This is a genomic window from Fibrobacter succinogenes (genome assembly GCF_902779965.1).
GTDB lineage: Bacteria > Fibrobacterota > Fibrobacteria > Fibrobacterales > Fibrobacteraceae > Fibrobacter > Fibrobacter succinogenes_F.
In genome coordinates this window covers 57672-160969 of the sequence record NZ_CACZDK010000006.1, presented here as the reverse complement: position 1 = coordinate 160969, position 103298 = coordinate 57672, and the positions used below count along the sequence as shown (strand labels likewise).

The 103298-nt window shown below is 46.3% G+C and carries 89 protein-coding genes and 1 pseudogene (1 of these 90 only partly in view); 47 read left to right on the top strand and 43 right to left on the bottom strand.

Features of this window, described 5'->3' with window-relative positions; all coding sequences use genetic code 11:
- Positions 1–594: 594 nt before the first annotated feature.
- The gene (locus HUF13_RS04845) at positions 595–1767 is read left to right on the top strand and encodes a sugar transferase (RefSeq protein ID WP_173474065.1); all 1173 of its coding nucleotides are present in this window, start codon (positions 595–597) and stop codon (positions 1765–1767) included.
- A gap of 212 nt (positions 1768–1979) precedes the next feature.
- On the top strand, positions 1980–4121 hold the full coding sequence (locus tag HUF13_RS04840) for a glycoside hydrolase family 30 beta sandwich domain-containing protein (protein ID WP_173474064.1): 2142 nt from the start codon (positions 1980–1982) through the stop codon (positions 4119–4121).
- A 222-nt stretch (positions 4122–4343) separates the two neighbouring features.
- Here the strand turns inward: HUF13_RS04840 and HUF13_RS04835 are convergent, their stop codons facing one another.
- The 3 genes from HUF13_RS04835 to der all read right to left on the bottom strand — a co-directional run bounded on the left by HUF13_RS04835 (position 4344) and on the right by der (position 7678).
- The gene (locus HUF13_RS04835; RefSeq protein WP_173474063.1) at positions 4344–5375 is read right to left on the bottom strand and encodes an NAD(P)H-dependent glycerol-3-phosphate dehydrogenase; all 1032 of its coding nucleotides are present in this window, start codon (positions 5373–5375) and stop codon (positions 4344–4346) included.
- Between the two features lie 358 nt (positions 5376–5733).
- Positions 5734–6213, bottom strand: a complete 480-nt coding sequence (locus tag HUF13_RS04830; RefSeq protein WP_304038822.1) for a glycerol-3-phosphate acyltransferase — start codon at positions 6211–6213, stop codon at positions 5734–5736.
- Positions 6128–7678: a ribosome biogenesis GTPase Der gene (gene der, locus HUF13_RS04825; protein ID WP_304038821.1), complete on the bottom strand. Its 1551-nt coding sequence runs from the start codon at positions 7676–7678 to the stop codon at positions 6128–6130. Before der ends, HUF13_RS04830 begins: the two co-directional genes overlap by 86 nt.
- 280 nt (positions 7679–7958) lie before the next feature.
- Here der and aroE point away from each other — a divergent pair, with 280 nt between their 5' ends.
- From aroE to HUF13_RS04790, 7 genes are all read left to right on the top strand, one after another.
- Complete coding sequence (gene aroE / locus HUF13_RS04820; RefSeq protein ID WP_173474061.1) at positions 7959–8858, top strand: shikimate dehydrogenase; 900 nt, start codon at positions 7959–7961, stop codon at positions 8856–8858.
- A 1-nt stretch (position 8859) separates the two neighbouring features.
- Positions 8860–10482 (top strand): 3-dehydroquinate synthase, encoded by a 1623-nt coding sequence (aroB, locus tag HUF13_RS04815; protein WP_173474060.1) that lies wholly within the window; start codon positions 8860–8862, stop codon positions 10480–10482.
- A 1-nt stretch (position 10483) separates the two neighbouring features.
- Positions 10484–11467 carry a GDP-mannose 4,6-dehydratase gene (locus HUF13_RS04810; RefSeq protein ID WP_173474059.1) on the top strand — a complete coding sequence of 328 codons (984 nt, stop codon included), beginning with the start codon at positions 10484–10486 and terminating at the stop codon, positions 11465–11467.
- Positions 11468–11568: 101 nt separating this feature from the next.
- Positions 11569–12618 carry a lipocalin-like domain-containing protein gene (locus HUF13_RS04805; RefSeq protein ID WP_173474058.1) on the top strand — a complete coding sequence of 350 codons (1050 nt, stop codon included), beginning with the start codon at positions 11569–11571 and terminating at the stop codon, positions 12616–12618.
- Positions 12618–13400: a phosphoribosylformimino-5-aminoimidazole carboxamide ribotide isomerase gene (hisA, locus tag HUF13_RS04800; RefSeq protein WP_173474057.1), complete on the top strand. Its 783-nt coding sequence runs from the start codon at positions 12618–12620 to the stop codon at positions 13398–13400. Before HUF13_RS04805 ends, hisA begins: the two co-directional genes overlap by 1 nt.
- Positions 13363–14796, top strand: a complete 1434-nt coding sequence (locus tag HUF13_RS04795) for a glycosyltransferase (protein ID WP_173474056.1) — start codon at positions 13363–13365, stop codon at positions 14794–14796. Before hisA ends, HUF13_RS04795 begins: the two co-directional genes overlap by 38 nt.
- 191 nt (positions 14797–14987) lie before the next feature.
- Entirely contained in the window at positions 14988–16280 is a 1293-nt protein-coding gene (locus tag HUF13_RS04790) for an A/G-specific adenine glycosylase (RefSeq protein ID WP_173474055.1), read from the top strand.
- Positions 16281–16342: 62 nt separating this feature from the next.
- Here the strand turns inward: HUF13_RS04790 and HUF13_RS04785 are convergent, their stop codons facing one another.
- From HUF13_RS04785 to fmt, 4 genes are read right to left on the bottom strand one after another with little or no spacing between them, the layout of a single operon-like run.
- Entirely contained in the window at positions 16343–18049 is a 1707-nt protein-coding gene (locus HUF13_RS04785) for a hypothetical protein (protein WP_173474054.1), read from the bottom strand.
- Positions 18049–18654: a hypothetical protein gene (locus HUF13_RS04780; RefSeq protein WP_173474053.1), complete on the bottom strand. Its 606-nt coding sequence runs from the start codon at positions 18652–18654 to the stop codon at positions 18049–18051. The genes HUF13_RS04785 and HUF13_RS04780 overlap by 1 nt, the downstream gene beginning before the upstream one ends.
- Positions 18651–19931, bottom strand: coding sequence for a transcription antitermination factor NusB (locus tag HUF13_RS04775; protein WP_173474052.1), 1281 nt, complete (start codon positions 19929–19931; stop codon positions 18651–18653). The genes HUF13_RS04780 and HUF13_RS04775 overlap by 4 nt, the downstream gene beginning before the upstream one ends.
- The gene (fmt, locus tag HUF13_RS04770; RefSeq protein WP_173474051.1) at positions 19925–20848 is read right to left on the bottom strand and encodes a methionyl-tRNA formyltransferase; all 924 of its coding nucleotides are present in this window, start codon (positions 20846–20848) and stop codon (positions 19925–19927) included. Before fmt ends, HUF13_RS04775 begins: the two co-directional genes overlap by 7 nt.
- Before the next feature lie 245 nt (positions 20849–21093).
- Between fmt and HUF13_RS04765 the strand changes: the two genes are divergently transcribed.
- Positions 21094–21453 (top strand): CidA/LrgA family protein, encoded by a 360-nt coding sequence (locus HUF13_RS04765; protein ID WP_173474050.1) that lies wholly within the window; start codon positions 21094–21096, stop codon positions 21451–21453.
- Between the two features lie 6 nt (positions 21454–21459).
- Positions 21460–22128 (top strand): LrgB family protein, encoded by a 669-nt coding sequence (locus HUF13_RS04760; protein WP_173474049.1) that lies wholly within the window; start codon positions 21460–21462, stop codon positions 22126–22128.
- 134 nt (positions 22129–22262) lie between these two features.
- Here HUF13_RS04760 and HUF13_RS04755 read toward each other — a convergent pair whose 3' ends face one another.
- On the bottom strand, positions 22263–23639 hold the full coding sequence (locus HUF13_RS04755; protein ID WP_173474048.1) for a nitroreductase family protein: 1377 nt from the start codon (positions 23637–23639) through the stop codon (positions 22263–22265).
- Between the two features lie 204 nt (positions 23640–23843).
- Between HUF13_RS04755 and HUF13_RS04750 the strand changes: the two genes are divergently transcribed.
- A complete protein-coding gene (locus tag HUF13_RS04750) occupies positions 23844–25826 on the top strand; it encodes a carbohydrate binding domain-containing protein (RefSeq protein ID WP_173474047.1) in 1983 nt (660 codons plus the stop codon).
- 354 nt (positions 25827–26180) lie between these two features.
- Positions 26181–29744, top strand: coding sequence for a PD40 domain-containing protein (locus tag HUF13_RS04745; RefSeq protein ID WP_173474046.1), 3564 nt, complete (start codon positions 26181–26183; stop codon positions 29742–29744).
- Positions 29745–29959: 215 nt separating this feature from the next.
- Here HUF13_RS04745 and HUF13_RS04740 read toward each other — a convergent pair whose 3' ends face one another.
- The 4 genes from HUF13_RS04740 to HUF13_RS04725 all read right to left on the bottom strand — a co-directional run bounded on the left by HUF13_RS04740 (position 29960) and on the right by HUF13_RS04725 (position 33395).
- Entirely contained in the window at positions 29960–30364 is a 405-nt protein-coding gene (locus HUF13_RS04740) for a hypothetical protein (protein ID WP_173474045.1), read from the bottom strand.
- 203 nt (positions 30365–30567) lie between these two features.
- Complete coding sequence (locus HUF13_RS04735) at positions 30568–31494, bottom strand: hypothetical protein (protein ID WP_173474044.1); 927 nt, start codon at positions 31492–31494, stop codon at positions 30568–30570.
- Between the two features lie 12 nt (positions 31495–31506).
- On the bottom strand, positions 31507–31947 hold the full coding sequence (locus tag HUF13_RS04730; protein ID WP_173474043.1) for a hypothetical protein: 441 nt from the start codon (positions 31945–31947) through the stop codon (positions 31507–31509).
- A gap of 47 nt (positions 31948–31994) precedes the next feature.
- The gene (locus HUF13_RS04725; RefSeq protein ID WP_173474042.1) at positions 31995–33395 is read right to left on the bottom strand and encodes a class I SAM-dependent RNA methyltransferase; all 1401 of its coding nucleotides are present in this window, start codon (positions 33393–33395) and stop codon (positions 31995–31997) included.
- Between the two features lie 141 nt (positions 33396–33536).
- Between HUF13_RS04725 and HUF13_RS04720 the strand changes: the two genes are divergently transcribed.
- Genes HUF13_RS04720 through HUF13_RS04705 form a run of 4 tightly spaced genes read left to right on the top strand, consistent with a single transcriptional unit; the run spans position 33537 to position 36936 of the window.
- Positions 33537–34601, top strand: a complete 1065-nt coding sequence (locus HUF13_RS04720) for an ABC transporter permease (protein WP_173474041.1) — start codon at positions 33537–33539, stop codon at positions 34599–34601.
- 8 nt (positions 34602–34609) lie between these two features.
- Positions 34610–35392 (top strand): ABC transporter ATP-binding protein, encoded by a 783-nt coding sequence (locus HUF13_RS04715; protein WP_173474040.1) that lies wholly within the window; start codon positions 34610–34612, stop codon positions 35390–35392.
- 53 nt (positions 35393–35445) lie between these two features.
- A complete protein-coding gene (locus tag HUF13_RS04710; protein ID WP_304038820.1) occupies positions 35446–36327 on the top strand; it encodes an MlaD family protein in 882 nt (293 codons plus the stop codon).
- A 15-nt stretch (positions 36328–36342) separates the two neighbouring features.
- Positions 36343–36936, top strand: coding sequence for an ABC-type transport auxiliary lipoprotein family protein (locus HUF13_RS04705; protein ID WP_304038819.1), 594 nt, complete (start codon positions 36343–36345; stop codon positions 36934–36936).
- Positions 36937–36996: 60 nt separating this feature from the next.
- Here HUF13_RS04705 and HUF13_RS04700 read toward each other — a convergent pair whose 3' ends face one another.
- Complete coding sequence (locus HUF13_RS04700) at positions 36997–37821, bottom strand: ABC transporter ATP-binding protein (protein WP_173474038.1); 825 nt, start codon at positions 37819–37821, stop codon at positions 36997–36999.
- The gene (gene xseB / locus HUF13_RS04695) at positions 37821–38021 is read right to left on the bottom strand and encodes an exodeoxyribonuclease VII small subunit (protein WP_173474037.1); all 201 of its coding nucleotides are present in this window, start codon (positions 38019–38021) and stop codon (positions 37821–37823) included. The genes HUF13_RS04700 and xseB overlap by 1 nt, the downstream gene beginning before the upstream one ends.
- A 29-nt stretch (positions 38022–38050) precedes the next feature.
- On the opposite strand from xseB, the gene HUF13_RS04690 reads away from it, so the two are divergent.
- The 6 genes from HUF13_RS04690 to HUF13_RS04665 all read left to right on the top strand — a co-directional run bounded on the left by HUF13_RS04690 (position 38051) and on the right by HUF13_RS04665 (position 45037).
- Complete coding sequence (locus HUF13_RS04690; RefSeq protein ID WP_173474036.1) at positions 38051–38758, top strand: hypothetical protein; 708 nt, start codon at positions 38051–38053, stop codon at positions 38756–38758.
- The gene (locus tag HUF13_RS04685; RefSeq protein ID WP_173474035.1) at positions 38755–40320 is read left to right on the top strand and encodes a hypothetical protein; all 1566 of its coding nucleotides are present in this window, start codon (positions 38755–38757) and stop codon (positions 40318–40320) included. The genes HUF13_RS04690 and HUF13_RS04685 overlap by 4 nt, the downstream gene beginning before the upstream one ends.
- Positions 40320–41714 carry a hypothetical protein gene (locus HUF13_RS04680; protein WP_173474034.1) on the top strand — a complete coding sequence of 465 codons (1395 nt, stop codon included), beginning with the start codon at positions 40320–40322 and terminating at the stop codon, positions 41712–41714. Before HUF13_RS04685 ends, HUF13_RS04680 begins: the two co-directional genes overlap by 1 nt.
- A complete protein-coding gene (locus tag HUF13_RS04675) occupies positions 41711–42367 on the top strand; it encodes a hypothetical protein (protein ID WP_173474033.1) in 657 nt (218 codons plus the stop codon). Before HUF13_RS04680 ends, HUF13_RS04675 begins: the two co-directional genes overlap by 4 nt.
- Positions 42368–42374: 7 nt before the next feature.
- Entirely contained in the window at positions 42375–44093 is a 1719-nt protein-coding gene (locus HUF13_RS04670) for a hypothetical protein (RefSeq protein WP_173474032.1), read from the top strand.
- 188 nt (positions 44094–44281) lie between these two features.
- Positions 44282–45037 carry a DedA family protein gene (locus HUF13_RS04665; protein WP_304038818.1) on the top strand — a complete coding sequence of 252 codons (756 nt, stop codon included), beginning with the start codon at positions 44282–44284 and terminating at the stop codon, positions 45035–45037.
- A gap of 130 nt (positions 45038–45167) precedes the next feature.
- Here HUF13_RS04665 and HUF13_RS04660 read toward each other — a convergent pair whose 3' ends face one another.
- Complete coding sequence (locus tag HUF13_RS04660; protein ID WP_173474031.1) at positions 45168–45779, bottom strand: toxin-antitoxin system YwqK family antitoxin; 612 nt, start codon at positions 45777–45779, stop codon at positions 45168–45170.
- A gap of 32 nt (positions 45780–45811) precedes the next feature.
- Between HUF13_RS04660 and HUF13_RS04655 the strand changes: the two genes are divergently transcribed.
- The 4 genes from HUF13_RS04655 (at position 45812) to HUF13_RS04640 (ending at position 50326) form a co-directional block, all read left to right on the top strand.
- Positions 45812–47335 carry a radical SAM protein gene (locus HUF13_RS04655; protein ID WP_369697074.1) on the top strand — a complete coding sequence of 508 codons (1524 nt, stop codon included), beginning with the start codon at positions 45812–45814 and terminating at the stop codon, positions 47333–47335.
- A gap of 134 nt (positions 47336–47469) precedes the next feature.
- Positions 47470–48336, top strand: a complete 867-nt coding sequence (locus HUF13_RS04650; protein WP_173473950.1) for a hypothetical protein — start codon at positions 47470–47472, stop codon at positions 48334–48336.
- A complete protein-coding gene (locus HUF13_RS04645; RefSeq protein WP_173474029.1) occupies positions 48333–49076 on the top strand; it encodes a hypothetical protein in 744 nt (247 codons plus the stop codon). The genes HUF13_RS04650 and HUF13_RS04645 overlap by 4 nt, the downstream gene beginning before the upstream one ends.
- A gap of 119 nt (positions 49077–49195) precedes the next feature.
- The gene (locus HUF13_RS04640) at positions 49196–50326 is read left to right on the top strand and encodes a GGDEF domain-containing protein (RefSeq protein WP_173474028.1); all 1131 of its coding nucleotides are present in this window, start codon (positions 49196–49198) and stop codon (positions 50324–50326) included.
- Positions 50327–50449: 123 nt separating this feature from the next.
- Here the strand turns inward: HUF13_RS04640 and HUF13_RS04635 are convergent, their stop codons facing one another.
- The 5 genes from HUF13_RS04635 to HUF13_RS04615 all read right to left on the bottom strand — a co-directional run bounded on the left by HUF13_RS04635 (position 50450) and on the right by HUF13_RS04615 (position 54800).
- The gene (locus HUF13_RS04635; protein ID WP_173474027.1) at positions 50450–51559 is read right to left on the bottom strand and encodes an Rpn family recombination-promoting nuclease/putative transposase; all 1110 of its coding nucleotides are present in this window, start codon (positions 51557–51559) and stop codon (positions 50450–50452) included.
- Between the two features lie 138 nt (positions 51560–51697).
- The gene (locus tag HUF13_RS04630; protein ID WP_173474026.1) at positions 51698–51859 is read right to left on the bottom strand and encodes a hypothetical protein; all 162 of its coding nucleotides are present in this window, start codon (positions 51857–51859) and stop codon (positions 51698–51700) included.
- Between the two features lie 263 nt (positions 51860–52122).
- Positions 52123–53334, bottom strand: coding sequence for an aspartate aminotransferase family protein (locus tag HUF13_RS04625; RefSeq protein WP_173474025.1), 1212 nt, complete (start codon positions 53332–53334; stop codon positions 52123–52125).
- Positions 53315–54106 (bottom strand): acetylglutamate kinase, encoded by a 792-nt coding sequence (argB, locus tag HUF13_RS04620; RefSeq protein WP_173474024.1) that lies wholly within the window; start codon positions 54104–54106, stop codon positions 53315–53317. Before argB ends, HUF13_RS04625 begins: the two co-directional genes overlap by 20 nt.
- A gap of 142 nt (positions 54107–54248) precedes the next feature.
- The gene (locus tag HUF13_RS04615; protein ID WP_173474023.1) at positions 54249–54800 is read right to left on the bottom strand and encodes a hypothetical protein; all 552 of its coding nucleotides are present in this window, start codon (positions 54798–54800) and stop codon (positions 54249–54251) included.
- Between the two features lie 279 nt (positions 54801–55079).
- Between HUF13_RS04615 and HUF13_RS04610 the strand changes: the two genes are divergently transcribed.
- Positions 55080–55277: a ferredoxin gene (locus tag HUF13_RS04610; RefSeq protein WP_072827484.1), complete on the top strand. Its 198-nt coding sequence runs from the start codon at positions 55080–55082 to the stop codon at positions 55275–55277.
- Between the two features lie 373 nt (positions 55278–55650).
- Here the strand turns inward: HUF13_RS04610 and HUF13_RS04605 are convergent, their stop codons facing one another.
- The 11 genes from HUF13_RS04605 to HUF13_RS04555 form a co-directional block, all read right to left on the bottom strand.
- A complete protein-coding gene (locus tag HUF13_RS04605; RefSeq protein WP_173474022.1) occupies positions 55651–58038 on the bottom strand; it encodes a Tex family protein in 2388 nt (795 codons plus the stop codon).
- 424 nt (positions 58039–58462) lie between these two features.
- Complete coding sequence (locus HUF13_RS17555; protein WP_369697075.1) at positions 58463–58549, bottom strand: hypothetical protein; 87 nt, start codon at positions 58547–58549, stop codon at positions 58463–58465.
- A 27-nt stretch (positions 58550–58576) separates the two neighbouring features.
- Positions 58577–59992 carry a sigma-54 dependent transcriptional regulator gene (locus HUF13_RS04595; RefSeq protein ID WP_173474020.1) on the bottom strand — a complete coding sequence of 472 codons (1416 nt, stop codon included), beginning with the start codon at positions 59990–59992 and terminating at the stop codon, positions 58577–58579.
- Positions 59993–60009: 17 nt separating this feature from the next.
- On the bottom strand, positions 60010–63555 hold the full coding sequence (locus HUF13_RS04590; RefSeq protein WP_173474019.1) for a DUF2357 domain-containing protein: 3546 nt from the start codon (positions 63553–63555) through the stop codon (positions 60010–60012).
- The gene (locus tag HUF13_RS04585; protein ID WP_173474018.1) at positions 63539–66274 is read right to left on the bottom strand and encodes a hypothetical protein; all 2736 of its coding nucleotides are present in this window, start codon (positions 66272–66274) and stop codon (positions 63539–63541) included. The genes HUF13_RS04590 and HUF13_RS04585 overlap by 17 nt, the downstream gene beginning before the upstream one ends.
- A gap of 40 nt (positions 66275–66314) precedes the next feature.
- On the bottom strand, positions 66315–68384 hold the full coding sequence (locus HUF13_RS04580; RefSeq protein WP_173474017.1) for a hypothetical protein: 2070 nt from the start codon (positions 68382–68384) through the stop codon (positions 66315–66317).
- The gene (locus HUF13_RS04575; protein WP_173474016.1) at positions 68372–71746 is read right to left on the bottom strand and encodes an ATP-binding protein; all 3375 of its coding nucleotides are present in this window, start codon (positions 71744–71746) and stop codon (positions 68372–68374) included. The genes HUF13_RS04580 and HUF13_RS04575 overlap by 13 nt, the downstream gene beginning before the upstream one ends.
- Positions 71743–73227: a protein kinase gene (locus HUF13_RS04570; RefSeq protein ID WP_173474015.1), complete on the bottom strand. Its 1485-nt coding sequence runs from the start codon at positions 73225–73227 to the stop codon at positions 71743–71745. The genes HUF13_RS04575 and HUF13_RS04570 overlap by 4 nt, the downstream gene beginning before the upstream one ends.
- Positions 73227–73949 (bottom strand): PP2C family serine/threonine-protein phosphatase, encoded by a 723-nt coding sequence (locus HUF13_RS04565; protein WP_304038823.1) that lies wholly within the window; start codon positions 73947–73949, stop codon positions 73227–73229. The genes HUF13_RS04570 and HUF13_RS04565 overlap by 1 nt, the downstream gene beginning before the upstream one ends.
- Positions 73949–74395, bottom strand: a complete 447-nt coding sequence (locus tag HUF13_RS04560) for a hypothetical protein (protein ID WP_173474013.1) — start codon at positions 74393–74395, stop codon at positions 73949–73951. Before HUF13_RS04560 ends, HUF13_RS04565 begins: the two co-directional genes overlap by 1 nt.
- A gap of 17 nt (positions 74396–74412) precedes the next feature.
- Positions 74413–75111: a VWA domain-containing protein gene (locus HUF13_RS04555; RefSeq protein ID WP_173474012.1), complete on the bottom strand. Its 699-nt coding sequence runs from the start codon at positions 75109–75111 to the stop codon at positions 74413–74415.
- 282 nt (positions 75112–75393) lie between these two features.
- Between HUF13_RS04555 and HUF13_RS04550 the strand changes: the two genes are divergently transcribed.
- Positions 75394–75672, top strand: a complete 279-nt coding sequence (locus HUF13_RS04550) for a hypothetical protein (RefSeq protein WP_173474011.1) — start codon at positions 75394–75396, stop codon at positions 75670–75672.
- 130 nt (positions 75673–75802) lie between these two features.
- Here HUF13_RS04550 and HUF13_RS04545 read toward each other — a convergent pair.
- The 3 genes and pseudogenes from HUF13_RS04545 to HUF13_RS04535 form a co-directional block, all read right to left on the bottom strand.
- Positions 75803–77110: pseudogene (locus HUF13_RS04545) on the bottom strand (O-antigen polymerase).
- Between the two features lie 72 nt (positions 77111–77182).
- Positions 77183–77812 carry a hypothetical protein gene (locus tag HUF13_RS04540; RefSeq protein WP_173474010.1) on the bottom strand — a complete coding sequence of 210 codons (630 nt, stop codon included), beginning with the start codon at positions 77810–77812 and terminating at the stop codon, positions 77183–77185.
- Positions 77813–77818: 6 nt separating this feature from the next.
- Positions 77819–78061, bottom strand: coding sequence for a hypothetical protein (locus HUF13_RS04535; protein ID WP_173474009.1), 243 nt, complete (start codon positions 78059–78061; stop codon positions 77819–77821).
- Between the two features lie 240 nt (positions 78062–78301).
- Between HUF13_RS04535 and HUF13_RS04530 the strand changes: the two genes are divergently transcribed.
- From HUF13_RS04530 to HUF13_RS04520, 3 genes are all read left to right on the top strand, one after another.
- Positions 78302–79294 carry a glycoside hydrolase family 11 protein gene (locus HUF13_RS04530; protein ID WP_304038816.1) on the top strand — a complete coding sequence of 331 codons (993 nt, stop codon included), beginning with the start codon at positions 78302–78304 and terminating at the stop codon, positions 79292–79294.
- Between the two features lie 154 nt (positions 79295–79448).
- Positions 79449–80246 carry an EI24 domain-containing protein gene (locus tag HUF13_RS04525; protein ID WP_304038815.1) on the top strand — a complete coding sequence of 266 codons (798 nt, stop codon included), beginning with the start codon at positions 79449–79451 and terminating at the stop codon, positions 80244–80246.
- Positions 80247–80268: 22 nt separating this feature from the next.
- On the top strand, positions 80269–80910 hold the full coding sequence (locus HUF13_RS04520) for an HAD family phosphatase (RefSeq protein WP_173474008.1): 642 nt from the start codon (positions 80269–80271) through the stop codon (positions 80908–80910).
- A gap of 117 nt (positions 80911–81027) precedes the next feature.
- Here HUF13_RS04520 and HUF13_RS04515 read toward each other — a convergent pair whose 3' ends face one another.
- Positions 81028–83052 (bottom strand): carbohydrate-binding domain-containing protein, encoded by a 2025-nt coding sequence (locus tag HUF13_RS04515; RefSeq protein ID WP_173474007.1) that lies wholly within the window; start codon positions 83050–83052, stop codon positions 81028–81030.
- 161 nt (positions 83053–83213) lie between these two features.
- Between HUF13_RS04515 and HUF13_RS04510 the strand changes: the two genes are divergently transcribed.
- On the top strand, positions 83214–83432 hold the full coding sequence (locus HUF13_RS04510) for a hypothetical protein (RefSeq protein WP_304038814.1): 219 nt from the start codon (positions 83214–83216) through the stop codon (positions 83430–83432).
- 81 nt (positions 83433–83513) lie between these two features.
- On the opposite strand, the gene HUF13_RS04505 is transcribed toward HUF13_RS04510, so the two are convergent.
- Positions 83514–84161, bottom strand: coding sequence for a hypothetical protein (locus HUF13_RS04505; RefSeq protein WP_304038813.1), 648 nt, complete (start codon positions 84159–84161; stop codon positions 83514–83516).
- Between the two features lie 117 nt (positions 84162–84278).
- Positions 84279–85256, bottom strand: a complete 978-nt coding sequence (locus HUF13_RS04500; protein WP_173474006.1) for a lysophospholipid acyltransferase family protein — start codon at positions 85254–85256, stop codon at positions 84279–84281.
- 93 nt (positions 85257–85349) lie between these two features.
- Here HUF13_RS04500 and HUF13_RS04495 point away from each other — a divergent pair, with 93 nt between their 5' ends.
- From HUF13_RS04495 to HUF13_RS04435, 13 genes are all read left to right on the top strand, one after another.
- Complete coding sequence (locus tag HUF13_RS04495) at positions 85350–86030, top strand: hypothetical protein (RefSeq protein ID WP_173474005.1); 681 nt, start codon at positions 85350–85352, stop codon at positions 86028–86030.
- A gap of 27 nt (positions 86031–86057) precedes the next feature.
- Positions 86058–86414, top strand: a complete 357-nt coding sequence (locus HUF13_RS04490; RefSeq protein WP_072827496.1) for a histidine triad nucleotide-binding protein — start codon at positions 86058–86060, stop codon at positions 86412–86414.
- A 137-nt stretch (positions 86415–86551) separates the two neighbouring features.
- Positions 86552–87337: a DNA repair protein RecO gene (gene recO / locus HUF13_RS04485; protein ID WP_173474004.1), complete on the top strand. Its 786-nt coding sequence runs from the start codon at positions 86552–86554 to the stop codon at positions 87335–87337.
- A 497-nt stretch (positions 87338–87834) separates the two neighbouring features.
- Positions 87835–88578 carry a 3-methyl-2-oxobutanoate hydroxymethyltransferase gene (panB, locus tag HUF13_RS04480; RefSeq protein ID WP_173474003.1) on the top strand — a complete coding sequence of 248 codons (744 nt, stop codon included), beginning with the start codon at positions 87835–87837 and terminating at the stop codon, positions 88576–88578.
- A 245-nt stretch (positions 88579–88823) separates the two neighbouring features.
- Entirely contained in the window at positions 88824–89177 is a 354-nt protein-coding gene (locus tag HUF13_RS04475) for a hypothetical protein (protein WP_173474002.1), read from the top strand.
- 158 nt (positions 89178–89335) lie between these two features.
- Positions 89336–89692, top strand: a complete 357-nt coding sequence (locus tag HUF13_RS04470; protein ID WP_072827500.1) for a hypothetical protein — start codon at positions 89336–89338, stop codon at positions 89690–89692.
- The gene (locus HUF13_RS04465) at positions 89682–90779 is read left to right on the top strand and encodes a phosphatase (RefSeq protein ID WP_173474001.1); all 1098 of its coding nucleotides are present in this window, start codon (positions 89682–89684) and stop codon (positions 90777–90779) included. The genes HUF13_RS04470 and HUF13_RS04465 overlap by 11 nt, the downstream gene beginning before the upstream one ends.
- Before the next feature lie 19 nt (positions 90780–90798).
- Complete coding sequence (locus HUF13_RS04460; RefSeq protein ID WP_173474000.1) at positions 90799–91530, top strand: pseudouridine synthase; 732 nt, start codon at positions 90799–90801, stop codon at positions 91528–91530.
- A 318-nt stretch (positions 91531–91848) separates the two neighbouring features.
- The gene (locus HUF13_RS04455; protein ID WP_173473999.1) at positions 91849–92676 is read left to right on the top strand and encodes a metallophosphoesterase; all 828 of its coding nucleotides are present in this window, start codon (positions 91849–91851) and stop codon (positions 92674–92676) included.
- 195 nt (positions 92677–92871) lie between these two features.
- On the top strand, positions 92872–93885 hold the full coding sequence (gene nadA / locus HUF13_RS04450) for a quinolinate synthase NadA (protein WP_173473998.1): 1014 nt from the start codon (positions 92872–92874) through the stop codon (positions 93883–93885).
- Positions 93886–93966: 81 nt separating this feature from the next.
- Positions 93967–94677, top strand: coding sequence for a hypothetical protein (locus HUF13_RS04445; protein ID WP_173473997.1), 711 nt, complete (start codon positions 93967–93969; stop codon positions 94675–94677).
- A gap of 20 nt (positions 94678–94697) precedes the next feature.
- On the top strand, positions 94698–96233 hold the full coding sequence (locus tag HUF13_RS04440) for a carbon starvation protein A (RefSeq protein WP_173473996.1): 1536 nt from the start codon (positions 94698–94700) through the stop codon (positions 96231–96233).
- A 54-nt stretch (positions 96234–96287) separates the two neighbouring features.
- On the top strand, positions 96288–98426 hold the full coding sequence (locus HUF13_RS04435) for an ATP-dependent RecD-like DNA helicase (RefSeq protein ID WP_173473995.1): 2139 nt from the start codon (positions 96288–96290) through the stop codon (positions 98424–98426).
- Here HUF13_RS04435 and HUF13_RS04430 read toward each other — a convergent pair.
- From HUF13_RS04430 to HUF13_RS04420, 3 genes are all read right to left on the bottom strand, one after another.
- Positions 98423–99454, bottom strand: coding sequence for a GDSL-type esterase/lipase family protein (locus HUF13_RS04430; protein ID WP_304038811.1), 1032 nt, complete (start codon positions 99452–99454; stop codon positions 98423–98425). The two genes, HUF13_RS04435 and HUF13_RS04430, sit on opposite strands and share 4 nt — an antisense overlap.
- 223 nt (positions 99455–99677) lie before the next feature.
- Positions 99678–100235, bottom strand: coding sequence for a hypothetical protein (locus HUF13_RS04425; RefSeq protein WP_173473993.1), 558 nt, complete (start codon positions 100233–100235; stop codon positions 99678–99680).
- Between the two features lie 327 nt (positions 100236–100562).
- Positions 100563–101519 (bottom strand): COG2958 family protein, encoded by a 957-nt coding sequence (locus tag HUF13_RS04420; protein ID WP_173473992.1) that lies wholly within the window; start codon positions 101517–101519, stop codon positions 100563–100565.
- Between the two features lie 219 nt (positions 101520–101738).
- Here HUF13_RS04420 and HUF13_RS04415 point away from each other — a divergent pair, with 219 nt between their 5' ends.
- The gene (locus HUF13_RS04415) at positions 101739–101963 is read left to right on the top strand and encodes a hypothetical protein (RefSeq protein ID WP_173473991.1); all 225 of its coding nucleotides are present in this window, start codon (positions 101739–101741) and stop codon (positions 101961–101963) included.
- A 76-nt stretch (positions 101964–102039) separates the two neighbouring features.
- Here the strand turns inward: HUF13_RS04415 and nrdG are convergent, their stop codons facing one another.
- From nrdG to HUF13_RS04400, 3 genes are all read right to left on the bottom strand, one after another.
- A complete protein-coding gene (gene nrdG, locus HUF13_RS04410) occupies positions 102040–102600 on the bottom strand; it encodes an anaerobic ribonucleoside-triphosphate reductase activating protein (protein ID WP_173473990.1) in 561 nt (186 codons plus the stop codon).
- Position 102601: 1 nt separating this feature from the next.
- Entirely contained in the window at positions 102602–102748 is a 147-nt protein-coding gene (gene nrdD / locus HUF13_RS04405; protein ID WP_072827513.1) for an anaerobic ribonucleoside-triphosphate reductase, read from the bottom strand.
- Between the two features lie 165 nt (positions 102749–102913).
- Positions 102914–103298, bottom strand: the final stretch of a protein-coding gene (locus HUF13_RS04400; RefSeq protein WP_173473989.1) for an anaerobic ribonucleoside triphosphate reductase. The gene runs 1946 nt beyond the window's last position; the window shows 385 of its 2331 coding nt (coding positions 1947–2331); the start codon falls outside the window, past its right edge — the gene reads right to left on this strand; the stop codon is at positions 102914–102916.

Sequence of the window (103298 nt, the reverse complement as noted above, 5' to 3'; positions counted from 1 at the left end):
GAGTGTGCAAATTTATGCAAGCATAAGCCATTTATGGACTTATATTTGATAAATGCAGCCACGGACGCGAAGCGTCAACCTTGCTTGGACATGACCGAGGCCAGCATTGAACGCCAAGGCGTTCGTGACTGCGATTATGACATATCAAAATACAAGTACTTTGCTGCGTCATAACCTTGCGCACTATTGGCACTTGAACGAAGTGAAAGTGCAAGTAGGAAGTAGACAGTAGGCAATGTCTGTAATTATATGAGGGGAAAGCCTTCCCCTAGTTCGCATTTCATTGCTCACTACCCCTTCCATCGTGCAGAACACATGGCGTGCTTCAGACGCCAGACCACCCAAAGGAGGCAATGCACAGATAAGCACTAACTTATAAAGCGAGTGCTGCACCTAGCTTTCCCAGTTACTAGCGATTAGTCGGCAGAACTTAGTTATTAGTTACTAGGTACTAGTTAATAGTTACTAGAACATCTTGATATGAAATTCTCTAGTAACTCTGAACTCACAACTGCCGCGAAACGCGCCTCAGTAACTAGTAACTCTGAACTAGTAACTTCTAAATTCCACCAACTATTTACTATATTATTACGTATGGAACAGGAAGCCGTAAATCCAGCAATTGGTTCGATACTTAATGAGCAAAAGTTAAAGAACATTGTTTACCCAGCCCGACTTTTCAAGGCTAGGCTTAATGAGGAATTTCTCCGTGCCAACCGTACTCGCAGACCATTCCTTTTCATAAAGATTTACGCACACCAATTTGACGTGCTCGGCTGGGGTCGTCCGTCCAAAATTGTCGAAAACACATGGAAAATCAGCGTTCTCACGATGTTTTCGCACTTGCGCTTTATCGATGTGCTCGGATACCTCTCCGACAACAGCGGTATCGGCATCATCCTTTTGAATTCCGACATGAGCACGCTTGAAAGTATCCGCAAGGAAATACTTCACAAGCTCAATGACGCAGGGCTCATCCAGGCGCTCCGCCACAAACCGAAAGCCCCGATTTTCCAGGCATACCTTTACACGGGCTACCAGGAAAAAGACAATCTCGAAATGAAAGACAAGCTGAAGGAGTTCAACAGCACCAACGGAAGCTTCTTCACGCTCAACAGGCTCAACCTTTCGGATATATGGGTTCACCCGCACAAAATCCGCTTTAGGCATATCATTAAGAGGACCTTCGACATCACATTCACAGCGGCGTCACTGATTGTCCTATCACCACTCCTGCTGTTCTGTGCACTCGCCGTAAAGATCAGCGACCCCAAAGGCCCTGTGATTTTCAAGCAGACTCGTGTAGGTAAAAACGGGGCTCTGTTTACCATGTACAAGTTCCGCAGCATGTACGCCGATGCAGAAGAACGCAAAAAGGAACTCATGGCCCTAAACGAAACTGGCGGCAAGACCTTCAAGATGAAGAACGACCCGCGAATCTATCCGTTCGGCCATATTCTTCGCAAGTTCAGTCTCGATGAACTGCCTCAGCTCATCAACATTCTCAAAGGCGAAATGTCCATCGTTGGACCTCGCCCGCCAATTCCATCCGAAGTGGCCGAATACGAACCGTGGCACAGCATGCGCCTTTCTGTAACGCCAGGCCTTACCTGCATTTGGCAAGTCAGCGGTCGAAGCAACATTCCGTTCGAAGGTCAAATGCGTCTCGACAACGACTACATTCGTCGCGATGGCAAACTCGCAGACGACTTCAAGCTCATTCTTAAGACGTTCAAGGTCGTATTTAAAGGCGACGGCGCGTATTAGCGCCTCTAGGCTAGTTACTTTTTAAGTTACTAGGTACTAGTTAATAGTTACTAGAGATTGCTATATAAAAAATTCTAGTAACAAGTAACTCAGAGCTACTAACTTATAAGCTCTAAATTCTTGAAACTCCAGACTACATTTAGTATCTTTATCTCTCGGTGTATGGAAAAAACCGGTGTATGGATATATCCGGTGTAATTAAGGAGTGAAACATGAAAAAATATTTGATTTCTACGGCGCTGCTCGCCGCTAGCGCATTTGCAGCAAGCGTTACGGTTAATCCAAGTTCAACGGCCCAAAAGGTCACAGGTTTCGGTGGTGCCAGCGTTTATTACCAGAGTTGGATCAAGAATCTCCCCGCAGCAGATCAAGAAGCACTTTTCGATACCGCATTCACGGGTCTTAACATTTCCCTGCTCCGTGTGGGTAACTGGTACCAAGACGAAGATATTACGAAAGTTCAAGACGACATCGACATTGTCAAAGCCGCCAAGACCCGCCTCGGCGACCACATGAAAATCCAGATGTCCAGCTGGTCTGCTCCGGCAAAGCTCAAGCCGAGCAACAGCCTCAACGGCAAGGACGGACATTCCAAATCTGACAAGACCTTGAAGAAAGCAAACGGTGACGCCTACGGTGCCTATGCCTACACGGATTTTGCAAATTGGTGGAAGAAGAGCCTCGAAGCCTACAAGGCTGCCGGCATCTCTCCGGACTACGTTTCTATCCAGAACGAACCGGACATGGAAGCGACTTACGAAGAAACACTCTTTGAACCGACCGAAACTAACGAAATCGCCGGTTACAAGGAAGCCTTGAACGCCGTCTACGACGCCGTGAAGGGACAGACCAAGTTAATCGGCCCAGAACCGCTCGGCATTGGCTACAGCAACTTTGAAAAGTACGCCAAAGCACTCGATGCCAACAAACTCGATGGCTACTCCTACCACCTTTACCACGCCGGTGACGGAAACGACAACTCCGGCAACAACTACCTCGACCCGGAAAACTTCCGCAAGCCGATGAAGGCTATCGCCGATGTTTACGGCAAGGGCGACAAGCCCATCATCATGACGGAATTCTGCCCGATGCTCGACGAACCGCGCGAAAAGGACATGCTCGGCCTCGCCCAGATTATGCAGATTGGCTTTACCGACGGTCGCCTTTCTGGCTACATCGCCTGGCAGCTTTTCTGGGGTTACCACTCCCAGATGATCGGCGTTTGCCCAGGTGCTGGTTGGGACCTCGATGGCAGCGGCAAATACGTTTGCGATGATGCAGGCTTCAAGATTTTCCCGGAATACCACGCCATGCGTCACTTCTCCAAGTTCGTGAATCCGGGTGCAAGCGTCATCGCCTCCTCGACTGCCGAAGCAAACCTCAAGACGGTAGCCTTCCTCAGCGCAAACGGCGACTCAATTTCTACAATTATCATCAATACGGGTAGCACAGCCATTCAGCTCGACAATCCGGCCATCACAGGCTACGGCCTCATTACCGCAGTGCAGTCCAAGGAAAACGGCCTCAAGAGCAAGAACATTTCCGTTGCAGCATGCACCGTTCTTCCGGCCCGTTCCATCACGACTCTCGTTTACAAGAAGGGCGCAGCCGCTTCCACTGTCGCAACATGCAAGGACGAAACAAGCGATTCCAGCTACGTCGAACCGATTATCGTTCCGACCGACGACGTTGTGATTGTCGATTACACCGCAACGACAGACGTTTCTACATGGCAAGCCATGGATGACAAGCTCTCTGCTGTTACCTACGGCACAACCGCTATCGACGGCGTTGCTGGCTACGCCAGCGTTCCGCTCGCCGGCTGCGACCAGTCCGAAGAATCTTGCGGCTACCAGAACCAACTTTTGAATATCAGCGCCGAAGGCGCCAAGGCTCTCGCCTCTTGCGCAAGCCTCGTCATTACCATGCGTAGCCAGGGCACTTCTGATGCTTACGTGAACGTAGGCGGTGCCGCAGGCGGTAGCTGGGTCGATTACGAATATGGCAAGCTCGCAGCAGGTTCCAAGTGGAGCGAAACCAAGGTTTCCCTCAAGAAGGAAGGCGAAAACGGTTCTACCGCCCTCACCTTCAATAGCGAATCCGCAGGCATTTACATAGCAAAGATTGTCGCTACAGGTTGTACGGGCACAGGATCTGCAATCAAGATGCCCCGCCGCTATACATTCAACGAAAGCAAGATGCAAGCTATGATTTTCGACTTGAACGGCAACCTCGTGTGGAAGGGCTTAAAGGGCGACGCTCTCAATAGCAACGGAACCCTCAAGCCGAGCATTCGCCAAGGCGCCTACATCTTGAAGACCAAGAACAACGCCATTCGCGTCATCAAGAAGTAAGTTAGTTGACTAAATACAATTGCAAGTTTGCAGAAAACGGTTCGCAGAAGCGAGCCGTTTTCGTTTTTACCTGAACATACGAACCCACCGGCGGGTACTTTTCATTCATACAAAAAAAACACCTGCACGAAGCAGGTGTCAGTTAATTTATTTCAATCATTTATTCAAGTGATTAAATTAATTTTCGCAAACTAAACGAAACGACCTAGAACGGCAGCGAAATTATGCCCAATTTTCGGCTTTGAGTTCACGGCCCCAGATTTCCTTGACCACATCTTCGACCTTGCGGTTTTCGAACAACATCTGGTAAACGGCTTCGACAATCGGCATTTCTACGCCAAGCTTCTTAGCGAGAGCACGCGTGCTGCGGCAAGTCGGCACACCTTCGGCAATCATCTTCATGCCAGCAAGCACCTGGTCGAGCGTTTCGCCCTTACCAATGTGTTCGCCCACATAGCGGTTACGGCTGTGCTGGGAAAGGCAAGTCACAATAAGGTCGCCCATGCCGGCAAGGCCTGCAAACGTTTCGGGCTTTGCACCGAGAGCCTTGCCCAAGCGGCACATTTCAGCTTGACCGCGAGTGAGGATTGCGGCGCGGGTATTGTCGCCGATCTTGAACTTGCCTCCAGCTTCGAGGCCATAGAGCACACCGGAAGCAATTGCAATCACGTTCTTCACGGAACCGCAGAGTTCCACACCAACGATATCGGTCGAAGTATAGACGCGGAGGTAAGAGCAACTCATAGCCTTCTGCACAACCTTTGCAGAGTCTTCGTTCACGCAAGCAGCGACAATGGCAGTCAGCACGTGGCGGCTTACTTCTTCGGCGTGAGACGGACCGCTAAAGGCAACCATCTTGTCTTCGGTGAGCCACGGCACCTTTTCGAGAATGACTTCACTCATGAGCTGATCCGTGCCTTCGAGAATGCCCTTTGTAGCACAGACGACAATCGGTTCCTTGCCCTTTGCAGGGGTCCAAGAGCCAAGATTTGCGGCAACGCCAGCCATGAACTGCGACGGAACAACGATAAGAACCATGTCGCAACCTTCAAGGGCAGCATGCATGTCGGTCGTGTACTTAAAATCAGCCGGGAAAATAACGCCAGGGAGCTTGTCCTTGTACTGGTGCTCCGTAGAAAGCAAATCTACTTCAGCTTGAGAATTGGTCCAAAAAGTGAGTTCATTCTTGTTTTCGTAAACAACTTGACCAAGGGTCAGACCCCAGCCACCGGTACCTAAAACTGTAACTTTCATAATATAGTTCCTAGTTAATAATCTATAGTCATTAGTCAATGGTTCACATTGCCAAAAATCATTGCCGCATATAATCTACAATATTTTACGGAATTGCAGCCATCAATATTCAAAAAATGTAAGGGAGATTCCCTCCCCATACGCGGATCATGACTACTAAGCAGCATAGCTGCAAGTAGTCAAAGAGCTCAAGGCGGGAATGACAAGTGCAACTTAACTGGATGAGGCAAGCCCCAACCTCTTCAGCTCGGTCATATCCATACGAGTATGGCTGCGACTCTCGCCTTTTGAGGTTGTCTTCGCTCAGGATGACGAGTGCAAAGGTTTCTCTTCCTACCGCCTACTTCCTACTGTCTACTTACTTTTTTCTCTTGCTTCCGAAGCCGTTTTCAGTGCCGTTGAGGAGGCGCTTGATGTTCGACTTGTGCTTCACGATAACGAACACAGCGACAATCACAGCAAGAATCATCTGGCCGAGGTTGATGCTTTCGAAGTAGTATTCCGGGCAAACATAGCCAAAGACCGAAAGTGCGCCGAGAAGCCCGCACCCGAAAATGCTACCGACGGAGACGTACTTCGTGGTGACCGTAAGGATAATCCAGAGAGCGAATGCGCAAAGAACCGTGAGTGGCGAAATGGCGAGGAACACACCGAGGGCAGCGAGCACGCCCTTACCACCGCGGAAACCGGCAAAGCAAGTGAAGCTGTGGCCGAGAATCACGAGGAGGCCTGCAACAAGCGGAACCCAAGCGCTATAATCGGCACCGCCAGCGGCGACCTGAGCTTCGCACATTTTCTGTGCGATAAACGGTCCAAAGAAGCCCTTGAGCAAATCCATGAACACGACCGGGAGCGCAGGCTTCCAACCAAGCACACGGCCTTTCGCGAGTTTTGCGATCCATATGGCGCTGGGGATCGACCCCAGCAAGTACGCTATTGGAAGACTCAGTAAACTGTTCAAGTTCTTCATCCTTTCTGAGAGTTAACTTTCTATCAAAATTCAAGCGGAGCGGAGCGCCCTGCAACTGGAATACATCGTAGAACTTTTTAAGCAAATAACGCTTGTACGATTCATCGACAAGTTCCGGCGTGCGGGTTTCGATGTCGATAACCGGCGGTTCTACCATGATTTGGCACGCGCGTGTAAGCATGACAACGCGGCCATTGTGGCTCGGAGGAGCCTTTTCTTGCAAGAAGTTCGCAAAGCTTTCGGCAACGCGGTCACGGCCAAGCACACGACGGCAGTTGGCATAAACAGTCTGGATAGCCTGAATCACGCGACTCACGCGTTGGCCTTCCTTTGCACTGATCGAAAGAATCGGTACAAATTCAAGCATCGGTTCGCGTTCGAGAAGTTCCTTGACCATGTGGTCAAACGACTTGTCGTTCTTGTTCGGGAGAATGTCCCACTTGTTCAACACGACGACAAGGCCCTTACCGGCCTTACGGATTTCCGTAATGATGCGGTAGTCCTGGATTTCCATGCCACGGGTGCAATCGACCACAAGCACAGACAAATCAGAACGGCGGATACTTTCGAGCGTACGCATGTTGCTGAAGACTTCCACTTCGTCTTCGACACGTGCCTTTTTGCGAAGGCCTGCGGTATCGGTCACGACGAACTTTTGTCCGTCAACGATAAAGTCACAGTCGATGGAGTCGCGGGTCGTTCCCGGAATGTCGGAGACCACGGCGCGGTCTTCGTTCAACAGGCGGTTGAGGAGCGTGCTCTTGCCTGCGTTCGGGCGGCCGAGAATGGCAAAACGCACCGGACGTTCTTCGCGGCGTTCACCACGTACCGGAGTCGGAAGTACAGAAACAACTTCATCCAAAAGCGAAAGGCAAGCGTAACCAGTCAAAGCGCTAATCGTACGCGGCTGACCAAAGCCGAGTTTGAGGAATTCGTAGCTTTCCTGACGGTCACCCTGCAATTCGCTCTTGTTTGCGACGAGGATAACCTTCTTGTCGAGCTTGCGGATGAGACGTGCAAACTGTTGATCGAGCTTGGTAATGCCCACGCGAATATCGACCATGAAGAGCACGAGATCGGCTTCGTTCACGGCATTAAAAATCTGGGCGCGGACGCTGTCCGCCAAGACGTCGATAGAATCATCGGGCAAGAATCCACCCGTATCGACGACTGTAAATTCGTGACCCTTGTAAATCGCATTCTGGTAATGACGGTCGCGAGTAACGCCATCGCGATCGCTCACCACGGCGGCACGACGGCCAAGAATGCGATTGAAGAGGGAGGACTTTCCGACGTTCGGACGTCCAATTATGCAAACGATAGGTAATTTCATCGGGCACAAATATAGAAATTGTGTCTAGGGGGTGATAGCGCCTACGGCGCTTTAGTGATTAGTGGTTGGTGATTAGGATTGCAATAAGAACTTTCCCTTTACATCCCTGATTACTAACCACTGTTTACTAACCACAGCCTACTTCCTACCGTCTACTTCCTACTGCCTACTAACCTCTGTTAATTTCTTATTGCATATTTTTTAGCCTAGAATAATATATCTTTGTAGTGTATTATTTAGAGTTTTTCCCCACAGGTGGGAAGGACATAGTGAGGTTATTTTGGCTTCCATAAACGGAAAGACGGAAACTCTTTGCATTTTCGGGCATCCGGTTGCACACAGCAAATCGCCCGCCATGCACAACGCCCTGTTTGATGCCCTTGGCATCAATGCGGCTTATCTCCCCTACGCCCCCGAACCCGAAAATTTCGCCAAAGCTATTGAAGGCTTCAAGGCGATGAAGTTTCGCGGCGCAAATGTCACCATTCCCTACAAGACGGAATTTTTCAATGCAGACGGTTCAGCACGCCTAGTCGATGAATTGAGCGATATCAGCAAATTCACACAAAGCGTGAACACGCTGTACTGGAAAGATGGCATTGTCGGTGGGACTCTCTGCGGAACGACAACGGACCCGTACGGTTGCGTTCGAAATCTCGAAGAGAATGGCGTGAATCCGTCAAACAAGAAAATTGCGCTACTCGGGAACGGAGGAGCCGCCAAAGCAATCGCCTTTACGCTTGTAGAACAACAGAACAAACTCACCATCGTTTGCCGCACCAAGGAAAAAGGCCAGGCACTTGCCGATGGTTTAAACCAAGCTTTTGCAAACAAATCGATGCCGGTCCAAGTTGCTACTTTCGCCGACTTTGCAAGTATTTCTGCAAACTTCGACATCATCATCAACGCCACCTCGGTTGGCATGAGTCCGAACATTGACGAATCTCCGCTTACTAGCGATTGCCTCCACAACGGGCAAGTTGTCTGCGACATTGTCTACACTCCCCCACGCACCAAGCTTTTGCAAATGGCAGAAGCTAAGGGCTGCAAGGTCGTCACAGGCGAAGGTATGCTAGTCCACCAGGGGCTCGAAAGCTTTAAAAAATGGTTCCCGAAGGAAACCGAAAACAAAACAAACGAAGAACTTACTGCGATTATGCGCAAAGGAATGCAGGGCTAATATGAAGAAGCATCTCTACTTTACAGGATTTATGGCCAGCGGCAAGAGCCGCACGGGTCGCGCCCTCGCAGACCGCCTCGGACGCCCGTTTGTCGATACAGACAACGTTATTGTAGAACGTGCCGGAAAATCTATTAACGAAATTTTTGAGCAAGATGGCGAAGCCGCTTTCCGCAAGATGGAACGCGATGTGATCGCCGAAATTGCAAAGAGCGAAAAGCCCCTTGTCGTTTCTCTTGGCGGTGGAGCCCTCACGCAAGCCGAAAACCTGAAAGTCATCCGCGAAAACGGAACGATCATCCGCCTGTGGGCAAAGCCCGAAGTTCTTTCGGAACGCATCGGTCGCAAGAACACGCGCCCGCTTCTTGCAAACCTCACAGACGAAGAACGCCTTGAAAAAATCAAGGTTATGCTCAAGGAACGCGAAAAGAATTACGCCAACGCGGACTTTAGCGTCGAAAGTTCGAACGACTATTCCGAAACGCATGTCACGGAACGCATTATGCACATGCTCAAGTTCTGGGAAAGCCATGCATTGGACGTGCACCCGAGCGAAGGTGGCCGCTACCCGATTTTCATCGGCAAGAACATTGTACCGGATGCCGCCATTATGCTCGAAGGCTTACGCCTTTCGCCGACTTATGAATTCTTGATTTGCACCGACACCACCATCGCCAAGGAACAGAGCATCAAGCTTTCGGAACTCCGCGGTCAGGCAGGCCGTTGCCCTATTTTCAAGTTCCAGGCAGGCGAAGGCCACAAGACGCTCCACAACTTGAACCAGCTTTACAGCTTTATGCTGCACCGCGGATACACCCGCAAGAGCTGCCTTTTGCAGTTCAGCGGTGGCGTTGTTGGCGATATGGCAGGCTTTGGCGCGGCCACTTACCAGCGCGGCATTCCGTTTGTACAGTTCCCGACAACGCTTTTGTCGATGGTCGATAGCTCTGTCGGTGGCAAGGTCGCCGTGAACCATGCCGAAGGCAAGAACATGATTGGCGCATTCTACCAGCCGAAGGCTGTCGTTTGCGATATTGCTGTTCTCTCCACCCTCCCCCCGACCGAATACCTTGCGGGCCTAGCCGAAATCGTCAAGTACGGCGTGATTTACGACGAAGAATTTTTCAAGTACCTTGAAAACAATGTGGAAAAAATCAAGGCTCACGATTACGATGTGTTAAAGCACATGATTTTCCGCAGTTGCCAAATCAAGGCCGAAGTGGTCGGCATCGACGAGAAAGAAGCAGGCCTCCGCGCCATCCTGAATTACGGCCACACGTTCGGACACGCGATTGAAAAGCTCACGCATTATGAACTTTTCAGCCACGGAATCGCAGTTTCCTTGGGCATGAGAGTCGCCGCACGCGCTGCCGTGCTCCTCGGAAAGCTCACAGAAGCCGAAGAAAAACGCCAGAACGCCCTCCTTGACGCCCTTGGATTCCCCAAGACATTCAACGTGGATGTCGAAGAAGCATGGGCAGCCATGGCCGTCGACAAAAAGGCAGAAAAGGGCACTCGTGTTTATATTTTGCCTACAACCATCGGAACAGTCGAAAAAGTTTGTAATATTGATAAAGGAATTATTGCAAACGCTTGGAAAGCCATCCAAGTAAGTGAGGTTTAGGATGAGTATCTTGGTTACCGGAGGAACGGGATCACTTGGGTTCAGTATTCTATCGAACTTAAGCGGCACCAATCATGAACTATACAGTTTCAGTGACGAGCTTCCGCAACCGTGGCAAAAGGTCGAAGGAGTTCAGTACCTTACCGGCGACTTGTTGGATTTCAGAAACGTCCAGGAAATGATTCAAAAAGTTTCCCCGACGCATATTTACCATTTGGCAAGCCAGTCTTCCGTGGGCTTAAGCTACAAGAAGCCCTACGAAACGCTCAACATCAACTTGCTTGGCACACAGACGCTCCTCGAAGCAGTGCGCCAGGTGGTTCCCAAAGCAAAAGTTTTGCTCCTGAGCAGTAGCGAAATCTACGGCCGCACAGAACAGCAATTGACCTATTTGCACAAGGAAACGGACCCACCAAATCCGTTGACTCCGTATGCCACATCCAAGGCTTGCATGGAAATTTTAGGGAACCAGTTCCGCAACGCAAACGGACTCCATGTTGTATTCGCTCGTCCGTTCCACTTTACAGGCCCGCACCACAGCCGCCGCTTTGTAATTCCCTCCATAGCCTACCAGCTAGTGAAGATAAAGTATTACGGAGCCGAACCGGTTATTTACTCGGGAAGCCTCGATGTAAGCCGCGACGTTGTTGACGTGCGCGATGTTGCCCGCGCCGCCATCCAGATTTTGAACACAGCTGAATCCGGTGAAGCATTCAACATTTGCTGCGGAAAGTCCTACACATTCCGCGAACTTGTGGAAATGCTCGTGGACATCTCCGGTGTGAGCGTGGACTTCAGATTTGACCCGGGTTACGACCGCAGTAACGACATCCCGCTATTGATTGGCGACCCCACAAAGATTATGGCACTCGGCTGGAAACCCATGATTTGCATGGAAGACTGCCTCTCGGATTTGTTCAACGAGATGGTAGTTCGCCGCCGTGTAGAGCTGAAAATGGGCATGGGTCGCGACTTGCGCCTGTAATTTAAGCCACTTACTTGCGATTCATCCATAATTCCCGCAGTTCAGCGAAAATTTATGACAAAGCAGTTCCACACGAGCTGCTTTTTTTTATTTTTCCGAGTATGAGATTACAAATAAAAAATTTTGCATTCACGATTTGCGCACTGCTTGCTTTTTCAGCAACAACTCACGCAGCAGATGTCGTTGCACCGACCGGTGCCGACCACGCCTTGACCGTTACGGACTTTATGCCGCACAAGGCCACTACCAAAGAATTTAACGAAACTTGGAGCTACCAGTTCGTATTCGACAACGGTACCCGAGCCTTTGTAAACTATTCCCTCCTCAACGTTCCTGGTTCGGGCCGAAAAATCGGTTGCGATTTAAGTTTCTGGAACTTCAAGGGTAAATCTTATGCAGTCGGTCGCCAGTACCCACCCGAACGTCTCGTGGCAAGCAAGGAAAAGGCAACGATTGACATCAAGGGCGAATACTTGCTCCAAAACGCACCGGGCAAGGGTCATCACGTGCTCTATAGTGCAGACAAGGGCGGTAAGTTCCTTTTGGACGTGACTTTCGAAAGCGCCGTACCGGGCATGGTTCCCGGAAATGGCGTTTGGACTTATGGCAAGGAAAAGTTTGCTCAGTACATTCACATTCCGTTCGGTCGCGTGACGGGTAAAATAGCCTATAACGAAGATACATTGACGGTAAAAGGCTATGCCTACATGGACCAGACTTGGCAAACGGCACAGGCAACTGACATGGCTGCTCGCACCATCAACTTTAGCACGAGCGAAAAATCCCCGATGCATGCCGGCCGTATTTCGCTTACAACCGACGGACAACTCATGGGTTACGCCTTGTTCAACGGACCGCAAGGCATGAAGGTCGCCATCCCAACAAAGATTAAAGAAGGCGGCACCGAATACAACGGCAAAAAATTCCCGAAAACGACTTTGTCTTTTGAATGGAAGAACGGCGTCCCGGCACTGGTATTCCCCGTGAACAAGGTGCTGCAAAAGGCTTCGCTCCTCGACAAGATTGACGGATGGTTTGCAAAGAAGGCCATGAAGATTGCCGCCGGAGGCGAAGTGCTGTTCTATCGCGGAAGAAGCCAAAACGGCATGGGCAAAAAGATTGACTGGGCTATCACAGGGGTCAAGGACTAATGACAAAATTTAGGCCCTGTATTGACCTGCACGATGGCAAGGTAAAGCAAATCGTCGGAAGTTCACTTTCCGATAGCGGTGCTGGACTCAAAACGAATTTTGAAACAGACCGTTCATCATCTTGGTTTGCAGAACTCTACAAGAAAGATGGAATAAAAGGCGGGCATGTGATTATGCTCGGCAAGGGAAACGAGAGCGCGGCAAAGGACGCGCTTTCGGCGTATCCAGGGGGACTCCAAGTCGGTGGCGGGATTAACGTCCAGAACGCTAAGGAATATATTGACGCGGGCGCTTCGCATGTGATCGTGACAAGCTGGATTTTCCCGGAAGGCAAACTGGACCGAGAACGTTTGGCAGAACTCGTGCGCGTTGTGGGTAAAGAACATTTGATTCTCGACTTGAGTTGCAAACGCTCGGGATTTGTTGACGGCAAGCCGCAGTGGAAAATCGCAACGAACCGCTGGCAGACAATTATCGATATTGAAATTACCAAGGAAACGCTCGAAGACCTCGCTAAGAGTTGTGATGAATTCTTGGTTCACGCCGCTGACGTGGAAGGTAAACAGCAAGGCATGGATGACGATTTGATTCGATTCCTCGCCGAGAATAGCCCTATCCCTGTAACGTATGCGGGTGGTGCAAAATCGCTCGAAGACTTGAAGCACTGCAAAGAAATTTCGAACGGCAAGATTGACCTCACTATAGGTAGTGCATTAGACTTGTTCGGTGGCAAAGGAGTGAAGTATGACGACTGCGTCAAGTTCAACAAAGCTCAAGGCTAGCGACAAGCTCGATTCTCGCCCGGCAATTTTTGGTCGAAAGGTCACAAGCACCTTCCGCAAGATGTTTGCTTTTAACCACAGGCCGCCCGGAAACATCCGCACTTGCTGGATCCCGCCGCTTGTGTTTTTCTCGCCCATTATCAATTTGCCGAAGCTCCTGAAATTGCGTTTTTACTTGAAAAAAGAACGCAAGCGTAGAGATCCAGACGATGTGCGCATTCTGTTTTACTCGGACAACTTGGACGAGACGAACGGCATCGCAAACAATTTGAGAAACGTGATTCCGTATATGCGCAGTCACGGCATGAAAGCATACCTCGCCGGCAGTGCATTCAACACGCGCCCGTGCGGTGTCATCGAAAACAGCTATTGCGTTTTGTTGCCGCGCTTGTTCAGTATGGAACAGCTCGGGTACGCCAACAGCGAACTTGCGATTCCGCGCATTTCGCCGGCACTCCGCTTGTTCAAGCGCTACCCCATTGACATGATTGAGCTTGAAACGCCAAGCCCTGGAGCATGGGTCGTTTGCCTTTGCGCATGGATTGCAGGCATCAAGGTATTTAGCCATTACCGCACCGACGTGCCAACATACGCCAAGACGCTTGTGAAAGCGAAATGGATGCACACGTACGTGCTTTGGCTCATGCGCATTTTCTACTGGATGGCACGCCCGGTCATCAGCCCGTGCGAAGACTACGCTAATATTCTAAAAAAGGATTTGAGAGTACCGGCCAACCAAGTGCAAATTCTCCCCCGCGGGCTTCCGTTGGAAAAGTTTTCGCCCGACTTGCGCGGCAAGGGCGCTTGGGAAAAGTTTGGCAACGATCGCAGCCAGCGTAAAGTGCGCTTTGCATTTATCGGAAGAATTTCCAAAGAAAAGAACCTGGAATTTTTGAACTCCGTTTGGGAAAAGTTCTCCGCCAAACACGATGACGTTGAACTCATGTACGTAGGTTACGGCTGGTATCTTGAAGAAATCAAAAAGCAGTTCAAGGACAATCCAAGCGTTTGCTTTGCAGGCGAACAAGGCGGCGAAATGCTCGCAAAGCTTTACGCAGATGCGGACTTTTTCTTGTTCCCAAGCACAACGGATACGTTTGGTAATGTGGTCGTAGAAGCAATGTCTACAGGAACACCAGCAATCGTAAGCAACTACGGCGGCCCGAGAAGCATTGTGCAAGACGACAACAAATGCGGGCGCATTTTGCCAATTGACGAAGCGAAATGGCTTGAAACGCTAGAAGAATGCCGCACGATTAAACTCGAACAACCAGAAGTTTACGAACAAATGCGAATCGACAGCCACAAGCGTAGCGAGCGCTACACGCTTGAAAGCTCAACCAAAACGCAGTTCGAATTCTTCAGGAAACTCAAACGCGAGACGTACGGGATTTGAGCGCCGGTGGCGCAGTTACTAGTTATTAGTTACTTCGCCCTTCGAGGCTATGAGGTCGGCACTCCGTGCCTGTGGGGGCACTTCGCTTTGGGGTGTGGGCATTTCAAGTTCCAAACACCCATAACCCCAAGCACAGCAGGTGCGAGCCCATAGCTCATACCTACATACCAAAGACCATTGACTAACTACTAATGACTCCAGATTCTTTGAAACGTTTGCGCGAGTGGTTCAAGAAGAACGCTGCCGAGCTTCCGTGGAGGCTTGCGGATTTGGACGCGCCACGTGATGCGTATGCTGTATGGATCAGCGAAACGATGCTCCAGCAAACGCAAGTTTCGACCGTCAAAGATTATTTTATCCGCTGGATGGAGCGGTTCCCTAATATAGAGACGCTAGCCAACGCCGATGAAGCAGAAGTATTCAAGTACTGGCAAGGTCTTGGATATTACAGCCGAGCAAGGAATATTTTAAAGACCGCAAAAATCGTTGTTAACGCGCATAGAGATTGCCACGCCCCCTGTAAGGGGGCTCGCAATGACGTGCAAGTTTCGACAGCACGGGAACTTGCTCACGCATTGGAGAAACGCAGCAGTCATGGCACAAAGGTCAATGACGTAAAAAACGAATTCAGCGTTCAATTACCCGAAACGCGCAAGGAACTTGAAGCGTTACCGGGGATTGGCGCGTACACGGCAGGAGCTATTTTAAGCCTAGCTTACCACCAGCGAGAAGCTATCTTGGACGGAAATCTCATTAGGATTTTTAGTCGGTTGTATGAGTTGAATTTTTTGCCGACAGATAAAATCAAAGAAAGGATATGCCCGTCCCGGAACAGTGTCCAGGATGATAGATCGGGCATGACAGAAAAAAATTGCGCCGAGATTTACTGGAATTACGCACGAGAAGTTGCCGATAGCCCCAAAGCCTACATGCACAACGAAGCGCTGATGGAACTTGGGCGAACCGTTTGCAAAACAAAATCGCCGCTTTGCGAAAACTGCCCGCTAAACAAAGAATGTCGCGCGTTCTTGGATGGCCGCACAGCTGAATTTCCACCTGCAAAAAAACGAACCGAAAAGAATTGGCATGGGACAGTTCTCGTCATTGAATGCGCTGACGAAAAAATTCTCGCGGTATGTGGCGGACAAAAATTCTTGGACAAGCAATTGGCACTTCCGCATTTTGAAAGTCCGCGCGGAGCTACCGTTGGGTTCCCCGCCGAAGCAGAAAATTACATCAACGCTGACGATGTAGAATCCATAAAGCATTGCGGAATATTCCGGCACAGCATTACCGTTCACAAAATCGAATGCGATGTACTTTATATAAAATTAAAATCGAAGGCAAAAGCCGCAGAAATCGCTATCAAATCAGACAACACAAGAATTGAAAACGGTGCAAAAATCAAATGGATAGAAAAAGCGAAAGTCTTTGAGACCTTTGCCAATTCATTTAGTTTAAAAGCATTAAAAAAAGCGTTTTAGGAGAAGCCTGCATCCTTCGACTTTGCTCAGGACAGGCTCCGGCAGGCATAACACAATCGGGATTAAAAGGCTTTCTTGGCGGTGCAGAAGAAGCGAACGCGGCTGTAATTTCCATTAGGCGTTTCGACAACTTCATCACCAAGAGCTTGAATAATCGAGCCCGCTAAAGTGATTCCCCACTTCGGGAAACGCTGCTCAAACGTAGCATCCCAATACCAATCGCCTTTTACAACAAGCGGATCCACAGAACGGAGATTCCATTCCGCATCACTCCTGTAGCGCAGAGAATGAGAAATTCGGAATGTCTTTTTGATAAGCCAATCTGCATTAAACGAAACAAAAAATTCCGAGGGGTTCACTTCAAAGCGTTTTTCTTTGCCATCAATGCGTTCAAAGCCAGTAAGCGCCGTAAACTTGAGCAAATCCTTGAACCAAAGTTTCAACCAGAATTCACCTGTCACACCCGTAATCCAAGAATTGATGCGAGCGACATCGCCTTGGCGGAATGTGTATCCGTCTTCTCGAACAAATTCATTCACTTCAAAAGTTTCAGCGCCATATTCAGCCCAAAAACTTCCGCGAAGCCCAAAGCCAAGGAAACCCGTGAGAGAATCTTCAAAATTCACATAGCCTTGCAATAAATTCATTTTTCCACTTGCGGTAAGCGAAATCGTATCACCATCGAAATATTCATGAGTATCGGCAATCGGATTCAAGCGTGTGCCCGCAATATTTTTAGCCCCGACAGTAACATTCATTTTTTCTAAAACCGGCACACGATACTCGATGCTGTCTTGCACAAGCCAATCTCTATTATTAACACCAAACATCACATCAAACTTGAGTTGTTCCATCGGACGAACGCGCATTTCGAGAAACGGCCACAAAACACGATTATCCTGCAAACCTGTATAGACAACGCCATCGTCATCGAGGAAACGGAATGCCAAGCCCGCAGAAAGCTGAAGCATTCCATGTTTGCAATCTTCACCACAATTATAAACAACAGAACCATTTACTTCATGGCGTTCACCAGATTCTTTTTTACGTTTATTCTGATATTCTGCATTTTCATAGACAAGCGTTGTAGAGAAATTCCAAAAATCGGCACGAGTTTCAACGCGCGGATTATAATGTACTGGAATCCATCGAGACGATTCCGTGAAGAGCCAAACGTATTCCATTCCTGCAAGAACGGATGCGTCAATCAAATTATTCGTATAACCAAGTCCACCATAAAATGAACTAAACATCGGCCAGTTTTCGCCAAAGAACGAGAACGATCCATCTACAATGCGTTTGCGGTAACCAGAAGTTCTAGTGCTGTAATGATCATCTTGGAATAAACGGAACGTAGCCCAAAGGCCATGCCACAATGGTGTACGTATACCCGCTTCTAAAATCGGAGTTCTATTGACAGGGCGATCACTAGGATCAGTGACAAAATCCTGATAAATTAAATCACCCAATTCATTGCCCGTTTTCATCCAAACAGAAGGTGTTTCAATGGGATCCCAACTGGGGAGCACCGACAGGCGATTAAAAAGTTGACGATAGCGCAATTTGCGAGGTGTCCAAAGTTCACTTTCGGAATGAATACCGCCAGCACCAAGCGCGCGATCAAAATAGAACGTTGGAGACCCCACCAAGAACGTTCCATCGTCACGAGAGACAACTTCCATGCCTTCCATTTCTGGATCGATTGCAGCAAAAGCAACACTTGCCGCAATGGCAAAAAGAGATATTAATTTATTCAATAAGGAGTTCATTACCAAATACTCCTTTCAAAAGTGAGACCGGCATAAAGCATATTAGAACGTTTCGGGAGAGTCCAAAGTTGTTCCCACATCACATGAAAACCTGCGCTATATTCCTTGAACCTAAACACAGGTAAACTAATTCTTGCATACCACCCAAATTCTGTTTCATTATCAGTTAAAGAACCACCCCGTTTTTCCCAACTATATTCCTCCACATCGGCACGAGTCCAGCTACATGAAAATCCTGCACCAAGCACAACTGGATGAATCGTTTTCCATTTCCAATCAGCACCAACTCGACCCATGAACTGGTGAACGCCATCATAATAATCATCCGACCTCGGCTTAAAATAAGCATATTGGAACATCACGATTCCATCGACGTTTTCCCAATATGTGTAGCGAACACCAACACCGCCATATAAAGTATTTTCTACAGCATCCATGAGGTCGCCCATCGGGTAAATTTCGCCGCCTTCGAGAAATACGGAGAAATGCGAAAACGAGATATCGTTTGCAACAGCAAGTGAATCGTCTTTAAACGCAAACGAATCCTCCCCTGCATGCAAAATCGATGCCAGTCCTAATGCTAGAATCGTAATTAATTTTTTCATTTTTTGTATTCCAAAGCTTGAGCAAAAAAGCCATCGAATCGAGAATCTTTAAGGCCCGGCAAAACAGGCTCGCCCGCTTTTTCAAATTCGGGATGAGCTTTAACGAACCGAGCAATAACACGCGTTGTTTCTGTAGGATCGGGGCTGCATGTGGCATACACAAGGCGCCCGCCCGTCGCAAGTGCCGTTGATGCATTTTCGAGAATCTTGAATTGTAAATCCGCAATTTCGTTGATGGATTCTGGTGTCATGCGGTAAACCGATTCCGGACGGCGAGCGATAACGCCCATGTTACTGCAGGGAACATCAAGAAGAATGCGATCGAACTTAGACGAGAGACTAGAGACTAGAGACGAGAGGGGTGAAGGCGGCGAGGAAGTCGCAGAGGCTTGAGGCGGAGCGAGGTCGATGACTTCAGTTTTGATGTTCGTAAGGCCAAGGCGGGTCATCAAGTCCTGCATTTTTTCGAGACGCGATGACGACGAATCGCTGGCAAGAATTTCAAGCGAACTATCCATCTCAGCCATGAGCGCTGTTTTGCCACCGGGCGCGGCGCAAGCGTCCCAAACCTTCAAGCCGGGCTTCAAATCCATGAGTTTTACGACTTCGTATGCAGACGGATTCTGGAACGAGAAAAGACCGTTCACAAATTCTGGCGTTGCAAGCAACAACTTCATGCCAACATCACGCGGAACTTCGATGTAGCGATCGTACAGAATCGAGGCTCCCGTAATGCCGAGTTTTTCGGCCAACACCGGAGCACTCGTCTTTTGCAAATTCACGCGGATCCATTCCGTAGGGCGTTCAAGCGTCGCTTTCGCCAACACTTCGGCACGGTCGCCGCCGTAAACATCGAACCAACGACGCACAAGCCATTCGGGAACAGAATTTTCAACGCTTACGCGACGGACGCGCTGCGGAGGCAGCGTGGGCTCGCCTTGACGACGAGCAGAGCGAAGCACGGCATTCACAAGTCGCGCAGTGCTTTCGCCTAAATTAGCTGACTTTGCCAGTTCCACACTAGCGTTGATGGCCGCATAATCCGGCACATCCATAAAGAACATCTGGAAGAGGCCCATTTCAAGAATCACGCACGCTTCGCGCGACGGCATTTTTTTCGTCAGCGACTTTACAAAATATTCGAGATACAAATGCCTGCGGCAAACGCCCAAGGCAAGTTCCATCGCAAATGGAGAAAGTCCGCTTTCCTTGATAAACGAGCCGTCTTTTAGCCAAAGCAAAAGGACTCGAAAGGCATCTTCACGTTCTGTTAGCAAAATTGAAGTCCCTCGCGCTTTTGGATTCCACGCATAAAATCAGCAACAGGCATCGGCTTTTTGCCTTCGGCCTGAATTTCAATCACTTCAAGAACGCCTTCGCCAGTGCCAACAAAGAATCGGTTGTCCTTAAATTCTACAACGCCCGGCGCAAGCTTTGGACCGTTTTCAGGAGTATCCGTCTTGCGAAGATACACCATGCGTCCACCGAGCTTTCCGTATCCACCCGGCCACGGGTTGAACGCGCGAATGCGGTCGTGGATTGTATGTGCCGGAAGATTGAAGTCAATCAAGCCTTCTTCTTTCTTGATTTTCGGAGCGCCACTTGCCTGAGCATGGTCCTGAGTCAAATCCTTTTCGCAGCCATTCTTGAGCTGGCTAATGGCATCGTCCAAAGCATCGCAACCCGGAGCCACCATTTTGTCGAGCAGGCTAGCTGTTGTTTCTTGATGGTCAATAACAACCATGCGCTGAGCAAGAATCGGACCGTGGTCCATCTTTTCGTCCAAGCGGAAAACGGTCACGCCCGTTTCTTTGAGGCCATCGGCTATCGCACGCTGCACCGGAGCGGCACCGCGATACTTCGGGAGCAAACTGCCATGAACGTTCACGGCACCAAACTTTGTCACAGCCAAAATGTTCTTCGGCAAAATGGAATAAGCAACAACGACATACAAGTCGGCATCGTACTTGCGGAGTTCCGCTTCGAATTCGGGCGACTTCAAATCTGTCGGTTGCAGGACCGGCAAATTGTGATTCAAAGCAGCCACCTTGACAGGCGGTGGCGTAAGCACGCGGCCACGACCTGCAGGACGATCCGGTTGCGTAACAACCGCTAAAACTTCGTTATCGGAAGCTATCAAATGCTCCAAGAAATGTGCCGCAAATTCCGGCGTTCCCATAAATACAATTTTCATACTCACAATATAGCTTTTATATGCGAAAGGTATAAAAGGCGATCGTGGAACAAGTCCGCGATGACAAGGCAAGGTTCAACAAAAAAGCGTCGGCCAAGGATGGGGAGGGTGCAGGGAGGGGCCCGTGCGGCCTTCGCAACTCCGAGCTGGGGCCCCGCCCGCATATTGTACATCTTGAATTGCGATAATAATAAAATGAAAAAAGTAACATCCAAGCGATAAGCTCATTTTCTATCTTTGCGCCCATGCGAATTCTTTTACAACTGGCCCTGATTTTGGGGATTTGCTACGCAGGCGATTTAATTCACGATTTCACGGGAATTCCTGTGCCTGGCAACATTCTCGGGATGCTCATTTTGCTCCTTTTGCTTTGCCTCAAGATTGTCAAGTTAGAACAAATTCGCGAAATTAGCGATTTCTTTTTGAAGCGCCTCGCGTTTTTCTTCTTGCCGCCCGCAATCGGCCTTATGCTCGTTGGCGATGACGTTAAAAGTGAGTGGCCACTTTTGCTGTTCCTCTGTATAGTCATTACCATCGTAACGATGGCAGCCACAGGTTGGACCGTTCAACTCCTTAGCAAAAAATCAAAAAACAAAAACCCCTAGCACGCCATGTTCGGAATCATACTTACCATCATCGCTTTTGAAATCGGCGTCACCATCCGCAACAAGTGGCGCAATCCACTATTAAACCCGATTCTCATCGCCACCATTCTCATCATTGGATTTTTAACCATCACGGGAATCAGCTACGATACATATAAAGTTGGCGGCGATTACATTTCATTTTTTCTCGGACCTGTAACGGTTTTACTTGCCGTTCCTTTGTACAGACACATTCAAGCTCTGAAAAATGCGTGGTTTCCAATTCTCGCAGGAATCGTTGTCGGTAGCACAGTAAGCATCGTTTGCGTTATCGTCTGCGCAAAGATTTTCGGAATTAGCAAGACGCTCATGCTTTCGCTCATTCCAAAATCAATCACCATCCCGATGGGTTCCGTTGTATCCGAACAAATTGGCGGCATTCCATCCATCACGATTGTTTCGATTGTCATCACGGGAATTACGGGTGCTGTCACGGCACCGCTCGTTTGCAGATTTTTCCGCATCAAGAATCCTGTTGCTCAAGGTGTCGCTATCGGCACATCAAGTCATGCACTCGGAACTACAAAAGCGATGGAAATCGGAGAAGTCCAAGGCGCCATGAGCAGCCTTTCAATAGGTGTCGCAGGCGTAATGACTGTATTTATAACGCCGGTATTGCTGAAAATATTTGCGTAAAATGTAACTGGATCCTTCGTCGCTTCGCTCCTCAGGATGACGAGAGGGAGGTGTCCGCTTCCGCGGGCATGACAAAGCAGGAACAACTACTGACTAATGACTATTGACCAATAAACAACAGTCCAATCGTTATTTTACTTATTTTTTCCCACGACAACTGTCGAGATAATGCTTTCAGTTTCTGGAATATCCAGAAGCCTTTTCAGTTCATCATGGTAAAAGAAATGCTCTTCACGAGCAGTTTTGTTGAGCAGGCGCGCGGAAACATATAACGATTCCGTGAGCACACCCGCATTCAAGTTCATGTAGCGATAACCGCGATTTCCAAGCACATTGCAAGATTCATTCAAGTTCGAAGTCAGCACCACCGCAAACATCGCATTTTGAACTTGTTCGGGAACAGCAAAGCATTTGACAAATCTTTTCGGATTTGCAGAACCACTTTGCATGTAAATGGACTTGCGTACCGGAATATAGCGGTACACACCCGCATACACAAACATCACATCAAAAACGACAATCCAAATCTTGATAAGCCCAGCACCAAACGCATTGATTTGCGCCAACTCCAACCAACGTAACAGCGAAGAGAAATCATCCAAATCAAGTGTTCCGTGAGCAAACGGAGCCTTTACTTTACGGTCCGCACGTAAATACCACAGTTCACGCAAATAATATTCGTTCGTGAATTTCGAAGGCGTCAGCGGGAACTCATCGCCAGGCAACGCCTGAGCATTTAAGCGGCGCACCTTCATGCAAAGATTCAAGTCATCGATGTTTTCGAGATGATTTTGCAACATGAATCGCGACGGATAGCGCGAGATATCAAAGCTGTTTTCGCCATCGCCCACGTAAGCATTCATTTCGGCATGGTTTGAATAAGCTAATTCGCCAACACCATCATCGACGGAATTGAAAGCAACCATGCTCTTTTCAGGGAAAATCGCAATGGCAGCCATCGGCATTTCTGTAGCGCCAAGCTTGAGCGCGACCGCAATGGAATCATCAACAAAACCGCCAAGCGTAAATACCTTTTGCCCCCTTGACTTTGCAAGAAGAATCGTATTAGCGCAGGCAGACCCTACATCCATTTGTACTTGTCGATACGCTGCTTCGCGGAATCGCCAAACAGCGCGTTCTAGAATCCCCGTGTAAAGGAAAATCGTTTGCGATTCTTTAACAAATTCTTGTTCCGGGAACGCCGAAAGAATCGCCTTGCGAACATCCTCGCCCCCAAGTTTTACAAGTTTCGAGTCATCAAGATCAACATAATAAACGCCATCGGGAACATCCGATTCATGCACAACCGCATAAACGCCAACCGGATCTAAGTAATCCGCCGAAACTGGAGCCAAAAGAGGCATAAAACCTGCCGTGAGCGGGTATCTCTGGCACCCTTCATAACGCTTATCGGCATACGCTTGCTTTTCCCAATGCATAATGACAGGATCCCCACTTCCATGGGGAATGTACTGGGTCGATTCGTGATAAATTTCCGAAAAATAGCGCATTCAAAGTGCAAGATAAAAAGTTTACAGTATGCGCAATGTTCAAAGGCACTAAAATAAAAGTTTTTTGTGCGTTTTTCTTACAAAAACAGGATTTTTTAACAAAACACTTAATACAGTTATAATTACGGTTTTCGATTTTTTCAGCTATATAATAATACCCCCAATATATTTTTTGATAGAAATTAAAATTCCATAAGAGGCCATATGCAACTCAAGAATTTATACACTTCATTAAGCGTTCTCGGAATCGCAGCCACAATGGCACTTACAGCCTGCGGCGACGATAATTCCGATACGCAATTTGCGAATAATCCGGGCACTGGCACAGAAAACCCAGTTCCAGGTTCCAGCGGCTCAACGGAGCTCACCTCTAGTTCCTCAATTGCGGATATCACAACCGAATCATCCAGCTCTGCTGGGACGGTTGATCCGTCTACACTCCCCGCAGAAGGCCCCATCACACTCCCGCAAGGTCTCGGTGTTCTCGTGGACGATTTTGAAGACGGCAACCACATGAACAACCTCAGCAATTATTGGTACACCTACAACGACAACAGTAACAACGGTGCATCCATAATCACGACTCCGCTCAATGACGAAGGCGACATTATACCAGCAACGGTCAACAATGGTTCAACCAAGGCTTTGCTTGTCAGCTACACGCTCGATAGAGGCGATTACGAATACGATCCGTATGTGGGCTGGGGCGTACAAGTAGACCCGGACAGCGCCAATGGACGTTTTGGCGGCATCACATATTGGTATAAGGGCGGCGCTCACGAAGTACATATCGAAGTCACCGATGTCGAAGATTATGACGTGCATCTTGCAAAGGTTGCAGCTTCTAGAACCTGGAAACAAGCCGTCATCCGCTTCAAGGACCTTGTACAAGGCGGCTGGGGCAAAGAAGTTATCTTTAACGCCAAGAACATCAGAGCAATCAGTTTCCAAGCCAAAGGCAACAAGAACAAAGCTATTTCGGACTCGCTATTCATAGACAACCTTTATCTGCAAGACACTTCCGAAGTCGAAAAGGATAAACCGGATATGGAAATCAAGGACCCGGTCATTCCGACTGTCTCATTCACCGACGCAGATATTGCTGTAACAAATCCGTTGCAAGAAAAGGCCATGAAGTATCTCAACAAGGGTGTAAATTTCACCAACTGGCTCGAAAATGCCGACGGCAAGTTTAAATCCTTTGAATTGGGCGAAAAGGATGTCCAGATCCTCTCCGAAAACGGTTTCAAGAGCCTCCGCTTGCCCATTGACCTCGACCTTTACGCCACAAACCGCGATGCATTCGTCAAGGGCACCGATGCTGAACTCAAGTTCGATGACGACACATTGTTCATGGTTCTCGATTCCTTCGTAAAATGGACCGCCAAGCACAACATGTCTCTCGTGATCGACTACCACGAATACGACAATAGCTACAACACCACAAGCGCCAAGGACACGAACTATATCAAGATGATGGCTGAAACTTGGAAGCATGTTGCAGCGCACTATGCCGAAAATACTCGTGAAGACTTGTTCTTTGAACTTTTGAACGAACCGGACATGAGCGATGGTAAGGTTACCGCAGCCCAGTGGACAAAAGCAGCTCAGGCCATGATTGACGCCATCCGCTCGGTCAACACCAAGCATACAATCCTCTTCGGTGATGCCCAGTGGTACTCCATTACTCTCTTGGCCAAGCGCACTCCGTTCACCGATGACAATATCATCTACGTGATCCACACTTACGAACCGTTCGCCTTCACGCATCAGGGCGGTTCCTGGACGGACTACGCCACAATTCACGATATTCCGTTCCCCTACGATAAGGCAAAGTGGTCCACGGTGTCGGGTGACTTCGGTGTCAACAAGAGCACAAAATCTTACGTCAAGAACGCAATCAAGGACTACTACAAGACTGGCAGCAAGGAAGCCATCATGGTCGAAATTCTCAAGGCTAAGAAGTGGGCTGCCACCAACAACGTACCGGTGATTATCAATGAATTCGGAGCTTTGAACCTCCGTTCTACCGCAGAATCCCGCATCAACTACCTCACAGCCATGCGTGAAATCTGCGATACACTCCAGATTCCTTGGACGCACTGGGGCTACACCGGCAACTTCTCCGTGATCGAAAACGGCAAGTTGATCGAAGGCTTGGACAAGGCTCTCGGCGTCGGAAAATAAAATTTCTCCTTAGAATCCCAGAAAAGCTGCGCAGAAATGCGTGGCTTTTTTTAGTTGGAAGTAGACAGTAGGACAAATGCGTAAGTCGAGTGTTGCGACAAAACTTGTTTTGGCATAACCGAGGCTAGCATTTGATACTTGAGCGAAGCGAGAGTATAAGTAGGAAGTTAGAAGTTGAAAGCGGAAAGATACGGTTAATACAGACATATATAAAAGTTCAGTTTTTATTAACACAATGCAATGGGGATTTTACATATTTTTATAGAACAATAAGAATCCTCATCTCCTCCAAATATAAGCCGCATGTGCATTCGTGCGGTTTTTTATTTGTTCGCGATTTTCTAAATTACAATTATGAAGTTTAAGATTAAAGGCATTTTTGCAGTCTGTTCCACGTTGTTTATAGCAGGGGCAGCAAACGCAGCCGGATTTTACGGCAACCAAAGCGATATTAAATGGAAAACCGCAGGCACGGAGCATTTCCAGTTTATTTACCCGATGGAATACTCTACACACGCAGCGAAAGTTTCCGCCTATGCCGAAGCCGTTTACGATTCTGTCACCAGCCGTTACCACAAAGCTCTTCCCGGCCGCGTGAGCGCTGTCTTGAACAACGCTCTTTACAGCAACGGAAGCGCCATCCCTAGCGAAAATGCCGTGAATCTTTGGCTCACCAACTGGGATTTTAAAATTCGCAGCAGCCACGGCTGGATTTCAGATGTTATCACGCACGAATTCAGCCATCTCGTGAGCATCGAAAGTGGAAGTAAAACATTCCCGAACCTCTACGGTGTCCAATTCGGATTTACGGACTATTACAACGAACGAACCCGAACAGATTTCGTTTCCATGATTCCGTTTACGTTGCAACCGCTTTGGTTTGCTGAAGGAACCGCGCAATACGAATCATCACGCATGGGTTTTGACTCCTGGGATACGCACCGCGACATGCTCCTCCGCACGGCAGCGCTCAGCGATAGCCTCATGACGCTCCCCTACATGCACGAATTTTCGGACAACTCGCTCCTTGCTGAACTTGGACCTTACACACAAGGTTTTTCGCTCGTGCTCTACATTGTAAAGCATTACGGCGACGAAGCCATCCCGAATATTTGGAAAGAACTCGGGCGCCCCTACCGCGCCACGCTGAACGGAGCTATAAAAAAAGTTCTCGGCATCAGCGAAAAGGAATTGTACAACGCCTGGAAAAAAGAGATCACTGAATACTACCAAGCACAAAAAGATTCTCTCGGTACATTGGTCGAAGGTGTAAAAATTACCAAGGATGCATTCTGGAACGATTTCCCCGTTGTTAGCGGCAAAAACCTTTATGGAGTATCAAACTTTGGCGGACCTTGGTTTGACGGAAGCGTGTTTAAAATACCGCTGGAAGATACTTTAAAGACGAAAGACGTGGTTCGACAAGCTCACCAACCGGATAAGCCAGCCGAAGTGAACCAATCCAAAAATGATTCCACGAAAGTTGAGATTGGCGATATTGAAATCGAAGGAGCCGACAGCAGTCTTATTGACATTTCCAAATTTGCAAAGTCCGGCTTCAAGGCGAAAAAGCCGTGGTTCGACAAGGGCATCGACGTTTACGACGACAGCACGCACGGCCCGATTCTCGCCTACATCAGCTACCAGAACCGCGACAAAGATGGGCACGCGCACTTTGACATCGCGTTAAGCGACACGAACAAGAATCAAGCAACGCTCACCTACCTTGTAGACGCCGTCTACCCGTCATTCAACAAGCAAGGGAACTCTATTATCTTTGTACGACGCGAGCCGTTCAGCACGAGATTTGTATTAAGTAAAGTTCCGTTCAAGAGTGACTTGAAAAACATCACCTCCGAAGAACCCATTGATATTTTCAAGCCCGATTCTTCGCGTCTCTACTACAACATTTACAGTCCCAAATTCAGCCCAGACGGAAAACGCATTGCTTTCAGTTTCTTTGACGATGTACAGCGCGGCATCGCAGTCGTAGACACGAACGGCAAGAACTTCAAAGTCGTGAGCACCACAGGTTATGACGAACGCGACGTGGCATGGCTCGATAACGACAAGATTATTTTCGCCAGCAACAGAAACAATATTTTCAACCTCATCGAAAAGGATTTAAACACAGGCAAGGAACGCGCTTTGACAAATGTCGTTGGTGGCGCATTCACGCCGACACTCGCAGGCGATACAATTTTCTTTACGCAGTACGACAAGGACGGATTTTCACTTTACAAGTTGCCTTACAGAAAAGAAGCTGAGCCCGTTTACCGCGACAGTATTGTAGTTTCGACCCGCGATAGCGTTTTACAAATTGCAGACACCATTCAGGTTGCATGCTCCGATACAGCAAACATCGCAGATACAACAAAACTTGTAGCAGCAAAAGCAACAGCCGAGCAAGCAGGCGCAAAGGCCGCAGATTCCGCAAAATGCACCGTTCCTAAAGTCGTTTGGCTTAAAGACGTGAAGCAAGTCGAACACCGCGATACAATCAAGGTTGCCGTCATAGACACCACGCAACGAGAAATCATCTTGCACGGAACGCTCCCGCAAAAGATTCACAAAAATCTTGAACTCGTCGATCGTGAATTTGCAGGCGCCGAACGCAATTACAAGCCCATTCCCAACATCCCATTGTTCGTGCCAATCTTGAGCTTTAGCGAAAACGCTCCGTCATTAACCGTGTTTGGTGATGGCGAAGTCAAAGCAAAACTCGGGCTTGCTGTCGTTATCAGCGACGCGCTCAAGAAGAACACCGTGCAATTAGGATTGTTACTCGAACTCGGAAAGGGAATAGACTATTTCAACGGAAGCGGTCTCAACCCCAGACAAGAAAAGGAATTCTTTATTTCATGGGACAACCGCAGCACTCCTATAGATCTTGGACTTTCGTACAATTACGCTAATTATACAAGCCAAGACACCATCCATGCCGATGACGTTGGCGCAAACAGGGGCGATAGCATAAAAACAAGCTACTATGCCTTTGCAACACAGGCCATTACAGGAACCGCAGGCTATAGTATTTTCAAGAGCATCGATACATTGCAAGCCGCCATCAGCTATGACTGGGCTAACGTAAACTTTTACAACGACACGGTCGAATGGACATACAACAAACGCTTTAGCGCTACCATTGGATTCGGTCTTTACGGAGACCACGAAGGCGAAGGCGGATCGGGAATTTCCGGACAAGGGAACGGGGCACTCGTTTATTACCAGTACTCCAACACCGACCTAAACCGTCCCGGAACTCTCTATATTACTGAAAACGGTCAAATCAAAACCCATTACAGAAACTTCACGCTCCATCAATTTGGAATTAATTTATACGGAAGCATCCAGACTCCGCTCTTAGGCGCACGTCTTGCCGCCGGCGGAAAAATTTCCAGTATTCTCCACTGGGATACTGACGATGTAAGTGACACGTTGGATTCGTACTTTTACACCCCGGTATTCCTTGACGGTTACCCCTACTTACGCAGTAACGAAGACTACACGCTCGCCGGCACCAAAACGGCAATAGCAGAACTTCATTACCTCTACCCCATTTACGATGACTGGAGGCACAATCTTTGGATATTCACAACGCGCAGTCTTTACGTTGACTTGTTCTCGCAAATCGGTGCCGCATGGAACGGAAATTTCTTCACAGACAAGTTTACCAAGCATGGATTCTGGGACCGTTCTGTGGGTTTAAGTTTCCGCATGAGCAACAAGATTTGGGGAAGTATTCCGTTTGACATTTCGCTCACGTTTGCTCGCGGGCTTGACCGCATTGGCGAAGATGGCGATTTGCACGGAGGCTGGAAGTTGGATCCGATCCACTTGACGTTCTTGCCCAAGGTGCTCCGCCCAACCAGAATAAAGTTTTCCATTGGGATGGGGTTCTTGAACTCATGGCAGTAGCCATGTAAAATTTTTTTACCCATCCTGGCGCAAGCGCCAACCTTACGGCTCAGCAATGGGTCTGCAAGCAGCCCCGCTGCGTTCGCCTTTTAAGGTTGTGGCCGACGCTTATTGCATTATAAAACGTATCTGCAACTATAATTGTGTATGCAGTTCTAGATTAGCTTAAACGAAAGGCGGCTTAGGGCCGCCGTTTTTTTAAGGTTGTTTAATGTTTAGTAGTTAAAGCTTTTGGTGTTTTTTTCGCCGGGGAGTAGCTGGCCGGGGCTTGTGCGTTCGGCGTCTCGGCCTTTGAAATTCGGGTTGAGCTTTTTGATTTCTCGCGACTTGACCTCGGCCTGAACATCGAGCAAATGACGTTCCCATTCTTGAATAGCGCCATCAAGTTCTACACGAGCGTTCAACATCAATTCCTTGAGTTGCATCAATTCCAACATGCGTTCGCGCTTGAGCACCCAAAGTTCTTCTTCTTCGGGCATGCGTTCGATATTGAACAGCAAATTCAAATATTTTTCTTCGGCTTCACGATAAGCCTTATACGTATCCTCGTAAACGAGATTGCGGTCATCGGCCATCGTCTGCTGCGAAGAAACGTGAGTCGCACAACCGATGAAATTCATCGCGACAGGAAGAAGGAAAAATGGAATTGTCAAACGCATGGGATTAAAGTACAAAAAAAGTAGGAAGTAGACAGTAGGAAGTTAGAAGTTACTAGAATTCTTAATATGAAATTCTCTAGTAACTAGGAACTGTTGCGAAGCACCTCAGTAACTAGAATCTCAGAACTAGTAACTCGAAACTCACAACTGCTGCAAAACAACCTCTACTCAGCGGAGTCCGCAACTTCACGCTTGATGTTGTAAAGTCTTTCGTACGAGACGTGGCTCGTGAACGTGACAGAATCCTTTGTTTCGGGGTGGATCATCGTATGCGTTCCGACCTTGACTTCACGTTCCTGACACGGGAGCCCAGTTTCTGGTTCAATCATGACTTCAAACTCAGTGCGGTATTCACCCTTGAGACCAGAAGTATAACCCTTGAACTTTTCAGGAACAATCTTGCTACCCACATGCTGTTCCCAAATGAAATACGGGAAGCTTTCGGCTTCGTGCAGGTAAACCACGTAGTCCAAGCATTTGCGGTGGTCGCGGTTCGTAAAGCCCTTCGTCACCACAGAGTCAATCTGAATCAACGCAAAGTTCAAACGTCCCTGTTGCTTGAGAAGTTCGGTCACGTTACCCTTGACAGGCACCACGCCCTTGAGCAAATGGTCCATTTCCCAACGATGCTTTTCCAAGCGCTTGAGGTGCGGCTTGAATTCCGGATTCAAGAGCTGATCGCGCCAACGACTCGGCATCGGGATATGGGCCAGCAACGTATCGTAGCCATCGTCAATCCCAGAAAGATTCGTGACGTTACGATCAACCGCAGCTAGGTTCACTTCCTTGATGCGCCAAGCAAGTTCTGTCGGCATAAAATTCTTGAGGTATCCGCGAGACTTGTCAATAACATAGTTACGCTTGACAAACGTCGTATCGCCTTTTGAAGAGTAGTTCAAATCGGCATACGTCGCCGTAATCGTCCCCATCTTTTCTTCGCCCTTCAAGTCAAGCGTTGCATAATAGCTTTCGGTGTACATTTCGAGCGTGACAGGAGCACTTAATTTATAGTCAACAGACACTTCGGATTCGCTGCAAGCGGTAAGCATAGCAGCGACAAACATTCCACTCAAGAATTTTATTTTATTCATTAAATTAACCAACTATTGATTGACAATCGTTAACTGTTTTGCAGCGATTAAGCCTCTTTCGGAAGAAATTTCCAGAACAACCGTTCCAGGGGCTTTGAGTTTCGTCATTTCGCGAGCCGTCGCATAGCCGCCTCGACGAGAACGCGCTTCAAGTGTAAATGCTTCCATTTTATTGGAAACATGGAAATCACGTTCCCAAAGCTGAGTACCCTTGTTGCCAAGAGTTCCTTCGTAGAACGCAAATTTCAGCGTATTAAAATCAAAACCCGTTCCGTAACGTAATTGGATAATGAGCTCATCAGCCATCTTAAATACGCTACCCGTATCCGCGACGTAACCCACAGCAGGATTCCATTCACGGCCACAAGCGATGACGGGTTCAGATTTCGAGCACCCCGCAAACAGTGCACCCAAGGCGAGAGTTGCAAACATAACGATTTTCTGTTTTTTCATTGTATCCCTCTATTTTTCCCAACAGCACTTTTTAAAATAGCAAAAAACTATCTGTCAAGTACAAACATCATTTCAAGATGGGGTGTTTGAGGGTAAAAAGCGAATCCTTCGGCATGAGAAAGCGCAAAACCGGCCTCGGCGAACTTGGCATAGTCACGTGCAAGGGTCACCGGATCGCAAGAAACGTAAATCAGGCGGTTGACAGAGCTCTTGACGATAGCAGAAAGTGCTTCTTTGGGCAGTCCTGTGCGCGGAGGATCCACAATAAGAGTGGCGGGCACGTCCACAACGTTTTCGAGAAGCCAATCTTCAGCAGGCGCCGAAACGTTTTCGATTACTGGAACCGCTGAATTTTTCGCTGTCGGAACCGCCGCAGGAGCAGACAAATTAACTTTTGCGTGTTTCAGGCACCCCTCTTCGCGTTCGACAGTCGTGATTTTCTTGAACTTGTCCTGCAAAATGCAAGCGAAGAATCCGACACCGCTAAACAAGTCTATAAGCCAATCGTTAGTCGCCTTACCACTTGCCAAGCCTTCATCCACAGCCTTGCGGACTGATTCAACGAGTTCCGGCAAGAGCCCCAAATTGCTCTGGAAAAACACGGAAGCATCCGCTTCGATTTTGCGGCCAGCAATTTCAACAACGCTTATGGCATGAGTGTCAAAGTCGGACTTGCGCATTCCCGGGTAATAGAACGAGATTTCGCCTTTGCCGTTGTCGAAAATATTCACATCAATGTCGCGGCGATTATTCGCGAGAAGCGTTGCTGCCGGCCCACGCAAGAATTCATTCAAGCCGTCCGTGAGCACAGGGCAATTTTCAAACGGGACAATATTGTTGCTTTCTTCGCCGCGGAAACCGAAGCATGCGCAGTTAGTAGAACCTTCACGATTTGCCGCACCATCACCACCGGCATTGCCAAAGGAATTGCCGCAGAATACAACGCGGGCGCGGTTTCTGTAGCCCCACGCGTTTCCGGTATGAATCACAAAATCTTCGGGCAGTTCCGCATGCGCCAAGCGCCTGAAGTTTTCGCGTTCGACTTTTTCGAGGTATTCCGCTTGCTTTTCAGAAGTGAGATGCTGCAAACTACAGCCGCCGCATTTTCCGTACAGCGGACAAAGCGGTTTCACACGATCAGGGCTTGCTTCCAGAACTTCGACAACACGGCCCTTGGTAAAGTCCTTTTTTTGGAACGTGAGTCGCACCTTGCAGAGTTCCCCCGGAAGCGCTCCCGCCACAAAGCACACACGACCGTCTTCCAAGCGCGCCATGCCCTCGCCCCCTTGCACCATCTTTTCGATGCGAAGCGTGAAGCATTCACCATGCGGGTCGCGACTAGAGCCGCGGCGGTCCTTATTGCCACTCGGGCGATTGTTGTCCGAACGCATATTGCCGCGATTAAAGCGGTCTCGATTCGAGCGATTATTTCTGCGGAAGTCAGCCATGAACGTAAAAATAGAAAATGTTTAACAAGCACTACCACCTATCCCCATTTTTTGCGTTTTTGACCAAAATTCCAACATTCCTGAAAGAAAACGGGGCTTTTTGCCGCAGTCGCGGTTCAAAATTTTCTAAATTGTCGCTCAATGGAAACGACATCGATAGTTTTGCCTAGCGCACTGACTGCGGAGAACAGCAAAAGGCTGCTCTCGAATTGCAGGAGTGCCCTCTCCAAAGGGGAGCTTTATCTGGACGGATCAAGCCTCACCTCGATGGATTACAGCGCCGATGCCTTTTTTGCACTTTTAGCGGAGCTTTCCCAAAAGACGGGCAACAAGCTCGTCCTCGCGCACTTCGCCCCCGAAATCAAGCAACACTTGCAGAATCTCCGCAAGATGGAACCGCCCGAAAAACCTCAACGCGAGACAAACAATATTCTCGAAATGATGGGCGACATCGGGTTCATGCTCATTAGGGAAACGTTCGAAGTTCTCAAGCTTTTGTTCATGTCTATCTACTGGACGATAATCGGTCCGTTCGACAAGGGCAAAATCCACTTTGGAGGCATTACCAAGCAGATGTTCAAGTCCGGCAGTGAAGCCATGGGTATTTGTTTTTTGTTCGTGGGACTCATTTGCCTTACGATGGCTTTGCAGAGTTCAGTGATGTTGAATGCGGTGGGCGGCGGTTCTTACCTCGCATCGGGGCTTGGGTTCCTTATTTTTGCAGAAATTGGCCCGCTCCTCACAACGATTATTTTGGCCGGGCGTTCCGGTAGCGCCATGGCGGCAGAAATTGCAAACATGAGCGTTTGCGAAGAAATCAAGGCGTTAAAGTCCATGGCCATTCCGCCGGTGCAGTACCTCGTGGTTCCGCGATTCATCGCGTTAAGTGTCACGACCCCAATTCTCTCGTTCAGCGCCTCCATCGTCGGTAGCTTCGCCGGGTTCCTCATTGCGTATTTCTTCTGCGATATTTCCTTCTCGAATTACATGATGGGGCTCCGCGACGGCATCGACCCGATGACCTTCCTCAAGAGTACCATCAAGGCTCTCGTGTTTGGCTGGATTGTAACGCTCATCGCCTGCAACAAGGGACTCAACGCCCATGGCGGTGCAGAAGCGGTCGGTAAGGCGACAACTTCAAGCGTTGTGGCGGCCATTTGTACCATCGTGATTTCAGATACCCTTTTCGCCTTCATTTTCTACTAGAGGTCAATATGGACGAAATTCTAAAAGTAGAACATTTGAAAGCGAGCTACGGGAACGAAACAATCCTCAAGGATATTTCGTTTGGAGTGCGCAAGGGTGAAATCCGCATGGTGCTTGGGAGCTCCGGTTGCGGTAAATCCACGCTTTTAAACAACGTGTTGAAGTTTATCAAGTCGGACGAAGGCACGATTACTTACTTCGGAAAGAAGTTTGGCCCCAAGGAAGGTCTCAATAGCGAGACCCGTATGCGCACAGGCGTCTTGTTCCAAAGCGGCGCACTCCTTGCGGACTTGACCGTCGCCGAAAACGCGATGCTCCCGCTCAAACGCAGCATGCCCTACATGCCCAAGAGCCAGATGGAAGCCATCGTTGCAGACCGCCTTGAAAAAGTGCACTTGCTCCATGCGTTCTACAAGTACCCCGGTGAAATTTCTGGCGGTATGAAGAAGCGTGCAGCACTTGCCCGCGCGATTGCGCTCAAGCCGGAACTTTTGTTCTGCGACGAACCTTCGACAGGCCTCGACCCGGTGACCGCCCGTTCGCTGGACGAACTGCTCCTCGAACTGCGCGACACACTGGGCGTTTCGATGGTGATTGTGAGCCACGAACTGGAAAGCATTAAAATCGTCTGCGACCGCTTCGTTTATCTCAAGGACGGCTACGTCCTGAAAGATGCGACTTTGAAAGAAGGCATGGAATCCGACGATCCCATCCTCAGGCATTTCTTCAATAGGCAGTGCCCGAAAGAGTACAATGCCGAAGACTTTTACAACTTTGAATTTATTGATTGAGTTGAAAATATATGGAAACTACCCGATCCGAAAGAATTAAACTAGGCGCATTCATGCTCTTTTGCGGAGTATTGATTTGCATATTCCTAGGCTATGTGCTCAAGCGTTACCTGAGCGAGCAATTCGACAACTACTACACCATTTTCGACACGGACGTGAACGGACTTTTTGTCGATGCCAAGGTGAAGTTGAACGGCATTGCCGTCGGTAGCGTTACAAGCATCACGATTAACGAACAAAACCTGAATCAGGTTGTCGTTGCATTCAAGGTCACCCAGGGAACGCCGATCAAGAAAGGGACACGAGCTGGGCTCACCGCGGGCATGAACCTCACCGGTGAAAAGCAAGTTATTCTTTCGGGCGGTACTTTCAGCGAACCCAACGTTCCCGAAGGCGGTTACGTTCCGGCAGCCGCTTCGATGTTTGACCAAATTACAGGCCAGATGGGCGATATTTTCAACAAGGCGAATCCGATCGTTGACGGACTTGCCCGCGTGTTGAATCCAGAAAACGCCGAGAGCATTTCGCGCACGCTCAAGAACCTCGAAAAGACGACCGAAAACTTAAGCCACTTGACCGCCGACATCAGAAAGCCGCTCAACACCATGAGCAAGTCTGCGGTTTCGCTGCAAAAGATTCTTGCGGAAATCGAAGAGGCAAAGCTTGCCGCCAAGGCTGACACAAACCTCACCGTGCTCAAGGAAAAGCTCGAAGCTATCGACACCAAGGGTTTGAACGAAAACTTGATGCAAACCGCAGAATCCATGAACAAACTCACGCAGCGTGTTGATGCCATGGTTTACAAGAACGAAGACCAGGTCGGAAACGCCGTGGAAGAGCTCAATGCGATTCTTGAAAATCTCGAAGAATTTACCCAGAAGATTAAGAACAACCCGTCTGCACTCATCCGCTCCGAAGGCAAGAGCGGTCGTTAAGAAGGAGATTTGATCATGAAAGTAAATCGTTTGTTGGCAGCAGCAGCCCTCCTTTCAGCATTCACGCTCACGGGTTGCCTCGGCGGTTCGACAGAACCTTCCCGCTATTACACTATTTCTGCTGAATCCATTTCGACATCGGGTGCTACAAGCGACGCGCGCGTTCTCGTCAAGAAATTTACGATTGACCCGGCCTACCAGCGCAGCAACATCGTTTATCGCGAATCGCCGTATGACTTTATGTTCTACGATTTGGATTTGTGGGCAACGCGCCCAGAGCAGATGCTCACGCAAGTGACAGGCGAATACCTGGTCAAGAGTAACCTCTTCAAATCCGTCGATTTAAAGCCGATGGGCAAGCCGGATTTTGAATTGCTCGGCAATGTCGATGCGATTGAAGAAATCGACGAAGGCAGTTCACAAGATGCGCACCTCGCCGTGCAGTTCACGTTCCGCAAGGTCGGTGAAGATACGCCACTGTGGGAAAAGCGCTATGACGAGCGCCAGAGCATGAACAAGCGCGATGCGCACTCCGCCGCCGAAGCACTCTCCAAGCTTTACGCCAAGTACATGCAGGACGCGCTTGAGAATATCGCAAGAGTAAAGTAATAGTATTAGTAGGAAGTAGGCGGTAGGAAGAATTGCTAGGCGGGCTTAGGTCCGCCTTTTTTATTCTCGATGAATAGTCGGGACGCTTGCTAACAATTTTTTCGTGTAATCGTTTTGCGGGTTCGTGAGCACAATATCGGCGGGGCCGTGTTCTACAGCATGTCCAAAGTACATGACCAAGACTTCATCGCTCAAAGCGCGAACCACTTGCATATCGTGACTGATAAAAAGAATAGAGAGACCAAGTTCATTACGCAAATCGTCAAGCAAATGCAAAATCTGAGCCTGCACGGACACATCCAAAGCGCTCGTCACTTCATCGCAGAGCAACACCTTCGGGCGCACCATCAAGCTACGAGCAATGCAAAGGCGCTGGCGCTGGCCACCCGAGAATTCATGCGGGAACTTGTCCATGGCACCCGCCGGGAGCGAAACGCGATCCAAAAGCTCCCTAGCGCGTTTGCAGGCTTCATCGAACGAAACACCGCGAGCAATTACGGGAGCGGTCAAAATTTCAGTTACTGTTTGGCGCGGGTTCAAGCTGCTAAACGGATCCTGAAAAATCATCTGCACCAAGTCCGACACGCGCACAGCATCTTTAGCCGTGCCCACTTTACCGTTTTTTACCGGTAGTCCAAACAAATTAACATCACCGTTAGCAATAGGAACGAGCCCGACTAAAGACTTGACGAGCGTTGACTTTCCACAGCCTGACTCCCCCACAATCGAAAGAATCTTCCCTTGCGGGAGCGTAAAAGACACATTGTCAACGGCTGTAAAATAGTCCTTGACTTTGCTAAAAATGCCACCGCGAATCGGGAACCGTACCGTAAGCCCGTTTACTTCGATGGCAGGGACTGCACTATCAATTTTTTCGATATTCATCAAGCGTCCAACTCGGCAAGAGCGTCCTGAACGTTCTTTTCGGTCGCAATCAAAATTTGGCGACACTTACGCAAAAGCTGCGTAGCCTCTTGAACCTCCAGAGCAAGTTCATCAATTTCCATCTCGGAATTGTCGATTTTCGAGAGAATTTCTTCTAAACGCGCCATTGCGTTTTTATATTCAAAATTTTGCTCACTCATGTTCACGAATATAGTTAGATTTAATTCAAATGAATTTGTTCTATCGTTCCATATTACCCCTTTTAGCGTTTTTCGCCTTTTTCGGCATATTTCTTGCCGGATGTCTCGACGCTCCCAACGACCCACAAGAGCTGCAAACGGTCGAATCCATCAGCATTATGGTCAAGCAAAAAGACAATTCTTTTTCGACCATACTCAAGGTAAACCCCTCCGATTCAGCAACCATCAAAGCTAGCGTCATTCCCGAAAAATTCCATGATGAGCTTTCGTTTGAGTGGTTCTATTCTAACGAGAATAAAGATAATCTCCTCAAGAACGGAAGTAGTTACTCGTTCTACCCAAACAGATCCGGAGAGGACCTCCCCAACAAGCTTATCGTCACCGACCAAGAGGGCAATAACAAAACTTACGAATTCACAGTCGTCATCAACACTCCTCCTGTACTTTCGGATTCAACAATCCCATCAAGCGGAGCAAAACTTTATGGTTCACCGGAATCCGCATTCTTATTTGAATGGTACAGCATCGACAAGGATTTAAGCAACGGCGATACGTTGTTCCACATTCTTGAAATTGACGGTAAACAATATGATGTCGGAACGCTTTTGCAAGTCAAGCAATCAGGCTTTAAAGCAGGAGAACACTCGTTCCGCATTATCGTTCGAGACCTTTATGGCGATGCCGATACTCTTGCACCTAAGAAATTTTACGTTGTCGACACATTGGAGGCAAAATGAAATTTTTGAAAATTTTTGCCATTGCCGCATTTGCAAGTTTACTCCAGTCATGCTTTAATTCTGATGACCACATTTTTGACGAAGCAGAAGCCATCAACATCAGTGTAAATGTAGCCCTAGCAAAAACCATCACAGATGTATCATCGAAAGTCAAGGCTGACACGTTTCATGTCAACGACACGATTTTTTTCGTAACAACGATTAGTCCGAATAAAATCATTAAAGTTCAAGATTACCACTGGCTCATGGACGGCAAATACTGTTCCTCTGAATACAATTTCAAGAAACAGATTACCGAACCCGGTCACCACAAATTTACGTTCGTGCTAAAAGATCACTTTGGCGACATGCACTACGATTCGCTTGACGTGTGGGTTGCAGACAATCCAATTTTAAACGACAGTGCATTCACTCCAGCCAACGGAACGCAAGCCATCGATCCGTTCGAAGCAATTTACTTCACCTGGAGTGCCAAAACCGAAGGAATCAAACTTGCCCATTACTACCGATTTACACTGAGCGAGCAAGATTTCGCCAATGCCGATTCAAAGTTTGCCAAAATTGACACTATTCTATACGAACCAAATTTCACATTTCACAACAAATTAAATCAATTCAAAAAATACAATTGGTCAGTTCAAGCTTATAACGAATACAATTTTGCATCGATACAAAAAATCGAAAGCTCATTCTATACCAAAGGATTCCCTGGCGAAGGATCATTGCAAGCAACAATCGATATCGGGCAAGCCTCATTGGTTCCCATGCAGCTGACGCTAAAAAACAAGGACGATTTCAACAAGCATTTTGATTTCAAGTTCAATCTTTCATCGACGAACAACAATATTTCACTAGGTGTTATCCCAGCAGGAACATATCAACTGACACTTAGCTCGGATTACTTTGATTTTGGAGCGATTATAAAAGACGTCAAAATCAACGATGGCTTTGTAACAATTGCAAACAACCTCAAGCTCGTCGATTTAATTGCACCGACAATCGTTTCAATTACAAAAAGAGACACACTTGATTTTGCCGACACACTGCAATTCATTGTAAAGGACGGGAGCAGAGTCATTTCATCACAGGACATCAAAGTTTCCCTCGAAAACGAACCTATTCTTGATAAATTCTACAAAGACAGCATTTTAACAGTCGTGCTCAAAGAAACCGATAAAAGTTGGGCATACCGAATTCTTGCGATTTCAGCAACAGACGGAAGCAAGAACGTTTTCAGCAAATCATTCTACATTACGCCAAGCATACTTTGGTTTACCACAAACAACGATACGACTATCGCAAACGACGGGCTCGTCAAGATGTTCATTCAAGACAAAAACCCATTTGATTTTGTCGTAGATTCATTGCAACTCTTCAACGTCACAAAAAATAAAATCATTATTTCTGTTCCTAACACAAATACGATTTCAGCAGAACTTGAAGCAGCATTTTTCGATGCCGAGCAAACCATAAGATCAACAGTCATCTACAAGAACGGCTTACATCAAAGCAAGACTTGGAAGCTTTACGTTAAGCAAGCAACAACAATGGAGGAAAACTAATGAATTACAAGTACATTCCTCTATCAATTGCATTCGCTACCGCAATTACATACTCTCTCATTTCATGTTCTGATCCCGAGATACAATCGTCGGATATTTCTGAACTTACACAATCGATTTTTATCGTTCCTGAAAGCTATTATGGCGAGCCCTACAACGACAAACGCTACAAATCTTCAGATAAATTTTATGTCAACATTAATGAAAAAATCCGCATTTGCGGTGTTTACGCCATTAATGGAGAATATATATCGGCGGAACAGGCTATACCTTATTACAGTTTTCACAAATGGAAAATTGATAATGACGAAGCAGGAGCAACTTCGGTCTATTCCAGTTTTGACAAAGCAGGAATCCATAACATAACGTTTGAAACAATCGATCTTCTTGGCGACACTTTACAAACAAACGCAAAAATTTACGTCAATACGCCAACAAAAGTTACATTACAGTCACCCGCCAACAATTACAACCAAGTCGATGGCGATAATGAGAACGGACTCGAACTCACATGGAGTATTTCAGGAATTGACCCCTGGGAAACCTCGTACTGTACACTTTTCGCAGGCTACAACAAATCTAACATTTGGAATTCTTCGCTTGGAAACATGGATTGCATGGGCAGCGTCAATCTGCTTGGAGACTTAAACGCAGAAATAACCGAAAAAGGCGACACCATCAATCACGGTACCGAATCCTCCACAATTTACTGGGGAGTTCGTGCCATAATCAAAAACGAAAAAGGTCTGTCTGAACAAGCGTATAGCGACGTATTCAGTTTTTCCACAAAGTTAAAAAATGACGGATCTTCAATTATCGAGATTCCGGTAGTAAGCCTATCCAACCTCTTCCCGGAAAAATCAAAGCTAACAGGCGCCATTCTTTCGGCAGCGGGAGATACTCTTTCTAAAATTTCAGAAAACAAATCGACTACAAACATTATAAAGACACTGAGTCCGCAATCAAACATAAAAATTGTAATCTGCGATGAAATTCGTACAGAATACGGTTGCGATTCCATAACAACCAATTTAGCGCCCAGCACAAAAACGGTAACCGACACATTGTTCTTGCGCGACAATGTCAAGCCCAACATGACTCCAATCAACACAAATTTTCCGACAACCGTACCAATCAAGTTCATGCTTCTCGATAACGGTTCCGGCGTTAACGTGTCAAAGATTTATGCAACAATAAACGCAGATACAGTTCTATCAAAATACGAAAACAACATTGTATCCATAATCAACACGTGTCAAAATGAATGCAAGCTTGTCGTAAATGCTGAAGACTATGCACGCAACAAGGCACCCAACGTTTATTGGAAAATCAAGGTCAATGGTTCTGAAACAGGAATTTTTGGACCATACACCAAGCAGGAGGACAACAAATGATTAATATCAAGAGAGCCTCCATCGCAATTGTCATTTTGCTTTTTGCTCTTTGCGGGAATGTCTTTGCAGAACAAAGCGCATCAACCCAAACCAAGACTCGCTATTTGCAGATTTCGACAAATCCGTCAACGGTTGATTTGTACACCGGCCTGATTTTTCCAGACTTCGCCAGCAAACCCAATTACACATCCCCCGCATTTATCCCTGTACCCGATGGAAAAGACAGCATCATCGTTTCGTTTTTCCACCCGAATTACGCGGATACGACAATCAACATTGCACTCTCGCCTAACGATACATCATTCATCATTGTAGCACTCAAGCAAACTTACGACGATGAAAGAATCGAAAGGAATCAAGACCTTTTAAAACACAGGAACAGGCGCATACTCGGAGGATACCTCAAATGGGCATCCATCGCCCCCTTTGCCATTAGCGGAATTTCTGCAATCATCTCGCTTTACAATATAAGCAAAGCAAACGACCACAAAAGAGCTATGGAAAACACGCGCTTCGTAAACGAAAAATACGATGAACACATGCGTGATTTCAAAGACCACAAAAGTAGCGCCAAAACCGCTAAAACAGTCTCAGGGATTTTCTTTGCAACAGGAATAGCATTCCTTACAGCAGGATTCGTTCTTTCATTTTAGGTAGAATATGAAAAAGATTTTCTTACTCATTGCAATCGCCTTAACCGCCACTTTCGCTAACACCGAAGGCATTTTCGTTGATGTCGAGCTCTTGTCGGGCACAAAGCAACGCGCAAAACTTATGGGTATTGAAAACGATACCGTAAGCCTTGGCGGATACATCCAAAACAAGTTCACAATCGTAAAGATTGCCAAGAAGCAATTCAAAAGAATTGTAGATGAAAAAGGCAACGACCTTTTAAACGAAACTTCGCAAGCAAAAACAACGGCTGAAAAAACGGAGCCAAGTTCAAGTTCAATCGCCGTTAGCTCGGCAGCAGAAAGTTCGGCCCAATCATCAAGTTCTGCAGCAATTTCAAGTTCGTCTACCGCGATTTCTTCAAGCGCAAAACAAGCCCACATAAGTTCCTCCAGCACGAAATCGCCTAGCGTGAGTTCTTCTAGCGCAAAAATATCTAGCTCCAGTTCTTCAAGCGAAAACGCACCGGTTGCAAGTTCATCTAGCATCAGTTCGTCTAGCGAAAAGCCTGCACCAAAGCCCATCAAAACCGTTCTGATAGCCTACACTGGAGAAGGAGTCAACCAGTCCATTGCCGACCAATTCACAGGCCTTACCGCGCGATTGCTCATGGAAGCTGGCGAAAATCCACAACTCATTCGCAAGAGCGATATCAAGAACTGTGATGACAACATCTGCATTCAAAACGAACTTTCCTCTTATGGCTACAAGTCTATATACTTTGGCGAAATTGTCCCGAATATCAAAACCGATAGCTTAACGTTAAACCTCACGCATGCATTTTACGAAGATTCGTTGCCAATGTTGCACAGAGCTAGCGTGAACATTTCAAGGCAAGCCGTATTCAGCGATGCCATTACCAACAACAAATTAAGGAATCAACTTTTAGACGCTCAAGGTAAAGAGACTATTAAAGCAAAACAAAATCGTGCTTACATCCACATTGAAACGGACCCCGACGGAGCAACGATTTCTCGTTCTGAAAAAGACGCTATTTGCAAATCGCCTTGCACATTCGTCGTTACAGACACAAACAAATTCCCGCTTTACGCCTATTGGGATGTCGACAGACACCTTTGGGGAGCAAGCACAAACATCACTCCTCTTCTCGGCGATACAGTACATATTTCACTCAAACTTAAGCGCGTTGCTCCCGAAATTCGCATTTTGACATTCCCCGAAGGCGCAAGCGTTTACAAAGCAGACGCCCCCATCACCAAGCGTTCCAAGGCAATCGCCAAGACGCCTGAAAAAATCCCCGTTTACAACATGGGAACAGACAGCCTCATTATCCGCAAAGCAGGCTACAGAGATACGCTCGTCAATTTCTTTGTCGCACCGGTATCGCAAATAGACTTGAGCATTGATCTTGAAAAGTTGACCGACTTTGACGAAATCGAAAAGCAAAACAAGTGGCTGCACGAAAAGAAAATGCAAACTCTCGGCGAAGCATTTATTGGCGGTGCTGCAGGAACCGTTCTTATTGGTGGATTGCTCATGTACTTTGCCCACTTAGACTACAACGACGCTGACGACATCAAGAAGGATCTTAAAATTCCAGGAGCGGTCAAAGGAACAAACTACCAGAACAAAGTCAAGAAAAACAAGAAGTTAGTCGATCAAGGCGACAACAAAGCCATTGCCGGCGGCATTTTGCTCGGAACAGCAGCAGCACTCCTCGGCGTCGGCCTTTACTTCTATTTCTAACATCAATAACAGCAATTATTATTAAAAAAGCGTCGGCCAAGGATGGGGAGGGTGCAGGGAGGGGCCCGTGCGGCCTTCGCAACTCCGAGCTGGGGCCCCGCCCGCATGACGTACTTTTTCATATTAAAAAAAACGACTTTTATAATAAAATCAAAAAATTTATTTTTTAAATTTCTAAATTTGTCCCAATGAAAAAATCAGTCCTTAAAACAACTATTGCTTTAACTCTTTTCTTTACCGCTTTTACTTTTGCTTCTGATGCAATTGCCGCTGATACGGTCGCCAATGCCGGCGCCGCAGCTGCCGAGGCTACCAAATCAACAGGCATTTACAACCAAATAATTGATTGGTACAATGACAACTTAAACTACGGAACGATCACGCTCTTGATGGCGATTGAAAGTTCGTTCATTCCGTTCCCGTCTGAACTTGTCGTGCCGCCAGCCGCTTACAAGGCATTGCAGCCGGGTTCTGGCCTCAACATTGCACTCATCGTATTCTTTGCAACGCTCGGCGCTTTGATTGGCGCTTATATCAACTACTATCTCGCCAAAATTCTCGGCCGCCCGATTATTTACAAATTTGCAGATAGCCGTCTCGGACACTTCTTGCTGCTTGATGTCGAGAAAGTTGAAAAGGCCGAGAACTACTTCCGTGAACATGGCGCCATTTCGACATTCGTCGGCCGCCTCATCACAGTGATCCGCCAGTTGATTTCTATCCCGGCAGGTCTTGCAAAGATGAAGCTCGCTCCGTTCACGCTCTACACATTCCTCGGTGCAGCCATTTGGAACTGCGTCCTCGCATTGCTCGGCTACCTCGCCCACGGACAAAAGGACATCATCGAGAAGTACAATTCCGAACTTGCCATCGCATTGCTCGGCTTTGGCGTGCTCTTTATCGCTTACATGGTCTGGAATGCCGTGAAGCCAAAGAAAAAATAGCTATGGGCACGGTCGCCTACGGTTCCCTCCGAGGTATGAGCAATTGCCCAAAGCGAAGCGACCCCAAAGGCACAACGTGCCGACCCCATAGCCCAAAGCGAGTTTACGAGCGAGCTGAGAGCGAAGCGATCTAAAAATTGCAATTCTTGACGCAGCGGTTGTTTTGGAATTCGGCTTCAAATTCTAGTTTGCCATATTTGTATCGACGATAGGCGCCATGGCGGAGCCCATGAACAAAATTCATGTCTTCCATAATTTTCCCGAACTCATCGTACATTTTGAACACACCATGAATTTGTCCGTCTACATATGGAACCTGGCGGCGGAGTTTCCCCTTTTCATCCCAAATTTCTGACACCCCGTTTAAGATTCCATGGCGATATGTTTCGCGGCTTTTCCTTTTGCCATTCGCGTAATAGATGGTGCTATAGCCTTCTTCTTCGCCTTCCAGATACCCGATGGTTTCATGGAGCTTTCCATTTTCATCGTACGAACGTAAAACCCCGTCTATCTTGCCATTTCTATACGGCACTTCAATCGCCAATTGACCGTTCGGGTGATAAGAGAGTGACACCCCCTCGCGCACATCCGTCCCCTTTAAAACGGTGTAAATTCGTGACACACGACCGTCATCAAAAGTCGTGCGAATAGTATCCAAAGCAACAGAAGCAGCCTTGGGCGCGGCGATAGCCGTGCCTGCAATCACAAAAGGCGTAAAAAACGTGAAAAAAAGCTTCTTCATTGCATTATAATGTAGCATAATCATTTCATATTATGTATTTTGTGAGCGTCATGAACGTTACTTTTTTAAATCCCCCGTTTCACCCGATGTTCAGTCGGGAATCTAGATCCCCGTGTGTTACGAAATCCAGTACGCTTTACTGGCCAATGTTTTTGAGCTATGCTGCCGGCGTTTGTGAAGCCGACGGTAACGAAATCCAGCTTATTGACAGTCCCGCTATGGAACTCGACCTTCCGCAGACGCTCGAAGGCATTAAGAAGTTCGGCCCGGAACTTGTCATTTGCAGCACAAGCACCCCGAGTATTTTGAATGACCTCAAGGTCGTCCATGCGATTAAAGAAGCTTTGCCGAACGTGAAGGTTGCCATCATGGGCACGCACGCGACTGCCGAGCCGCTCGAATCCATGGAAATGGAACCGTCTTTGGACTACGTGGTGATTGGCGAAGCCGACTACACCTGTAGGAACCTCGTGCGCGCTCTCCGTGGCGATGGCGCTCCCGTCGGTCAGTTTGCAGGACTTGCCTACCGCACCGCCGAAGGCAAAGTGGACTTCCAGCCCGAAGGCCCGAAGATTGAAAACCTGAACGAAATTCCGTGGGTTTCCAAGGTTTACCGCAAACACCTTTACAGCTGCTACAAGAAGTATTTCTACGGCGCAAACCTGAACCCGCTTATCGTGATTTTGTCTGGCCGTGGCTGCCCGAACCACTGCAGCTACTGCGTGATTCCGCAGACGCTCAACGGTCACAAATTCCGCCGCCGCGATCCGAAGGACGTTGTCGACGAACTCCAGTACATCAAGGAAAACTTCGAAGATTTAGGCGAAGTGTTCTTTGAAGACGATACGTTTACGGCAAGCCACGAACACGTGCGCCAAATTTGCAACTTGATTCTCGAACGCGGTCTCAAGATTACGTGGAGCTGCAACGCCCGCGCCGATGTTCCGCTCGATTTGCTCAAGCTCATGAAGAAGGCCGGTGGCCGCGAAATGTGCGTGGGCTTCGAAAGCGCCTCCCCCGAGGTTCTCGAAAAGATCCACAAGGGTGTGAAGAACACCGACAAGGCAATTGAATTTACGAAGAATGCCCGCAAGGCAGGACTCCTCGTTCACGGATGCTTCATGGTCGGTAACCCGGGCGACACGCCGGAAACGCTCCGCATGACGCTAGACTACGCCAAGAAGCTGAACCCGAACACAGCCCAGTTCTACCCCATCATGGCATACCCCGGCACCGAAGCTTACAAGGAAGCTCTTGAAAGCGGCGCTCTCAAGTCGAAGGATTACAGCCAGTGGCTCGACAAGGACGGTTTCCACCGCACCACAATCCAGCGTGGCGAACTCACGAGCCAAGCTCTCGTGGACTTCTGCGACAAGGCCCGCCGTGAATTCTACCTGCGTCCGAGCTACATTTTCCATCAAGGCATCATGGCCATCAAGAACCCGCGCGAACGTTACCGAGTTCTCCGTGGATTCGGTACACTCGTGAAGCACTTGTTCAGAAAGCATGGTGAACTCGCGCCAGTCGCAAGACAGGCTCCGACGATTAAGGAGTAGTGCGGCGCAGCCGCAGTTACTAGTTACTAGTTTTTAGTTACTAGTAAATCCAAACACAATTGCAAGATGTCCGCCTCGTGCGGGCATTTTTTATTTTGTATTTTAAAGTTCAGATTAATTCACTAGAGGCCAGCATGATTTGCAAGAAATGCGGAAGGAAATACGAAGACGACATGCCGAAGTGCCTGTGGTGTGACGCACCGAATGAAAGCAAGGTCAATTCCTCAACCGCAAACCCGGCAGACAAAATCGAGCCGGAGGAAGCAGCACCCCTCACGGAATGCGAAGTACGTGGCGATCAGGCGATATATTGGCTTAAGGCTTTCTTTTTCACCAGCCTCATCATGATTATTTTACCCATAACTGCTATATATTGGGAATCAACAAATGGTCCCTTAGACATAAACTTACTGGGCATAATTGTCGGTTTTTGGGTTTGGCTCGTCCCTCTACTCATAACAGCACTATGCCCGCCGTTAGTCTTGTTATGGCCAGTCTTTGCCCTAGCCACTCTTGCTTCATGCATCTTTCTAGTTATTTCCTTATGCAAGTGCATCTATCACTACTGCGGTTGGCTTCATTTTTCCGAAACAGAACAAAGTCATTTCTCGAAAATGCGTTTTTTTCCTGATGATGCAGTCATCTGCGCCCTAATTCCCGTTATTGGTCCTGTCTTTCAATATTTTATTTTCAACGACTTGCTCGCCCGGCAAAAAGAAGTGTTTGAAAGGAATCATCAAGACTGCAGGAACCTTCCTGATAGGCTACTCCCCGTAATTTCCGTATCCGGCTTTGTGATGCAGTCAGGATTATTGTCTATCTGCATTCTCAAAGAGTGGATTCCAATCGTATGGTTTGCCAGCGTATTTTCCGGCATATTCCTTTTCGCTAGCTACATCAAAATCATACGCACCATCACCGCGAACGCAAGCACGCTCCATTCATTGGCGACAGCCAACACTCCCAGCGACACTCCCGACAACCTACAGAGGCCAGCATGAATTGCGAAGAGAGCGAATCCGTCAATGATGAAATTCAGTCGCAAGAATTTTTCGACAAAGAAATTCAGGAGAATGTCCAGCGTGGAGAAAAACTGATTGGCAGGGTAAAAAAATTCATTCCTATAATTATCAAGACCGAGATACTCTTATTTTTCATACTTATCATCGGATACTGTTTTGGATCAGACTTTTTGTTAGGACTATTCTTTATCGCATATCCACTCCATTCTCTGTTCGTTTTTTTCGTATTGCTTTCGTCATTAGCTATTTATTGTAAGTGGCTTTACCGTATTTTGAGCAATCTTCGCAAATTTACAGAAACCCGTTTTTCACCCAAGATCGCTGTCGCTTGCTCGCTACTCCCTGGTATCGGGCAAATTTTGACATGCTTCATCTTCAAAGATATTCTCACGCACCAAAAAGAAATCCTTGACACGCATAGTGTCAACACCACATCAATTCCAACAACCACACCACTATCACCGCTGTTACTAGGACTAGGCACCCTGTTAACATTGCTAATGTACACATTAGGAGCAAACAGCTATATGGTAGGATTTATTTTCTTAGCATTATTTTTTCCCATTATAATCTACCTCTTCATTTTCAAAGTCGCTTTCGACATATTTGCAATAATCGTCCTGCTCATATACATGAAATTGATTCAACAGCCCCTATCAAACGAAACGGCGATCGCCCTATTGAATATAGGCTTAAAAAAAGCAAAAAAACTCCAATAGTTTAAATTGGAGGCTGACACTAATCACACTTTTTAAATAATTCAATTTCAATTCAAAACATTCCATATCCATAGATTATATTTATATACTGATATAGTGATTTTTTAACAGAGGAAGCCATGGACGATATTATTCAGGCGATAAATATCTGTATCGACTTGTTCAGTCTTTCCATCTTGTCTCTCATTTTGGTTCTTCTCTGGGTCGGGCATTGGCGAAACGACAGGCTTCAATACAATTTTATAGGCATGATCATCGCCTACCACGGCGTAATCATCACGTACGCCATCATCCACTTTTGCGATGGAGAACTTTCGGCCCCAGTTTACGCAATTGTCGATTTAGTCAGCTTTGTTTCGAGCGCGCTATGCATCTACTACTTTTCGCAGTACGTATTCGCGTTCCTCGAAAATAGAAAGTGCGAACTCAGCAAAATCACACACTACACCATTTACGCCCTTTGCGTCCTCGACTTTTTACTGAACGTCGGCGTAGACATTTCTACAGGTGACATTACCCGCGACTGGACCTCAAACGAGACCATTGTTTCTTGGCTAGCCACCGGCGTCTGGGGCTTCATCATGACAGGAATCATCATCTATTTTCGCAAGCAGTTCGGGCTACAAACATTTATTTTATTTACAATTTACTTCATTCTCCCCTTTATTGCAGGCTCAGCAGCGCCGTTTGCCGAAGGTATCCGCATAGATATCGTCAGCGTGATTTTTGTAATAGTCTGCCTTTTTGTCGGCGTGCAGGTCAGTGAAAACACCTCGCACAAATTGATCGAAAAAATCAGTTTCAACGATGCCATGACGGGACTTTTCAACAGAAACTACCTGGTGATGCATCCCGATGACGTGAAGCGCAAGCTCCCGTGCAGTTACGTGATGTTTGACTTGAACCACCTCAAGGAAATAAACGACAATTATGGTCACAACAAAGGAGATGAATACATCCAAAGCTTCGCCGAAATTTTAAAGAAGATTCTTCCCGAAAATGCCGAAGCCATCCGCACTGGTGGCGACGAATTTTTAGTAATTATACCCAAGTTCAATCACACAAAATGCGAAGCTTTTTTGAAGCAATTTATAGAGATTTCCAAGCAAACTCAAGTTCAAGGAATTACAGAAAGCGCCGCCTACGGCTTTGCCATCCGCACAACAGGCATGCAATCCGAAGATGAAGTCATTGCAGCCGCCGACAAGCAAATGTACTTGCAAAAGAAATCATCCCGAGAAGGGAGATAATTGAAGTTAGAAGTAAACAGTAGTCGGTAGGAAAGACAAATGCAAAGGGAATGTGCGCGGAAAGCGGCGCTGCACCGAGCATACAAAAAGACCTGGAACAAAATCCAGGTCTTAAAAATTAATTCAGACTTTATCTAAGTCCGCCTTAATAGCGAGAACATCAGATTCAGAAAGTTTTGAAATACGTATAACCTTTTGTACCGAATCACCTTCAGCAAGCATACTTCTTGCCATTTCGCGAGCTTTTTGGTCCATACCTTTTTCAAGACCCTGTTCGATTCCTTGTTCGATTCCCTGTTTAAGTCCCTGTTCAATCCCCTGTTTGAGCCCCTTTTCAATCCCCTGTTCAATCCCCTGTTTGAGCCCCTGTTCAATCCCCTGTTCAATCCCCTGTTTGAGCCCCTGTTTGAGCCCCTTTTCCAAACCTTCTTTTAGCCCAGTTTCAATAGCATACTCACGAATAGCGTATGCGTCCCATTTGGCTTTCTGTGCTTCATCGATCATTTTCTGTTCCTCTTTTGATAATTTAGCCAATTCCGCCATGAGAAACAAGAGCTCGAACGCCGTATTTGCATACTGCTTAGGCATATGAGTCATGTTTTTTATGTTCTTCAGCACGTAAAGTCCCTTGTCTAGCGTCGTCTCTAGTTGATCCAAAGGCTTATTGAACTTCGGAAGTTCCACAAACGCAAAAGAGAGGATATCGCTCACGCTAGCACCATTGACCTCGCGAAGCTTCGCTCGGCGAATATAGCGGTCATCGGCAAACACATTAAATTCCATGAATACGATTGTAACTACCGGCTTCAACTCGTATTTGTAGCTTTGACCACGTTCGCCCTGCGCAATAACCGTCTGGGAAGCATAGTAAATAGCACGATTAACGATGTTTTTCTGCGGTAAAATTTGAACTTCGATGATGAACCGTCTCTGTGCGGAATCGATGCAATACAAATCAAAAACCGTTGTCCGATTTTCATTCGATCCATCGTTAAATTCCTTGTCACGAGACTGAACATCCACAATCGGCGATGAGATTTCACCTTCAAGCACAGCATTCAAAAGCGCAATCAAACAAACTTTATTCTGCGAGTCGGGATTGAAAGCCTTCTTGAAAGTTCTATCTGTCAGGAGATCAGCAAAAACACCAGCCCCCTTATACTCCTCATAAGTTCTAGCCTCGCTAATTGTTTTGCCCCAATGGATTTCAGCTACATTATTGTCGTTTTCCATATTTTTCCGTTGTTAAACGCCCGATGATGTCGGGTTCATAGACAGAAAATGCTCCCTATCCATTACATTAACACGTTTTAGAAACTCGTTTGGCCTAAAAATTTTTAAAAATTATGAAAATTTTACAATAGGTAAAATTCATCGAGAAAATTCACACTTTTTCGCGAACTTTTCTTTAAACTGTTTATCTTCCATAGCATCCTGCAAATCAAGGATGTCTTCTTTTTCGGCGTATTTTCCGTTCCACCCGATTTCACAGGAATCATTGAGGTGGAAAGATTCCTTGTATTCATCATTCATAAAGCAATCGGCGAGGAATAGGTATTTTTTACACCATCGATAGTTACAACAGTATCAAGATTTCATCATAGTACAAACTACATAAATTAACGTGCTTGAAAAGCGACAAAGCGCAGAATATACAAAAAAGACCAAGAACTAAGTCCAGGTCTTTTTTAATTTTTCGAGACGGCGATGCCCACCAAATGTCCGATTTGAAAAATAATGGATCCCCTACGCTTCGCTTCGAGGATGACAATCGGGCATGACAAGTGCCGCGCGGTTTACTTCGTTGCCGCAGCAAAAGCCGCGCCAAGCTTTGCAAGCGCTTCATCGCATTCAGCAGCGGAGACGTTCAGCGGCGGGAGCAAACGGAGCACGTTGCCCTTAGCGCTGAGGACCATCATGCCTTCGTCGCGGGCGGCTGCAATCACGTTGCCGACCGGGAGAGATTCGTCGAGAGCGAGGCCGAGAATAAGGCCTTCACCACGCACGCTCTTCACTGCCGGGAACTTTGCGGCGATAGCTTCGAGGCCAGCCTTGAGCTGAGCTGAGCGAGCTTCGACATTGGCGAGGAATTCCGGCTTTGCAATCTGGTTCACAACAGCGAGACCCACTGCGCAAGCAACCGGGTTGCCACCAAACGTTGTGCCATGATCGCCTGCCTTGAGCTGGTCAGCAACCTTCTGGCGGAGGAGCACTGCACCGAGCGGGAGACCGCCGCCAAGAGCCTTGGCAAGCGATACGAGGTCAGCATCAATGCCATGCTTCTGGAGGCCAAGGAATGTGCCGAGACGGCCCATACCTGCCTGGACTTCGTCGACAATCACGAGGCAGCCGAATTCTTTCTTCAAGCTGTTGATGGCAGCGACCATTTCATCGGAAACGGTCATCACGCCACCTTCGGCAGCGAGAGATTCGAGCATGATGGCGCAAGTGTCGTTGTTGACTTCGGCCTTGAGGGCAGCCACATCGTTCCAAGGAACGTGAACAAAGTCACCCGGCATGGAGCCGAAGCCTTCGCGGATAGCCGGCTGACCCGTTGCAGAAAGGGCTGCAAACGTACGACCGTGGAAGCTGTTGATGAACGTCACGATCTTCTGGCGGTTCTTTTCACCCTTGCGATCGAAATACTTACGTGCAAACTTGATGCAACCTTCGTTAGCTTCGGTACCGGAGTTGCAGAAGAATGCCTTGTCGAAACCCGTTGCAGCGAGTAGAGCCTTAGCGAGGTTCACCTGCGGGAAGTTCGGATAAAGGTTCGAAATGTGGAAGAAGCTGTCCATCTGTTCTTCGACAGCCTTCTTGATAGCTGCGTTCTGGTGGCCGAGAGCGTTCACAGCGATGCCAGCGACAAAGTCAAGATACTTCTTGCCGTTCTTGTCGAACAAGTAAGAACCTTCGCCACGGACAAATTCAATATTGGCCTTGCCATAAAGCGGTGCGATATACTGCTTGTCTTCTTCAAAAATCGAATTAGCCAAGGATTGTGCCATAGTTCAGTTCTCCATTAATTTGTTTTACAAAGTGTTCGGCATCCTTCCAGCCGACAATGTGAATGCTCTTGAGGCCGCGTTCAATGCTCTTGAAGCTTTCGCGGACCTTCGGGATCATGCCGCCACTGATGACGCCAGACTCGATGAGTTTTTCGGCAGCAGCCTCGCTCAATTCAGGAATGACGGTCTTGGTATCGTCCATCACGCCCGGGACGTCGCTCACCAGCACGAACTGGTCAGCATGGAGCGCCACAGCCAGTTCGCTTGCAGCCGTATCGGCATTCACGTTCCAGCTCACAGCCTTGCCGTTTTCGTCAGGACCAATCGAAATCGGGCTCACCACGGGCACAAAACCAGCAGACCAGAGCGTTTCCACGATTTTCGGATTGACTTTTTTGACTTCACCCACGAGACCAAGATCCACCTTGCCCTGTTTCTTGACAACTTCAAACAACTTGGCATCTACGCCGCTCAGACCGACGGCGCTGCAATTGTTTTCGAGGAGCATTCGCACGAGCTTCTTGTTGACGTGCCCCGAGAGCGTCATTTCGACCATCTTCATGATAGAAGGTGTCGTGACTCGGAGACCGTCGATAAAGGTGGGTTGTTCTCGGAGCAAGGAAATATTCTCGTTGATATCCTTGCCACCGCCGTGCACCACGGCCACTTGGCAGCCCATAGCCGGAAGCTTGCTGACTGCCGCCACAAAATCGGCCAACTTGGCTTCGTCGATTGCCAAGCTGCCACCAATTTTTACAACCACTTTTTTCATCGTTAACGATGTCCTCATAATTTTCAGGCGAAAGGCGAGCACCATTGCCCGGATTAGCCCGAAAAACTTGAACCAAATTTAAAAATAGTTGGCAAAAGGCAGTAGGTAGTGGGTAGAGATTATTCTGTATTTTCTATGATTTCTACCACCAACGCTTTGACACAGGAAAATGGAACAAGGCAACTCCAAAATAAAGCCTGAAACCTTTTTTCAAATCGTAGGTGTCCAAAAACGAATAGGAATAAGAAGCCGTCACTCTAACAAAAAAAGGAATTTCGATGTTTACATCACCATGCACACGGAAATAAAATTTCTGATTAGGCTTAAAAGCAAACCAATCTGTATTATAACCGATTCCGACCGAAATAGGGACATATTCACGCACGACATAGAATTCCAATGTGGGATTTAATAGCGCCGCCATAGCATAATATACACGGAGTTCATGACTAGATGGATCAAAGAAATCATAGATCGCAATCGGTATAGCAATCGTATGCAAGAGAAAGGCAGCACCAATTCTTGTGACAGAATCTTTAGTGTCATTAACCAAATGAAAATTAAACGACTGACCATTCAAATACAATCCGTCGGCAATTTTTACGCCGCCCCACAACCCCAAATTATAATCGTCTTTATTGATACTAAAACTGAGCGGCAAAATAGTCCCCTCTGACGAGACCAAATCACGCATCCAGCCTGACCACCCACCAGAAGGTGAAGCAAAAGAGAACGAGCAAAATAGGATTATAAGGCAGACAAATTTACGCATTTGAATGAGAATATATAAAAACATGTTGTTGGTTAGGAGTTAGGAGATACTAGTTATTAGTTGTTGGTTATTGCTAATGACTATTGACCATTGACTAATGGCCAAGCCCCATTTTTTTCCATTTTCCTTTACTTTTTTCACCCTGCAAGCGTAATTTTTTTATATCTTTTGGGAAAACCTAACCAATATAAGAGGTATTTTATGGCAATTACAAAAGTTTGGCTCGATGAATCTAGCGACGAATGCGTCTCCTGCGGCGCTTGCGAAGCAACTTGCGACGCTGTCTTCTCCGTTCCGGAAAAGATGGTCGTTAAGGAAGGCGTAGACTTCTCTGCTTACGAAAACGAAATCAAGGACGCAGCTGAAAGCTGCCCGGCTGGCGTTATCAAGTTCTCGTAATTTCGAGCATTTAGGCAAAGTTGTCGCAAATTTCGCGATGTAACGAAGCTTTGCTTATCTTGTGAGACTTAACACAAAAACAGCACTCGATTCTATCGAGTGCTGTTTTTGTTTGTTTTGAATCGTCATTCTGAGTCATTTATGGCGAAGAATCCAGTAAAGTTTTGATTTAACTAGATGGGGCAAGCCCCAACTCTTCGGCTCGGTTATGCCCATGCAAGCATGGTCGCAACACTCGCCTTCTAAGTAGTCTTCCGCCTTCGGCGTCAGGATGACGGATGGACTCTCGGCTAGAAGCCTTTGCGCTCCTATGGAGCGCAATGCCCGGCGATTTGCTTATGCCGGCAAGCAAGCTTGCCGTCGCAATCAAATCTTAGAAGCCTTTTTTCAGGTTCTTGAGGAGGGAGTTGAGTTTGGCGGGCTGGGCGGCCTGCGGCTTCTTCTGAGCAAAACCCGGGCGTTCCTTGCCCGCAATCTTGTTCTTAAGGTCGGCAATCGTCGCATGACCCTGGATGCCACCCTGCGGGCGAGCACCACCATCACGATGACCAACGCCACGCGGACCACCCACGCGCTGACCGCGAGGACCGCTCACGCCAGCACCGGCGACACCGTCCGTCTGTTCCTGCTTCATGGAAAGGCTGATGCGCTTCTGGTTAGCATCGACTGCAACCACGCGAACCTTCACCACGTCACCGACCGTAAGCACGTCCTTAGCGTCCGTCACATACTTGTCGCTGATTTCAGAAATGTGAACGAGACCGTCCTGATGCACGCCGATGTCCACGAAAGCACCGAAGTTAGCAACGTTGGTCACGACACCTTCCATCCAGCTTCCCGTCACGAGGTCGTTGATGGTCTTGATGCGGTCATCGAACTTTGCATAACGGAATTCCTTACGCGGGTCGCGGCTCGGCTTCTGGAGTTCCTTGAGGATATCTTCCAAAGTAGCACGACCGACTTCGTCGGAGAGGAATTCATCAAGCTTGATGCCCTTCACAGCGTCCGCATTGCCGACCATTTCCTTGACCGGAACGCCAACCTTTTCAGCCATCTTTTCGACGAGGGCGTAGTTTTCAGGATGCACGGCGGAATCGTCCAACGGGTTTTCAGCACCCGGAATGCGCATAAAGCCTGCAGCTTGTTCGAAAGCCTTCGGGCCAAAGCCCTTCACCTTCTTCAAGTCTTCGCGGCTTGCATAAGCGCCGTTTTCTTCGCGGTACTTCACGATAGCTTCAGAAAGCGTGTTGCTGAGGCCTGCCACGTGAGAGAGGAGCGGAGCAGAAGCGCTGTTCACATCGACACCGACCATGTTCACGCAGCTTTCCACCACTTCGTCCAAGCGCTTCTTGAGTTCGCGCTGGTTCACATCGTGCTGGTACTGACCCACGCCAATAGACTGCGGATCAACCTTCACAAGTTCAGCAAGCGGGTCCTGCAAGCGGCGACCAATGGAAATAGCACCACGTGTAGTAACATCTTCCTTCGGGAATTCGGCAATAGCAATCATGCTTGCGCTATAGACAGATGCACCAGCTTCGGAGACGATGACGCGAGGCGGAACCTTGCCCTTGAACTTGAGAGCCATTTCGCCACAGAAAGCGTCCGTTTCGCGGCTTGCCGTACCGTTACCAATTGCGATGAGGTCAATCTGATACTTGTCGATGAGGCTCATCAGATAAACAGCGGCACCGGCCTTGTCGTTCCACGGTTCATGCGGCTTGATGATGCCATGATCCATAAACTTGCCGTTCTTGTCGAGCACAGCCACCTTGCAGCCCGTACGGAAACCCGGGTCGAGGGCGAGCACAGCCTTGTGGCCTGCCGGAGCGGCAAGCAAAACGTCCTGGAGGTTCTTGGAGAATACCTTGAAAGCTTCTTCTTCAGCAGCATCCTTGAGGAGGAGGCGCACTTCGCTTTCCATGCTCGGCTGGAGCAAACGTTCCCAAGCGTCCTTGCACATGTCTTCGAGATACGGCTTCCAGACAGAGTCGCCCTTGATAACCTGATTCTGGAGGTAACCGACCATTTCTTCGTTCGGGACCTCGATGGAGAGGCGGAGCACCTTTTCCTTTTCACCACGGCGGAGAGCGAGCATACGATGGCTCGGAATCTTCGAGACCGGTTCGCTAAAGTCGTAGTAGTCCTTGAACTTCGTTTCCTGCTTTTCGAAATCCTTCTTGACCTTGGAAACCATGACGCCAGTCTTTTCGACCTTGTTGCGGAGGTACTGGCGGAATTCTGCGTTGTCTGCAACTTCTTCGGCGAGGATGTCAGCAGCACCCTTGAGTGCAGCACGCGGATCGGCGAGGCCCTTTTCTTCGGACAAATAAATGCGGGCGATTTCTTCGGCCGTGTTGCCCGTATTTTCCTGGGCCCACATGAGGCGGGCAAGCGGTTCCAAACCAAGTTCCTTTGCAATCGTTGCACGAGTACGCTTCTTCGGCTTGAACGGAGCGTAAATATCTTCGAGAAGAGTCTTGTCCTTGCAAGCTTCAATCTGAGCCTTGAGTTCCGGCGTGAGCTTGCCTTGTTCCTCGATGCTCTTGAGGATCGTTTCCTTGCGGTCCACAAGTTCCTGGAGGTAGTCGCGACGGTGGCTGATGTCGCGGAGTTCAATTTCGTTCAAAGTACCCGTCTGGTCCTTGCGGTAACGGGCGATAAAGGGGATCGTGCCCCCCTGGTCCATAAGTTCGAGCGCCTTAGAGACGCGCCACACTTCAAGATTCAGCTCTTCGGCAATAATCGCAGAAAAATCCATTTGAGATTCCTACTTGTAGATTCCGTTTCCGGATTTTGGGTCCACCGAGCCATACACCCTTGATTGGATAGCACAGCCCGCACGGCCCTCGTGATACACGCCTGGCAACAACCGCTGCCAGACACCCCGTTCGGGGGTCTAGTGAATATAGCAAAAGAAAGTGTCAAATTTTTGACAGTTGAGGACAGGGCGCAAAAAAGATGTCCGGACAGGGAGGAACGGGAAGAAAGACTAGCGCCAGGAGATACAGTTGAGACGGTTATCATTTCCGTCAAAAAAAAAGACTGAAGCAAGAAGCTAAGACAAGCTCTTGATAAACTCCGGTGCGAAATCGACACCGTTGCTCCACACGATTGTACGAGCCTGAACTTTGAAATCCTTGAACAAGTCCAAATTCGAAAGTTGCTGAACAATCGGTCGGTGATCATCTTTGACATGAACTTGGGTCTAATGTAGATAATTCAAAGACTCCTTCCAAGTCATTGTATATCGCATGGAAGTGCGGAGGCATATGATCATTGAAAAGCAATAATTATTTTCACTTTTTCATCAAATTTTGAAGAGTTTTCGTTGAACAAACAATAGCTTTCGCAGCCTCACTTTGCGTCCGGTACTTGCTACAAGCATATTCTGCAAACTTGTGCTGGAAATAATTTCTCGCCTCTGTCAATGTTTTATCCTTGAATTCCGGATAATCGGCAACATTAAAAGATTTTCCGTTTAAATCCTCAAAAGAAATATCTTTCAGAATCTCTTCCATTGATTTTTTACCGTTCCATGCAATAATTTGATAGGCGACAGACTGCAAGTTACGGAAATTTCCCGGCAAGCTAGACTTCTTAAAAAACTTCATCAAGCATTCATCTTCTGGAGCATTTTCAGGCGAACTATCGAGACGTGCTGTTTTCCAAACACCACGCCAATCCGCCAGCAAATCTTCGCGACATTCTCTCAATGGAGGAAGCTCGACCTTGTAAAAAGAGATTCTGTCATAAAAATCGGGATCCAACTTTTCTTTCAATTCTTTTTCAGGTAAATTCGATGCACATACAAGTTCAATATCGGCAACTTCTTCTTTCTCGCTACCAAGCGGACAATAGCGATGCTTTTTGTCTTGCAACGTACGCACCAATTTTCGCTGTACAGGTTTCGGCAAATCCTGAATTTCATCTAAAAAAAGAATTTTTCCATCAGCTTCTTTCAGGATACCTTTTTTATCTTTATCAGCTCCTGTAAAAGCCCCTTTCTTATGCCCAAAAATAATAGACTCAACCAAATTTGAATCTAAAGAGCCACAAGCCTCTGTTACAACATCTTTTTTCTTTATCGTTGATACAAAAGATTCCACAACACTACTTTTACCAATTCCCCTTTCTCCCAATAACAGGAGCGGGACTCCCGTAACACCAGCATAAGCTCTTATTTTTTCGAATGCGTTTTTCCTCGCCAGCGATTTCGCCACAGGCTGATAAACAGGCACATCAGGATTTTCACGTTCGAATTCACGAACCTCACTCAAATAAGTCGTAATCGGGAAATCTACGTTATCACAAGTCGTCACTCTCGTTTCGCGATTAATTTGAGACGAGACCAACAGTGTTCCATTAGGGAAACTTCCACCCGCATACAAAATGAGCCAAACAGCATGCATTGCCGGAGTCCCTGCAGACACATTGACAATCAAATTACGTTCTCTACTTAACAACGGGAGAACATTATTTTTCACAGCCTCATAGATTTCCTTATGCGCCGTCGGATTTTTGAGATTGACTTCAAAAGGTTCAACAGGAAAAATATTTTTGACGTCATCAAGTTTTTTTACATATTTCTTCTGATAAAGATATATGACTTTTTCGACGCTATATTTTTGATCTAAGTGATTCAACAACGATTCTAAAGCCTGAGGATCGTTATTAGCCGCCATCCATGTGAGTAGAGTAACCTTATCTTTCATTTTTCAATACCGTGTTTTTATTCACTAAAATCAGCTTCCAAAACCTTAATCGCATTAGAATCTATTGATCCCGATAAATATCCACGAGCCGCATACAACAACTCTGGAGTCTGATCATCAGAAGAACGTTCGATATTAAATGTAAGGAATGTCTTTATACCGCTTTTTATAAGTCTCATGTTTTCAACAATACCTTTCACATTAGGATTTACAGCAGGGGAAAGTGCAGATAACATATTTTCATCCGCATCTTTACCGTTTTTCGTTTTTCGCAGGCGACACAGAGCTACAATGCACTCTAAGCAAGCTGAATAAAGTCGAACACTTTTCAAAGTCAAACCCCTTTGGTTTTTAGGTTTCAGCAATAATTCCCTTTGCGAATTTTTTAACTTGTTATTTTCCTGCGTTTTCATTTTCTCAAATTGCTCACGAATGGCCTTCAAAATTACTTTTACATCATACGAATTTAAATTAAATACAAAACTATTTACACGCCACAACGCAACAGCCAAGACCCTTATCGCATATTCCGCCTTTTGGGAATTTTCAAGCAACAGCATTGTACTTTCTAACAATTTTATTTGCCATTCCATTGAACAATCACCAAGAGCATAGGCAATCCAATTAGGATAGTCAAAATATGATTCTAATTTTTTAAGGATATCGGGGAGTTCCGAATAGAACCATTCCGGAGCATCTTTATGCATACAAGAAAGGAAGAACTTAAATTCACGTTTCACACATTCGGGAACATCCGAATTTTGTAAGACTTCCTTCATTTTATCCAATATTTTTTTTGTCTTCTCCTGAAAATTCTGAGGGCATGCATCATCCTCTATACTTCTTCCATTATTCCAAACCATTATCGCCGGGAAACGGAGCGATTTTTTAAACTCAGTATCATTCCAATTAGAGCCAATAACATGGGGATCAACAGCTTTAACACGTCCTTGGGAATCAACTTTTAAGCAACACCAGACATCTTTCCCAATTTGAGCATTTTGTCGATTATCAATCGGACAAATCGCACTTATTGAACGGTTCAAATCAATAAAGAATACTCTTTCGCCTCCACGATTCGAAGGAATTTCCCTAACAAGCTTATAAGAACCTGAATACTCAATTTTTTCATATTCCGCAGGCAACCAATCGTTTACCAAATCGGATGTCTCTTTAGCATCACGTTTTTGTACAGATTGCATATCCTCCCAAGTATATTCACGCACAAAATTGGGGACAGGCATATCATGGATATAATCCTTGCGCGACTTGTTCTCCCATTTAACCGAGACCGACCTAAATTCAGCTGTCTTAGAAACAGGAAGAAATTCAAGATCATAAGGAAGCGGTTTACCATACGTGTATGTCAGTTTCAGCCGACATTGAGTTTCATGCTCCAGCGGGAACAACGAATCTTGAATAAAAGCAAAATACTTCGAAGATTCCTTATTATCCCCCTGAATAAGTGGAAATTCATAAAACTCTTTACCTTGTGGGAAACCAAATTTCCATGAAATAGGAATATCAATGGGCTTCCCAACAACAGGACGAATAGACACTTTCTCCGGTTCAACAAGCACATGCTCTTCACCCATTGAATCAACCATGCTCAATTTCGGCAAAACGTCAAGCCATAAAGGAATATCGGGCGTGATTTTCTGCAAGCGGTCATATTTAACAGCCCCTACGGAAGAATCATTATCCGCAAAAAAGACTATTTCCTTCTTAGCCGCAGAAATCTTTTGAATTCCAACCTTACGTATAAAATGAAATTCATCAACGGAAAAAGAATCTTTTAACAAATTGGAATCATGCAATGTTAAAAGATTTTCCATATTCTTCGGAATTATATTTTGAAGATTTTTTTTCTTTAGATTTTCCCTTGAGACGCACAAACGTTTAAATACAAAACCTTTCGTTTCTGGATTTTCTTTTGCAAGTTGCTTATCATAATCAATGCGAATCTTGGACTTTATTTCGTAATCATCAAAAATTGTCCTTACAGTGACTTCGTCCTCCTTACGGAAACGAGCCTGAACATCTTGAAGACTTGCAAATAAAATAGCGATACTTCTAGGCAAAATTTCGGTATTCGAAAAAGCGGAATTCATGTAGAACTTAAATGCATTCACGCTCGGCGAAAAATCATCTACATCATCGCTTGTAACATAAAGGCATTTTTTGCAATGCAATTCGTCCTTTATAGTCTTGGCAAAATTTGCACATGCTTTTTCAACATCCGTCTTATTATCCTCGGAATCCGAAACGGGCAATAAAGCACTATCAAAAATTGAATGAATCGAAAAGGTCTTTAAATCCTCTGAGTTGGTAAAAATCAATTTAGAACGAGCGGACGAGCAAGGATACCATTTTTTTTCTATACATTGCGATTGGCATACAAGCTTTTTAGAAAATTGACCTTTAAGTCCATTGCCAAATGAACATGACGGCAATATTGAACTTAGGTCAACAGCAGCAACTTCGACCATTTGCTGGTTTCCATCTGCAAAATTCTTTGGAAAGCCAATATTTTTTCCTAATAAAATTTCACCGCATTTTTTTTCAACAAATGAAAATACTGCAGCAAATTCAGTTATTTCTTGATTAAAAGAAAGACTATTTTTAGCATCTCCGATAGACAAATCAATAGAACTTTCCAGCAAAGTACATTTCAACTTTTTCCACGACGATAAATTAATGTACCCTACAAGGGAATTTTCTTTTTTCGTAAAACTCAACGATTTACTTTCCGGGAAAAAAACTTTCTGTAGAAAGCGAACCTCATTGTAACGGTTCATTCTGGCAACAAAAAGCCAAAAACAAGCCGCATTCTTTAAAGTTCCAATACGTTCCAAATCTCGCTGCACTTGATCATTCAAATTTTGAAGCATCAAATGCGCTTTCCAAATTTTTCGATAATTCTTGTCATTCAAAAGCGTATTATTCGGCGGCGTATTATTCCATTTGCCAATCAACAAAGCTTCATCGCTTTTTAACCACCGATGCACCATAGACACAAAATGCTCGAAATCTTCGCTCATGGAAAGTTCACACTTGCGACAAGCATTTTCCTTTTCCAAAAGCAATTCTTCCAGCTTTTGCATAAAAGCCTTTAACAAGCGGTTTTCGGCAGTATCCAGACTTGTTGTATGATACACCCCCATCATACGCTGTTCAGAAGCAATTTTTTGCTTTATCGTAAAACCAGGCTTCTTAGCAAGCCACATCATGCTGCGGCTATCGACTTCACGAATTTGTTCCGGGCGGGTAATCCGATGCTCGCGAAGATTTTTTTCATGGAGCAAATCGATTAGATTACGGACTGCGGTAGATGCAAAACACACAATATGCTGTAAACGATCATTCTGCCAATCCATATTCTTAGCATCAACTGAAGAAAGGCCATACAGAATATCATCAACAGTCATTGGGAGAGGTTCATCTGTAACAGGATCAAATTCCATTACAGAGGACAACATCCCAACAATGGAAAAAAGCAACTCGTACTGTTTTCCATTTCCTGTAGCAATCTGCTTATATATTGTACTAAGCTCTACCGGCATCCTTTTGCAAACCCTTCTTCTCTTCAGGTTTCAAATCATCTTTTTTAGCATCCAGCACAACGTCATCGTCACGCAGTAAATATCCCGATGTAGTCCAGATAAACTGTCCGTAATTCTGTTCAGCGGCATTCTTGAAATCTTCATGGAGCGTTTCAGGAATAATACCCTTAATGGCTTCAAGCACTTCGTTCTGCGAGCCACGCGTTTCAAGCCCACGGAGTTTCGGCATTACCTTTTGAACAAGTTGATCTTCGAAAGCCCTATCCATTGCAAGTTCTCGAGATTTACCCTCGTATGCAATAACATCAGGATAAAGAGACATGTAGTTTTCAATAGACTGCCAAACACGATGACCGAGAGCACGCCCAGCTTTTCCAAGCTGTTCATTAATTTTCTCGATTTTTTCCTTATAACTATTTATAAGGGTATCCTCAAAAGCAATCGCTTTATTCACCCAAGAAGTCCAATTAGACTTCAACAAGAGCGGAGACGGCTCTGCAAGTACGCTATTTTTCCTAGAGCGAATCAATGTTTTAGGACGCGGGAAATTAATGACGATTCCACGGTCAAGAACCTTGTCCGAAAGAGTCTTTGTCGTTTCGTCGTTATTCATTGTACCTGTCCAAAGCACATTGCGGCCCAGCTTAAGCGGGAAATCAGCCATTTTACATCCGATTTTCACACCAATTCTTGGGAACGAACGGTCATTATCCGCAAGGCCGCGACGCGTTTCAAGCTTACTTAAAAAATCCGCAAAATAGAGTTCAACATTGGCAAGATTCATTTCATCCAAAAGAATCATTGTCATTACATCGTTCATTCCCTGCTGGTCATCGACATTACGTTGAGACTGCGCAAGCAAGCGAAGCATATCTGTCGGTTCAAAGCAATTATCAATAGAGTTGTAATAACCAAGCATCGCTTCCTGACAATCCCAGTTCGGTTCCACAGGCATCGAAAGGAAATTGATACCGCCAAAACGAGAGTAAAGACGAGGAAGTTCCGATTTACCCGTTCCGCTCACACCCGCAAGAACAGTAAGCGGGGACATTTCAGAAGTTTTAAGAGCCGTATGGAAAGCTTTCAAAATGCGGCTCGGGAAATGCAAACCGCTTTTTTCAATTTTTTTATTGATTCCATTAAGCCAATCTATTTCGGAGACGTTTTCCGTGTTACGCTCTAAAGTTTCCTTAATCAACGGTTCATTGATAGCCTTAATGCGATCTTCACGTTCAGCAGGATTTTCATAAGTAGAACGAAGGCGAGCAAGCTGTTCTTCCACAATTTTCTTGTCTTTTTCAAGATTCGTACACTTTTGTGCAAGAGCATCTTTTTCTGACAAAGCATGATTAAATGATTCCTGCAATTTTGCACTTTGACTTTCTCTTTCAGCAACCGCGTCTATACGTTCTTGAAGTTTTTCCTCTTGTACCTTTAAATCTTCAGCCGTTTTCTGCAATACATAAGACGGCGTATTGTTCACCTTTTCCAAGGCAAGAGCAAGTTCACCCTTCACCCGTTCATAATCCAAAAGGATCTCCGTCGGATTTTTGTCACCAAATTGAGCCTTCAAATCTTCAAATTTCGCAATGATATTGGCATTATCGAAGATCGAATCACGCAATCTTTGGAGTTCACCTTTCAAAGTCTGTATTTCGCGATCCTTATAAGCCAATATATCAGGATAACGTTTTTCGACTTCAGCATCAATATCCTTTTCTTTTTGATCAAGATCGTCAGATTCTTTTTTATTGTATTCTTCTTTAAAAGAAAGTTTATTTTCTCGCTTGTCCAATTCCTCTTTCTTTTGATTAAGGTCCTGTTCGCGAAGGGCCATACCGGCAATTTCTTTAGAAAACGTTTCTACATTCTTACCACTCGATTCAAGTTGAACTCGAAGAGTTTCAAAGTTCGCCATAGTCTTTTCATAATCGGCCGTAATTTTATCAAATTCCGCTTTTTGCTCTTTTAATGCTTCAGAAAGATTCGTTTTGTCTTCAGTAAGGGCCTGATTCAACTCATAAAGCACTGTTTTTTTGCCAGAAAGCTCGGCATTTCTTTCTTCCAAATCCTTAATTTGTTTTTTAAGATTTTCCGTATCCACTACAGCACTTGCAGCAATTTCCTTGGCTTTTTCTTTAGCTTCACTAACAATTCGATCATACTCCTTCTGGGCGTCACTGCGAATGTTTTGAGCGGCCTCAATGGCCTCCTTGCGGATTTTTTCATTCGAGACATCAGTTTCTTTGCGAACCCTTTCTGCATAAACGGATGCTTCCTCACGCATTTTTTGGCATTCGCCATTCGCCAAATCATGCATTTTCTGGATTTCAGTTTCTGTTTCAGAAATTCGCTTGTCATGCAAATCGGCAGCAAGCTTTTCGGCTTCAGCAAAAAGTTCTGCTTTCTTTTCAGCAAGTTTCATCGCTGCGGCTACAAGAGAATCTTTTATTGCGTTAAAAGACTTTTCTTGAGTTTCAACAGCAAGTTTACGAGCTGCAATGTCAGCTTTATCCTTCTTAAAAGTTTCTATTTCTTCTTCTGTAGGAATAGAAGATTCACGCAACCGATAAGATTCAAGTTGTTTGCTCAGGTTCTTAATTTCAACGTTCTTTCTTTCTATTTCAGCTTTCTGCGATTCAACTTTCGTTTTTGCTTTTTCCATTAATTTTTTCACATCATCTTTAGTATATTTTTCTTCATTATTTTCTGACATCATTTTTCTCCATTTTATATTTAAAACTCAATAGCGATTTATCCTAAGACAATCGACTTGTTAAAAATCCCTTTTCAGCAAAATAGCGAATCAGTTCAACAATTCGTTCCTTTATCTTTAACGCTCTATCACAATCTATCGAAGTTGGAATTTCGCCATGAGATCGTTTGTTTACGACATAGCAAACATCTGCCAACATATCATGCCACTTCGATGATATACCACGCAACAAGTTTTTATCTGCAAGAATGCAAAAAGCGATACAAGCCGCATTCATAGAAGAATTTTTTCTATTCAAAGCAGAACGAATCTTTTCTTCTTTAGTCCTAAGTAATGTTTTAAATTCCTTTTCTTCTGGTATACCAAAACCGGCACCTTTGACTTTTGCAAGCCAATCTGAATGTACCAATTCATTATCAAGGCACTCATTTACCGATTTAAACAAATTCTCCAAAATTCGGTATTGATCAAGGATGATCGCATTATTTAAAGTTTTAGAATCTGTTCCACGACGTTCCATATCCGTAACAAAACCAATCAAAGTAGCATCTAATGTTTGGCAAAGAGCAAAGCCAAGAGACTGTTCTACACGGGTTATCGCAGAATTCCGTTCATTCTGCAAAGTGATTTTTTCTTCAAAGGTAAATTCACTTGATTCATTAATCTTTACATTCAATCCTTTTTTCATAAAATCAAGAATTTCTTGATACGCCTCTTCGATATGGGCCGAAAATTCATCCATACGGTTCACAGAACCGCTATGAAATCCCTGATTTCGCTTATCATTCAAGTCAACAAGAATACACAAAAAATCAGAATAATCACGAGCAAAATCCTGAAGCCATCCTTTTTCATATAAAGAAATCAAAAGGACATCCAAAAGAGGTAATAACTTAGGCGTTTCTACAAACGAATTCCAAAGTTTTCCATTACGTTGACAGAACGATTTTTTTTCAGTCACGCCAACTTCAAAGCCAAGATTCCGAGCACACCGCGTAGCCAATCCACCATTAATATGGTAAGACTCTTTATTATTGAACGTCTTTCTATTTTCAGTGAGAACCATTCTCACATGATACTCGTTTGATTTTTTATGCAAGATATAGAACAGGACCCATTCCATAAGCTGAGTCAAATAGATAACAGAATCGGTCATCGCAGAGTGCAGAGTTTCTTCCTTATCAGGCGAATCGACAAACAGTCTAAGTTCCTTCATACATTTCTGAGCAGAATCAAGCTTATCTTTTAACATCGGATACTTTTCTTCTGCCAGTTTTATAGAAGTTTTTGCTTGGAAATTTGTTTTTACCTGCAATTTTTCACGAAGTTCAGAAATATATTTTCTGTCAACTTCATCTTGGATTCTTTTCACCGAGAAAAACGATGTAATTTTGCCAAAACCATCAGTAAACACCCAATCACGTGATGAACCTTCCGGTTGAAAAACATCAATCAAAAACCATCTCAGATTTTTAGACTTGCTTTGATTTAATTCCACGGAAACACAGAGACCGTCCCTATTAGGATAAAGCTTATGAAGCATCGCTGTCACATCGCCTTTTGAGGGAATTTCATTATACTCCTTATTATAATGGAGCTTAAAAGCTATTTCTAATTCATCAGATTCCAACCCCGCAGAAGAATAACCTTTGTACCTAAAAAATGACCTACCCGCATCATCAACGTCATCTTTTCCAAACGAATACCTAAACTGTTCATTATCATTCAACATGCTAAAATAAGGGATTAGTTCTCCGGATACGGCATCCACATAGACATGAATCGAGCTTCTATGGTTTTCTATCATTTCACCCAACCTCAGCAACCCTACATCTGTTATTCGATAGCAATTATCAAGGGCCCCATGCTGTTCGAGACGGGATTGCATAAAAGAGACGAGATCTTCTTCAAGGCCGGTATCCAAGGCAATTGCTTTAGTATCAGTCTCCTTGATATTTGCAAGGCGAAGAATTATCTCTTCGATGATGTTTCTTTCGTAGCTATCGATGCCTTCCGCCTGAACGATAAACTCGTAGCAAGGCCACAAAATTTTCTGACGAACGCTCACCGGGAATGGACTATTCCATTCTTTTCCACCAATTATTTTTTCCATGTCAACACCGCTCCATATCCTTCGTCATTCTTTCCTGCACATAAATCATAAAACTCCGCCATCGCCGGAATTTTTTGATTTCGTGATTCCGCTGAAGTCATAAAATCACTGCATCCGACAGCAATAAGAACCTTTTTCTGACGAGACATACTAACGCAAAGTCGATTGGGAGTCAAGAAATCAATCACACCGTTTGAGCGGACAACAGAAAGAAACACGACATCAAATTCCATTCCCTGAAACGCATCGACGGTTCCCACTTTATAAGTGACGGAATTTTTCAGTTCTTTTTCGTAACGTCTAAGTTTCTGCTTGATTAAATCCCGTTGAGCGCTATAAAACGTAATTATACCAAAACTCAGTTTTTTTTCTCTAGAAACAGCACTTTGGCTCCGAACAAATTCCATCATTTTTTCAACAATACAGTCAGCTTCACACTCACGAATTCGGCTCGTTCCGTATTTCTGTTCTTTACCACATTCTTTAGGGACATCAATCCAAACAGCAGCCTTATTTTCAATTCCAGGGAGATTATGAGTAAATTCACTTGCCGGACGAGGCGATTCATACCCCTCCCCATAAGGTTCATAAAAAAGACGCGAACAGAATTTTCCTAAAACAGGATGCATACGGAACTGCTTATCCAATGTAATAGTACGCTTTATTCCATCCCTTTCTTCCAAATCCTTGAGTTTCTTGAACAACAATTCAAAAAGGCTTAATTTAAACGCTTTTTCGTAAGCATCACCGACATTTTCTTCATCCGAAGTCGATTCATCTTGGGATTCAATATCTTGTTGAGCCTTTTTATAGACATCACTACACAAGTCATCATCTACCAATTGTGGAAGTTGACGATGATCCCCCACAAGAATGATACGTTTAACAGCATTGCACATCGGGATAAGCAAATCTGGCGGTGTCGCACGGGCGGCTTCATCTACAATAACGGTATCGTACAGCCGTACATAAGGGCTATTCACCAATTCAACAGATTTCTTTTGGCGAGCAATATCTTTACCTACCGATTGCTGGCTAGTTGCCGCATAAACAAAATCGCAGTCCTTTATCGCACGTGCAAAAGCCTGATGCCCCGTACGCAAAGCTTCTATCCAATCAGCAATAATCAAGTCTTTCTTACTTTTCTTACTGCGAAGAAGAGTCAAGAAATCTACAACCTTATTGCACAACGAAATGACATCGTCATCAACTTCTGCCACATAATAAGCAGGCCTTGGCGAAAATTCTTCAAGCAATTCGATCTTCAATTCGGCAAGTTTTACAAGTTGCTCGAGCAGGCTCAACACAGAAGAACCCTCAATCAAATCCATTAAAAAAGATTCCCATGCTTTATGTTCTGGCAGCCAATTTTTTTCTAGTGCGAAATACAATTCTTTTACACGGTTCACACCATCATCAGAATATGACTTTTCAGTCGTTCTAAGCGAATGAATTTTTCTAAGCAGGATCTTATCAGAACTATATGATTCTTTGCTATTACGCAACAAAAGATTCCGAGCCTCTGAAGCCAAGTCCTCTGATACAGGGAGAAGCCCAATATAATCAAGTAGATTCTCTTTATTTTCTGGCAATGGCGAAATTCTATATTCAGCAATTTTTTCAGCTAGAATTTCTTCTTCATGTGAAATCTGAACATCAGGATGGATAGAAAGAACTCGTTCCTCGATTTCGCTGCACCAAGAATCTATATGGTCATTGTAATTCCCTTGAGAATTACGACGCTTTCCATATTTCCATGTCGGCAAGGCATTCACTCGAATACGTTCAATCATATTTTCAACAGCATCATGCTGATATGAAGTCGCCAAGACACGCCCCGCAGTTACACCACGTTTATCCTGAACCTCATTCAAAATTTCAAGAATCGCCGTTATGACAGTCGTCTTACCCGTTCCCGGAGGTCCCTGAATAAGAGCAATTTCTGGAGTAGATAGCCCCACATTAATCGCTTCAAGTTGGCGATCCGTTGGCGGATTTTTGAAAATTTTTTCCCTCACGCGATTAGATATATGCAACTTCGAAGGGGCGCTACCAGATGGTATAAAATCAAAGCTACCTTCCAGAATATTCCCCAATGAATTTATTCCAGCTTGTCCACTAGAAACCAGCTTCCACGCTTCCTGCTGACGATTAATCTGACTTTCCTCGCCAACCATGGACATAACAACATATCCCTTGTGAGGAATATTTCCCGCCGAAATCGAAACCCGAATCCAGTTGTCCTTATAATCAACAATAGGACAAACGACTTCATCGTCTTGGGAATTATCTAATTTTTTATTTTTCTCCTTTTCTTTACGCTCCTTCTCCGCCGAAAACTTCTTTTCGCAATAGTCGAGAAAATCGCTTTTTTCATCTTGCAAAAAAAGTGGGAGTTCCTTCGAATTCGGGCTAAGAATAAGTTCTTCTACAGAAGACTCTCTAATTTTATTAGAAATATTTGCTTTAAAATAAAGCCTAACGGAATCCTGCGAAATCGGAGTATACTCAACATAGTGCAAAACACCAAATTTTCGAGCCTGAGCCAAAATACGGTTCCCTCGAGCAGCAGTATATTCACGCCATGCTTTTAAATAGCTTCCGCTTTTTTCAATTAGATTTTTGAGTTTTTCAATATTGTATTCAGAAGCCTCCGTTCTCTGATCCGAAAAAGTCAGGTTTGCTTTTATCAAATGAAAATTGCAAGCAGGACGAATATTTTTACGAGGAGTAGTCCCCGTCACTGTAAAGTATTTTGCAGTTCCTGTCGATGACAAGCATTTCTGCTGAACTTTCACAGCATAGCATTTTCCAAAATGGTTACACAAAATTGAAAAAGCGCCACCAAGTTCTGCTTTTCTCGTTTCATCATGTTCCGCATCCTCTTCATCATCTTTCAGAGGTTCATAATCCCCTTGCATGATAAAATAAGATTCACCATTCAGCTTTATCGTGCAATTTTCAGCAAGTTTTTTTCGACATTCTTCAATACTTGATTTTTTACCCTGAAGTTTACCAAGTTTTTCTTCCTCGGCTAAAATCACGACATCGCCAAAATCATCAACAGATCCCGCAAATACATAAAAATCAAAAATGAAGCTACCGTCATGCGAAACCGATTTCACATTGCAAATGTGAGAACGGCCTTGACAAAAACAGGAATTAATATTTTCCTTATCCTGCTTACTCCTAAAATCAAATTCCACAACCCCTTTGCTTGTGCGGATAAGATAATTATGGCGATCAGGGTTTCTTAAAATCGTTGCCAGCCCCATTTCAACATGAGAAACGGACGAAACAGCATACACTGCTTGAATATTCTCGTAAAAAGGAATAGTCTCAATATGATTCACATCCATCATTTGCTTTTCTCCGAGATTTCAATCGCGAGGGTCCGAGTCCAACCATTCCTACAGACGCACTTAATCGAATAAGTTTCTTTATTTTTTAATTGTAGAATATAACGTCCTGTGATTTTTTCTTCTTTTCCGTCAATAACGATAAAGCAATCGTAATCCGTAGCAAATAGAGGTTGCAAAGAAAATTCAATTCCAAAACCGTTATAATTTACAGAACGGACCTCAAAAGCACCACAGAAAAAATCATTTATGGAAAACGGCGTAAAAATATGTTTCGGCAACGGAAAAGCAGTGCACGCCCCCTCATCATTGAAATTCAACTCATGAGCGAATACGACTGATCCGCTTTCATCTTTTAAAGCAATAATCCGCGGTAATTTTTTTCCGCACCAAGGACATTTCTTTTGTTTTTCGTCATAGATAAAGCTCATGTGACAAACAGGACAACATACGCTCTGTGCATGAGAATGAGCAAATGCCCTCGCCCAAAGTACCGCCGTCGCACGATTTTTGGGACATTCACGACCATCTTCTGAAAAAGTCATATTGAATAACGTGAACGTTTCATCGGTCAAGAAATTCTGTCGAGGCAAGCCATCCTTTGTATGATTCGCATCATCTTCAACATCCTCAACCCAAGGAATTTTTCCAGAATACCGAGGATCAACATCCGGCAGTTTTCGCTCTTCATCTTTTTTCACAGATGCATCCCAGTCATCGCCATCACTTCCGCTATTTGCTTTTTCACCCGCAAACGGGTGGAGTGCCGCAAGCGATTCAAACGCAAGCGTCGCAAACGAATAAACATCGCTCCATTGAGTACAAGGCTCACCCTTGAAAAGTTCCGGAGCAGCATAACGCGGAGTGTAAACTAGTTTATCAACATCTTCGCCAGAAATAAACACGTTATCGGAATCTATAAGCCACACATTCTGTGTCACCAACGCCGAATTTTTTGTGATAAACACATTGTTTGGAGACAAGTCGCTATAAACCATCCCAACGCTGTGGATTTTAGCCAACAACGCGGCAAGTTTTGCAAGCAAATCAAAACGCCTTCTATGCCCACCATCTTCTGACATGCGCTTTATTCCATCTTTATCTACAGGAACAAGACTAGAAAAACTTGCCATATCCCCCATAAGGCGCATGACATATCCAGAATAATCAGCAAGGCGAGCCATCGGATAAGCTAAATGAAGTCTTTCCGGGAAAGGTTTTTGCATTATCGCCTGAAAAGAAAAATCATTCTTTAAAAACGTATCTTTATTCTTGTCTTTGCTAATAAGGCGCCCTTTAGAATCCAAGGCAAATTTTATCACCACTTCAGGATTTTTAGTCAAGCACACTACACCTTGCCCACCCTGACTGAGTTTCTTAACAATCACATGCGAATAGCCGTAGGAATCTAGCACACTCTTTAGTTCAACGCGTTTATCGTCGCTATCCAGCAAATAAAAAACATTTTCATCAGTATCTTGCATTACACCCCCGCTACAACAAGAGTTTTATCGTCCGTATGGTGCGGCACAGGCCAATGATTCATTACATTCCGCAAAAAAGAGTTTCTCTTCCAGAAAAACATTTTTTTCAATTCGCAAAAAATATCCTCTGCAAACGGAATCTCTTTTCCCGAATTCATATCGGCCGAAATTCCATCCGTTGAAAGGACCACGCCCTTATAAAGTAATCGATCATAAACAGCATATCTAAATTCCTGGACGGCCAAAGAATCAGACAACGAACAAGTGGCATTGGAGAACGAGCCTTCTTTATCATCTGTCAATGCGATACTTTGCGAAGCTTCATTACCCAAAAGACAAACCATTCCATCGCCAAGCCTTGCTACTAAAATTTTATTTTTTGTAACAAGCACAAACAAACATGTTGCAGAACATTCTTTTGCCTCGTGCGGCAACACAGACTTTTTCCAAGTTTCAACGATATTTTCGAACAAACTCGAAACAGAAACACGTTCATGGAGATTCTTCACAAAACGTTCAATTTCCCTAGACACCGATTCACACGCCATTTTCGAGCCGATATCGGAAAAAGGCTTACTGCCCATACCATCTGAAACGACAAAGAGAGAATACTTTCTTCTTTTTTTGAAAAGGAATGCATCTTGGTTGACGATTCCGTGCAATAAATGAGATGGTCCAATTACGCTAGAACCACACGCAAAGCAACGTCCAAATCCAAACATCACCAACCCTCTTCTTCAGCAGAACACTCTTGTTTTGCAAATAAGATTTCTACAACTTTCAAAATATCTTCGGCATGAACCACATTCACTCTTGAAAATTCTCTATGAGATGATATATCTAGCGCATCGCCTCCGCAAAGAACTACGTACAACGAATCTTTAGAATCTTCAAAAAAATTCTTTATGACGCGCGATTTACGACAAGAATCGGACAAAGAATAACCATCGGTCAAAAGTAAGGAATTTTTCTTATCGCATTTTTCGATAAGAGCTTCAAACCCCGCCTCGCTACCGTCCCATTGCATTTTTACAACAGAGAACGAATTTGCTTCATTCACCATTTTTTCGAGAGCAGAAAGAGTCTGCAAGATACCACCAATAATCAAAGGTTTCCCCATGACATACATACTGCCAGAAACATCAACAATAACACACAGCTCTTTCATACCAAGGTCCCTCAGAATTACAAGTCGAAGCCCAATTCCTTAGCCAAATCTTCTAACTGAGACGGAGCAGAAGGATTAGACAATGCAGGAAGGAGTGCATTAGGATTCTGCGAACGACTACGTACAGAAACACTCATCGTCACGAACTTGAAAAAGTCACGAATCTTGCTTGCTTCGGAAGCAAGGAACACCTTATTTTCTGTACCACTAAGGAACTTATTCAGTACAGGATCATCTTGAGACGTTCCAATTGCCATGGCGAAGCGTTCGCACTTAGAGCTGCGTCCATTACCGACAAAATCTTCCATGTTTTTTTCCCAGTCATCATTAGGAGCTCCATCCGAAACAAGAACGACTGCAGGACGATAGCCCTTCGAGGGAATTTCGTCTTTATCTTCAATCATATCCTTCGCCATACGGAGCGCCATGCCCATAGGCGTCATACCATCAGCCTGCAAGCAAAGAAGGCTTTCAATTGTAGAAACAGACTGAAGTTTCAAATCAAGAGTTGCACCTCCATTACCAAAACTGATGACAGCGATATTGACATCAACTTCACCCTGACCAGCCGTTTTGAACGACTCAATCATTTCGTTCACAGCAGCATTGAGCTGGAGAATCTTTTCACCTTCCATACTGCCACTTCTGTCAAGCATCAGAATCACCGGAAGCGGGCGAGCCTTGGCAATGGTGTATTTAGACGGATCAAAAGCCATAATAACAACTCCTCTTTTTGTTGCAGTTAAAAATACCTTCTTTCATTCGCAAAACTCATGCCAACAAAACAAAATAAGTTTTTTTATCAAAATCAAATAATTTCCCACAGCACAAGCAATTAAAATAAGAATATTTTTTCTTATAATACGAAAATTTTTTCTCAATTGTAATTTCAGCGCAGTTATTTTTTAGCAGTAACCATTTAAAATTCGTTTTATTTCATCATTTTTTCTTTTGGCACGATTTTCGCATTTCCCAGGCGTTCAACCCAGGAGGTCTACATGCCTTATATTTCTAGCGATAAAAACATCCGCGATTTCGTTCAAAACCTGATCCATTCTGGCCAATGGGAAATCGTCCGCCACGGTAAACACGTCATCATTCGTCACAAGGCGAAGGGCGCAAATAAAACCATCGTGGTTCCCAGCACGCCGAGCGATTCCAAAACATACGATAATTTCCGTCGCGATTATTTCCGTTACCTACGGCAATATCTAATTCTATCAGGACGGATTCGAACTAGCCGCTCTCCCGAAATCAATTCAACATTAGCAGCATAACGGAGACAAATCCAAAGGAAGACTCGGCGGCAATCCAAAAGGTAAGCAATTTCACAAAACAACCCCAGAATCAATTGCCGCTGTAGAATCCGAAGGAGGTCCTACCTTTGGCTCTTGCCACAGAACGAACTCAACAGTCGTTGCAGTCGCGCTCGTTTTGCGACGAAATTGCGTATAGGTTAACTTCGTGAGCCTTCAGCAAAACAGGGCGGCCACTGCTGACGGTGCACACAAAGAAGAAAAAGAACATCCACACCCAATACATACTTTGCTTATACCCCGTAGTAAAGTTCCACAGGATTATCCACATCATAAAAGTCGATGTCAATAGAAGAGTCAACGGAGTCTTGGCAACAGCCATTCTATGACAAGAGAACGTAAAGAGCATGCCAAAGGTAAATGGCAGTAGGAATATTCCAGGAAGTCCGAAATCCTTGTAGGCGTCCCACAAGTACGGAATCGTATTCAACCCTGTGCATTTCACCACGCTTTCATTATAAGGTGAATCCCACCCAAAACTTTGTTGGATTCCGTCTCCGATATGCATCAAATACGTGATTCCAAAGAATGCATCTATGCCATACGTCCATTCGTGTTCGGGAATATCGCTTGTGCGATTAAACGCATAATCAAGATTTCAGTAATCGTTCGCCACATATTTATACAACAGCAAAGCCGTCTCCTTCGCCTTTCACTCATTGGTTATGTCGTAATAACCGTACTGCCCTTTAAGCGACCCGACAACCACAAAGAAGACACAAATAAAAACCATGGCTACAGGAATCGAACGCCACGAAAAACGTCCGCGAAAATAGTTGAACTGAATTACAAGCATGCCAAGGCAAAGCATATTGATACCTCGGCTCGGGTATGTCATAAACGAGAGCACTATCGTTAACACAACCATAAATCGTGACGCATTGCGCACCCAGCGCACCGGGTTTATCGACTTGAACGAAGCCACCGCAAAAAGCCCAACCACCATTGCGCCCGAAGTAAAAAAGTCCGCATATCTAAGCACTTCGCAGTCCTTACCCGAGAGCCATCGCGATGGGTTATCCGTCAAGAGGACCAAGTTCCCCACAACAGCAATCACGCCAACAACACCCACCAAGAAATACGCGAACGCCAAGAAACTGAGGAAAAAATGGCACACCCAGTCGTACTCGCCATGCAACTTTAATTTACTCTGTAACGGGGGACCGCCGGACGAACGCCATGCAAAATCCACCAAAAAACATCCCGCCATAAAACAGAACATGCCGCCGCCCCACACTAGCCATGTCGAATAGTTAAAATCCGACATCATGGGCCAAAACTGCAAATACGATATGCCGAGCATAATCATCTGTACGAGAAAATACAAGGTCGATGGTCGAAAGAAATCTTCCTTGAATCTCGAAACGATGACGACCGTCGCAATGGCAAGCGTAAACATCACGCTTGATTCAGGACAAGCAAACATCATGTCCATACACTGCCAGCAAGGCCTTCGGAACGCACGCACTCCTTAAAATTGCGGAGACTTTTGGAGTTTTATGATACCGATGTCGCTGAGCATGCCATTGAGCGTTCCAGCAAAAGCAGAATTCACCCCCATCATCCTCTTTAAAAGTTCCTGGTAGCGTTTGCTGCTCTCGCCACGGTCCAACTTTTCGAAGTTTAGCTCCAAGTCCACTTCTTCACGAATGTTCTGCAATCCGCTCAAATACTTGATTGTTGCATCGAACTGCATACTCGATTCGTAAACATCGTTTACCACCTGGAATTTGACAAAGTCGCTGACCAGTGAATCGAGCACATGTTTGCAAGAATCTAGCCTGGACTGGAGATACGCACTGGCCTGGCGAGCCTGCCTGGTTTTGAAAGCGTTGAAAACCGAATCGGCCTTTTCAAGGACGAACTCCACAATCTGTACCGCAAGCCTGGAATCCGCATCCTTGAAATAGACAAAAAACATTTCCTCCTTGTTGCGCTTAAGACCGAAATTTTTGCGAAACTCATTGAGCAAGTCGGCGCGTTTTCTCCCTTTGAGCCCATAATGCTCCGCAAGGTTAAACCGCTCAACGACCATATAGTGCAACTCCCAAGAATTGAGAATCGTCCACACCGCTTTTTCGTCATTGCCAGTCTCGTACAAGCCCTGCTACGAAATCATACTAGAAGAACCGCCCAACATACCACTCAACAATTCCACCATCGACGGAGAATTAGCAGGTGGGGCAACAATCGCCGAAGCCGCATACTTGGGATTCACAACCCACACAAACAAAACAAAGACGACAATGGTTGGGATAAGGACAAAAGCAGCAACAAACCTAAAATGCTTCAAGTCATTGTTCAGAATCTGCAGGCAGATTTCAACAAAATCAACGTCTCGCATTTTCATAAACTAATTGTTGTTGACATAAAAGAGGAACACACAAAAAAAATAACACCCAAAAGCTATGGAACAAAAAGACAATAATTTTGAAAACAAGGACAAGATTAACTCGACCGAGTCATCAAGCAAAACGACAAAAAGTAAACGCAGAATAAAAACACTTGCAACACTTTTCCATTTAAGCGCATACAAAGCCATCCACCCCTCCGTTCCTTAAGTTAATTTTGGGGCATAACAGGAGCGTATATGATGTTTGGTTTTCGTACCCTTTTCGCATTGGGTCTGTTTGGCGTTTTCGCCACGGGCGCTTTTGCTCAGGATTTTTGCAACACCGCAACGCACAGCGGTGAAAGCATTACCATCACGAGCAACGGCATCAACGATATCGGGAACTACAATTACGAATTGTGGGCAGACATCGGCGACAATTCCGCCACGTTCTACACAGACGGTTCGTTCTCCTGCGAATTCAGCAACGTGAACGACTACCTTTGCCGCGAAGGAATCCGCTACGGCATGAATAGCGGGCTCAAGTACACTGACCTCGGCCATCTTTTCGCAGACTTCAAGTTGACCGACCCCAAATTTTCAACTTACTCCAACGTGACCTACTCCTACATCGGCGTTTATGGCTGGTCGCAGGATCCGCTCATCGAATGGTATATCGTCGATAACTGGAGTCCGTATCGCCCGAACTGGATCGGTAAATCGACCGAAGGTTGCGACGAATGCGGCCTGCGCGGTACTATCACGGTTGACGGCGCCACTTACGAAGTCTATGTCGACAAGGTCCAGCGCGGCTCCATCGAAGGCGACAACACGCCGTTCACGCAATATTTCAGCGTTCGCAAAACAAAGCGTTCTTGCGGAACCATTGATATCACGGCGCACTTTGACGGCTGGAAGAGTCTCGGACTCGAACTCGGCAATTCCATGTACGAAGCAAAGGTCCTTGGCGAAGCCGGCCAATACCCCGAAAACGGAAACGCCTCGGGCACTATCGATTTCGCTTACGCGAAAGTCTACACCGGCGAAGCAAGTACAGCATTGCATGCTCCGAAATTTGCGGCAACCCAAAATCAAAATTTACAAGTTTTCGATATGCAAGGCAAGTTGCTTGGAACGGTCAGCATCACGCAAGGCTCTAGCTTAAGCGCGGCAATTAAGAACAAGTTCCATAGTACCGGCATCTACATGGTCAAGCAAGGAAGCGCCATGAAAAAAGTTGTTGCCAAATAAGGCTTCAACGCAAAAAGTTTCAATATCATAAGTCAACCCACACCGATAATATCAAAGGCGGTCATGCATACCGCCTTTTTCGCGTTTATTGCGAATAAAAATTTTATATTAACAACACCGAATTCCAGTAAAGAGCAATTACAGCACACTTTTTATGAACACGCAAAAGAAAGTCGATATGCCAAAAACAAACATTCCTACATCACAGCAAATCAAAACAGGCTTTTCCTCTTATATCAAGGCGCTGCGCCTTATTTGGGCGAATCATCTCGTTAGATATTTGCTGATTCCAGTTCTCTTGAATATCATCGTTGTTATAGCACTTGTATTTTCGGGCATAGGTATTGGCGACTGGATTAACGGCATCATCGAACGCAGCACCGAAAACATGAACGGTTGGATCCACGCAGGCATGGTCGCCATCAAGATTATCCTCCCCATCGTTTTCTTTGCGCTATTTATTTTCATCGGCGGAACAATCGTCAACATTTTGATGTCGCCTATTTACACGCTCCTTTCGGAAAGGACTGAAACGATTCTCACCGGAAAAGAGTTTCCATTCGACACGAAACAGACTATTCGCGACATTTGGCGAGCCATCCGCATTGCAGTTCGCAACACGGCCAAGCAACTCATCTTAACAGCACTTTGCCTACTCTTGAATTTTATACCCGTAGTCGGGAGCATCGCTGCAATCATATTAATTTTCATCATCAACGCTTACTATTTCGGTTACGGTTTTATGGATTACACTTTCGAGCGTTGGCGTTTATCGCCTAAAGAAAGCCGCAAAGAAACACACAAATTAAAATACATTGCTTTTACAAACGGAGCCGTGTATTCATTGCCTCTTTATCTATTCTGCGGAGCGTTCATTGCCGCCTTTATCGGCGGTGTTTCGGCAGTTGCTGCCACAATTTCGCAACTTGAATTTAAAGAAAAGCAAGCATAATTCATTTTTCTATTTTTGCAATATGCTCAAGAACTACATTTTTGATTTGGGCGGAGTCCTCTTGGACATCCGCATGAAAAATGCTTACGAACGCTTTGTCGCACTCGGTTTGCCGCCCGCTGAACTTGAGCCGGGCGGTTTTGTTTACAAGCTGATGGAAGATTACCAGCTCGGGTATGTCACGAGCGCTGAGTTCTGTGAGCAAGTTGCAAGCAAGTGTGTTTCGAGTTCTAACACAAGATGCGCCGCGCCCCCAACAACGCCACGCGATATCGAAGAAGCCTGGAATTCAATTTGTCTCGGAATCGCCGACCACAAACTGCAAGCGCTCTGCAAACTGCGCAAAACAGAAGGCGTCGCAAGCGTTTCGCTCTTGAGCAACACCAACGAACTGCATTGGGAATATTGTTGCAAAAATTGGTTCAACGCAAACGGCAACAAGCTCGATGACTTTTTCGACCGCATTTTCTTGAGTCAGGAAATGCACCTGCAAAAACCGAATCCCGAAATTTTTAAAACCGCCATTCGTGAACTCGGAGCCTCCCCCGCCGAAACAATTTTTCTTGACGATAGCGCCGTGAACACTGCCGCTGCAGCCACCTGCGGACTGCAAACGCTTACCGTCACGCCAGACGTTGATTGGATCAAAGCACTCGGAATTTAAATCGTCAAACAACAAAAATCTTTCTTGCAAAAAAACAGGCCGCATCACTCGATGCAGCCCGCATTAAATTTTGGATCGGAATTGAATATCGATTATCCAATTCCGATTTCAAGGTAATTACTTGTACATGTAGCTTGTCCCATTCGGGAACTTGATTTCCTTCATGCCACTGGTTTGCACCTGAGCCACAGACTTCACTTCGCCACCGTAAAGTATATAATTGCCTTGGTATGTCGGCTTGAATGCTGCCTTGTCGGAACCGTAGTAGCTATTGCTGTTGTAGGTCATTGCCGTGCACCCAGGAACATCCATCGTGTAGTTGCCAAACGCGAGGAGAACGCCGCCGGTAATTGTAAATCCGTCATCGGTATCGATGAGACCACCGGCAAAGTTGTAGGCGCCGCAATTGTTTCCGCCTTGCTGACCGCCCATGCCCGGGAAGCCGCCCATGCCGCCGCCTCCACCCCAGCCGCCACCGCCGCCGAAGTTAAAGCCACCGCCACCCATGCCGTTTTCGTAGCTCTGGCCCGTGATTTCAACAATCACCACGCCACCGGTCATCTTTGCAGTGCCGTTAGCATCTAACCCGTCAACCATGTTGCCCTTCACGCTAATGTAATGGTAGCCGCCGCTGATGGTGATATAGCCACTGCTTTCGCTGAACATAGCCATGGAGCTATTATTGTTCTTGGGGCCGCCACCGCCATTCCAGCCGTCGTTGGTCGCAAACACAGAAGTCACGCCGCCCTCGGCAAAAATTTCGTAAGCCTCAATAGCTTCGAGAGATGTAACGACGTTGATCGTAGAACCTCTCAAGTACAAAGCAGAATCTGCATGGATGCCCTTCTTCTTTGTCGAGATGGTCACGTCACCGCCGTTCATGTAAACGCGCCAGTTGGTACGAATGGCGGAAGAATCCGACTTCACGTCAATGGTGCCGCCGTTGACATAGATGTACTTTTCGGCAGAGATACCCTTGTTCGGGGATTCAATCTTGATTGTCGAAGCCTCGGTAGAATCACTTACGAGAATGTAGTTGGCCGCCTTGATGCCGCTCTTGTGTCCCTTGATGGTGATGTTGCCGCCAGAAATCTCGACATAGCCCTTGCCGGCCACCGTGTCCTTGAAGGCGCCTCTGTTATCTTCCACGCATTCGTCACTTTCGAGACCGTCACCCGCCTTAGCAGTAATGTTCAAAGTACCGCCCGAAATTTCGAGGCTGCCCTTGCCCTTAATGCCGTCATCGCTAGCCACCACAGTGATGTCGCCGTTCTTAATTTTAAGATCGTTGCTGGACTGAATACCGTTTTTGAAATTAGCAGTAACCGTCAACTTTCCAGCGCCCTTGATGTTCAAATCATCCTTAGAATAAATTGCTGCCTTTGCGGTATCCTGTTTGCCATTGACCGTAGTAAACACATGGCTACCCTTGCCATCTTCTACAACGTTGGTCGTTCCCTTGACCAAATGGATAACAGCCTTGTCAGCGTTTTTCACAAGAATCGGAGCGTCGGAACTCTTCAAAGTCGCATTGTAAAGATAAATGCCGGTATTGCCTTCTTTATTGGTACCCGGAGTATTCACCACAACCTGGAAATCGGACGATTCGCCAGTCACGTAATAGGCGCCCGGGCAAGTGATCGTTGCGCTTTTGTTTTCGACCGTGACGCAACCGTTGTTGTTTTCGACAGCTGCCGTTGTTCCAGCAAGTTTCAGGAGGATCTGCGTGCCGTTCAAAGTTCTAGCATCATCCAAATCAGTTTCGTCTTCGCCAGAATTCGCACCACTGGAACTAGAAGTTCCGTTATTTGGATTAAAAACGCTCGAACTCGAAAAACCAGGAATTACAACACTAGAACTCGAAACTCCCGGGATAAAAACGCTAGAGCTCGACCCATTATCGGGATTCAAGGCGCTAGAACTAGAAAAATCATTGCCCGGAATTACAAGACTTGAACTGGAAAGTTCATCACCAGGAACAACAGCGCTAGAGAGATCAAAGCCCAGAAATTCGCTGCTGGAACTGTAAACACCACCGCCATATTCACCGCCGGGGCTCTCCATTGGATTAGAATCATCAGAACAAGCCACAAAGCTCAAAACTGCGGAAACAGTTATTACTGGTAACTTTTTGAATTGCATCGAACACTCCTGTATTTTTTTGTAATATAGATTCTATTCCCCTCAAACAGGCCTGTTTGCACAAAAAATCCGTTGAACCCAATACAACATCGGCTTTTACATTACGCATCTGCAACAATATAAAGGAATAAATACATTTGCGATAGGAGGCGCTCGATTCTATGCAATCTTTTCTATCTTTGTTCGCAATGTCACTTTTACTTGCCATTTTATTTTTCGCCTTTTTCATCAGCGCCATTGTTCGTGGTAATTTTTCTTATGGCAAGGCGGATTACGATTTTCACGAGCACCCCGTGCAATTCGTAATCGTGACAACATTTATTCTCGGAGTCGCTGTACTCTGCTTTTACCGATTCCTCGTCGAGATGAATCTTATATAGTCAACAGAGCAGACACCAGAGTAGACACATTCTACCCTAAAAAACGGGAATTGCATTATTCTAATACTTTTCGAAAAAAATCTAATCCAACAATCCGTCGTCTTCTTTTTGATAAATAAAATAATACATTAAGCTCCAAGTGCCCCACAAAACGCAAAGCGCCATTCCGATATAGCCAATCGCATAAACGACCGACGCAATCGTATCACATTTTAAAAGATAGCCCGTTTCGGATAAGATAAAATTCCAGTCATGGAATCCGTATGGGGCTTCAGCTCCGGTACCGCCGCTAATGAGCGTTAGCTTCATCGGGAGAGCGTCTTCGATGTAAGGCGCCACATCAATAAAATTTTCGAACGCCCACCAAAGCGCAATAGACGCACCGAACAAGTCACGAGGTTTGATCCACAGTGCCAAGCAGAACACAAGCGGCATAATGATTTGGAACAGCGAGCCACCCAGCGACGTCATCACTTCGCTTCCAAAGATTCTAAAAACGATGTGACCGGTCTCGTGAACAGGCAAGTTCAAGTTGTGCAGGAACAGAACAATCCACGACTGGTAACCGCCGAAAAAAGCCTGCACTGAGAAAAACGCCATCGCCAAAAGCAAAACAACGCGCACAAAAAAGAAGTTCTCGCGGCCAAGCGGTTTTGGCAACAAAAAGAACTGCACCCAAGCAGGCCATTCTTCGGAATCGCTCAGCCAATCTAAAATTCTAAGGAGCAAAGGTTTCTTTTTATGCGGAGTCCAAGTCATAAATATAACGATAGTAAGATTTACGACAAAACGCGCTACGAACATAACAAAACGTACCGCAAGTCAAGCAAGAAGTGTCGCAAGTCGCTAATCGCCGTAAATTTTCGGCGACTGGCTGTAGAAACGCCGGTGCGTGAAACTATACCAAAGATTTGGATTTTCTAGAATGCGCTGCTCAAGCCACTTGTTGAATTGCGCGTTGACGACGCTCGGCGCAGTTTGCGTTTCATTTTCGAATTGCGAGAGAAGCGCAGGATCTTCGAGATGCGCAGAACTTGGGGCATGCACGCGTTCCACTTCTATCGCATGGAGTACGCGGACTTTACGACTTTCACACGGCGAATCGCCTGCCCCCAAACGCTCCTCCATCCAACAAATAAATACAGGAGTCTGCGAGCGATGTTCTAGCAAAAAGTCCGGTAGCGGATTCACATTCGCCGATTGCCCCAAGAACGTTCCCGAAAGAGCGCTCGGAATGCGGGAGTCCTGATCGGCAAGCAGGCAGAAAAGTTTGCCATCGTTTAAAATCCGTAAAAAGTCGCGAGGCGTCCGAGCATCCACAGAATAACTCCGGCCATCGACCGCACGAATTTTGCGTTCGAGAATGTTGTTGAGCCATTTCGGCTTTACAGGAATGTAGCTTGCGACAAGCGGGATTCCAAGGCGGCAAAGCCACGGCCCCATCGCTTCATAGTTGCCGTAGTGAGCCGTCAAAAAAATTCCACCTTTGCGCATTTTTTCAAGCACTGGAATGGCAGCCTCGTCAAGCGCAAAATTCCAACCGTCCACGCAACACGGGTAAGCAGAAAAATCATGCGGCAACTTTTTGAAAGTGCCAAAGCAGAACAGCAGTTCGCCCACATGGCGAGTCAAGTTAAACAAGAGCTCATCGTAGTTGACGGGAGCGATAGTTGGCGCATTAGTCACGTTCAGTGCATTAGACAAAGCGCCCGCCACATGCTTTACGTTCGCAAAAACAGTTTTACGCTTCCAGCCCACAAGCCTAAGCACCGCATAAGCACCCCACGCAAAAACCGCCGCCGCTATTTTACCAAAGAAAACCATTACGGATTAAAGATACGAAAATCGAACAAACAATAACGAAATAATTTGTACTTTGAATAGGCTTTATTTCTAAATTACCTACTAGAGGTTATTATGATTTGCAATAATACGCAAAGCGCATTCTTTCTAGACGAGCCAGAGAACGTCCGACGCGGCAGAAGCGCCATTATATGGTCTTTCATATTCCTTGTTTTTACAATAATTGCTTGGGTTTCCATCGAAGTCTTAATCCATTTGCTCAAAAATTACACAAAAGGATCCTTTACTACTATAGAATCCTTTGCTTTTTGTTTTTCCAGTCTCGCTATAGCATTCTTTCTCATAGTCTTTCTTTTATACGCCTACAAATTCAGTATATGGATTTACTACGCCGTAAAGGAACAGAACCAATACACCACCACTGAGCTCACCCCACTAAAAGCGGTCTTACTCGGTATCGTATTAGGTCCTTTCATTGACGCATATATTTTCAAGGATTTGTTCCATAAGCAAAACGCGACGCTCGAGAAATACGGGATTAAGCCGGCCGTTCTTCCAGAATGGATTTTCGCATTCATCATTGTCACTACGTTTCTCTCAATCCCAGCATGCCTCTCGTCCTTATTCCTCCCCGGAAGACTCGCCCTAGTTGTATTGACCACCGTGATTTTCGCCTCATACATAAAAGTTATGCAGGTCATCATAGCAAACGGGCGTTCGTTACAACAAAAGCGATTCGACGACTTACTAGACCGCAAAGTGGAAGAAATCTTAAAACAACGCGAAAATTCCTAATCTCCTTTTACTACTATTATACATACTATGAGTGAAAATTGCCTTTTCTGCAAAATCATCAAGGGTGAAATCCCTTCCAAGAAAATCTACGAAGACGACGATGTGTTCGCCTTCTATGACATCGCCCCGCAAGCTCCGGTACACTTTTTGGTCGTGCCGAAGCGCCACATCGCAACCATCATGGACATGAAGCCGGAAGATTGCGAACTCGTGGGCAAGATGCTCTACCGCGCACAGCTTATCGCGAAGGACCTCGGTCTCGAAGAAGGCGGTGCCCGCTTTGTGTTCAACTGCAAGGCTGATGCGGGTCAAACCGTGTTCCACATCCACCTGCACGTCGTCGGCGGACAGGAAATGGGCTGGCCTCCGTTCCCAGCTAAGTAGTGATTAGTGGTTAGTGGCTAGTGATTAGGGCGACGTTGTCGCTGTTAGCTGAAAGTTGTGATTAGTAAAATAGAATCAAAGATTCTTGATATTCACTATACTGTTTACTAACCACTGTTTACTGACCACTCAACAATATGATTAAAACTCGCGCCATAGTTCTTCATCGCTTTCCGTACAGCGACTCTAGCTTTATCGTTAAAGCGCTGACGGAAGAAAGCGGGATTGTTTCGTTCATCGTCAAGGGCGGCAAGAAAAAGGAATCTCCATTCCGGGGGGCTTTGGATCCGCTTGCGTTGAGCGAAGTTGTCTTTCGGCAAAATCCGAATACCGAATTGCAGTTCATCAAGGAAGCAACGCTTTTGGATTGGCGCAATGAATTGCGAAACGACTTGCTAAATCTTGCGAAAGCGCAGGTCATTTCCGAGATGATTTTGCGCTATGCTCCACAAGGCGTCCCGCTGCAAGAAGAATTCGAGCGGTTGGATCAAGCGCTCAGCGAATTTAACGAAAGCTGCGGGAATCCAGCAACTTCGGCAGAATCGCCGTCAACAATAGCCGCGCGCACCCACAAGTCGCGCATTTTTGCGCAATGGCTTTTGGACACTTGTGACATGTGGGGTTACAATCTCGACCTCACCACTTGCTGCCGCTGCGGACGCACACTCGACAAACCCGCCGCAGACTTTTTCCCCGAGACAGGCGGATTCGTTTGCCACGCATGCCTCGGCGTTGAAAATCCTCGCGCACGAACAGAAACGCTAAACGGACTTTGGGCCCTACACAATGGCGATAAAATCGAGCGCCCCGAATTCACCGAAAATGCGCTCCTCGCCTACTTGCGCCACCACATCGGATTTTTGAAAGAAATTCATTCCATCAAGTTCTTGAACGAAACAAGAAAACTGTTTGATTATCATTGATTCAAGCACTGAATTCCGCCAACGCTTCGCAGTAGCGTGCAAAACGAGTGTTGCGACGGGCTGTTTGCAGACCGGCATAACCGAGTGAAGCCGCTGACGCCGTAGGCGTCAACTCCGAGCTGGGGCCCCGCCCGCATGAAGTACTTTTTTATTCTATTCCTGCAAATCCCTTTGTAACAATAATATCCTTTGGCAGTCCGCCCTCCGTTTACTATTCCGTCTATCAAAAAAATTCTACAACAACAATTACAAGCATCTCGACAACAAAAGCGAGACATAAGCCCTCATTTTGATAAAACAACATCGTCATAAGACAAAAGCGTCGGCCAAGGATGGGGAGGGTGCAGGGAGGGGCCCGTGCGGCCTTCGCAACTCCGAGCTGGGGTCCCGCCCGCATGAAGTACTTTTACAATTCAAAAAGAGCTTTTACAAAAGCAAGCCATAATCAAACACATTTTTTATATTTTCGGAAAATGTAAAAATGTGAAGAGGTCATCATGTTAACACCTGAAGATATCAAAGCAAAAAAATCTAAGCACGAAATGATTTCCATGATTACCGCTTACGACTTCGCCTTCGCAAAAATCGCCGAAGCCGCCGGAATCGACCAGATCCTCGTAGGCGATAGCCTTGCAAACACAATGCTCGGTTACAAGAGCACTCGTGAAATCGGCATGACCGAAATGCTCATCTTCACAGCTGCAGTCTGCCGTGGCGCCCCGAACACTCACGTTGTCGCCGACATGCCCTACTTGAGCGACAAGGATCCGCAAACCGCCTACGACAACGCCCGTCGTCTCATGGATGTGGGAGCCTCTAGCGTGAAAATTGAAGGCACTCCCGCTGGCGTTCTCGAGTTTTTGCACGAAAAAGGAATCCCCGTTTGCGGGCATCTTGGGCTTTTACCGCAAACCGCAGAGAACTTCAAGCAGAAAGGCCGCACCGAAGAAGAAGCTCGCGCCATTGAAGAAGCCGCCAAGTTTGTTGACGGTCTTTGCTTCGAAACCGTTCTCGAACACATTCCCGAAGAACTCGGCAAAAAAATCACCGACGAAATCAGCATTCCGACAATTGGCATCGGTGGAGGCAAGTTCACAGACGGTCATGTACTCGTGATGCACGATGCCCTAGGCATGCATCCGAACAAAATTCCACCGTTCGCCACAAAGTTCGCAGACATGTATTCCGTTGGTGTTCAAGGAGTTAAGAAATACATCGAAAGTGTGAACGCAAGAATGTAATCAAACCGTGATTGCACACAAGCTTTCAGACAAAATAAGTACTTTCTTTTTTGGCAATCGATCTCTCATGAGGTCGATTTTACTTTACTCAAAACATTAAGAAATATCACTTTTCAATCAAGTGATTTCTATAACAAAATTTTTTCAAAAAAATTCACTTTTTTTCAACACAAGTGTTGATTATTTGTGAAAAAGAAGTTATTTTTCAGGTATCAACAAATAAATAACAAAAAAGGAAGAAAAAAATGGCTGAAACAAAAACTACTACTAAGAAGCCTGCAAAAAAACCGGCTAAGAAACCGGCCACCGCTAAGAAGCCTACGAAAAAGCCAGCTACAGCTAAGAAGCCGGCTAAGAAACCGGCCACTGCTAAGAAGCCTACGAAAAAGCCAGCTACAGCTAAGAAGCCGGCTAAGAAACCGGCCACTGCTAAGAAGCCGGGCGCCGCTAAAAAGCCGGCCGCTGCTAAGAAGCCGGCTGCTGCCAAGAAGCCGTCTGCTGCTAAGAAGCCGGCCGCTGCTAAGAAGCCGGCCGCTGCTAAGAAGCCGGCCGCTGCTAAGAAGCCAGCCGCTGCTAAGAAGCCGAGCACCAAGAAGTAATCTTCTTTTTGCCCCAACGATTTTGACCCGCAGAACTTTTGCGGGTCTTTTTTTTATTAGCACCCCGCCCGCATAAAGTTCTTTTTTCTATTCCACAAATACCTTTGTAACATTAATATTCTTTGGCGCCACGCCACACCTTTACTATTTTTGTTAGCATGATTTCAGAAAAAGATTTGACCAATTCGCAGAACATTCCCTTTGAAGAACGCATCGCTCGCATCGAAAAGATGATCGAAGCCGAAGCAGAACCGAAAGCATTCGAGCTCGGACTTTTGCTAGCTCTCAAGATGGGTCAGGAAATCCGCGAAAAGAAACCGCTCGGCAGCACAACGGGCGACATCGTTGCTGCATGGAGTTCCAAATACCCGGAATCCGTTGTTGAAGAAGCAATTGCACACGCCAAACAGTTCCTCACAAATCCTGGCGCCCTTGCAGAAAAGATGAAAAACATCATGCTGAAAAAAATGAATCAGCAAGAAGAAAAAACGGACGAGGCCGAAAGTGGAAAATAAACTCCAGGCAACAATCGACATCGGGAGTCACAGCTGCATTCTTTTGATAGCGGCGTTTGAAGATGTTCCTGTTGAAATCGCGACATCAACAGAAATCGCGCAGTCCGTTAACGCGTCCGAAAATGCCGAACAGACGGCAAAAACGATAGAAAAGCCCGCAGTTCCAGCCACACGCAAAACACTCGTGCCGAAACTCCAAAAGGTCGAAGTTTGCCGCCTCGGCGAAGATATTTACGAACACGGGAAAATCACGCCGGAACGCATTCAAGAACTTGTGCAAATTATGACCAAGTTCCGCATGGACTTGCACGCTCTTGGCGCAGACCTGAAAGCAGTTGCCATGACTGAAGCCATGCGCAAGGCATCAAATCCGGACGAAGTGATTGAAGCCGTAGAAAAAGCAGTTTGGGTCAAGCCACGCGTCATCACCGGCGAAGAAGAAGGCAAGCTCACGTACCGTTCCGTCAAAGAAAGGCACGGACCCGGCAACGTTACAATTGACATCGGAGGCGGTTCCACAGAACTCAGCAACGGCGAAACGACATTCTCGATTCCTGTTGGCGCCCTCAAAATGTTCAAGGCGATGGGCCCAATTCCCGGCCCGGAATACAAGAAGTTTATCAAGGAAACTTTCAAGGATTTGTCGTTCAAGGGCATGACGAAAAAACCTGTCTACCTTATCGGTGGTACAGGCACGGCACTCGCCATGGTTTTCTTGAATTGTCAAAACTTTGACTACAAGGCCATCGAAGGTCTCGAAATGAGTCTTGCCGACCTCGAAGCAGTCACCACGCGCATCACGAACCTTTCGAAAGAACTCCGCGCGATGCTCCCTGGACTTGGCAATGGCCGCCACGAAGTTATCATTTGCGGACTTTTCTGGTTACGTTCGCTCCTTGAAAAACTCCGCGTCGAAACGTTCAAGATCAGTACGGCAGGGCTGCGATTCGGTTTGCTCTACCCGCCTGAAAAAGAACCGGAACAAAAGCCAAAGAAACGCCCGGCATTTTTAAAGAAAACTGATGGTTCGACAGACTCACCAACCGAAGACCGTGATGACAAAAACGCAGACGGGGATGAAAAATAAAAGACGGGGCTAAAAAATTATGCGTATCAACAAGTACATTTCTCTCAGTGGTTTTGCTAGCCGCCGTGCCGCCGACGAACTCGTCGCCAGCGGTCGCGTACAGGTGAACGGAGAAACAATCTCCGACCTCGGCCATCAAGTGGACGAAACAAAGGACCAGGTTTCTATCGATGGAAAGCCATTGAAGATATCCACGAACAAGAAGACCAAAGTCATCATGTTCCACAAGCCCGCAGGTTGCGTCTGCACCAAGGACGACCCGCAAGGCCGCCGCACGGTTTACGATTACTTGCCGCCGGGATACCACAACTTTAAATACGTTGGACGACTCGACTTGCAGAGCCGCGGCCTTTTGCTGTTCACCGACGATGGCGAATTGCTTTACCGTCTCACGCACCCGAGCTTCGAAGTGCCGCGCAGTTATTACGTGTGGACAACGCGCCAGCTCAGCGAATCTGCTGCCCAGCGTTTAGTCGATGGCGTAGACATCCGCGACCCCGAAGATCCTGACGCACCCGAAGAAATCGCCTTTGCAACAGACGTGTACCTCGAAAATGGTTTTGCAGAACTGGTGCTTATCGAAGGCAAAAACCGCGAAATCCGCCGCATGATGCGTGCCGTCGGTTATGAAATTCGCGACCTCAAACGCGTGAGCTATTGCCAAATTCAACTCGGCGATTTGCCCGCAGGCGAGTTCCGCGAACTCACGCCAAATGAAATGAACAAATTGCGACAAGCAGTGCATTTATAGACGAAAGAACGCCCGCCACAGCGGGCTATAGACGAAAGACGAGAGAGAGGCGAGAGTCACATCGGCAAGTACGATTGCCGATATAACCGAGCCGAAAAGTTTTGACTCGAAGAGTAAAGACGAGAGATTATAGCAATGTGCAACGAGCAAAAAATTTTTACTAGGCGGCGAAGCCGCGATTATTCGTCTTTCGTCTATCGTCTTTCGTCTATCATCGAAGCGACCCCTTACCCCAAAGCGAAGCGAGCCCAAAGCACTTTAGTGCGACCCCATTACCAAACTACTTCCTACCGCCTACTTCCTACTGTCTACTAAAAAATGAAACGTACTCTCTACATCGGTGATGTGCATGGTTGTGCTGATGAGCTTTCCGAAATGATTGACAAGTTCGGATTTGTCCGCGGTAACGATACCATCTTCCAAACCGGCGATATTATCAACAAAGGCCCCGACATGCTTCGCGCCATGCGCATTGTCGAAGAAATTGGCATTTTGACCGTCCGTGGAAACCACGAGGAACACCTCATCCGCATGATGGATACACCCAAAAGCCAATGGACCGAAAAGCAGAAAAAACGCTTCAAGGCGCTCACGCTCGATGAATGGGTCTACATTCGCGATACCGTCAAGAACTGGCCGCTTTGGCGCGATACGCCGCACGCCTTGCTCGTACACGCCGGACTCGAACCGGGCAAAACGCGCCTCGAAGACATGAGCCCCGAAGTGCTCCTTTCCATCCGCAACTGGAATGACAAGCCCTGGTATGAACAAGTCTCTTGGAACAAGACTGTTGTCTTTGGACATTGGGCCAAGAAAGGCTTCGTGAACATTCCCGGATTTATCGGTCTTGATTCCGGTTGCTGCTATGGCAAGGCGCTTACCGCATGGTGCCCCGAAGAAGACAAATTCTACACCGTCGAAGCGCTCCGCGAATACACGCCCGTGAAAGACAAGGCAAAAGAATCCGAAGCGGCCCCCTGCAAAGTGCTCGGCGACAATACTCCAGATTCAGTACCTCCCAAAACATTTGACGAAATCAAGGAACGCATCGCTAACGGCGACATCGCCCGCAAGGAAGAAACTTCTGAAGAAAAAAACATCCGCAAAGCAAGCCCCTCCATCAGCGCTGAATGGGCTGGATACTAGCGGCGCCTGCGGCGCAGTAAACAGTAGGCAGTAGACAGTAGACAGGAATAGTTAGGCGGCAAAGCCGCGATTATAAGCCCTTCCTATAGCATACTGTTTACTAACCACTTTTAAATCCCTTCCTACTTCTTACATCCTACTTCCTACTAAAATTACTATCTTTCATCTAGGAAATTACATTTCACGGAATCAACAATGACAGCAGAAGAACTTTACAATCGTCTCAAGTCCGTCAAGCCGGGCGCAGCCCTTTGCACCTACACCATGGAAAAGGTGGAAAAGATGCTCCCGCTCATCAACGAAATCAACGAGCTCAAAAAGCAGCAGGACACCGTTATTCTCGCCCACAGCTATTGCGCTCCTGAAATTCTCTTGGGCGTTGCCGACTTCACTGGCGATAGCTTCAAACTCAGCAAAGACGCCACAACCGTCCAGCAAAAGACGATTCTCTTCTCTGCCGTGCGTTTCATGGGCGAAACCGCCAAGATTTTAAACCCGCAGAAAGACGTCATCATTCCAGGCCCGCTCACGGGTTGCAGTCTCGCCGATTCCATTACCGGCAAGGACGTCGAAGAACTCCGCAAGCAGAATCCGGACTACACGTTCGTTTGCTATATCAACACGACCGCCGACGTGAAAGCAGCCTGCGACGTTTGCGTGACTAGCGGTAACGTGATGCACATTGTCGAAACAATCCCGTCCGACAAGATTTACTTTGTACCGGACGCCCTCATGGGCCAGAACATCATCGACGAAATGAAGCGTCGCGGAGTCAAGAAGGATATCAAGCTCTATAACGGCTGCTGCTACGTTCACGAAAACTACGACCCGGATTTGATCCAGTTCTTCCGTAGCCAAAACCCGAATCTCAAGGTAATCAGCCACCCGGAATGCAATCCGTCGGTTGCCATGCTCAGCGACTACGTCGGAAGCACGGGCCAAATGGTCAGCTACATCAACCAGCAGCCCAAGGACAGTTGCATCTTGCTCCTCACGGAATGCGGCCTCAATGCCCGCATGCACTACGAGCACCCCGACATGAACTTTATCGGTAGCTGCTGCATGTGCAAGTACATGAAATCGAACTCCCTCGAAAACATCTTGGAAGCACTCCGCCACCCCGAAAAGGCAGAACACATCTCGCTTAACGAAGATGTGCGCGTGAAAGCCAAGAAGTGCATCGACGCGATGTTCAAATACGCTGAATAACGCGCCATAATACATTACAAATTATACCAAGGCACCCTTAAATTTCTAAATTAAGGGTGCTTTTTTAAAGGGAGGATTGTGATGAAAAAAATTCTTTTGGCATTAGCTTTTTGGGTAGGAGTTGTTTGGGCGCAACCCAGCGAAGGCGATTTTGCGCAGTGGCCACGTTCTTATTATGCCAGTATCGGCATTGGCATTATGGCAAACCGCGGTGATTTTTTTTCCAGAGTACTTAAAATTACCGATAAAGAAGGTAATACAGAAATCGTCAATTTTCCGCAAAATAAAATTCTTCTAACCCCCGACTATAACCTCGGCGTGAATATCCGCGAATTTTCTTTCGGGTTATCATTCCAATACTGGTCTACAACGGGCTCTATCGATAACAATCCCAAAGAAATGAAAGAACAAGACATAAGCTATTGGCGATTCGGACTCGAAGCCACCTATAACTTTTTCTTTCCCGAATATTTCCAAGTGGGTGTAGGTCTCGGCTACTCATTTTCCAGCATGAATATCGAAAAAAACACCTCTAGCAATGGCAAAGAATTTTTCGATTCCAGCTTAAAGGGTTCGGCCGTTGCAATAATCGCAAACATCCGCTATTATATTACGGACTTTTTCTGCTTATCTCCATCCGTGCGTTTTTACGAGAACTGGTATAAATCAGTCAATACGGATAATAGCGGAACTATCGAATTTGGCAAAAAGAATAACGGAGTCAAAGACCACAACAGCTATTTTTGGCAAACCTACATAGCCATGTCCATCAACGCGATGGTACAGTTTTAACTAACTAAAGAAGGCAAAAAATGATAACATTCCTAATTGGTGTTGCAATCCTCATCCTTGGATATTTCACCTACGGCAAGTTCGTCGAACGCGTTTTCGGACCGGACGACAGAAAAACTCCGGCTCTCGCAAACCCCGATGGCGTTGACCGAGTTCCCATGCCGCATTGGAAAAACGTTCTCATTCAACTTTTGAACATCGCGGGCATCGGTCCTGTGATTGGCGTGATTCTTGGCATCAAGTTTGGCGCCATCGTGTTCATCTTGCTCCCGCTCGGCAACGTGCTTGGCGGCGCTGTACACGACTACTTCAGCGGCATGATCAGCATGCGCAACAACGGCTACAATGTGCCAGCGCTCTCCCGCAAGTTTTTGGGCAAGGGCCCTGCAAAGCTTGTAATGACGCTCATTTCCGTGGCGCTCATCCTCGTCGGTGCAGTGTTCACCAACACGCCAGCAGCTCTCGTGAATACGCCGATTCTCGCTGGCAGTCACGTTTCGCCGACGCTTTTCTGGATTGCTGTCGCCGTCATTTTTGCCTACTACTTCATTAGCACTTTCTTCCCGATTGACAAGATTATCGGCCGCATCTACCCGGTTTTTGGCGCCCTCCTGATTCTCGCTTCGCTCGCGATTTTCGTGGGCATCATCCCGAACTTGAACGTACTCGATGAATTCTGCTTTAGCGATATCATGAGCAACTTCCACAAGCATCCGGCAGGCCAGCCGATTATCCCGATGCTCTTCGTAACGATTGCTTGCGGCATCATCAGCGGTTTCCACAGCACGCAAAGCCCGCTCGTTGCTCGTACCGAAGTGACCGAAAAGACAGGCCGTCAGACGTTCTATGGCATGATGATTATCGAAGGTTTAATCGGCATGATTTGGGCCGCTGGCGGTATGTTCATTTATCACCAGATGCCGGAACTTTTGACAGGCGCTTCGGGCGTGAAAGTCTTGAGCGTTCTCGTTTCGACAGTAATTCCTTGGGCTCCGATTTCGATTCTCGTAGTTGTGGGCGTGATTATCCTTGCCATTACAAGTGGCGACACCAGCCTCCGCAGCCTCCGCCTTACGATTGCAGAACTCACAGGTCTTGAACAGACCTCCGTGCGTAACCGTTTGATCCTCACGGTTCCGATGTTCGCCCTCTGCGCTGTGATCATTTTTTGGAGCAACTTGAACCCCGAAGGCTTCAACATCTTGTGGAACTACTTCAGCTGGAGCAACCAGCTCATGGCCGTTTGCAGTTTGTGCGTTGCCACGGTTTACCTCCGCAGTAAAAAGAAGAACTTCTGGATTGCGCTTATCCCGTGCATGTTCATGACGTTCATTACAGCAGATTACATCCTCTGGGTGAGCCCGGAAAATCTCAAGGGCGCTCCGCTCGGTTTTGGACTTGATTACAAGACAGCTCTCGTGATTGCACTCCATGACGCTGCCATTCTCGGATTCTTCCTCTGCGTTCGCGGCAAGACGCTTTCAAAGATGGAAGGTTACAATGCCGACCGTTGGAATCCCGACCTTGACGAAGGAAAAATTCCGAAGGCTGAGTAAACTAGAGATTCGCAAGTTTTACAAGCGCCGCAAAAAACAAACGCCGCAAAATTCGTGCAAGTTAAAGGTTCAATCAAAAGCATCACGTTTCATAGCCTGCAAAACGGCTTTACCGTGATGCGCCTTAACGACGCTGAAAGCAAGAAAGTCGTTGTCGTTACAGGAACATTCCCCGCTTTACAGCCCGGTGAAACGATTGCTGTAGAAGGCGACTGGGGTTCGCATCCGAAATATGGAAAGCAATTCCAGGCGACTTCTTTTGAATACCTCGCCACAGAAGACAACGACATTGTCGAATACTTGGCAAGCGGGCAATTCCCTGGAGTCGGGCAAAAAATTGCCGAACGCATCGTTGAAATTTTTGGCGATAAAACTGCCGATATCCTAGACAACGATCCTGACAAATTCCGAGAAGTGAAAATCAAAGGCTTCCCCGCCCGCAAGGTGGAAGCTTTTTTGGCACGTTGGCAAGAAGCGCGCCACAGCCGCGAGACGATGCTGTTTTTGTACAAGCACGAAATTGTCGGCAGTGTAGCCAAACGCCTTTGGAACAAGTTCGGGCAGGCGACAATTGAACGCATCACGCAGAACCCGTACATGCTCTGCGAAGAAGTCTGGGGCATCGGATTCTTGAAAGCCGATGAAATCGCGCAGAAAGTTGGATTCCCGAAAGACAGCCCCGAGCGTTTTCAAGCGGCATTACTTTACACATTGCAAGAAGCTTCCGTGAGCGACGGGCATGTATTCTTGCCCAAAAACGTTCTCTTGGAACGCACGTTCCGCAATTTGCGTTTAATGCAAGATGACGAAAGTGCCATCAACACGCTCCTCGATGAATTCGAAAAAGCAAGCGAAATCGGACGCATCAAACGCGAAGGCGACGACTGCTATTTTCCACCACTCTACAATGCCGAGCAGCGCATTGCAGACAACATCAAGCTCCGTTTGCGATACAACGAACTTTCAACGGAAGGCTTCGAAAACGCTCTTGCGCAGTGGGAACGCGAACACAAGTTCAGCTTTGATCCAATTCAAAGGCGAGCCATCCAGATGGCGCTATCGCGAAAGATTTCGATTATCACAGGCGGCCCAGGCACCGGCAAGACAACAATCCTTAAGGGGATTTTGTATCTCGCCCGCCAAATGGAAGAATGCGTAAGCCTCACGGCCCCAACGGGGCGCGCCGCCAAGCGCATGGGCGAATGCTGTGGCGAAAAAGCCCGCACAATCCACCGATTGCTCGAAGTAGATCCGATTTCGGGCAAGTTCCACCGCGACGAAAACAATAAGCTCCAATGCAATTTGCTCATCGTTGATGAATTCAGTATGGTCGATACGTGGCTTGCCGCGTCGCTCCTCGAAGCGACGCCACTCAACGCGCGAATTGTTCTCGTAGGCGATGCCGACCAGCTCCCCAGCGTGGGAGCAGGCAATGTGCTGAACGACTTGTTGCGTTGCCCCAAGATTCCGAGCACCCGCCTTCAGCACATTTTCCGCCAGGCCGGCGGAAACGACATCGCCGACAAAGCTGCCAAAATCAACCAAGGCATTTGCCCCTCGCCCATCGAAGGCACGAACTTCCACTTTTTGCCTTACGAGTCGGCCGATGAAGCTAAAGACATCATTGCCCGCCTCGTCACATTTGGCATCAAAGAAAAGCTCGATATCGATACGCAAGAGATGCAGCTCCTCACGCCAATGCGCAAAGGACCTCTCGGCATTTACGAGCTGAACAACTTCTTGCAAGACCTTCTGAATCCCGGCAAGGAACGCATCAAAATTGCAAGCGGCAACTGGAGCACAGGCGACCGCGTGATGCAAATCCGCAACAACTACGACAAGAACGTGTTCAACGGCGACGTCGGCATCATCTACAAAATCGGCAAGGAAACAAAAAAGATCACGGTTTTTTACGACGACAAGACTGTCGATTACGAGCCCGATGAAGTCGAAGAGCTCATCCTTGCGTACGCCTGCACCATCCACAAAAGCCAAGGTAGCGAATACCCCGCCGTCATCGTCGTGCTCGATTCAAGCCACAGCATTATGCTGCAGCGGAACCTCATCTACACCGCGATTACGCGTGCCAAAGGTCATGTGTGGATTTTGTCAGCTCCCGGTGCATTCTACCAAGCCGTGCGCAACAACCGCAGCACTCGCCGGTACACAAGACTCACCGAAAAATTAGGCTAGAGCCGTTTAATATAAACTTTCTGGAACGAGCTTTGTGTTTTCAAAGCGCGACCACGAGCGTCAAAACGTTGTTCTAAGTAACGAGACGAATTCACTGAAGCTTTTTCACTAACGCGAGCATTCGGCTTCAACGCAGTTCGCTCCTGCAAATCAAGCGTTTCTGTCACAATCCGTGACAAACTTTTTTCGTCAATTTTCACAGAGACCTTGTACTTGCCAACACTCGAAACAGTAAGCGTTTCAAGCGTGTCGCCATCCAAGAGGCGTCCGTCCTTGTACCACTGGAATCCAAAGCCCTTCGGCGCCTTGAGCGTCGAGCCATCTTGCGTTACATGCAACGTATCCATTTGCAAATGGGCATACACAATTTCTGCCAAGTGCTTTGCGCCTTCGACAGACGGATGCACCAAATCCGACAAGTACCAGCCCGGATTTTCGAGAGCGCTAAAACGCGAATGCAAGTCGATGACATTCACACCCTTTTCGAGCCCCGCCCGCAAAATCGCCGGGTTCACACGGTTCACGACCGCGGTATCGAGGATATTCCATTCTACGTTGTTCACATAAGGCGCCAAGCAAATAAAGACATGCGGCTTTGACTTCACCTGGAACGTATCAATCAACGCTTCAAAATCAGCCGTAATCGCCGAATCGACGGCCGCATTCTGCGCCGGAGAATTCCAAGTCGTGTAAGCCTTCGAATCGTTTGTACCAAGCTCAATGATAACCGTATCTGCCGCAAATTCAATCGCCGGCGCAAAGCGGTAACCTTTCCAATACGAAGCCTGATCATCCTTGCGGACCGTAAGCCCACTCACGCCAAAATTTTCGACCGTATCACTCAGCGCATTTTCGCGCAGCATCCCCTGCAAATGATGCGGATAACTCGTCTGGTCCGGCCAAGACTCAATCCCGTAACCATACGTGATACTATTGCCAACGCAAGCAACCTTACCCGCCGCAAACGCCGATACAGTCAAAGCCGACGCAGCGACAACAGTAGTCGCCAAAACATTCTTCCCAAACATATCCATAACCATGTGATAAATATAATCAAGAAAGAGGGCAGACGAGATCAATTACAACCGGAATTGGTCTATTTCTTCCTTAGTCAGTTCGCACATCGGCTTTCCGATTCTTTCTGCATAACGAGACAACTCCAATAAGTTCACATGCATTGAAGGAGCATCTTTGTACGGGTCAGGAGTGGCCCTATACGCCTCCATGGATTCCGCCAGAATGACAGGTCCCTTAGTTCCATTCATAGGTGTAAGTCTCCAAAAGATGTTTTGCCGATTTTTCGTTCACGAAAAATTGATATTCGTGCAAAGCCCCTAAAAATATGGCTCCTAATACTTCAATATAGTGATTAAGAAGTTCTTTGTTAAGGGCAAAGCCGTGAATTGCGCCTTGATATCCCCACTGAATCGACTTATCAGCAGCAATGGCAAACAGATGCCCTCCAACCCCAATGTATTTTTGCGATCCACTCAATCGCTTATTATTGCGAGGTGCGGTACATGCCCAATGGATAAATGCCGCAACAGAATTTTTGTCGTTTTTCACTCCGACAAGTCCCTGAATTTCGTTATTTTCCTTCAACGCAAGGGCAAAGACATCAACATTATCGGGAATTTCTATCCAATTGATTCCCCAACCATTCTTTTCGTTGAATTTTTTCAGGAATGAACGACTTTCGATTTTAAATACAACCGTTTCCTTGATTTCGCCAGTTTCGGTATCCTTGAGACAAGGAACAATTTCGTCAAGCCAAATGCCGACACCACCATTTTTCACATCATTCTTCATCTTTTAACTCCTCCCCGCAGACATGCTGAAAACAGCGGGGCTTTTGTTGTTTGCAGAGCAACACATTTGCTCATCCGTACACTAAATATAGGCTATCGGAAAACTATCGTCAAGAGGGTTGTACGTTTTTGCCGAACAATTTTGCATTTGCCCCACTTTCGAAAAACTCCACCAGCTTGGTGGAGAATTGGCAACCGAAAATTTCGACAGCAAATCTAAAGACAAAGCCAAAAAAGCGAAGTCCCACCGTGGTACGCATTGTTAAGAGGCGCCGTGGGAACTTTTGATAACAAATATAGCTAATTAACTTTTGTCAGACAATAGTCGCTATTCAATTCCCTTGTCCTTAATCCACTTTTCCATCTTGGAGTTATCGAAGATTTCATCATATTCGTTCTTATTCTTTACCTTTTGAAGCAGAACATCCCCATTAATGGAGTCGACGAAATTCTTGACATCAGGATTTTCCTCAATAAGACGATCAAGAGAATCCCAATCAATTTGTTCATGGATTTTAGCAGGAATTAGAACACTACTTTGTTCCACATTCGTTGCGTCGAGTTGGATAAAGCCTATGCCGAAAGAATTGTTAAGGCGTTGCATTTCTTCACGAAAATCATCATCTTGATCAAATTTCAAAGCGACCAAATAGCCTTCGTTAGCCCAACTAGAATTAGAAACCGCTTGGAAATAATACTCACGAAGAGTCGAGCTAGTGATTTCTTTTTTCATCTCAAATGAGAACAATTTCATTTTTGACTCATAAAAAGACTTAATTATATCCAGTGTTCCTGTTTGATACGAATCAAACGGGAAATAGACGGCCATCAAATCCGGATGCAACCAATGATTTCGCCCAATCTTATGTTTGGCTGAAGTCTCATGATAAATAGTCTTTGCATAACAATGAAAATGCGAATTCGAATAAACAAACTTCGTCAAAAGCGGATGTAAATCCCGTTCCGAAAATATTGTCTTAGGCTGTTTTATTTTTTGTTCTATGTCAGTAATCTTTACACCATTTTCAACATATTTCTTAAGAGCAAAACGCACAGGCCGCGTACCAATTTTTGCAAAAATAGTTTTAGCGTTATCCTTCATATCCACATATATTTGAGCGCAGATGGATTGCCAAGGCGTTTTACCAGAGGAACTACACTTGTTTTGAATTCCATATTTTTCAGCCTTTTCCCATATTTCCACATGGGAAAGTGCTTGGATGTTCTCGCGCTTTTTGGCTTCTTCAAGAACTTCTTCAGCAAGCTTCAAAAATGTATATGTCATAACGGGCTCCTTTATTACTTGTAATATAGATTATTCCTCATCCTCGATATAAAGGTCTGTTCCGGAAAAATCCTTCGACATTGTATCAAAGACACAAATTCCATCGTTTTTTCCTAATCATCAGCCCCCCCCAAGCCCAACAATAGGCCTACTTGATTATTTTCCATAACGAATGTAGCTTTAAAGTACCTCAATGAAGAACAACTCAAGGAGTTAGAAATGGCATTCGTAAGCATAGGACAGAAATATGGTTTTGTGAGTGCCGGCGATGAATTTCGCAAAGAACTTGCCGAAGCCCGAGCGGAAACACAAAAGGTACGTGACGAACTCACCAAGGCCGAAGCCGAAAAGCTAGAAACAGCTAGGGCCCTTTTCAAAGATGGGGTCCCTTTGGAAACACTAATCCTCAGATTCAATCTGACCAAAGACCAAATTCTCCCATAACGCAAAAGGACGAGCAGAACTCGTCCTTTTTACATTCACGATTTTCGCAGGCATTTACCGCCCTCGCCCATCGCGCTTATGTATTGTATTCCCTGTCGGGGTGTTCCGCCATCTCGTCCAGTTGAATCTGATGGATGACCACATGGCCTTCGACAAGGCTCTTTTGCACATCGATAATGCGCTGGTTCCAAGAACCTCTGAACTTGATGTCCAGCGACTTTTTCGCCATGACAAACGGACCGTCAATGAGGATATCCGCAAACGAGAGCAATTCAAAGAGCTCCGGCTTTTCGGGCGTAAGCTTCATCAGCTGTTCGTACGTGTATCCCGTGAAAATCACGAGATTGAGACCGCGTTCCTTGATTTCGCGTGCAAGCGGAACAAGTGCCGCCGCCTGGTCCATCGGATCGCCTCCGCTAAACGTCACGCCATCGAGCAACGGATTTTCCTTGATCATCGTGATGATCGCTTCGCGCTCGATAAAGTGCCCGCCCTCAAAATCATGAGTCTGCGGATTCTGGCACCCTGGGCAATTGTGGTGGCAGCCCTGGGTAAACACAGTCAAACGGATACCGGGACCGTCCACGAATGATTCGGGCTCAATCCCTGCAATCCGCAGTGGAGGATAATCATCCATCTTACACGCCGTGCTTTACGCGATCGTTGACTTCGGCGCGCTTAGCGTTGTTGAAGCGGTCGACTGTACCAACGAGATAACCCGTAATGCGACGGATACGTTCGAATCCGATTCCTTCTCCATACTGAGACATTTCCTTTTCAGACATTTTTCTGTACTCCTTGATTGCGGCTTCGCCGCAGTTCTTCGAGCCATTCTGAGCAATCCAAGAATCAACTGGATCCTTCGACTTCGGGCTATGCCCTACGCTCAGGATGACACAAAATCTAAGTTCCGAATTTCTAGTAACTAGTAACTCAGAACGATTAACTCATTATCTAATCCCTCTGAATGCGGGCATTCCGGGGAATTTCTTTCTAAGTTCAGCGAGCTTTTCGCAAGAGATGGCATGGCCTTCACTACGTCCGCAGCGCGGGCACACATCGCCAATCACGCCCACGAATCCGCAAACCGGGTCGCGATCGACAGGGTGGTTGATAGAACCGTAACCGATTCCGACCTTTGCCATGTGCTTCACGATCTTTTCGAAAGCATCCAGATTCTGCGTCGGGTCGCCATCGAGTTCGATGTAGCTGATGTGGCCAGCGTTCGTGAGCGCGTGGTACGGAGCTTCCAGCGAGAGCTTCTTGAAAGCCGAGATTCTATAGTAAACCGGCACGTGGAAAGAGTTCGTATAGTAATCGCGGTCGGTAACGCCC

Bases quoted from the DNA above. Each gene is read 5' to 3' on its own strand.
- HUF13_RS04845 (WP_173474065.1), top strand. From the start codon at position 595: ATGGAACAGGAAGCCGTAAATCCAGCAATTGGTTCGATACTTAATGAG.
- HUF13_RS04840 (WP_173474064.1), top strand. From the start codon at position 1,980: ATGAAAAAATATTTGATTTCTACGGCGCTGCTCGCCGCTAGCGCATTT.
- HUF13_RS04835 (WP_173474063.1), bottom strand. From the start codon at position 5,375: ATGAAAGTTACAGTTTTAGGTACCGGTGGCTGGGGTCTGACCCTTGGT.
- HUF13_RS04830 (WP_304038822.1), bottom strand. From the start codon at position 6,213: ATGGATTTGCTCAAGGGCTTCTTTGGACCGTTTATCGCACAGAAAATG.
- der (WP_304038821.1), bottom strand. From the start codon at position 7,678: ATGAAATTACCTATCGTTTGCATAATTGGACGTCCGAACGTCGGAAAG.
- aroB (WP_173474060.1), top strand. From the start codon at position 8,860: ATGAAGAAGCATCTCTACTTTACAGGATTTATGGCCAGCGGCAAGAGC.
- HUF13_RS04810 (WP_173474059.1), top strand. From the start codon at position 10,484: ATGAGTATCTTGGTTACCGGAGGAACGGGATCACTTGGGTTCAGTATT.
- HUF13_RS04805 (WP_173474058.1), top strand. From the start codon at position 11,569: ATGAGATTACAAATAAAAAATTTTGCATTCACGATTTGCGCACTGCTT.
- hisA (WP_173474057.1), top strand. From the start codon at position 12,618: ATGACAAAATTTAGGCCCTGTATTGACCTGCACGATGGCAAGGTAAAG.
- HUF13_RS04795 (WP_173474056.1), top strand. From the start codon at position 13,363: ATGACGACTGCGTCAAGTTCAACAAAGCTCAAGGCTAGCGACAAGCTC.
- HUF13_RS04790 (WP_173474055.1), top strand. From the start codon at position 14,988: ATGACTCCAGATTCTTTGAAACGTTTGCGCGAGTGGTTCAAGAAGAAC.
- HUF13_RS04785 (WP_173474054.1), bottom strand. From the start codon at position 18,049: ATGAACTCCTTATTGAATAAATTAATATCTCTTTTTGCCATTGCGGCA.
- HUF13_RS04780 (WP_173474053.1), bottom strand. From the start codon at position 18,654: ATGAAAAAATTAATTACGATTCTAGCATTAGGACTGGCATCGATTTTG.
- fmt (WP_173474051.1), bottom strand. From the start codon at position 20,848: ATGAAAATTGTATTTATGGGAACGCCGGAATTTGCGGCACATTTCTTG.
- HUF13_RS04765 (WP_173474050.1), top strand. From the start codon at position 21,094: ATGCGAATTCTTTTACAACTGGCCCTGATTTTGGGGATTTGCTACGCA.
- HUF13_RS04760 (WP_173474049.1), top strand. From the start codon at position 21,460: ATGTTCGGAATCATACTTACCATCATCGCTTTTGAAATCGGCGTCACC.
- HUF13_RS04755 (WP_173474048.1), bottom strand. From the start codon at position 23,639: ATGCGCTATTTTTCGGAAATTTATCACGAATCGACCCAGTACATTCCC.
- HUF13_RS04750 (WP_173474047.1), top strand. From the start codon at position 23,844: ATGCAACTCAAGAATTTATACACTTCATTAAGCGTTCTCGGAATCGCA.
- HUF13_RS04745 (WP_173474046.1), top strand. From the start codon at position 26,181: ATGAAGTTTAAGATTAAAGGCATTTTTGCAGTCTGTTCCACGTTGTTT.
- HUF13_RS04740 (WP_173474045.1), bottom strand. From the start codon at position 30,364: ATGAATTTCATCGGTTGTGCGACTCACGTTTCTTCGCAGCAGACGATG.
- HUF13_RS04735 (WP_173474044.1), bottom strand. From the start codon at position 31,494: ATGAATAAAATAAAATTCTTGAGTGGAATGTTTGTCGCTGCTATGCTT.
- HUF13_RS04730 (WP_173474043.1), bottom strand. From the start codon at position 31,947: ATGAAAAAACAGAAAATCGTTATGTTTGCAACTCTCGCCTTGGGTGCA.
- HUF13_RS04725 (WP_173474042.1), bottom strand. From the start codon at position 33,395: ATGGCTGACTTCCGCAGAAATAATCGCTCGAATCGAGACCGCTTTAAT.
- HUF13_RS04720 (WP_173474041.1), top strand. From the start codon at position 33,537: ATGGAAACGACATCGATAGTTTTGCCTAGCGCACTGACTGCGGAGAAC.
- HUF13_RS04715 (WP_173474040.1), top strand. From the start codon at position 34,610: ATGGACGAAATTCTAAAAGTAGAACATTTGAAAGCGAGCTACGGGAAC.
- HUF13_RS04710 (WP_304038820.1), top strand. From the start codon at position 35,446: ATGCTCTTTTGCGGAGTATTGATTTGCATATTCCTAGGCTATGTGCTC.
- HUF13_RS04705 (WP_304038819.1), top strand. From the start codon at position 36,343: ATGAAAGTAAATCGTTTGTTGGCAGCAGCAGCCCTCCTTTCAGCATTC.
- HUF13_RS04700 (WP_173474038.1), bottom strand. From the start codon at position 37,821: ATGAATATCGAAAAAATTGATAGTGCAGTCCCTGCCATCGAAGTAAAC.
- xseB (WP_173474037.1), bottom strand. From the start codon at position 38,021: ATGAGTGAGCAAAATTTTGAATATAAAAACGCAATGGCGCGTTTAGAA.
- HUF13_RS04690 (WP_173474036.1), top strand. From the start codon at position 38,051: ATGAATTTGTTCTATCGTTCCATATTACCCCTTTTAGCGTTTTTCGCC.
- HUF13_RS04685 (WP_173474035.1), top strand. From the start codon at position 38,755: ATGAAATTTTTGAAAATTTTTGCCATTGCCGCATTTGCAAGTTTACTC.
- HUF13_RS04680 (WP_173474034.1), top strand. From the start codon at position 40,320: ATGAATTACAAGTACATTCCTCTATCAATTGCATTCGCTACCGCAATT.
- HUF13_RS04675 (WP_173474033.1), top strand. From the start codon at position 41,711: ATGATTAATATCAAGAGAGCCTCCATCGCAATTGTCATTTTGCTTTTT.
- HUF13_RS04670 (WP_173474032.1), top strand. From the start codon at position 42,375: ATGAAAAAGATTTTCTTACTCATTGCAATCGCCTTAACCGCCACTTTC.
- HUF13_RS04665 (WP_304038818.1), top strand. From the start codon at position 44,282: ATGAAAAAATCAGTCCTTAAAACAACTATTGCTTTAACTCTTTTCTTT.
- HUF13_RS04660 (WP_173474031.1), bottom strand. From the start codon at position 45,779: ATGAAGAAGCTTTTTTTCACGTTTTTTACGCCTTTTGTGATTGCAGGC.
- HUF13_RS04655 (WP_369697074.1), top strand. From the start codon at position 45,812: ATGTATTTTGTGAGCGTCATGAACGTTACTTTTTTAAATCCCCCGTTT.
- HUF13_RS04650 (WP_173473950.1), top strand. From the start codon at position 47,470: ATGATTTGCAAGAAATGCGGAAGGAAATACGAAGACGACATGCCGAAG.
- HUF13_RS04645 (WP_173474029.1), top strand. From the start codon at position 48,333: ATGAATTGCGAAGAGAGCGAATCCGTCAATGATGAAATTCAGTCGCAA.
- HUF13_RS04640 (WP_173474028.1), top strand. From the start codon at position 49,196: ATGGACGATATTATTCAGGCGATAAATATCTGTATCGACTTGTTCAGT.
- HUF13_RS04635 (WP_173474027.1), bottom strand. From the start codon at position 51,559: ATGGAAAACGACAATAATGTAGCTGAAATCCATTGGGGCAAAACAATT.
- HUF13_RS04630 (WP_173474026.1), bottom strand. From the start codon at position 51,859: ATGAATGATGAATACAAGGAATCTTTCCACCTCAATGATTCCTGTGAA.
- HUF13_RS04625 (WP_173474025.1), bottom strand. From the start codon at position 53,334: ATGGCACAATCCTTGGCTAATTCGATTTTTGAAGAAGACAAGCAGTAT.
- argB (WP_173474024.1), bottom strand. From the start codon at position 54,106: ATGAAAAAAGTGGTTGTAAAAATTGGTGGCAGCTTGGCAATCGACGAA.
- HUF13_RS04615 (WP_173474023.1), bottom strand. From the start codon at position 54,800: ATGCGTGATTTGGTCTCGTCAGAGGGGACTATTTTGCCGCTCAGTTTT.
- HUF13_RS04610 (WP_072827484.1), top strand. From the start codon at position 55,080: ATGGCAATTACAAAAGTTTGGCTCGATGAATCTAGCGACGAATGCGTC.
- HUF13_RS04605 (WP_173474022.1), bottom strand. From the start codon at position 58,038: ATGGATTTTTCTGCGATTATTGCCGAAGAGCTGAATCTTGAAGTGTGG.
- HUF13_RS17555 (WP_369697075.1), bottom strand. From the start codon at position 58,549: ATGCCTCCGCACTTCCATGCGATATACAATGACTTGGAAGGAGTCTTT.
- HUF13_RS04595 (WP_173474020.1), bottom strand. From the start codon at position 59,992: ATGAAAGATAAGGTTACTCTACTCACATGGATGGCGGCTAATAACGAT.
- HUF13_RS04590 (WP_173474019.1), bottom strand. From the start codon at position 63,555: ATGCCGGTAGAGCTTAGTACAATATATAAGCAGATTGCTACAGGAAAT.
- HUF13_RS04585 (WP_173474018.1), bottom strand. From the start codon at position 66,274: ATGATGTCAGAAAATAATGAAGAAAAATATACTAAAGATGATGTGAAA.
- HUF13_RS04580 (WP_173474017.1), bottom strand. From the start codon at position 68,384: ATGGAAAAAATAATTGGTGGAAAAGAATGGAATAGTCCATTCCCGGTG.
- HUF13_RS04575 (WP_173474016.1), bottom strand. From the start codon at position 71,746: ATGATGGATGTGAATCATATTGAGACTATTCCTTTTTACGAGAATATT.
- HUF13_RS04570 (WP_173474015.1), bottom strand. From the start codon at position 73,227: ATGCAAGATACTGATGAAAATGTTTTTTATTTGCTGGATAGCGACGAT.
- HUF13_RS04565 (WP_304038823.1), bottom strand. From the start codon at position 73,949: ATGTTTGGATTTGGACGTTGCTTTGCGTGTGGTTCTAGCGTAATTGGA.
- HUF13_RS04560 (WP_173474013.1), bottom strand. From the start codon at position 74,395: ATGAAAGAGCTGTGTGTTATTGTTGATGTTTCTGGCAGTATGTATGTC.
- HUF13_RS04555 (WP_173474012.1), bottom strand. From the start codon at position 75,111: ATGGCTTTTGATCCGTCTAAATACACCATTGCCAAGGCTCGCCCGCTT.
- HUF13_RS04550 (WP_173474011.1), top strand. From the start codon at position 75,394: ATGCCTTATATTTCTAGCGATAAAAACATCCGCGATTTCGTTCAAAAC.
- HUF13_RS04535 (WP_173474009.1), bottom strand. From the start codon at position 78,061: ATGAAAATGCGAGACGTTGATTTTGTTGAAATCTGCCTGCAGATTCTG.
- HUF13_RS04530 (WP_304038816.1), top strand. From the start codon at position 78,302: ATGATGTTTGGTTTTCGTACCCTTTTCGCATTGGGTCTGTTTGGCGTT.
- HUF13_RS04525 (WP_304038815.1), top strand. From the start codon at position 79,449: ATGAACACGCAAAAGAAAGTCGATATGCCAAAAACAAACATTCCTACA.
- HUF13_RS04520 (WP_173474008.1), top strand. From the start codon at position 80,269: ATGCTCAAGAACTACATTTTTGATTTGGGCGGAGTCCTCTTGGACATC.
- HUF13_RS04515 (WP_173474007.1), bottom strand. From the start codon at position 83,052: ATGCAATTCAAAAAGTTACCAGTAATAACTGTTTCCGCAGTTTTGAGC.
- HUF13_RS04510 (WP_304038814.1), top strand. From the start codon at position 83,214: ATGCAATCTTTTCTATCTTTGTTCGCAATGTCACTTTTACTTGCCATT.
- HUF13_RS04500 (WP_173474006.1), bottom strand. From the start codon at position 85,256: ATGGTTTTCTTTGGTAAAATAGCGGCGGCGGTTTTTGCGTGGGGTGCT.
- HUF13_RS04495 (WP_173474005.1), top strand. From the start codon at position 85,350: ATGATTTGCAATAATACGCAAAGCGCATTCTTTCTAGACGAGCCAGAG.
- HUF13_RS04490 (WP_072827496.1), top strand. From the start codon at position 86,058: ATGAGTGAAAATTGCCTTTTCTGCAAAATCATCAAGGGTGAAATCCCT.
- recO (WP_173474004.1), top strand. From the start codon at position 86,552: ATGATTAAAACTCGCGCCATAGTTCTTCATCGCTTTCCGTACAGCGAC.
- panB (WP_173474003.1), top strand. From the start codon at position 87,835: ATGTTAACACCTGAAGATATCAAAGCAAAAAAATCTAAGCACGAAATG.
- HUF13_RS04475 (WP_173474002.1), top strand. From the start codon at position 88,824: ATGGCTGAAACAAAAACTACTACTAAGAAGCCTGCAAAAAAACCGGCT.
- HUF13_RS04470 (WP_072827500.1), top strand. From the start codon at position 89,336: ATGATTTCAGAAAAAGATTTGACCAATTCGCAGAACATTCCCTTTGAA.
- HUF13_RS04460 (WP_173474000.1), top strand. From the start codon at position 90,799: ATGCGTATCAACAAGTACATTTCTCTCAGTGGTTTTGCTAGCCGCCGT.
- HUF13_RS04455 (WP_173473999.1), top strand. From the start codon at position 91,849: ATGAAACGTACTCTCTACATCGGTGATGTGCATGGTTGTGCTGATGAG.
- nadA (WP_173473998.1), top strand. From the start codon at position 92,872: ATGACAGCAGAAGAACTTTACAATCGTCTCAAGTCCGTCAAGCCGGGC.
- HUF13_RS04445 (WP_173473997.1), top strand. From the start codon at position 93,967: ATGAAAAAAATTCTTTTGGCATTAGCTTTTTGGGTAGGAGTTGTTTGG.
- HUF13_RS04440 (WP_173473996.1), top strand. From the start codon at position 94,698: ATGATAACATTCCTAATTGGTGTTGCAATCCTCATCCTTGGATATTTC.
- HUF13_RS04430 (WP_304038811.1), bottom strand. From the start codon at position 99,454: ATGTTTGGGAAGAATGTTTTGGCGACTACTGTTGTCGCTGCGTCGGCT.
- HUF13_RS04425 (WP_173473993.1), bottom strand. From the start codon at position 100,235: ATGAAGAATGATGTGAAAAATGGTGGTGTCGGCATTTGGCTTGACGAA.
- HUF13_RS04420 (WP_173473992.1), bottom strand. From the start codon at position 101,519: ATGACATATACATTTTTGAAGCTTGCTGAAGAAGTTCTTGAAGAAGCC.
- HUF13_RS04415 (WP_173473991.1), top strand. From the start codon at position 101,739: ATGGCATTCGTAAGCATAGGACAGAAATATGGTTTTGTGAGTGCCGGC.
- nrdG (WP_173473990.1), bottom strand. From the start codon at position 102,600: ATGGATGATTATCCTCCACTGCGGATTGCAGGGATTGAGCCCGAATCA.
- nrdD (WP_072827513.1), bottom strand. From the start codon at position 102,748: ATGTCTGAAAAGGAAATGTCTCAGTATGGAGAAGGAATCGGATTCGAA.